Annotated in this window: 91 protein-coding genes and 1 tRNA gene (2 of these 92 cut by a window edge); 57 read left to right on the forward strand and 35 right to left on the reverse strand. The window is 43.1% G+C overall.

What is annotated here, in order from left to right; all coding sequences use genetic code 11:
* The 4 genes from J0L60_12760 to J0L60_12775 all read left to right on the forward strand — a co-directional run.
* Nucleotides 1-745 carry the 3' portion of an NAD(P)-dependent alcohol dehydrogenase gene (locus J0L60_12760; protein ID MBN8546994.1) on the forward strand. 311 nt of this gene lie to the left of the window's left edge, so only the last 745 of its 1,056 coding nucleotides appear in the window; its start codon lies beyond the left edge, outside the window; it ends in the stop codon at nt 743-745.
* 184 nt (nt 746-929) lie between these two features.
* Nucleotides 930-1,658, forward strand: coding sequence for a hypothetical protein (locus J0L60_12765; GenBank protein MBN8546995.1), 729 nt, complete (start codon nt 930-932; stop codon nt 1,656-1,658).
* Nucleotides 1,659-1,772: 114 nt separating this feature from the next.
* Nucleotides 1,773-2,507 (forward strand): hypothetical protein, encoded by a 735-nt coding sequence (locus J0L60_12770; protein ID MBN8546996.1) that lies wholly within the window; start codon nt 1,773-1,775, stop codon nt 2,505-2,507.
* Nucleotides 2,508-2,576: 69 nt separating this feature from the next.
* Entirely contained in the window at nt 2,577-4,127 is a 1,551-nt protein-coding gene (locus J0L60_12775) for an AAA family ATPase (GenBank protein MBN8546997.1), read from the forward strand.
* Nucleotides 4,128-4,235: 108 nt separating this feature from the next.
* Here J0L60_12775 and gyrA read toward each other — a convergent pair whose 3' ends face one another.
* The 6 genes from gyrA to J0L60_12805 all read right to left on the reverse strand — a co-directional run bounded on the left by gyrA (nt 4,236) and on the right by J0L60_12805 (nt 12,820).
* On the reverse strand, nt 4,236-6,707 hold the full coding sequence (gyrA, locus tag J0L60_12780) for a DNA gyrase subunit A (GenBank protein MBN8546998.1): 2,472 nt from the start codon (nt 6,705-6,707) through the stop codon (nt 4,236-4,238).
* Between the two features lie 18 nt (nt 6,708-6,725).
* On the reverse strand, nt 6,726-8,726 hold the full coding sequence (gene gyrB / locus J0L60_12785; GenBank protein ID MBN8546999.1) for a DNA topoisomerase (ATP-hydrolyzing) subunit B: 2,001 nt from the start codon (nt 8,724-8,726) through the stop codon (nt 6,726-6,728).
* Nucleotides 8,727-8,746: 20 nt separating this feature from the next.
* A complete protein-coding gene (locus J0L60_12790; GenBank protein ID MBN8547000.1) occupies nt 8,747-9,037 on the reverse strand; it encodes a DUF721 domain-containing protein in 291 nt (96 codons plus the stop codon).
* A 51-nt stretch (nt 9,038-9,088) separates the two neighbouring features.
* A complete protein-coding gene (gene recF, locus J0L60_12795) occupies nt 9,089-10,180 on the reverse strand; it encodes a DNA replication and repair protein RecF (protein ID MBN8547001.1) in 1,092 nt (363 codons plus the stop codon).
* A complete protein-coding gene (gene dnaN, locus J0L60_12800; protein ID MBN8547002.1) occupies nt 10,177-11,286 on the reverse strand; it encodes a DNA polymerase III subunit beta in 1,110 nt (369 codons plus the stop codon). Before dnaN ends, recF begins: the two co-directional genes overlap by 4 nt.
* Nucleotides 11,287-11,689: 403 nt before the next feature.
* Entirely contained in the window at nt 11,690-12,820 is a 1,131-nt protein-coding gene (locus tag J0L60_12805) for a Fic family protein (GenBank protein ID MBN8547003.1), read from the reverse strand.
* A 253-nt stretch (nt 12,821-13,073) separates the two neighbouring features.
* On the opposite strand from J0L60_12805, the gene bamD reads away from it, so the two are divergent.
* From bamD to gmd, 6 genes are read left to right on the forward strand one after another with little or no spacing between them, the layout of a single operon-like run.
* Complete coding sequence (gene bamD / locus J0L60_12810) at nt 13,074-13,838, forward strand: outer membrane protein assembly factor BamD (GenBank protein MBN8547004.1); 765 nt, start codon at nt 13,074-13,076, stop codon at nt 13,836-13,838.
* Between the two features lies 1 nt (nt 13,839).
* Nucleotides 13,840-14,304, forward strand: coding sequence for an acyl-CoA thioesterase (locus J0L60_12815; GenBank protein ID MBN8547005.1), 465 nt, complete (start codon nt 13,840-13,842; stop codon nt 14,302-14,304).
* 34 nt (nt 14,305-14,338) lie between these two features.
* Entirely contained in the window at nt 14,339-15,970 is a 1,632-nt protein-coding gene (locus J0L60_12820) for a hypothetical protein (protein ID MBN8547006.1), read from the forward strand.
* A gap of 34 nt (nt 15,971-16,004) precedes the next feature.
* A complete protein-coding gene (locus J0L60_12825; GenBank protein ID MBN8547007.1) occupies nt 16,005-16,643 on the forward strand; it encodes an ABC transporter ATP-binding protein in 639 nt (212 codons plus the stop codon).
* 2 nt (nt 16,644-16,645) lie between these two features.
* Complete coding sequence (locus J0L60_12830) at nt 16,646-17,311, forward strand: heme exporter protein CcmB (GenBank protein ID MBN8547008.1); 666 nt, start codon at nt 16,646-16,648, stop codon at nt 17,309-17,311.
* A gap of 28 nt (nt 17,312-17,339) precedes the next feature.
* Nucleotides 17,340-18,464, forward strand: coding sequence for a GDP-mannose 4,6-dehydratase (gene gmd / locus J0L60_12835; GenBank protein ID MBN8547009.1), 1,125 nt, complete (start codon nt 17,340-17,342; stop codon nt 18,462-18,464).
* A gap of 516 nt (nt 18,465-18,980) precedes the next feature.
* On the opposite strand, the gene J0L60_12840 is transcribed toward gmd, so the two are convergent.
* Genes J0L60_12840 through J0L60_12850 form a run of 3 tightly spaced genes read right to left on the reverse strand, consistent with a single transcriptional unit; the run spans nt 18,981 to nt 24,365 of the window.
* Nucleotides 18,981-20,921 (reverse strand): hypothetical protein, encoded by a 1,941-nt coding sequence (locus J0L60_12840; GenBank protein MBN8547010.1) that lies wholly within the window; start codon nt 20,919-20,921, stop codon nt 18,981-18,983.
* Complete coding sequence (locus J0L60_12845; GenBank protein ID MBN8547011.1) at nt 20,914-23,475, reverse strand: hypothetical protein; 2,562 nt, start codon at nt 23,473-23,475, stop codon at nt 20,914-20,916. Before J0L60_12845 ends, J0L60_12840 begins: the two co-directional genes overlap by 8 nt.
* 56 nt (nt 23,476-23,531) lie before the next feature.
* Nucleotides 23,532-24,365 carry an SDR family oxidoreductase gene (locus J0L60_12850; protein ID MBN8547012.1) on the reverse strand — a complete coding sequence of 278 codons (834 nt, stop codon included), beginning with the start codon at nt 24,363-24,365 and terminating at the stop codon, nt 23,532-23,534.
* A gap of 178 nt (nt 24,366-24,543) precedes the next feature.
* On the opposite strand from J0L60_12850, the gene J0L60_12855 reads away from it, so the two are divergent.
* Nucleotides 24,544-25,542: a hypothetical protein gene (locus tag J0L60_12855; protein MBN8547013.1), complete on the forward strand. Its 999-nt coding sequence runs from the start codon at nt 24,544-24,546 to the stop codon at nt 25,540-25,542.
* Nucleotides 25,543-25,546: 4 nt separating this feature from the next.
* On the opposite strand, the gene J0L60_12860 is transcribed toward J0L60_12855, so the two are convergent.
* The 4 genes from J0L60_12860 to J0L60_12875 all read right to left on the reverse strand — a co-directional run bounded on the left by J0L60_12860 (nt 25,547) and on the right by J0L60_12875 (nt 30,012).
* Entirely contained in the window at nt 25,547-27,121 is a 1,575-nt protein-coding gene (locus J0L60_12860; GenBank protein MBN8547014.1) for a hypothetical protein, read from the reverse strand.
* 141 nt (nt 27,122-27,262) lie between these two features.
* Complete coding sequence (locus tag J0L60_12865) at nt 27,263-27,907, reverse strand: HAD family hydrolase (GenBank protein ID MBN8547015.1); 645 nt, start codon at nt 27,905-27,907, stop codon at nt 27,263-27,265.
* A 29-nt stretch (nt 27,908-27,936) separates the two neighbouring features.
* Nucleotides 27,937-28,329 carry a co-chaperone GroES gene (locus J0L60_12870; GenBank protein MBN8547016.1) on the reverse strand — a complete coding sequence of 131 codons (393 nt, stop codon included), beginning with the start codon at nt 28,327-28,329 and terminating at the stop codon, nt 27,937-27,939.
* A gap of 30 nt (nt 28,330-28,359) precedes the next feature.
* Nucleotides 28,360-30,012: an endonuclease gene (locus tag J0L60_12875; GenBank protein MBN8547017.1), complete on the reverse strand. Its 1,653-nt coding sequence runs from the start codon at nt 30,010-30,012 to the stop codon at nt 28,360-28,362.
* Nucleotides 30,013-30,303: 291 nt separating this feature from the next.
* Here J0L60_12875 and J0L60_12880 point away from each other — a divergent pair, with 291 nt between their 5' ends.
* From J0L60_12880 to menC, 5 genes are all read left to right on the forward strand, one after another.
* Nucleotides 30,304-31,179, forward strand: coding sequence for a DNA-protecting protein DprA (locus tag J0L60_12880; GenBank protein MBN8547018.1), 876 nt, complete (start codon nt 30,304-30,306; stop codon nt 31,177-31,179).
* A 244-nt stretch (nt 31,180-31,423) separates the two neighbouring features.
* Nucleotides 31,424-31,648 carry a helix-turn-helix transcriptional regulator gene (locus tag J0L60_12885; GenBank protein ID MBN8547019.1) on the forward strand — a complete coding sequence of 75 codons (225 nt, stop codon included), beginning with the start codon at nt 31,424-31,426 and terminating at the stop codon, nt 31,646-31,648.
* A 37-nt stretch (nt 31,649-31,685) separates the two neighbouring features.
* Nucleotides 31,686-33,062: an AAA family ATPase gene (locus J0L60_12890; protein MBN8547020.1), complete on the forward strand. Its 1,377-nt coding sequence runs from the start codon at nt 31,686-31,688 to the stop codon at nt 33,060-33,062.
* A 6-nt stretch (nt 33,063-33,068) separates the two neighbouring features.
* The gene (locus J0L60_12895) at nt 33,069-34,448 is read left to right on the forward strand and encodes a hypothetical protein (protein ID MBN8547021.1); all 1,380 of its coding nucleotides are present in this window, start codon (nt 33,069-33,071) and stop codon (nt 34,446-34,448) included.
* Nucleotides 34,449-34,495: 47 nt separating this feature from the next.
* Nucleotides 34,496-35,635: an o-succinylbenzoate synthase gene (menC, locus tag J0L60_12900; GenBank protein ID MBN8547022.1), complete on the forward strand. Its 1,140-nt coding sequence runs from the start codon at nt 34,496-34,498 to the stop codon at nt 35,633-35,635.
* Between the two features lie 154 nt (nt 35,636-35,789).
* Here the strand turns inward: menC and J0L60_12905 are convergent, their stop codons facing one another.
* The gene (locus J0L60_12905) at nt 35,790-36,140 is read right to left on the reverse strand and encodes a nucleotidyltransferase domain-containing protein (protein MBN8547023.1); all 351 of its coding nucleotides are present in this window, start codon (nt 36,138-36,140) and stop codon (nt 35,790-35,792) included.
* A 317-nt stretch (nt 36,141-36,457) separates the two neighbouring features.
* Between J0L60_12905 and J0L60_12910 the strand changes: the two genes are divergently transcribed.
* A complete protein-coding gene (locus J0L60_12910; GenBank protein MBN8547024.1) occupies nt 36,458-36,793 on the forward strand; it encodes a hypothetical protein in 336 nt (111 codons plus the stop codon).
* A 9-nt stretch (nt 36,794-36,802) separates the two neighbouring features.
* Nucleotides 36,803-37,693, forward strand: a complete 891-nt coding sequence (locus J0L60_12915) for a pirin family protein (GenBank protein ID MBN8547025.1) — start codon at nt 36,803-36,805, stop codon at nt 37,691-37,693.
* 52 nt (nt 37,694-37,745) lie between these two features.
* On the opposite strand, the gene J0L60_12920 is transcribed toward J0L60_12915, so the two are convergent.
* The 5 genes from J0L60_12920 to J0L60_12940 all read right to left on the reverse strand — a co-directional run bounded on the left by J0L60_12920 (nt 37,746) and on the right by J0L60_12940 (nt 49,174).
* The gene (locus tag J0L60_12920) at nt 37,746-38,936 is read right to left on the reverse strand and encodes an RtcB family protein (GenBank protein ID MBN8547026.1); all 1,191 of its coding nucleotides are present in this window, start codon (nt 38,934-38,936) and stop codon (nt 37,746-37,748) included.
* 6 nt (nt 38,937-38,942) lie between these two features.
* Nucleotides 38,943-40,952 carry a hypothetical protein gene (locus J0L60_12925; GenBank protein MBN8547027.1) on the reverse strand — a complete coding sequence of 670 codons (2,010 nt, stop codon included), beginning with the start codon at nt 40,950-40,952 and terminating at the stop codon, nt 38,943-38,945.
* Nucleotides 40,953-41,167: 215 nt separating this feature from the next.
* Nucleotides 41,168-45,298: a T9SS type A sorting domain-containing protein gene (locus J0L60_12930; protein MBN8547028.1), complete on the reverse strand. Its 4,131-nt coding sequence runs from the start codon at nt 45,296-45,298 to the stop codon at nt 41,168-41,170.
* A 130-nt stretch (nt 45,299-45,428) separates the two neighbouring features.
* Entirely contained in the window at nt 45,429-48,431 is a 3,003-nt protein-coding gene (locus J0L60_12935) for a histidine kinase (protein ID MBN8547029.1), read from the reverse strand.
* The gene (locus tag J0L60_12940; GenBank protein ID MBN8547030.1) at nt 48,428-49,174 is read right to left on the reverse strand and encodes a response regulator transcription factor; all 747 of its coding nucleotides are present in this window, start codon (nt 49,172-49,174) and stop codon (nt 48,428-48,430) included. The genes J0L60_12935 and J0L60_12940 overlap by 4 nt, the downstream gene beginning before the upstream one ends.
* 261 nt (nt 49,175-49,435) lie before the next feature.
* Here J0L60_12940 and J0L60_12945 point away from each other — a divergent pair, with 261 nt between their 5' ends.
* The 5 genes from J0L60_12945 (at nt 49,436) to J0L60_12965 (ending at nt 54,601) form a co-directional block, all read left to right on the forward strand.
* Complete coding sequence (locus J0L60_12945; protein MBN8547031.1) at nt 49,436-50,260, forward strand: electron transfer flavoprotein subunit beta/FixA family protein; 825 nt, start codon at nt 49,436-49,438, stop codon at nt 50,258-50,260.
* Between the two features lie 4 nt (nt 50,261-50,264).
* Nucleotides 50,265-51,281 (forward strand): electron transfer flavoprotein subunit alpha/FixB family protein, encoded by a 1,017-nt coding sequence (locus J0L60_12950; protein MBN8547032.1) that lies wholly within the window; start codon nt 50,265-50,267, stop codon nt 51,279-51,281.
* A gap of 8 nt (nt 51,282-51,289) precedes the next feature.
* Nucleotides 51,290-53,020, forward strand: coding sequence for an acyl-CoA dehydrogenase family protein (locus J0L60_12955; protein MBN8547033.1), 1,731 nt, complete (start codon nt 51,290-51,292; stop codon nt 53,018-53,020).
* A gap of 15 nt (nt 53,021-53,035) precedes the next feature.
* On the forward strand, nt 53,036-53,245 hold the full coding sequence (locus J0L60_12960) for a hypothetical protein (GenBank protein ID MBN8547034.1): 210 nt from the start codon (nt 53,036-53,038) through the stop codon (nt 53,243-53,245).
* A gap of 129 nt (nt 53,246-53,374) precedes the next feature.
* Nucleotides 53,375-54,601, forward strand: coding sequence for an aminotransferase class I/II-fold pyridoxal phosphate-dependent enzyme (locus J0L60_12965; GenBank protein ID MBN8547035.1), 1,227 nt, complete (start codon nt 53,375-53,377; stop codon nt 54,599-54,601).
* A 379-nt stretch (nt 54,602-54,980) separates the two neighbouring features.
* Here J0L60_12965 and upp read toward each other — a convergent pair whose 3' ends face one another.
* The 5 genes from upp to J0L60_12990 form a co-directional block, all read right to left on the reverse strand.
* Nucleotides 54,981-55,607, reverse strand: coding sequence for a uracil phosphoribosyltransferase (upp, locus tag J0L60_12970; GenBank protein MBN8547036.1), 627 nt, complete (start codon nt 55,605-55,607; stop codon nt 54,981-54,983).
* Between the two features lie 11 nt (nt 55,608-55,618).
* A complete protein-coding gene (locus J0L60_12975; GenBank protein ID MBN8547037.1) occupies nt 55,619-56,017 on the reverse strand; it encodes a hypothetical protein in 399 nt (132 codons plus the stop codon).
* Nucleotides 56,018-56,122: 105 nt separating this feature from the next.
* Nucleotides 56,123-56,587: an EVE domain-containing protein gene (locus J0L60_12980; GenBank protein MBN8547038.1), complete on the reverse strand. Its 465-nt coding sequence runs from the start codon at nt 56,585-56,587 to the stop codon at nt 56,123-56,125.
* Nucleotides 56,584-57,150, reverse strand: a complete 567-nt coding sequence (locus J0L60_12985) for a DUF1579 family protein (GenBank protein ID MBN8547039.1) — start codon at nt 57,148-57,150, stop codon at nt 56,584-56,586. The genes J0L60_12980 and J0L60_12985 overlap by 4 nt, the downstream gene beginning before the upstream one ends.
* A 126-nt stretch (nt 57,151-57,276) precedes the next feature.
* Nucleotides 57,277-58,785 (reverse strand): T9SS type A sorting domain-containing protein, encoded by a 1,509-nt coding sequence (locus tag J0L60_12990; GenBank protein MBN8547040.1) that lies wholly within the window; start codon nt 58,783-58,785, stop codon nt 57,277-57,279.
* 294 nt (nt 58,786-59,079) lie between these two features.
* Between J0L60_12990 and J0L60_12995 the strand changes: the two genes are divergently transcribed.
* The 3 genes from J0L60_12995 to J0L60_13005 all read left to right on the forward strand — a co-directional run bounded on the left by J0L60_12995 (nt 59,080) and on the right by J0L60_13005 (nt 62,541).
* A complete protein-coding gene (locus J0L60_12995; protein MBN8547041.1) occupies nt 59,080-60,846 on the forward strand; it encodes a glycoside hydrolase family 13 protein in 1,767 nt (588 codons plus the stop codon).
* Between the two features lie 171 nt (nt 60,847-61,017).
* Nucleotides 61,018-62,121: a serine/threonine-protein phosphatase gene (locus J0L60_13000; GenBank protein ID MBN8547042.1), complete on the forward strand. Its 1,104-nt coding sequence runs from the start codon at nt 61,018-61,020 to the stop codon at nt 62,119-62,121.
* A gap of 210 nt (nt 62,122-62,331) precedes the next feature.
* On the forward strand, nt 62,332-62,541 hold the full coding sequence (locus J0L60_13005; protein MBN8547043.1) for a 2-oxoisovalerate dehydrogenase: 210 nt from the start codon (nt 62,332-62,334) through the stop codon (nt 62,539-62,541).
* Between the two features lie 226 nt (nt 62,542-62,767).
* Here J0L60_13005 and J0L60_13010 read toward each other — a convergent pair whose 3' ends face one another.
* Nucleotides 62,768-64,255, reverse strand: a complete 1,488-nt coding sequence (locus J0L60_13010; protein ID MBN8547044.1) for a T9SS type A sorting domain-containing protein — start codon at nt 64,253-64,255, stop codon at nt 62,768-62,770.
* Nucleotides 64,256-64,573: 318 nt separating this feature from the next.
* Between J0L60_13010 and J0L60_13015 the strand changes: the two genes are divergently transcribed.
* From J0L60_13015 to J0L60_13030, 4 genes are all read left to right on the forward strand, one after another.
* The gene (locus tag J0L60_13015; protein ID MBN8547045.1) at nt 64,574-67,837 is read left to right on the forward strand and encodes a glycosyl hydrolase; all 3,264 of its coding nucleotides are present in this window, start codon (nt 64,574-64,576) and stop codon (nt 67,835-67,837) included.
* 183 nt (nt 67,838-68,020) lie between these two features.
* Nucleotides 68,021-68,617 carry a class I SAM-dependent methyltransferase gene (locus tag J0L60_13020; protein ID MBN8547046.1) on the forward strand — a complete coding sequence of 199 codons (597 nt, stop codon included), beginning with the start codon at nt 68,021-68,023 and terminating at the stop codon, nt 68,615-68,617.
* Entirely contained in the window at nt 68,614-69,870 is a 1,257-nt protein-coding gene (locus J0L60_13025; GenBank protein MBN8547047.1) for a glycosyltransferase, read from the forward strand. The genes J0L60_13020 and J0L60_13025 overlap by 4 nt, the downstream gene beginning before the upstream one ends.
* A gap of 113 nt (nt 69,871-69,983) precedes the next feature.
* A complete protein-coding gene (locus tag J0L60_13030) occupies nt 69,984-70,391 on the forward strand; it encodes a hypothetical protein (protein ID MBN8547048.1) in 408 nt (135 codons plus the stop codon).
* Nucleotides 70,392-70,465: 74 nt separating this feature from the next.
* Here J0L60_13030 and J0L60_13035 read toward each other — a convergent pair whose 3' ends face one another.
* From J0L60_13035 to J0L60_13045, 3 genes are all read right to left on the reverse strand, one after another.
* Nucleotides 70,466-71,635 carry a hypothetical protein gene (locus tag J0L60_13035; protein MBN8547049.1) on the reverse strand — a complete coding sequence of 390 codons (1,170 nt, stop codon included), beginning with the start codon at nt 71,633-71,635 and terminating at the stop codon, nt 70,466-70,468.
* A 279-nt stretch (nt 71,636-71,914) separates the two neighbouring features.
* Nucleotides 71,915-72,400, reverse strand: a complete 486-nt coding sequence (locus tag J0L60_13040) for a hypothetical protein (protein ID MBN8547050.1) — start codon at nt 72,398-72,400, stop codon at nt 71,915-71,917.
* A gap of 15 nt (nt 72,401-72,415) precedes the next feature.
* On the reverse strand, nt 72,416-73,387 hold the full coding sequence (locus J0L60_13045) for an aldo/keto reductase (protein ID MBN8547051.1): 972 nt from the start codon (nt 73,385-73,387) through the stop codon (nt 72,416-72,418).
* 189 nt (nt 73,388-73,576) lie between these two features.
* On the opposite strand from J0L60_13045, the gene J0L60_13050 reads away from it, so the two are divergent.
* From J0L60_13050 to J0L60_13080, 7 genes are all read left to right on the forward strand, one after another.
* Entirely contained in the window at nt 73,577-74,440 is an 864-nt protein-coding gene (locus J0L60_13050) for a hypothetical protein (GenBank protein MBN8547052.1), read from the forward strand.
* A gap of 72 nt (nt 74,441-74,512) precedes the next feature.
* The gene (locus tag J0L60_13055; protein ID MBN8547053.1) at nt 74,513-75,802 is read left to right on the forward strand and encodes a T9SS type A sorting domain-containing protein; all 1,290 of its coding nucleotides are present in this window, start codon (nt 74,513-74,515) and stop codon (nt 75,800-75,802) included.
* On the forward strand, nt 75,799-77,109 hold the full coding sequence (locus J0L60_13060; GenBank protein MBN8547054.1) for a cytochrome P450: 1,311 nt from the start codon (nt 75,799-75,801) through the stop codon (nt 77,107-77,109). The genes J0L60_13055 and J0L60_13060 overlap by 4 nt, the downstream gene beginning before the upstream one ends.
* Nucleotides 77,109-78,365: a class I SAM-dependent methyltransferase gene (locus J0L60_13065; protein ID MBN8547055.1), complete on the forward strand. Its 1,257-nt coding sequence runs from the start codon at nt 77,109-77,111 to the stop codon at nt 78,363-78,365. Before J0L60_13060 ends, J0L60_13065 begins: the two co-directional genes overlap by 1 nt.
* A 16-nt stretch (nt 78,366-78,381) precedes the next feature.
* On the forward strand, nt 78,382-78,870 hold the full coding sequence (locus J0L60_13070; GenBank protein ID MBN8547056.1) for a histidine phosphatase family protein: 489 nt from the start codon (nt 78,382-78,384) through the stop codon (nt 78,868-78,870).
* A 414-nt stretch (nt 78,871-79,284) separates the two neighbouring features.
* Nucleotides 79,285-80,874, forward strand: a complete 1,590-nt coding sequence (locus J0L60_13075; protein MBN8547057.1) for a VCBS repeat-containing protein — start codon at nt 79,285-79,287, stop codon at nt 80,872-80,874.
* Between the two features lie 38 nt (nt 80,875-80,912).
* Nucleotides 80,913-84,893 carry a T9SS type A sorting domain-containing protein gene (locus tag J0L60_13080; protein ID MBN8547058.1) on the forward strand — a complete coding sequence of 1,327 codons (3,981 nt, stop codon included), beginning with the start codon at nt 80,913-80,915 and terminating at the stop codon, nt 84,891-84,893.
* Between the two features lie 320 nt (nt 84,894-85,213).
* Here J0L60_13080 and J0L60_13085 read toward each other — a convergent pair whose 3' ends face one another.
* A complete protein-coding gene (locus J0L60_13085) occupies nt 85,214-85,351 on the reverse strand; it encodes a hypothetical protein (GenBank protein MBN8547059.1) in 138 nt (45 codons plus the stop codon).
* Between the two features lie 169 nt (nt 85,352-85,520).
* Between J0L60_13085 and J0L60_13090 the strand changes: the two genes are divergently transcribed.
* Nucleotides 85,521-86,702 carry a hypothetical protein gene (locus J0L60_13090; protein ID MBN8547060.1) on the forward strand — a complete coding sequence of 394 codons (1,182 nt, stop codon included), beginning with the start codon at nt 85,521-85,523 and terminating at the stop codon, nt 86,700-86,702.
* A 701-nt stretch (nt 86,703-87,403) separates the two neighbouring features.
* On the opposite strand, the gene J0L60_13095 is transcribed toward J0L60_13090, so the two are convergent.
* Nucleotides 87,404-88,105 carry a nucleotidyl transferase AbiEii/AbiGii toxin family protein gene (locus J0L60_13095; protein MBN8547061.1) on the reverse strand — a complete coding sequence of 234 codons (702 nt, stop codon included), beginning with the start codon at nt 88,103-88,105 and terminating at the stop codon, nt 87,404-87,406.
* Nucleotides 88,106-88,548: 443 nt separating this feature from the next.
* On the opposite strand from J0L60_13095, the gene J0L60_13100 reads away from it, so the two are divergent.
* Nucleotides 88,549-90,945, forward strand: a complete 2,397-nt coding sequence (locus tag J0L60_13100; protein ID MBN8547062.1) for a hypothetical protein — start codon at nt 88,549-88,551, stop codon at nt 90,943-90,945.
* Between the two features lies 1 nt (nt 90,946).
* Nucleotides 90,947-93,016, forward strand: a complete 2,070-nt coding sequence (gene glgX, locus J0L60_13105; protein ID MBN8547063.1) for a glycogen debranching protein GlgX — start codon at nt 90,947-90,949, stop codon at nt 93,014-93,016.
* 108 nt (nt 93,017-93,124) lie between these two features.
* Here the strand turns inward: glgX and J0L60_13110 are convergent, their stop codons facing one another.
* The gene (locus J0L60_13110; protein ID MBN8547064.1) at nt 93,125-93,826 is read right to left on the reverse strand and encodes an outer membrane beta-barrel protein; all 702 of its coding nucleotides are present in this window, start codon (nt 93,824-93,826) and stop codon (nt 93,125-93,127) included.
* Nucleotides 93,827-93,933: 107 nt separating this feature from the next.
* On the opposite strand from J0L60_13110, the gene J0L60_13115 reads away from it, so the two are divergent.
* The 4 genes from J0L60_13115 to J0L60_13130 all read left to right on the forward strand — a co-directional run bounded on the left by J0L60_13115 (nt 93,934) and on the right by J0L60_13130 (nt 96,553).
* Entirely contained in the window at nt 93,934-94,242 is a 309-nt protein-coding gene (locus tag J0L60_13115) for a hypothetical protein (protein MBN8547065.1), read from the forward strand.
* A 143-nt stretch (nt 94,243-94,385) separates the two neighbouring features.
* Nucleotides 94,386-94,673, forward strand: coding sequence for a nucleotidyltransferase domain-containing protein (locus tag J0L60_13120; GenBank protein ID MBN8547066.1), 288 nt, complete (start codon nt 94,386-94,388; stop codon nt 94,671-94,673).
* The gene (locus J0L60_13125; GenBank protein MBN8547067.1) at nt 94,670-95,008 is read left to right on the forward strand and encodes a DUF86 domain-containing protein; all 339 of its coding nucleotides are present in this window, start codon (nt 94,670-94,672) and stop codon (nt 95,006-95,008) included. Before J0L60_13120 ends, J0L60_13125 begins: the two co-directional genes overlap by 4 nt.
* Before the next feature lie 69 nt (nt 95,009-95,077).
* On the forward strand, nt 95,078-96,553 hold the full coding sequence (locus J0L60_13130; GenBank protein ID MBN8547068.1) for a PQQ-dependent sugar dehydrogenase: 1,476 nt from the start codon (nt 95,078-95,080) through the stop codon (nt 96,551-96,553).
* 731 nt (nt 96,554-97,284) lie between these two features.
* Here the strand turns inward: J0L60_13130 and J0L60_13135 are convergent.
* On the reverse strand, nt 97,285-98,193 hold the full coding sequence (locus tag J0L60_13135) for a TIGR01777 family oxidoreductase (GenBank protein MBN8547069.1): 909 nt from the start codon (nt 98,191-98,193) through the stop codon (nt 97,285-97,287).
* Nucleotides 98,194-98,296: 103 nt separating this feature from the next.
* Here J0L60_13135 and J0L60_13140 point away from each other — a divergent pair, with 103 nt between their 5' ends.
* The 8 genes from J0L60_13140 (at nt 98,297) to J0L60_13175 (ending at nt 106,781) form a co-directional block, all read left to right on the forward strand.
* On the forward strand, nt 98,297-100,099 hold the full coding sequence (locus J0L60_13140) for an AGE family epimerase/isomerase (protein ID MBN8547070.1): 1,803 nt from the start codon (nt 98,297-98,299) through the stop codon (nt 100,097-100,099).
* A gap of 11 nt (nt 100,100-100,110) precedes the next feature.
* Entirely contained in the window at nt 100,111-100,764 is a 654-nt protein-coding gene (locus J0L60_13145; GenBank protein MBN8547071.1) for an HAD family hydrolase, read from the forward strand.
* Between the two features lie 53 nt (nt 100,765-100,817).
* Entirely contained in the window at nt 100,818-101,420 is a 603-nt protein-coding gene (locus J0L60_13150; GenBank protein ID MBN8547072.1) for an NAD(P)H-dependent oxidoreductase, read from the forward strand.
* A gap of 1 nt (nt 101,421) precedes the next feature.
* Nucleotides 101,422-103,299, forward strand: coding sequence for a cation:proton antiporter (locus J0L60_13155; GenBank protein ID MBN8547073.1), 1,878 nt, complete (start codon nt 101,422-101,424; stop codon nt 103,297-103,299).
* A 67-nt stretch (nt 103,300-103,366) separates the two neighbouring features.
* Entirely contained in the window at nt 103,367-103,699 is a 333-nt protein-coding gene (locus J0L60_13160; protein MBN8547074.1) for a hypothetical protein, read from the forward strand.
* 417 nt (nt 103,700-104,116) lie between these two features.
* Nucleotides 104,117-104,470, forward strand: coding sequence for a hypothetical protein (locus J0L60_13165; GenBank protein ID MBN8547075.1), 354 nt, complete (start codon nt 104,117-104,119; stop codon nt 104,468-104,470).
* Between the two features lie 73 nt (nt 104,471-104,543).
* Nucleotides 104,544-105,809: a T9SS type A sorting domain-containing protein gene (locus J0L60_13170; protein MBN8547076.1), complete on the forward strand. Its 1,266-nt coding sequence runs from the start codon at nt 104,544-104,546 to the stop codon at nt 105,807-105,809.
* A gap of 57 nt (nt 105,810-105,866) precedes the next feature.
* On the forward strand, nt 105,867-106,781 hold the full coding sequence (locus J0L60_13175) for a restriction endonuclease (GenBank protein ID MBN8547077.1): 915 nt from the start codon (nt 105,867-105,869) through the stop codon (nt 106,779-106,781).
* 983 nt (nt 106,782-107,764) lie between these two features.
* On the opposite strand, the gene J0L60_13180 is transcribed toward J0L60_13175, so the two are convergent.
* From J0L60_13180 to J0L60_13190, 3 genes are all read right to left on the reverse strand, one after another.
* Nucleotides 107,765-108,811, reverse strand: a complete 1,047-nt coding sequence (locus J0L60_13180; protein ID MBN8547078.1) for an EFR1 family ferrodoxin — start codon at nt 108,809-108,811, stop codon at nt 107,765-107,767.
* Between the two features lie 243 nt (nt 108,812-109,054).
* Nucleotides 109,055-109,126: transfer RNA gene (locus tag J0L60_13185), tRNA-Asn, on the reverse strand.
* Nucleotides 109,127-109,251: 125 nt separating this feature from the next.
* The gene (locus J0L60_13190) at nt 109,252-110,910 is read right to left on the reverse strand and encodes a T9SS type A sorting domain-containing protein (GenBank protein MBN8547079.1); all 1,659 of its coding nucleotides are present in this window, start codon (nt 110,908-110,910) and stop codon (nt 109,252-109,254) included.
* 309 nt (nt 110,911-111,219) lie between these two features.
* Here J0L60_13190 and J0L60_13195 point away from each other — a divergent pair, with 309 nt between their 5' ends.
* The 5 genes from J0L60_13195 to J0L60_13215 all read left to right on the forward strand — a co-directional run.
* Nucleotides 111,220-111,912, forward strand: coding sequence for a response regulator transcription factor (locus J0L60_13195; GenBank protein MBN8547080.1), 693 nt, complete (start codon nt 111,220-111,222; stop codon nt 111,910-111,912).
* A gap of 109 nt (nt 111,913-112,021) precedes the next feature.
* Nucleotides 112,022-112,711 (forward strand): response regulator transcription factor, encoded by a 690-nt coding sequence (locus J0L60_13200; GenBank protein MBN8547081.1) that lies wholly within the window; start codon nt 112,022-112,024, stop codon nt 112,709-112,711.
* A 21-nt stretch (nt 112,712-112,732) separates the two neighbouring features.
* Nucleotides 112,733-113,434, forward strand: coding sequence for a PRC-barrel domain-containing protein (locus J0L60_13205; protein MBN8547082.1), 702 nt, complete (start codon nt 112,733-112,735; stop codon nt 113,432-113,434).
* Between the two features lie 384 nt (nt 113,435-113,818).
* The gene (locus tag J0L60_13210) at nt 113,819-114,574 is read left to right on the forward strand and encodes an ABC transporter permease (GenBank protein MBN8547083.1); all 756 of its coding nucleotides are present in this window, start codon (nt 113,819-113,821) and stop codon (nt 114,572-114,574) included.
* 44 nt (nt 114,575-114,618) lie between these two features.
* A protein-coding gene (locus J0L60_13215; protein MBN8547084.1) for an ATP-binding cassette domain-containing protein crosses the window boundary here: on the forward strand, nt 114,619-115,343 show its 5' portion. It continues 28 nt past the right edge of the window; the window shows 725 of its 753 coding nt (coding positions 1-725); its start codon is at nt 114,619-114,621; its stop codon lies off the right edge, out of view.

Raw genomic sequence — 115,343 nt, forward strand, 5'->3', positions numbered from 1 at the left:
AGACCTGGAACAGTTTTGTGCTGAAGGAGTAATTTTTTCCTATAACAGTCCTGACAAGCACACAGGCTTAATGACATACGGCGGATTCTCCGAGAGTTATGTCTGTGATGAAAATTATGTACTTCGTGTACCTGAAAATCTCGACCCGGCATCAGCGGCACCACTTCTTTGCGCAGGAATTACAGTTTATTCACCGCTGAAACACTGGCACACAGGACCGGGAAAGAAGGTCGGTATTCTTGGAATGGGCGGTTTGGGACATCTTGCCATTAAGATTGCTAAGGCTATGGGTGCCGAGGTAACTGTATTTACGACTTCAGCATCGAAGATCGAGGATGCAAAAAGACTTGGTGCTGACAACGCTGTTTTATCCACCGATGCGGCAGAGATGAAGAAATATGCCAGGAAACTTAATCTCATTCTCGATACCGTGTCGGCAAAACATGATGTGAATACCTATCTCAATCTTCTAAAACTGGACGGAAGTGTCGTCATGGTCGGTCTTCCCGCAGAACCCCTCGAGATACATGCTTTCAGTGTGGTAATGGGAAGACGCAGCTTTTCGGGATCGAGCATAGGAGGAATTGCTGAAACCCAGGAGGTACTCGATTTCTGTGCAAAACACAACATTACAGCGGATATCGAAATGATTCAAATTCAGGATGTTGCCGGGGCATTTGAACGGCTCGAACGGGGTGATGTTAAGTACCGGTTTGTCATCGATATGGCTTCGCTGAAAAAATAAGCCGGGCTTAAGAAATCTGCGGTCATAATTGTTGATTTTGAGAGAATAAAAAGTGATTAAATGTAAACAGAACGCTGTTCGCTGTTAAATTTTCCTTTTTATTCTCTCTTTTTTGTATATATTCGCCTCCATATCTCAATTAATTGTCCCGCAGTTTTCATCATACAGTCGGAGGCATATTGTTATGAAAAAAATTGTACCTTTTTTAATCTTTCTTTTCTTCCCTCTTGTTTCGAACGCCCAGTACGGGGATCATCTCTCGGTTTATTTCGGCGGCGGATATGGCTTTCTTCTCAGTTCCTCAACGGGTGTTACCAAATTTGTTGACCGTTACAATTTCACGCGAAAAGCTGTTATTTCAAAACAGATGGAGACCCCCGGCATGATGTCAGGATTCTCTTTCCAGACGGGGATGAAGGGTATGGGATTGATGTTTGAACTGGGAATAACTTCAGGCAGCGGCAAAATGACATCTGAAGCCGACCCTTCCAAAGTAGCTCCGGGTAGTGCCACGAGCAGGGAAATCGACCTCAAATTCAAAGGCTACAACCTTACATTTGGTTTTCAATTTGGAGATCACGGGGTTGCCCTGGGTCCCGTAATGGATGTTTCGATCATAAATCTCTCCTTCGAAACAAAGACTAACACAAGCGGTGCCGTGGGGGATGATATCGGTACAAATGTTGGAATTGGTGCCGGACTTCAGATCGTCCTCGGTGATATGGAGGAACGGTCTTTCGAAATTGTGATTAAACCGTCATACATCTTCAGCCTTTTTGGTCCCGATTTTGAAAATCTCTATAAACGAACCGGAACAACTCCCGAAGAAAAAGATTATTTGCCTGACACAAAAGGCGGGTTTGGTGGTTTTCAACTGAATATTGGCATAAATGTCGGATTTAACTGCATTTAGATGATGCCGGATTGTTCAGCAACAGTCAGGGCGTGTACAGATAAAAAGGAAACTTTTTTTTAATCACAGAGTATATTGATTTAAACCATTAAATCCATTTAATGAGATAACGATATGCTCAAAATTTTCAAACTTTTTTGTTCCCTTTTGATTGTTTTTCCTGCCTGGTCACAGTATTACGGTAGCATAGATGCTCCATTTTCCGCCTGGGTGACGGGAGGAGCGGACTTCTATTCCATTAACTCCACCGGTCTCGAAAATTTCGCTTATCGTTTCAATTCTGACAGAACTTCAATTCATTCCACTGTGATGAAACCTCCCCAAATGCTTTCGGGCTATTTTGTCGGAGGGGGTTTCGGCGTAGACGGGGTCGTGGTAGAGTTTTTTTATGCACACCATAAGGGTTCGATGAACTCAGAGATCGATCCGCTTTTCGCGACTGACGGAAGTTTCGGCAGATCAATAGACTTAACAGGCAACACTTTTAATATCTCGAGTGGCTATCTCTTTTCGATATTTGAAGGAAGTTTTGCAGTAATCGTACCGACCTTCGAAGCCAATATTACTTCGCTCTCATTTACAACAAAGACCACCAATTCACCCAACGAGATAAAGGGGGATATCGGCACATCAACCAATATATCGATTGGAATGAGTTTCCTTCTCAATCTGACAGGGTCTTTTTACCTCTATGTAAAACCATCATATAATATTGACGCTTTTGGTCTCGACTTCCGGCCCCTCTACGAAGGCACCTCCACATATTACCGCCATTTGAGGGAAACTACAGGTTCCTTCGGTGGCTTTGAAATAAAAGCCGGTATTGCGATTGTTACGGGGTGTTTTTAGCCATTCTGAAAAAGGGGTAAAATTCAATATTTTTCAATATATTTGACGACCACAAATCTGAAAAGAAGAATGAAAAACCGCCTCCCTCTGGGACTGCAGAATTTTGATGATCTGAGACGGAAGAAGAAAGTCTATGTCGATAAGACAGCTTTTATTGCTGAATTGATATCAGATTATAAAATTGTATTCCTTTCCAGACCCCGCAGATTTGGAAAATCCCTTCTTCTTTCGACCATTAAAGAACTTTTCAGCGGAAACAGGGACTCGTTTGAGGGTCTTTATATTCATGACCGGGTTAATGTTGAAAAACTTCCTGTCATTTTGCTGGACTTTTCCTTAATAGCCAACAGTGATGCAGACACTTTCAAAAAATCGATAATCATTTACCTGCAGGAGATTGCAAGGGAATATTCTGTCGAGATTGATACAGATGTGCCACAAATGGCAATATTTCTCCTCGTAAACCGTATCCACACAGTTACGGGTAAAAAGACAGTTATCCTGATCGATGAATATGACAAGCCGATTGTTGATCACATAACCAACCCTGCCAAAGCATCGGAAAACAGAGAGATACTACAGGGTTTCTTTGGTGCCATCAAAGGTCTGGATCAGTTTATCGAGTTTCTCTTTATCACAGGGGTGAGCAAGTTTTCGAAGGTATCTCTTTTCTCGGGATTCAATCAACTCACCGACATTTCATATGATCCCAGGTTCAATGATATATGCGGCTACACCCAGGAAGAACTGCAATCTTCTTTTACCCCTGAACTCGACAAATTGAATTCCGTATTTGATGCTCCCCGTGAGAAGTTAATGGAGCAAATTAAATACTGGTATAATGGTTACAGCTGGGACGGAAAGAATACAGTTTATAACCCCGTATCGATATTGAATCTTTTCAGAATTAATGAATTTCAGAATTACTGGTTTGCAACCGGTACCCCAACATTTCTTTTAAAAAAAATAAAAGAAGATTCGGTTTTTATCCCAGAACTTGAGGCACTTACGATAGACTCAACCGGGTTGGAGTCGTTTGACATCGAAAACATCAGTCTGCGGAATCTTCTTTTACAGACAGGATATCTTACCGTTAAGGGAAAGACCTCCGGATTCTCAGGCGTTACCTACACTCTCGGCTACCCAAACTATGAAGTAAAAGATGCGTTTTATTCCTTTATATATGGATATCTGACTGAACGGAAAGTGGATGAAGTCAATTCAATCGCTGCAAGAATGAAAAAATCTCTCATTCAACAAAATCCTGACCTCTTCCTGTCTGATCTGAAATACCTTTTCGCACAGATTCCTTCCATGCTCTATATTTCAGAAGAAAAGTACTTCCATTCACTTTTTATAACCATCGCTTTTCTGATTGGTCTGAAGGTGGAATCCGAGGTGAGTACAAATATTGGACGAATTGATACTGTTCTCGAACTGGAGGATAAATATTATCTTCTCGAATTCAAATACTGTAAATCTGCTCAATCCGGAATTGATCAAATCAAAGACAAGAGGTATGCAGAGAAATATCTGCGTTCAGGGAAACAGATAATTTTCGTTTCCCTTGCCTTTACCAGACATGAAATTACCATGCAAACGGAAAACTTCCGGGAGTAATTCCCCCCCCATTACTGCATTATTGGATTATCTGCATTACTGCATAAAAAAAAAGCCCCTCCATTTCTGAAGAGGCTTAAAACATTACTGCATTATTGCATTACTGCATTAAAGAAGGGTTTCTTCCGTCTCTGCAGTATCTGTTGCATTATCATCGTCATCCGGAACTACCTTAGCGATGTCGGTAATCGAATCGTTATCCTTCAGGTTGATGATTCTTACACCCTGGGTGTTTCTTCCCATTGTGCGGATATCCTTGGCAGCCATTTTAATGACCATGCCACCTGAAGTGATGCAGATAAGTTCATCGTTGTCGTTGAGTTCCATGATCGACATCAGTTTACCCGTCTTTTCAGTGGTTTTCACGGTAATGATACCCTTTCCGCCACGGTTGGTAACACGATAATCGTTCACATCCGACCGTTTTCCATAACCTTTGTCGGTAACCACCATTACGGTGCTTGTGCGTTTGATAACGAGTGAACCGATTACGAAGTCACCTTTCTCGAGTCTGATACCGATAACGCCGGTTGCGGCTCTTCCCATGTCACGAACAGCACTCTCGTCGAAACGGATGGCTATACCGTCGTGGGTACCGATGATGATATTGTCACCGGCTTCGCAAAGCTTGGCGCTGATGAGTGAATCACCTTCATTCAGATTCAGGGCGATAATTCCGCCGCGTCTTACATTACCGTAAGCCGAGAGGACAGTTTTCTTGATAACGCCATTTTTGGTAGCCATTATCAGGTACTGATCATCCTTAAACTCTTTAACGGTTACGAAAGCAGTGATCTGCTCGTCAGGTGTTTTCTCAATCAGATTGAGGATCGACCTTCCGAGTGCGGATCTTCCGACATCGGGCACTTCGTGTACCTTGAGCCAGTAGCAGCGACCCTTGTCGGTGAAGAACATGATGTAGTGGTGTGTCGAGGCAACAAACATTGTCTCCACGAAATCACCTTCTTTTGTTCCGGCACCGGTTACACCTCTTCCGCCGCGTTTCTGTTTTCTGTATCCGCTCGCAGGGAATCTCTTGATGAAACCTCTGTGGGAAATGGTAACCACCACATCCTCTTCAGCGATCATGTCCTCGAGTGAGAAGTTTTCATAGTCATAAATGATTTCGGTTCTTCTTTCGTCGCCAAATTTGTCGCGAAGAGCTATGAGTTCCTCTTTAATGATGAGATTTCTCTTCTCTTCACTTTCGAGGATGCCTCTCAGTTTCTCAATCAGTTTGATAAGCTCTTTATATTCCTGCTCAATTTTCTTTCTTTCGAGACCGGTCAGCCTTTGCAATCTCATATCGAGTATCGCTTTTGCCTGAATCTCTGAAAGTTTGAAGCGTTCCATCAGGTTTTTCTTTGCAGTTTCGGTATCTCTCGAAGCCTTAATGACAGCAATTACCTCATCGATATTATCGAGAGCGATGATGTAACCTTCGAGAATGTGGGCTCTACGCTCTGCCGCATCGAGTTCGAAACGGGTTCTGCGAATGAGTACATCCATTCTGTGGAGCAGGAAGTGGTGCATCATTTCTTTAAGGTTGAGTACCTTTGGAGCTCCGTTCACCAGTGCGAGCATGATTACACCAAAAGTTACCTGCATCTGGGTGTGTTTGTAGAGCTGGTTGAGGACTACAGCAGGCTGAGCATCTTTTTTCAGTTCGATAACCACACGCATACCGTCCCTGTCAGATTCATCTCTTAGATTTGAGATGTGCTGAAGTTTCCCTTCCTTAACCTGTTGAGCTATTCTTTCGATAAGAGCAGCTTTATTAACCTGGTAGGGAAGTTCGGTCACGATAATGTGAATTCTGCCGTTTTTCTGTGTTTCAGTGTTTACCTTCGCACGAACGATAAGTTTTCCTCTGCCCGTGTGGTAGGCACTTTTCACTTCGGAATAGCCGTAGATAATTCCGCCTGTCGGGAAATCGGGAGCAGATACATGCTGCATCAGTCCGTCGATGTCAATTGCGGGATTGTCGATCATGGCTACAAGTCCATTAATCGTTTCTGTCAGGTTGTGAGGCGGAATGTTTGTTGCCATACCGACCGCAATACCGCTCGACCCGTTGATCAACAGGTTGGGCAGGTAAGAGGGGAGAACTGATGGCTCCTGAAGTGAATCATCAAAGTTGGGGACGAAGTTTACCGTGTTTTTGTCAAGATCGCGAAGCATTTCATCTGAGATTTTCGCGAGTCTTGCTTCGGTGTACCTCATTGCCGCTGCGGAGTCACCATCCACTGATCCAAAGTTACCCTGACCCATCACAAGCGGATAGCGGAGAGAGAATTCCTGGACCATGCGCACCATCGCATCGTAAACGGAGGAATCACCGTGCGGGTGATACTTTCCAAGCACTTCACCCACGATTCTGGCAGATTTTTTGAAGGGTCTGTTGTAGTAGTAGCCCAAATCGTGCATACCAAACAACACTCTTCTGTGAACAGGTTTCAGACCATCGCGGACATCGGGTAATGCTCTTGAAACAATTACCGACATCGAATAATCGATGTAAGAAGATTTTAACTCTTCTTCAAGTGAAACGGGAATGATTTTATCAAACATATTTGACATATTGATTTAAACTCTTCTTTATATATCTAAATTTCTTACATATTTGGCATTTTTTTCGATGAACAGTCTTCGTGGTTCAACACTGTCGCCCATGAGAACTTCGAACAATCTGTTTGCATCTGCAGCAGATTCGAGGTTAACCTGAAGAATGGTTCTCGTTTCAGGGTTCATGGTGGTTTCCCACAACTGAATCGGGTTCATTTCGCCAAGACCTTTATAACGGGAGATAACCACGCCCTTGATGTTGCCTTCGTCATCATACTCTTCGGTACCATCGGTTTCGGCAGTGGTGGTCTTTCGTTGTGTGGCTCTTATTCTCTTCAGAATTTCATCTCTCTCTTTATCATCGAAAGCGTAAAATTCCTCTTTCCCTTTCTTGACTTTGTAGAGCGGGGGTTGAGCGATGTAAACCTTACCCGTGATGATCAGATCCTTCATGTATCTGTAAAGGAAGGTAAGGAGAAGTGTACGGATATGACTTCCGTCCACATCCGCATCGGTCATGAGTATAAGTTTGCCGTAGCGAAGTTTGGCGATATCGAATTCGGTATCGATTCCGCAACCCATGGCAGCAATAATTGCCTGAATTTCGTTGTTTTCGAGGATTTTGTGAAGTTTTGCCTTTTCCACATTAAGGATTTTACCTTTTAGGGGAAGTATGGCCTGAAATCTTCTGTCGCGTCCCTGTTTGGCAGATCCACCCGCCGAGTCACCCTCGACGATGTAGATTTCGCAGTGTTCGGGGTCAGTTATCGAGCAATCGGCGAGTTTGCCGGGAAGATCGAAACTGTCGAGAGCATTTTTTCTTCTGGCAAGATCGCGCGCTTTGCGGGCAGCTTCTCTTGCTTCGGCAGCTCTAAGACTTTTTTCAATAATCTTTTTGCCCACACCCGGATTTTCTTCCAGGAATTCGGCAAGTTTCTCATTCACGAGGGTTTCAACGGCAGATTTTGTCTCGCTGTTGCCGAGTTTTGTCTTGGTCTGTCCTTCAAACTGTGGTTCCATCACTTTTACAGAGATGATGGCAGTAAGTCCTTCACGGAAGTCATCTCCCGAAAGATTGATTTTGGAATTTTTTAGCAGGTTGTTTTTTGCTGCATAGGCATTCAATGTTCTTGTAAGAGCAGCTTTGAAACCAACAAGGTGAGTACCACCTTCGTGTGTGTTGATGTTGTTTACATAGGAGAAAATGTTTTCTGAAAATTCCTCATTGTAGTGGAACGCCACTTCAACCGGTGTGTTTTCTCTTTCACCTTCTATATAGACAGTTTTGTGAAGGGGTTTTCTTCCTTCATCCATGTAGGCAACGAATTCAACCAATCCGCCTTTGAAGTGGAATATATCCTCTTCCTCAAGACCTTCACGGGTATCTCTGATTGCGATGCTTACATTTTTGTTAAGGTATGCCAGCTCACGCATACGCGAAGCCACCGTATCATATTTGAAAGTGGTTGTTTTGAAAATCTCGTCATCAGCCATGAAAGTGACTTTGGTGCCTGTTTCATCATTCTTCAGTTTCCCTATCACTTTCAAGGGAGTGGTCATTTCACCCCTTTTGAATTCCATGAAGTAGATTTTTTTGTCTCTCTTTACTTCAACTCTCAACCATCTTGAAAGTGCGTTTACTACTGAAACACCCACACCGTGGAGACCACCGGAAACCTTGTATGAATTTTTGTCAAATTTTCCGCCTGCATGAAGTACAGTCATCACGACTTCGAGAGCCGATTTCTGCTCTTCTTCATGAATGTCAACAGGTATACCGCGACCGTTGTCTTCCACGGTCACACTGCTGTCCTGATTAATGGTTACGCTGATCTGGTCGCAATATCCGGCAAGAGCCTCATCAATACTGTTATCCACTACCTCGTTAATGAGGTGGTGAAGACCTCTTACACCGACATCACCGATATACATTGCGGGCCGTTTTCTCACAGCCTCGAGTCCTTTTAGGACATTGATACTCGATGCACTGTAATCACTTCCGTTTCCGTTAGGAATACCGTTTTTTTCGCTCATCTGATTGTTCTAATCCGTTTTTATCTTGAAAACTTTATTTGTTTAATCTTTTCACTTTTAAAGTAAGTGTTCATTTTATTAATAAGCAGTTCCTCGTTGAACTTCAGTTCGTTCTTCAACGAAGGATTGTCAACCTTGATTCTTAATATTCCGTTGTCATATTTGTCAGGGAGAACATGACCCGCAAGCTCGGGAAAGATGAGAAAGAAATGTTCGTAAACTTCCTCTTTCTCGAGAATCTCTCTCACTTTTTGAAAAGCGGGATCGTTTGCCATAACCTCACCCACCGAGGTGACAATTTTTTTTGCCATTCCTTAGCCTGAAACTTCACAAGGGTAAAAGCTATTCATCCGGTGCGCCTGTCAAGGATTAACGAAAATTGTTGAATCGTTCTCGTCCTTCTTTAAAAACCCGTAGTTTGAGAAGTCGGTCAATGTTATAAATGCCTGCCCCACTTCTTTCAGATACTCGCTGATTGCAATCGATCTTGCCTTGTCAAGCTCACCAAAAACATCATCCAACAGGAAAAAAGGTGTGTTCTTTAAAATCTTCTTCAGAAAAAAGAACTGTGCGAACTTCAATGCCACTTGAAATGTCTTGTGCTGCCCCTGTGAACCGAAAGTTCTTACGGAATTTCCGTTTATGCTGAAAATAAAATCATCCTTATGCGGACCGGTCAGGTTTGTCCCCCGTCTTATCTCATTCTCCCTGTTTGCAAGTATCGCCTTGTGAAACACACTCTGAATGCCGGCATCATCCACAGCAAAAGAATCGTATTCGATTGCCGGAATCTCTTGGTTGTTCATAATGTGAGAGTATGATTCGGAGAGGTAGTCCTTGAATTCGCTGATGAACTTTCGTCTCATCACGATGAGTTGGACGCCTGAATTCACCAGTTTTTCATCCCAGGCTTCCAGTTGATCAAAGAGGGTTTTCGACCTGAACTCTTTCAATTTATTTAAGAGAGATGACCTTTGCTTTAATGTTCTGTTGTAGTCGAGAAGTGTATCAAGATACACTTCACTCGACTGCGAAATAACCGAATCGACAAATTTTCTTCTGTCAGCGGGATACCCGTGGGTAAGGTCGAGATCTGCCGGAGTCAGGACCACGACCGGAAACTTGCCAATCACATCTGCGGCACGGTTTAATTGCTTCCCGTCCTTAAAATATACTCTTTTATTCTCCTCTCTTCCATACCTTATCCTCACTTTATGAGAAGTGAAGCTCTCGATGGAGGAGACAATTTCGTAAACATCCGAGTCAAAATTTACCATCTCAGTGTCAGGACTCGATCTGAAACTTTTTGTAGTACAAATGAGATAGACAGCTTCGAGTATGGTGGTTTTGCCTTTGCCGTTACCACCAACCAGAAAGTTTAGCCCCGGAGAAAAATCAAAATGCGAATCCTTATGCAACCGGAAATTCTTAAGTTCCAGCGACTTTAATATCATATTGTGTTCAGACGCGTCGGCATGAGGAGCATAAGCAGATCCTCATTTTCATCCTGTTTAAGCGGCTTGAATATTGCTGCTTTTGACGGGGACACCAACTCGACCACTAGATCATCACAGTTTAGATTGTTCAAAATTTCAAGCAGGGATTCGGTTTTGAAGCCGATGGTAAAATTTTCACCAATATAATTTGCCGGAATCGACTCGTCAGCCCTTGAACCGCTCTCCTGATCCTCAGTATTCATTTGTATGCTCTCTTTGTCGAGAGTAACTTTTACAAGCTGGAAGTTTTTGTTGCTGAGAAGTACCATTCTTCTTGTGGCGGAAATAAAAGGCGCCTTACTGATTGAAAGCTTATTCGGACTGTCGGCAGGAATTACGGCACTGTATTCCGGAAATTTATGCTCTATCAGTCTTGAAACGAGTCTGGTGGTTCCTGATTCAAAATACATGCCGCCTGTTGTATATTTCAGGGAAACAACCCCGTCTTCAAGAAGTTTTACAAGGATATTAACAGTTTTACCCGGTACAACAATAGCCACGGGATCGTCATGCTTCAAATTGAGAGCTGAAAATCTGACAAGTTTGTGGGCATCGGTGGCAACAAAATGTGTACCATCCTCTTTCATATCGATAAGCACACCTGTCATGGAAACCCTTGCTGAATCCTTGGATACGGCGAAGGAGGCAGCCTGAAGCGCTTTTTTGAGAAGCTTTGCATCTATTTCGAGGCTGTTTTCAGTTTCAATATCTTTAAATCCGGGGAAATTGTCGGGGGAGGAGTAATTGAAATTGTAATGGCCCAGATCGGTTTGCATCACAATTTTTTGTTCCTCAATCACCACTCTGATCAGCGTGTCGCCGAGTGATTTCACAAAATCGCTCAGGAGTTTCCCTTTCACGATGAATCTTGCCGAACCGTCGCATGTAACCAGATCTTTTACACTGATCGCAACTTCATGATCATTGGCAGTAAGGGTAAGTTCGCCATCCCCAAATTCAACAAGGATGTTCTCGAGAATTGGCATCGGGGTACGCAGTGGCACAGCCGGGAGGACTTTTGTTATCAGCTTGTCAAAAGCTATACTGTTAATGGTAAATTGCATTATGATTTCCTGTTTTTCCGAATGTCAAAAATACAAAATTTCCCGCAATTTGTGGCAGTTTATATGTCGTCAAATCGTGCATTTTTTTCAACTTGCAAGAGCGATAGCAACAAAAATTCAGTTGGTTTGAGGTTTTTCCCTCTTTTACCCAAACATGTCGCTTATAATGGATATAAAGGCGTCCGGAAAACCACCCTATCTGTTCCGTTGCACCACGGCGTACAGGGCGGTTTTTCGCCTCACCCGGTGACCACGCATTCACCTTCAACTGCTCCACAAGGTCACTCACGGCGAAAAAAGAGAATATTCGCAGTTTATATTTTACTTTAAAGCCAAAATGGAAAATATAAATATTTATATTTTACTTTTCGGGCAAAATGGAAAATATGGCTACATCCGATTGCTATTTATTAAGAATATCGAGGTACTCTTTGAACAGGAAAATCCTGTTTCTTTTAAAACCGGTAATTTCCGTCAATATTCCCATTTCTTCGAAACTTCTAAGAAGCTCATTAACTGTTTTTTGAGAGATTAATAACAACCGCTCTACTTCATTGGTGTTTATGATTGGCTTTCTAAAAAGTTGATCGAGCAGGAGTTGAGCTTTTTGAGCCTTTTTACCCAATCCAATTATTTTTTTCTGAGTTAAACTGTTTTTCAATTCTACAATTCTGCTCAATGAGTACACAGCCTCTTTAGCTGTTGTTTCTACAGCATTCAAGAAAAAGATGATCCATCCTTCCATATCTCCCTTCTCCCTCACGAAGGTCAATTTATCGTAGTATAAACTTTTGTTTTTCTCAAAGAAATCGGATGTATAAAGCAGAGGCTTATCAAGTAACCCGGCAGAAATCAGATACAGAGTGATCAAAAGCCTCCCGATTCTTCCGTTTCCGTCAAGGAAGGGATGAATGGTTTCAAATTGATAGTGAGCTATCGCTATTCTTATTATTTTAGGGACGGAGAGGTCTTCGTTGTGAAGGAACTTCTCCAGATCAGACATCAACTCATCAACAAGGTCAGCAGCCGGGGGCACAAAAACAGCATCTTTGATAGAGGCACCACCTATCCAGTTTTGCGATGCCCTGAACTCGCCGGGATTTTTTGTCTTTCCTCTTACATGTGAGAGGAGAACTGCGTGGGTAGCTTTTAAAAGACGGCTGGAGAGTGGAAGACGATTTAATTCATCAAGTGAAAAGTTCATCGCCTCCAGATATTTTTTTGTTTCTATCCAGTCATTTCTGTGCTCCGGGTTGACATCAAGCTCGTCGTAAAATGCCTCTTCGATGTTGGTCCTAGTCCCCTCGATTCGACTCGAAGTAACAGCCTCCTTGGTCACATATGATTGGATAAAAAGATCAATATCAGGAATAAATTTCGCATAGGAGTTTAATTCTCCCAGTCTTAAGGAAACCTGTTCTAGCAGCTCGAGGATTCTGTTGTTGCTAAAGTTCCAGGAACGGTTTATCTGTGATGGAACAAAGTATTTGTATTGGTAGCCTTGTTTGTAGCTTCCGGGATTAAAATTGTCCATATTGCAAATTTTTGTGTTTGATGGTCATTTATATTTTACTTTAAAGCCAAAATGGAAAATATAAAATACTATATTTTACTTTAAAGCCAAAATGGAAAATATAAATATTTATATTTTACTTTTCGGGCAAAATGGAAAATATGGAATTGGGGATATACCTTTTGCGAGAGGGAGAATTGATAGCTAAATTAATCCCTTTCCCACCTTGGCTTTATTTGTTAAATTTGTAAATTGCTCAAAAAAATAATTAGAGATGAAAAAAGTATTATTTCCGGCACTTTTGGCTGTGATCTTCCTGGCAGGCTGCTCACTTGATGTCGACCGTTCTGCCATGTCACCTGAAGAGAGATTCAAGTATGCACTGTCTTTGTACGAAGATGAGTCATATCTTGAGGCAATAACCGAATTTGAAGGTATACTGATACAATATCCCGGCAGTACAGTTGCAGCAGATGCCCAATATTTTCTAGCGATGTCCCGCTTTAAAAGAAGTGAATATCTGATGGGTGCCTACGAGTTCAGTAAGCTGATCAACACTATGCGCGCAAGCAAGTATATTAAAGACGCACAATTTATGCTCGCCGACTGCTATTATGAATTGTCGCCGAATTATGCTCTCGACCAAAAGTACTCGGAGAAGGCAATCGAGGAATTTCAGGCTTTTATCAATTTCTTCCCAACCGACCCAAAGGTAGAGGAAGCTGAAAGAAAAATTGCCGAAATGAACGACAAACTCGCTCAAAAAGTCTTTTCAAATGCAGTAACTTATGAAAAAATGGGTATGTATGGAGCAGCGATAGAATACTACGGCTACCTTACCGAGAAGTATCACGATTCAAAATATTGCGGTGAAGCCTCCTACAACAAAATTACACTTCTTGTCGACAGAAAAAGATATAAGGAAGCTCTCAAGGAAACAGAACTCTTCCTCGCCAGATACAAAGGTGATCCGAACACCCGGAATGTTGAATCGATCAGAGCAGATCTCTTGAAAATGCCACAACTCTCGGCTCAATAGAATGGATAAGCCGGTAAAAATCTCTCAGGTCGTTATGACCGAGCTGGTGCTTCCAAACCACACCAACCCCCACTCACATCTTTTGGGCGGGCAGTTGATGCTTTGGATCGATATTTGTGCCGCTCTCTGCGCCGCAAAACACGCCCAGGCCGTCTGCGTAACTGCCTCTGTTGATAAAATTGATTTTCACCACCCCATTAAACTCGGGGAAGTGGTTACACTTCAGGCATCGGTAAACAGAGTATTTAATACCTCGCTTGAAGTGGGGGTAAAAATCCACTCCGAATCATTTTATTCGGGGAACAGAGCGCATACAAACAGTGCGTATCTTACATTTGTAAGTATCGACAAAGATGGCAACCCCGTACCCGCACCAAAAGTAATCCCCGAAACTGAAGAGGAGATTCGCCGGTTTGAGCAGGCAGGAACCAGACGGGAACAGCGCCTCCGTAACCGGATAAAATGACCGGGACCACACAGGCAGGATCATAACAACATTCATGCGGAATACTTTTTTAATAGTTTTTTTATCTCCTTTCCTGATTTTTTCTCAGGATAAACCCGATCTCGATTCCGTTTTTAATGTTTTCACAGCTCTTCGAACCACTCAACAGGTATCATTGCCCCAGACAGCGAAATACCACAAGTGCGGTCTCCCTTCACTATCTCCGTTAGTTTACTTCCAAGATGAATTAAAACCGGAACAAAAACTTTTATTTAAAGAGATTACTGCTCGACCTGTTTTGGATACAAGCATCGTGTCTCCCCAAAAACGGTTTCGGATCCACTACGATAAATCAGGGTTTCAAAAGCCTGCTTATTCAGTCGACAGTCTGGCCCTTGCTCTCGATTCTTCATATCAGTTCGAAATTACATATTTAAAGTATCCCGCACCCCCTTCTGACGATACAGCCGGTGGTGACAGCCTTTATGATGTTTACATCGTAGCTTTTCAATACTATTACGGCGAGACGATCCCTGAAACGAAGGTTTCACCCTTTCTCGAGCAATATTCGTCATACATAAAAATTGACAATGATTTTGCAGGTTTCTATACAAGCGGACTCCCTGCCGCAATGGTAACAGCGGCACACGAATTTCATCACGCAATTCAGATGGGGAATTACATTCTTCGCTATTCCGATACCTTCTTTCACGAACTCGTATCCACATCCATGGAAGAATTTGTATTTCCGGAAGTAAATGACTATCTCGCATATTTGCCTGATTATTTCGAAAACCCGGGACTCTCCATTTCAAAGTATTCGGGTTATTGTCTCGCACCGTTCTCCCTCATGTTAAAGGAAAGACTCGGTTATGATATAATTAAAAGGCAGTGGGAGTTGATGATTAGAGACAGGGCTGTAAAAGCGATCGTGAATTCTCTTACCGAGGCCGGTTCATCCGCAACTGAAGAATTTAACACTTTTGGAATGTGGAATTATTTCACAAGTTACAGAGCAATCCCCGGGAAATATTACAAAGATGCTGCCCGGTTCCCGGTTTTGGTAAATTACATGAAATCTGACATTGCCGGGAACAGAGTCGATATCTCGTTGAAGGCGCACCCTGTTACCAACAATTCCCTTATGGTGGCAAATTCCCAAAACGGCTCCCGTGACACAGTTGTTACCATAGTTACCGATTATTCAACCGACAAGTGGTTCGACTCACCCGACTCATACCTTGATTATTCCTACAGTCTATACACATATCAGGCGGATGGGTCTGCTCTTCTTTTTGGCAGTTATTATGATAAATTCGGGAAAAACCCGGCATATCAGGCAAAAACGGCGACCATTATAAATAATGTTGTGATAAGCAGGGGGGATCAACCCCAAAATGCGGAAAATGATCCGTATCCTTCACCCTTCACATACGGGAAAAACAGAGAAGATGTGATATATTTCCCTTTTAAATTTTTGCAAAATACCACAACGATTCTCAATGTATATAATGTGGCGGGAGACCTGATCTATTCAGGAGAAGAACCCTCATGGGGTGTATTAAGGAATCTGGTGAAGTGGCAGGTTCGCAACAATTTTGGGCAAAAACTCTCCTCGGGTGTCTATATTTACATACTCAAAGCAAACGATCAGAATAAATCAGGCAAATTTGTAATTCTCAACTGATGAATTGAAGCAATAAAGGAAAATTTTAATTTAGATGACTAAATTAGTCTTGAATAAACTTACAAAAACATTCGAAAGAAGAGTAATCTTTAAGGATGTGAACCTCGAGTGGTCTGCTCCCGGACTTTTTGGCGTGGCAGGTCCCAACGGCTCCGGAAAATCGACCCTTGTGAAGGTGGTCACCGGACTTATTTCTGCTACATCGGGGGAAGTCTATCTCGAATCAGACGGAAAAAAGTTTACACCGGCTAATTCGACCGGTCATTTTGGTTTCGCCTCCCCCTACCTCGTACTCTACGATGAGTTTACCGCAAAGGAAAATCTCGAATTTACAATGAATATCAGGGGTAAGCAGCTTGATGAAGCGAAAATGGACTCACTTCTCGATCATTTTTCCCTACTCAAGAGGAAAAACGACCTTGTCAGAGCCTATTCATCGGGTATGAAGCAGAGGCTTAAAATAATCTTTGCATTTATCCACAATCCGGAACTCATTATTCTGGATGAACCGACCGCCAATCTCGATGCTGAAGGCAAGGGAAAGGTTTATGAACTCGCAAAAAGCATTGCACAGGAGAAAATTGTAATTTTTGCAACAAATGAAGAAGAAGAACTTGCCATGTGCAAAGAGGTCATCAAGATTATGGATCATAAGCCGGCAGGGAGGGACTGACGATGTTTAAACAAGCCCTTTGGCTTTTCAATAAAGACCTTACATCCGAGCTTCGTACAAGATATGCAATTAATGCTCTCGGAATGTTCATTGTTGTCACGATCAGCGTTATCCTTTTTGCGATAGGGCAGGAGAAAATAAGTTCGGCTCTCGCCGGCGGTCTCCTTTGGGTGGTAATTTTCTTTACCGCCATGTCGGGGCTTTCAAGGGCATTCGTTTCGGAGGAGGAAAGAGGAACAGCACTTCTGTTGCAACTGATTGCCAGTCCGACAGTTGTTCTAACGGGAAAACTTTTTTATAATCTTATCCTCGTATTCGCCATGAATATGGTGATTCTGGTGCTCTATTCTGCTTTGTTTGATGCATTTGTGCTGAAGAATGTTTTTATCTTTTTCTTCTCCTTTGTATTGGGGAATACCGGATTGGCATTTGCATCAACCATCATTGCATCCATAATTGCAAAAGCAAACTCGAAAGGGACACTTTACCCCGTACTTTCGTTTCCGATTCTGCTGCCACTTCTACTGATGCTGGTGGAAATTACGAAACGGTGTTCGGATGGAGTAACATTTGAAGAAATTTCACCCGAGTTTTTCGCCCTGGTCAGCTACAATGTTGTAATCGCAGCAGCAAGTTATATGCTGTTCGACTTTATCTGGAAAGAATGATTTTTAAAATTTAATGAGGAAATACAAATTGAGAACAGCTCTTATTACCGGCATTACGGGACAGGACGGAAGTTATCTTGCCGAACTGCTCCTCGAAAAAGGATATACTGTACATGGAATCATCCGCCGCAGCAGTTCTTTTAATACAGGAAGAATAGATCATATTTACAACAACGATGAAGTAAGAAACAAAAGATTTTTCCTCCATCACGGTGATGTGGTCGATACCAGCAATCTTAACAGACTTCTCGAAAAAATCGCTCCCGATGAAATTTACAACCTCGCTGCCCAAAGTCATGTGAAGGTTTCATTTGATGTCCCCGACTATACAGCACAGGTGGATGCGCTCGGAACATTGAGATTTCTTGATGCAATGAGAGAAACAGGCTTAAACGCCAAAACGAAGTTTTATCAGGCTTCAACGAGTGAACTCTACGGTAAGGTTCAGGCTATTCCGCAGGATGAAAAGACACCTTTCTATCCAAGATCGCCCTATGCGGTTGCTAAGATCTATGCCTATTGGATAATTGTAAATTATCGCGAGGCTTATGACCTCTTCGCATCCAACGGTATACTTTTCAACCATGAATCACCAAGAAGAGGCGAGACATTCGTTACGAGGAAAATAACCATGGCAGCATCAGCCATTGTGACGGGAAAAGAGAAAACTCTCGTACTCGGTAACCTATCCTCCAAAAGAGACTGGGGCTTTGCACCGGAATATTGTGAAGGGATGTGGCGTATACTTCAGGCAGAGAAGGCAGACGATTTTGTGCTCGCTACAGGCGTTACCAATACTGTAAGAGATTTCTGCAAGATGGCATTCGCCGGTCTCGGAATAGAGATTGAATTTAAAGGTGAAGGTGTCGATGAAAAAGGTGTCATAAAATCAATTGATGAAGATTATCTAAAATCCCTCATCGAAAAATATACTACCAAATATACGGGTCCTGTCGATCTTTCGCAGTTAAAACCCGGCAGAGTGGTTATTGAAGTGAGCCCAAAATATTTCAGACCTACTGAAGTTGATCTGCTGATTGGTAATCCTGCCAAAGCAAAAAATGAACTTGGTTGGGAAGCAAAGACACAACTGGATGAACTGGTGAAGATAATGGTGAACGCTGATTTTAATTCAGCTCTTAATGCGAGATAACAATTCGAAATAGCCACGGGGGTGCTTACCTGTTGCACCCCCCCAAGCTATCTTTTGCAAAGACCCTCTGACGAATTAATTTCATTCACTAACATTTTTGACTATAAAATCCGGGATGTCGCCCCCGACATCCCACGAAGATGGTTCCTTTTATCTTACCCTGAAACTACTACCTGCAATTTATGATGGCTTTTTTGCACACCCCAAAAGACTTCTGATTGTTTACCCTTGTCTCGATTACCTGTAATTTGATTATGGTGGTTTTACTCACCCCAAAAGACTTCTGATTGTTTACCCTTGTTTCGATTACCTGTAATTTGCTGATGGTGGTTTTACTCACCCCAAAAGACTTCTGTTTTGAATACCCTGAACGGAATTAATCATAATTACTGGGTGAAATATATGCGGGAGGGGTTACTGAAACGATTAATGAAACGGCACTTTCCGAAAAAAGTTGAAATAATATCAAACTTTTTTCATAATAGTACTGATTATTTGGGGATTTTTGTTCGGTTTTTAGTTTTTCAGGATTGTCTGAATGGAATGCGGGTATTTTTTACCGTAAACAGTTTCATACTCTTTTTGGAAGGTCTGCCATGCCTCTTCAACCAAAGAATGCCTTCCAAGATGGAAAAGAGATCTTAATTTATACTTGAATGCCTCTTCGTTTGCAGGATCAAAAAGGTCAACGAACCCCGCAGTCTTGTTGCACGCATGGAAATCTTTTGACTCATAAAGGTATGCACATCTAAGAAGTAGAATTTCCAATATCCGGTTGGAGAGTGCAAATCTTTCCCTCTCCGCCCAATCCGATTTTATCCCTTCAAGGATGGTTCCTCCCTTGATGATGCCGGTAAACTTCTCCATGACAGCATCAATTGAAATTTTACCTTTTACTTCGAGCAGGCTGAACAGAGAGGCAAGTTCCGCCATTTCATTTGTAACAGGTGGAGCCGTTGTCAGACAGACCCTGTCATCATCTATCTCCAGTTTTACACTGTCGAGCTTGTTCAGAGTTTTTCGGAGTTTTGAGAAGGCAACATTTCTGTTGTTTTTAAGTTTCTCTTTCGGGATGTCCGACCATATTATCTTCTCGAGTTTTCTTAGTGGTACCGTCGGAGTCTTGCCAAATGTGGTGTAGTAGAGGATCGCTGAAAATATTTCCTGAAGTTTGGGGGTAAGTTCAGACTGAATTTCAGACCCGTCCCTGTCTATCAGCCTCAAACCGCCAAAGAGGGTGATAACATTTTTTACTTCGGGTTTTATATCATCCGGGAAAAATTCACTTACGGGGTTCCTGGTTGTATCGGGTTCATTCTTTTTTTGTCTTCGCCGGCGAATGATTATAAAGAGGGGAATCAGCAGGGCGACAATGCCGGCTCCTGTGTATGTTATCCATCCGGGATATTGTTTTCTTCCCGGCTCTGGAATCAGATTAAGCCTCTCCCGGTATTCTTTTTCGGTCATTGCGGGTAGATAGAGGGAGAAAGTCAACAGTTTCTTTTTCGACTTTTCCACTGAGTGAAGTACTGCATAAAGTCTTTTGTAAACCGTATCCAGCTTTACCGACACAAGGTCGAGACTGTCCATTTCGACAGGGAGCAGGTTCCCGGTTATGATTCCGTTGGGCTTTTCTTCGAGTGCAGCTTTCCTGTTATTGGTATTTAATCTGTAGAACGAAGTGACATCCTTTAGCCTCGAACTGTCGGGGAGAGGTGCCTGCTGCCAGTTGAAGTAATAACTCAACTGCCAGCCGGGGTTATCGATTTTAAGATCGAGATCACCCTCGCTGTCATAAGCGGTGATTCCCGTTACTTCGGAAAATTTCCATCTGTGCTTCAGCTCACCGTTGATAATCAACTTCAAATCTCGAAGAATGAGGTCCATGCAATCATTGTCACGATAATTTGCGCCAAAGTTGATTTCTGACGCTTTCCCCGGTTTCAGATACCTGCTCTCGGCTTTCTTCTGAATGCCGTCCAATATTGCAGTCACACTTCCCTTATTTTCATCAACGGAGAGTTTAAATGTAAACTTCCTCTTTTCGGTGAATTCAGAAAGAGGGACAGGAAAAGACAACAGAACAAACCTTCCGTTTACTCTTACCTGAAGATTAACATTCGAAGAATCAGGATGATAGAGATACCGGAGTGCAAGCTGGTATGAACTGTTCCTTATTTCAAAAATGTTTGCAAAAACTCTGTTGTACCAGACGGAAAATCCGAACTCAAGTCCGTATTTCTCACCAGAACCCGAAACATCTTCCTTCAAAATTGAAAATTTTGTTTTTTGAGAATCCAAGAGACGTATCTCTTTTCCGTCAAGGCTCTGCAGTTTGTTGTGATTGCCGTAAAAAAAGAGACCGGGTTCCCGTGTCAAAGATGTATCGGTCGCACTGACCATGAATGAACAGGCAACAAGGAAGAAAATGACGGTGCTGATTGAGCGGTTAATCATTTTTTGACTCGATAAATTCGCTAAAATTCTTGCCGAATTCTTCCTTATAGTGGCGTTTGAACCCTCTCCGGAACGAGTTAAACTCTTTTTTCGCTTCTGTTTCTCTGCCAAGAAGTATCATGGATTTGAGTTTGAACTTCAGGATCTCTTCCCCGAGGGGATCCTGACTCAGGACAATGTCAGATATCTGGACACAGGTCTCAAATTCCTGTTTATTGTAGAAGGTATTCAGAATCCCGACTGATTTCCTGATGATTGCAGATACCATTTCGGTTCTCACTCCGGTTGCCCAGTCAGAATGTATTTCGGCAAGATACTCACCTCTCGATACAATTTTAAGAAAGCGGTTCAAATCCTGATCCGACCAGAGTTTCAAATCCCTGAGGAGCAGATCGTTCATCAACTTCTGTTCGTTTATCATACCGGGAGGAAGGATAATTTTTACAGAATCAGATTCGGTAACAACTGTCATATTGCAATTCGTCGTTATTAGAGAACGCAATTTGGAGAAAGCCACATTTCTGTTGTTTTTTATGTTCTCCGGAGGGATGTCCACCCACAAAATCTGCTCAAGTCTGCTGAAAAGTACCCCGTGCTCAGGATTGGGTGTGGAATAATAGAGGATTATTGCGAACAATTCTGCCAGTTTTGGTGTGAAACCTTCGTCAACCCGCTCACCTTTATCATTTACAATGGTCAGCCCTCCAAACAGTGAAACATACTTTTCTGTCGGGTCATACCCCGTGTCAGGAATGCTTTCAGACTCCGCTTTTCTTTTCTTCCTTCTTTTCATCAGGAAAAAGAAAAACACAGCGGGAACCCCAACGAAAGCAAGGATGATTGCGGAGTATTTGAGAATCCTGTTCCGTCTCTCAATCTTGAAGGGAGTTGATGCTTCCTTCAATTCCATGAGTTCTTTATCAGTGAGTATTGGAGTCCTGATTTTATGAAATACAGGGATGGAATCGTTCTGGTCTACAGAGTAATTCCAGAGATACAGGAGCTGAGTTTCATAATCGACATAAAGTCCAAAGGAGACAGGCCCTTTTTGCTGTCCCGGCAGAGTGTCGCCCATGGCAATCATATTACTGTCAGAAAGAGACAGGTAGTAAATTCTGTTCAACCCTTTTTCATAGACTCTACAGATTGAGTAAAACGCACTTTGATTTCTGTCAGCCCAAACAGAAAGATCGGTGGTAATCAGATTTTCCGGATTGTTCCATTTCCAGATTTTTTTCCAGGTCAAAGTCGACAGATCAAGTTCAAAGAGATCCCAAATCGGATGCTGTGCATCTTCCTGCCTGCCGGATTCTACTCCGATTCCGCCGAATATATAGTAACGGTTTCGGTTAAGATTTTTCAGGATACTGAAGTAAGTCCCGGGGAGTGGTTTTTCCCCTTTCGTCAGGCATGTGTCCCATTGTTGAGTGTATTTGTTATACTTTAACAGAACATTTTTAAATTTATACCAGCCGTAGCCTCCATATAAATAAACGGAAGTGTCCGTTTGATCCACAAAGGAATGTCCCCCGTAGTGATGGCCGTCGGGTGTGATCTTGTCCATCTGCATTAAGAACCTGCCCGTTCTGAAATTCAGTACCCCGGGTTTGTCAGGATAACCTGAGTGAGCAGAGATGAGGCTGTCGTTTTCCTTGAGCGGGCTTACCATAAAGAACTTAAAGTCATTCAGAGGATAGCCTATCTTTGTGCGGGTCTTGTTTCTTAGATTATAAATCCGGATGCCATTCTTATCAATATGGATGTGCTCAGGCGAGGGTGCCGCTCTTGGATAGAGGTTGCTTTCCCGGTATTCAGCAGAAACTGCAGGTTCCCAATAGAAATGTTTGTTTATAAGCCATTCACAGTTTTCTGTTTCAGCGTCCAACCCCCCCTCTTCGTCGTATGCTATGTTTCCTGTCAATTCGGTGAACTGCCAGTGATGCAACAGATTGCCTGCAGAACTCAACTTCAAATCCTTCAAAATCATTGGCAGGCAATTCCCTGAACCGGCTTCTCTTCCAAATCTGAGGTCGATCCCCTCGCTTCTTTTAATCGATTTGAAAGATCCCTGTTTGGTAATTCCGTCCATCCTGATTAAAATACTTCCTTTTTCCTCGTTTATCTCCAGCAGAAAGGGGAACCAGTGCCCGTCATAAACCATGTCAACCGGCATCTGAAACGAAATCCCCGTCTTTTTACCGTCGAGCAACAATTCAAAAACGGCCTCACTGTTTGTTTCTGCTGTTCTGTAGTAGAATGAAATATGATACTTGCCTCCCTTGAGAGAAAAAACCTCGCCACTGGTTGTGTTTTCCCAAAGGCAGAAGACAAACCCGATGGAGTATTTCTCTCCCGGGAATATTTTTTTCGATTTGGTGATGTGAAACAGCGACCTTTTTTCCTTTGGTAAAGGTATCCGTTTCAGAGGAGAAGAGGAAGTGAAGTGGTAATTTCCTGAAAACTGCAGACCACTGTAACGGGTGGCATCCAATGTCTGCGGATGCACCTGAAACAGCAAAACGATGGCTAAAAATGCTGTTAGTATGACCGGCATTCTGATTATAAGTCCAAGCGGTGAAAGGAAATATTTAAGGTGACCCTAAATATAGATTATTTCTTCGAGTTTTTAAAACCTCTAAGAATTATACTCCTAACTATTCCGTTGAACAAAACATCTGGCAGCAGCCTTCTCAGGTAAAGAATCCCCATTGAACCGACGGGATATCGCAGTTTCCATCCTGTATCGGAGGCAGCTTTTACAATTTTTTTTGCGGCTTTTTTTGCAGAAATACCCTTATTTCCGGCTGAATTCATGTTTTTGAAGGCTGTGCTGAAATAATCTTCATAACCATCCCCGGGTTTCGGCTCGAGAATATTCATGGAACGGTCGTAGAAATCTGTTTTTACGGGACCCGGCTCAACGATCTTTATTTTGATGTTGAAGGGGACAAGTTCATGCTGAAGTGACTCGGAAAAACCCTCCACTGCCCACTTTGTTCCATGGTAAAAACTGTAAAAGGGGAATGTAACCCTTCCGCCGACAGATGCAACATTTACAATCGTTCCGCTTTTTTGTTTTTTCATATGTGGCAGCACTTCACCCGTGAGTCTTACAATTCCCATAAAGTTGGTGTCAAACTGCTTTTTAACCAGGTCCTCTTCATAGTGTTCGAACACACCTGTTAGAGCGTAACCGGCATTGTTGACCAGCACATCAATTCCTCCAAAGTTGGTAACGGTGTATTCGACTGCCTTTTTCACTGATTCGGAGTCAGTTACATCAAGATCAATAATGTTCACGCGTCTTTCATCGTGAAGAAGCGTCTTTCTCCCGGCAGCATTTCGCATTCCTGCAACAACGCTCCAGCCCGCTTCAGCAAAAAGTTTGCAGGCTTCAAGTCCGATTCCCGAAGAACTTCCCGAAACAAGAACAGTCTTGCCCATATAGCTCCTTTTTAATTTGTTCTAAAAATGTTAAATTGGGGTTTGGGAATATCGCATTGGAAAATTTACCAAAATTGCACCCAAATATGATCAGAATCACACTAATTTACATCATTGAGAACAAAAGTGGTGGTCAGTTGGTTAAACAATCAGATTTAATAACCTTAAGAAAGACACAATGAAAAAGATCGTTTACTTTTTACCTCTTCTTCTCTTTTTTGCAATATCCTTCGCTTCCGATGCACCCGGTGTTCCCGTTGCCCTTGTTACAGGTACTGAAGGGTCGCCCGTAGTGGTAAACCCCGCAACACAAACTGAAACAGCTCTCCTGCAGGGTGCAACGCTTGAAGAAGGTGACATTGTTTCTCTCAACTCCGATTCAAAAGTAACCATCTACTTCATGGACGGCGAAATTGTAAATCTGATGCCAAAACAAAAACTTTTCGTGGGGAAAGAATCCGGGACATCCAGACTTGACGATGGAAACGGACAGACCTCCGCTCTTCAATCCGGAATTAACGCTATTTCAAGAAAAAATGTAAATCTGACCGCAAAAAACGACATCGACAAGGAACTCTCATCCCCTGCAAGTTTCAGGGCTGAAGGTGTGATTCCAATAGCCCCGGCGGGACTTATCATCTCCGAGAATCCGGAATTCACCTGGTTCGACTCGGCATATACCGAAGCAACCCCTGTCGAAAAGCAGTATGTTCTCCTCGTGATGGACTCAAAAAACAAAGAGGTTTTCCGCGGGACAGTTAAAGGAATGACCAACACGCTTGTTAAATTTACAATTCCCGGAGTGAATTTCACTCAAACCGATTCAAAACAAAGATTTAAATGGGATGTGTATCCTCTTGGAAAAGAACCGAAACTCGGCGCGAGTTATGATTTGGCGGGCGTAATAATTGTAGCCGACAAGAAATTTACGGCTGATGTGAATGCCGCACTTGCAGATATCAATAAAAATGATAAACTTGATGAGCAGAGCAAGCTCTTCCTGAAGGGACTTGTCCTCAAAGATTTCAAATGCTATTCTGATGCAATTGTCACCCTTGACAAACTCGGAAGCGACAGCAAGGTATCAAAAAACATCCTTGGTCAGAAAGCCTGGTTGTATGCCAGACTCGGAGCAAACGGATCATTCATGGTTAAAAAATACGCTGCAATTCTTTGATTGACTACTTAAGAAGAGTCATCGCTTTGGTTTGACTGAAGAGAACCTTACCCCCTGTCTCCTTTGCGACGGCTCTGTAGAAATAAACTCCCGAATTTAAGGCGTTGGAAGAGAATTTAATCTTCCTGACGCCTTTTTCATTTACACCCGAGTAGATTGTTGTGACATGCTCACCGGGGACAGTAAAAAGTTCGAGTGTCAACTCACACGCAACGGGCAGCACCACTTCGAAAACAGTGTCGGAATTGAAGGGGTTGGGGTAGTTCTGACTAACCACAAAACCGTTCGGCAGCAGAATCTCCACACTGTTCACACCTGAATATTCATAGGTCCCGTCGTTATCAACCATTTTTAATCTGTATTCATATCTCGAGGGTTGAGGCTTTACATCAGTAAAAGAGTAATACTTGACCGAGTTGCTCTGCCCGGCTGCTTCAACTGAACCGATCTGCACCCACTCGTGGTCAGGTTTTCTTCGCTCAACAAAGAATGCGTAAGAGTTTACCTCGGTTGCTGTTCCCCAAAAAAGTTTTACATCACCCTTTTCCTCCCTGATCTGGAAATAATTCAGTTCGACGGGGAGAGGGTCTTCACCAAAAGTGGCGATTATTGCATTAGCCATCTTGTTCCAGCCTGTGATGTCATCCCTGAGTTTTGTCTTTTCCTGCTCAAGATGAAGGAACCGGCCTGATGAAACCGATGCGGAAGTACTGCAGGGACTGCTGCTGCTGTTCAGATACCTCCCCTGTACATTAGTTAGCCCTGCAAGTTTTGTCCAGGAGGTGTTCACATGCATCAGTTCATAAGTCAAGGATGTGTCCTGCGCTTCAAGATTGTTCATCAGTTCAGTCAACCAGTCAGTAGAAGGAGTATCTCTTGTGCCATTACTCATAATCACATAAGGGTCACCGGTCCCTTTTGTGAAACCGTGCAGTTGAATTGCTATCATGCCCGAAATCTGTTCATCAAAAACCTCGGTTGACCGCTGGAGAGCGGAAACCAGATTGTGAGGCTGATCCGATTTGCGGAATGCTTCATCAACCCCCGAACAAACCGTTGTTGTTCCGGCACACTCCGATGCTGTTAAAGAATTGCACCTGTGCGTCCCCGAAATGTAGAAACCCCTTGCCCCTGCCTGCTTAAAGACATGAATTCCCTGCTTCCCTGTGTTAAAATCATATTTGGGATGTGGTGACTGGATAAACAACTTCTGCCTTAGGGGATTCGGATTTAAGACCACCGTACCCCAATAGTTTGAACCTGTGTCCTTCTTCTCGAGGAAATAATATTGCTTGTCGGGGTTGGGTTCCGTGTCCATGAAAGAAACGACTTCATAACCTATCGAATCGGCAATTCCATGTGCTGTCGAGTAATTCCCTGCAAACATTGCATTCAGAGCCCGCTCCCAGATATTCATCTGTTCGGATGTCGGTTCAACATAAAGTCCGCGAGGTGCTGTATCGGGAATTGCCGAGATTAGCGTGTTAAAATAGGTTATCAAATTGTCACTTCGGTTCACTTGTGCAGAGACATTAAGGCACAGCAATACTGCGACAACAAGGGTTGTGTATATTCTCATGGGGTTACAATTATTTGGTTAAATGCGATTAATTAAGAAATTCATCCTTCAGCCTTCAAACTTCAGCCTTCAGAAATTCATCCCTCAGCCTTCAAGCTTCAGCCTTCAGAAATTCATCCCTCAGCCTTCAAGCTCCTGCCTTCAATTCAGATGTTCCACAAAGTCATTGATGCTGTCAAAGACGGGGACACCGGCGGCAAGAAGTCGCTCTTTTGTCTGGTGCCCTGAAGCAGTAAGGATGCAATCGATGCCCATTTCCTTTGCCACTTCATAATCATGCAGTGTGTCGCCCACCAGCACTGCCGATTTTTTGGCATCTCCAAGTCTGTTTATTAAATCGAGTCCAAGTTCCAGTTTGCTGTGGGCATACACATCTCCAAGACCGTGAATTTCTTCGAAATAGCCCGTCAGACCGTGTTTTTCCACCACATCAAGAAGTTCCTTTTTAACATAAGCCGAAAGAATGTACTGTTTGATGCCGTGTCCCGCCACTTTTGAAAGCACCGTTTCCACCTGCTCGAAAAGATCCATTTCGTGGCGTCGAACCTCGTAGGTATCAGCCCATTCCTTCCCGATAATTTCGAAGGGGTGCTTCTCAAAATCAACACCCGCAGCCCTGTAATATTCCTTCACGGGGAAGGTAAATATCTCCCTGTACCTGTCAAATGTGAGGCGGTCGTAGCCGTTTTCCTCTAAAATGTTGTTTATTATATCAAGACAGACATGAACATCATTGAAAAGTGTCCCGTTCCAGTCCCATATAACATGTGTGTAGTGTTTGAACATTAATTCTTCATAACTTGATTTTTATCGAATTACACCATGAAGTCATCACGGATCAGCAGAAGAATTGCTGTCTGTGGTACGATTACGAGCCTTTCACGATCATACTCAATCTCGATGGCATCTTTTTTCAGGTAGATTGCCATGTCACCTTCGCGTGCCTGAAGACCGATGTACCTCGTCGAATCCTTTTCTTTCCACGGCTCATCGTCGCCCGGCATCGCAATCGGGTAACCGGGACCCGTCTTCAGAACATATCCGCTCTGCACTTTTTCCCGTTCGGTAACACCCGGCGGGAGGTAGAGTCCGCCATGAGTTCTTCCTTCGTCTTCAACAGGTTTAACGAGAACTTTGTCGCCAACCACGATAAATTTCTGCAAGTCTCTCAAGTAGCCCGCCGTTCTTTTAGTTTCTGTTCCATACATTTTAATTTTCTTTCCGAATTATATAGCGCCCTACTTCAACAACACAAGTTTTTTGGTTGAAGTGTAGCCATCAGCCTGCATTCTGTAAAAATAAACACCTCCCGACAGATTTGACGCATCAAATGTCACAAAGTGATCGCCCGGAGCTCTCTCTTCGTTCACCAACACTGCAATTTCGTTCCCTGTCACATCATAAACCGCAAGTTTCACAAATGAAAGTCCACCCGTCACATTTGGTACAGTGAAGCCGATTTTTGTTTCGGGATTAAAGGGATTCGGATAATTCTGCAAAAGAGTGAAGCTGTGGTTTACGACAGCCGGTGATTTGTTGTCGTCAATTCCCGTTCCAATAACGCTGACTCCTTTTATCATTCCGGAAAAATTCCCTCCGTCGCTGTTGATGTCCATCAGTCCCGCAAAGTTACCTGTGGCAGTTGGCTTGAATGAAACCAGCACTTCAACTGCGGAGTTGGCAGCAATCTGAACGGGCAGATTCACAAAACTGAATGCAGGATTGCTGATCGATCCCAAAGCAATAGTAAGGTTCTTGTTACCTGAATTAACAAGCCACATCGAAACATAAGCCGAATCGTTTACATAAACCGTGTCGAAAACCACACCTTTTGGATATACATTCAGTTTTGCTGACGGTGTTGCCGAAGTGTTGGTAATAAAACTGTAAACACGGTCAATAAACTCGGGGTGATCGATCAACGGATTTTTCTTCCCCTGGTAAAAAGCAATTGCCGTGTTGCGAAGTCTCTCTTTTGTATCCACCGTATCGGTCTTATTCCAGATTCTGAAGGTCGATTCCTGTGCAGCAGTCAGATAACTCTGATAGTTCGTCGGGTATCTGAGAATAAAATAGAGCATCGAACGCGCTACATTTCCCTTGTGGACATCCCTTGGTTCGAAGACAGTGGTCGCTCCGTTCAAGCCAAGCTTACTTCCGCCACCCGTCCAGCTTACACCGCTTGTAACCACACCAAAGGGGTAATTGCTTCTTGTGTTGTTTGCGGTAGAATTAGTCGGATAGAGATGGAAAATATCTGATCTCATCGGCTCCGCCTGCGAGAATGTTCCTTGTGGCCATGTATGTTCAGTGTCAAAACCCAAACCCTGGGCAATGGTTCGCGTGGCGGCCTTAATTTTTATTCCTGTATAAACGCACTCAATAGTGTCGCCGGGTTGTTTATCGATATTTTCGAACATCCTGTCTCTGCCGGAATTGTAGCCGAGGGAGGTATGGTTGATAACCAGTGCGTTGAGTGCTGTCTTCAGGTCTGCATCGTATTTGTCGAAAGTGGTGCTCTGGTAGCTGTCGCCCGTGGATCCCGATCCCGTCAGTTTGATGGTATATGAAGCGGAACTGTCAGCAGTATAAAAAACAAGGAATGCCCTGCTTGTTACATTTTGTACGGGAGCGTAATTGACCGTAATCAGAGCACTGTCTTTGCCGTTAATGGTAACCATAGTATCACCCGTGGAAAACACACTGAGAAGTGATACCGCTCTGACAGTTTTCGCCGAAGTAAAATGATTTACCAGATAAAATGAGTTAATGGCACTGCTCTTAAGAACCGTAAGAGGAAACACCAGCTCCTTTACTGTGGAGCTTATCTGCGCCTGCGATGCATTCACAAGCAAAAACGAAAACAACGATGCGAAAAGAATTTTTTTCAACGGGTGATACTCGATAATTATTTAAAAAGGTAACCTTAAATATAAGAGTATCGTACCAATAAACGAAGGAGGAAGGAAGAAGGCGGAAGGAAGAAGGCAGAGGGCAGAAGTTTGAATGGTTCCAAGGATTCCGCGGATATCGCGGAAGAGATTATCATACATCAAAACAGAAACCACCGCCTTCAAAATTTCATCCTTCGTTATTCATCCTTCAGCCCTCAATATTCAGCCCTCAATAATTCATCCCGTTTCTTATTTTTACATCGACAATCATTTACTTTTTACGGAATCATGGCAGACTACCTATTCAGCATAGCATTGACAAGGATCACCGGAATAAGCGACAAAAAAAAGGCGAACATCGCCCGTTTCTCCGACCGTGTGGAGGACAGCAGTTCCCTCAGAAGAGCGATTAAAGAAGTCGATCCGCTGTTTCTCGTCAAAGAAGAGGAGCTGGATGCTGCATATCTGCAAGCCGTAAAAAATATTGAGTTTCATCTTGAACAGGGAGCGGGATGTGCCACATTTTGGGATGAGGGTTATCCTGAAATGCTTCGAACCATCGTCGATCCGCCGTTGATTCTATATTTTATGGGAAATCTTTCAGTACTTAACGCTTCGCCCGGTGTGGCTGTAGTCGGTACCCGGGAGCCCACTGAATTTGGAAGGGAAATGGCGTTTCTGGCAGGTCAGGTGCTTGCCTCATCAGGTTACACCGTTGTAAGCGGACTTGCCCGCGGGTGTGACACAGCAGCACATCAAGGCTGCATTTCCGACCGTGGAAAAACCGTAGCTTTCACAGGACACGGACTGCAAATCATCTATCCCCCAGAAAACGGCGAACTCGCTCTCGAAATCAGTGAGACCGGCGGATGTGTCGCCACGGAGTACCCCATCGGAACCAAACTTTCACCATCCAATTTAAAAAGCCGCAACCGCCTACAAACCGGTTCCTCAATCGCCACAGTAATCATCGAATCCGACCTCAAAAGCGGTACCATGCACACCGCAGAATTTGCCCGCATCCAGGGTAAAAAACTCTTCGTCCTCAACCATCCCGATGACAAACATTCCCCCATGTCAGAAGGCAACCGAAAACTCCTCGCCGAAGGATACGCAATTGGGATCAGTCCCGAAGAGATTGAGACTTTAGGGGAGAGGGTTTAGCTCCTATCTTCATCGTACATAATTAGCCTGATTTTTCTTTCCTTATAATTTCTTACAAACCTTAATTCCTGACCTCGATTTCTAAATATATTACTCTATAACCTCTTCTGATATCTCCTATAATGCAAGCTTAATGGGATATTAATGCAGCTTGCTCTGCATACATTGGTCTGTCGTAAGCTTTTGATTAATGGGGTAATTTTGTACACGATAGTATACAGTTTATTCATCTTGAAAGCCTGCCATGGTCTCAGAATATCAAATCCTTAACATCTTCGCCGAAAATATCCGTTATTACAGAAAACTTCAAAATATCTCACAGGAAGAGCTTGGTTTTCGGGCCGGCTTACACAGAACCTACATCGGAATGATTGAGCGCTGTGAAAGAACAGTGACAATATTAAGCCTGGAAAAAATCGCCAAAGCTTTAGGCGTTGGATATGATGATTTGTTGACCGAGAGAAAGTAAACCAATAAAAATTAACTAGAAATAGTAGGAAATATTAATGGAACCGGATATAATTAAAATTATTGAAAAACTAAAAAATCGAGCTGCTGATTTTGGTGGCAAAGAGACAGATTACATTTTTCGTAACAATACTAAACTTGATTCAATTACAGGCTCCAAAGGTAATTATTTTGGATGGATAAACCCTGAAGAACCCCCTAATGGAGCTTATGAGGATCTATCATTAGTAGTTTTTCCTGCCTACGAGAAGGGTAAACCTTGGATTGTGGCACTTGGAGTGGGTAGTGCTGGTTTTAAAAATGATATTCAATTGGCTTCAAAACCTGGAACCAGAAGACTATTCTCTAAAATTGTGGGCGAAAATGGATTTATAAAATCAGACTTTACAGATTTAAAAACAAAACTTACAAAACTCACAAAGGATGATAATCTGGCTCATTTAAAAGCTACTCTTGAAAGATACAGCAATGTATTACCGGCCGCTCGAATTGTAGAGGATCCGGACAGTGATGAAGGTTTTTCTATCCTGGAAGGATTCTTAGCAGCTTATGCTCGTATACGGCAATGGCCATCTACAAAAAATCAAATCAAGCTTGTAGATTCAATTCTAAGTCGCTTTGAGTCATCAAATGTCGAGGATGATGTACTTATTAAAAATTTGCTTCGGGAGCGAAAATATATAGTTCTACAGGGCGCGCCAGGTACAGGGAAAACCTATTCTGCAAAAACAATTGCTAATGAGGAAAATTATAAGACCTTCTTCACCCAATTTCATGCAGAAACCACATATTCGGACTTTATTTACGGGATTCGGCCATCTTTAAATTCCGATATGATAAAATACGAAGAACATATTGGGGTTTTCAACAACGCAGTGAAATGGGCAGAAGAACATCCCGAAGAATCAACCTTATTAATCATTGATGAAATCAATAGAGCAAATTTATCAAGTGTTTTGGGTCCAATATTCTACTTGTTTGAATATCAAGCAGGTGAGCGGAATCTCGAGCTTGAGCTCTATCCTGGGAAGACAATAACTGAACTGCCTCATAATTTTTATGTTATTGCGACAATGAACACTGCAGATAGAAGTTTGGCCGTCGTGGACTTTGCACTTCGTAGAAGATTTGCTTGGTATACTTTAAAACCAAAGAAATTAGATATTATTAATTTCCACAAATCTGACTTTGATAGAATTTCAAATATATTTACAGAATATGCAAACCATCACGAACTGAATTTGCAACCTGGTCAAGCATATTTTATCGCGAACGAAGAACAAATGAAAGATAGGATAAAATATGAGCTGTACCCTTTGATTAGAGAATATATTGAAGAAGGTTTGTTAATAGATGCCAGAGAAGAGTTCAATACTTATTTTCTTGAAAGAATAAATACACCTCTATTCGAGTAGTAAAGCATGGATATTTTTATTAAGATGCCCTGTTTAACAGGAAGATCAGCATCCTTGTCAGGTCTTGAGATGAGGAAAAAATGGTTTAAAGGCAGCGATCAGAGAGAGATTGGTAGCCACATTCCAAAATTTCTTAACATCAATAAAAAGAGTTTTGAATTCCTAGGAATCTCAGGGGAAATCGAAGAAAGTGGTGCCAGAATCGCCATTTCATTTAAGACTTCAAAGTACATTGGAACTATACCTCTGCTGGAACCGGCACAATGCACACAGATTGGTGATTTTGTGGTTGAACCAAGATTCGTTAATGGAAATGATTTCTCAGTAATTGCAGACATTATACAAACTATAAAGGTTGATCTTAATGTTGAGTATTATTTTGGTTTACAATTAGCCTCTGGAAGGGTCCTAGAACCACCTCTTTTTCTAAAAGCTATGAAATTTATTGAGATATTTAGCAAAGTTGTGCGGTCTAATTGGATTAAGTTTGGTAAAGAAACCAAGTATCATGATACCCCAAGAGGAAATGTTAACTGGAATAATTATTTCATAAATGAATTTAGAGTTGAGAACAAGTTTCGATTTCTTTGTACGAAAAGCATTCATACTATTAATCACCTCGAATTTGGGCAGATGAAATATGTCTTTAATCTATGTAAGGCGGAGCTTTCTAGCATATCAACGCCCACAAATATTAAATTAGCATTGAAAGATGAGGTTGCGTACATCGAAAAACACTTAGAATTTATCGACAATTTGAATGTTAATTCCTTTGTAATAAGGCAGTCTGATACTAAACTAGTTAAAGAGTGCAAGAAACATGCAAATATGATAATTAATAATAAGTTTGAGGAATCATTAGGTTGGAGAGTTGATTTTTCTGAGTTATTCGAAAAGTTCGTTCAGCATATTTTTGAGAAAGTTGGTCAATATTTTGGAGGGAGAGTTCACAAAAATATTCGGTTTCCGGAACTTAAAAGGGATAATCTTTCCTGGCGACTTTCTAGTTTGTCTCCAGATCTCTTACTGGAACTAGAAAATGAGGTAGTTATCGTTGACGCTAAATACAAATCAAATCTATATAACAGGGATATCGTTGACGGCAATATTAAGGAAGAACACCGACATGATCTTCACCAGGTTTTAGCATATTCATCTTTTTCTGGCGAGAAAACAAAGGTTTCTTTTCTTTGCTATCCCTATTCAAAAATTTCCCTTAATGAACTTGTCTATTTGAATAATATAAATAGTTACAAGAATAAAGTTTATATTCTTGGCATTCCGATATCCTTGAAAAGTGCTAATGAATCAATAAATTACATTCTTGATATTCTTCGAAATAGAAGAGCTGAAGCCATGACATTATTAGAGCTTCAAAGTTTATAAATTCCTGACTATAAAATTTATTATTTAAACCTCCTGAAAGCCATATTATGTCATCTTATTCAACCCCCCAACTCCAAACAAAAGTAATTCCTCCCATAACATCAATCGAAGCAATTACGGTGAGTCTTCCGTTTGTGACGCCGTTTTCGATCAGTTCGTACACATGGACATGCAAGGAGGCACTTCTTATAAAGATTTCGAGCGGGGAAGTGTCGGGATGGGGAGAATGTGTTGCTGATCCCGATCCGTTTTACAGTCCCGAGACCACTGTTTCATGCATGCACATAATTAAAGAGTTTATCCTGCCCGTTTTGAGGCCGGGGATGAGCTTTGCTGAGTTTGAAACTGAGATGCGACACATCCGCGGAAATATGATGGCAAAGGCTGCCGTCGAGAATGCACTCCTCGATCTGATTGCAAAAATTGAGGGGGTGCCTCTCTATAAAATGTTTGGATTTGAACCGAAGAGGATAATGTCGGGAATAAGCATTGGGATAAAGGATTCCATTCCCGATTTGCTCGCGGCTGTTCAGGAAGCGGTCGATCTCAGGTATCACCGGGTGAAAATGAAAATCAAAAAGGGGAAGGATATCGGTTGGGTGGCTGCAGTTCGGGAGAGTTTTCCTTCGTTGCAGTTGATGGTAGATGCAAACGGTGATTACTCACTCGATGATACCGCCCACCTCAGCAAGCTTGACAGGTTTGGTCTTACGATGATTGAACAACCCCTTTCTTACAGTGATATTTATTTTCATTCAAAGCTTCAGCGGGAACTGGAAACTCCCCTCTGTCTCGATGAGTCGATTCATTCACTTGAAGATGCAATAACGGCGGTGGAACTTGGTTCGTGCCGGATCATCAACATCAAAGAGGGGCGTGTCGGCGGCATGGCAGAGGCGGTAAGAATTGCGAATTATTGTCAGGAAAACGGAATTCCTGTCTGGTCGGGAGGCATGGACGAAACGGGCATCGGACGGGCTTTCAATATCCACCTGCAGACAGCACCCGCATTTACTCTTCCCGGCGACACTTCCGAAACCAAAAGATATTTTAAGGAAGATATCGTCTCACCCGTTGTAACGCTTGATGATGAGGGTTATATTGCTATCCCCGAGGGTCCCGGAATTGGCGTGACGGTTGAAGAAGAGATGGTGAGGAAGTATGAGATAGGAAGGCTGAAAATTTGAGGGCTGAAACTATGAGGGCTGAAGATTTGAAGGCTGAGGGCTGAATGTTTGATGGATGAAAAACCAATAGCCTTCGATTTCAATCGGATGAAAATGGTTCCACGGATTTCACGGATTGAGCACGGAATCTACGGAGGAAAATGGAAATTTCTTGTTAGGCGACCTTTATTGATCCTTCAATCATCGCGGATGATATTTTAATTCCTTTGGCTCTAATTTCGTCGTTGGCAAACGGGGAGTTTTCAAAATCTTCAGAAGTGAAAGGGTGAGTCTCAATTCTTCTGTCAACTTTTAATACTATAGGCAGCAGCTTCAAATTGTCATCAAATCTTATCCCGGAGAAATCATCGGATACTATTGCAATATCAATATCGGACCATTCAAAATCGGTTCGAGAATTATCAGCAAATGACCCAAAAAGATAAAGAGATAGGACCGAAATATTGTTCTCTCTTAAGGCAAGGGCAAGCTCACAGGCTTTGTCTATTGCGTATTCTCGATCTATCTTTTATCCATGTTCTTACCTTCTCTATGCGTGCCAATTCACTTGAAACAAATTCTGCAGTGCATTTTTTGTAAAAAGATTGTTTATAATCAGGGTATCGGGCTTCCAGATTAAATTAAAACTAAATCTATTGATTTTCTTAATAATAAACAAAACAAATAATCCTTAGCATCGGTGAAAAATAGCGCGAAAAATTTCCGGCAATTTTATTAAGTTGCTCATTGATCAATAAAAAATCGGATTGAATTTTGTGATGGTTAGTTGAGTCAATCCCATTCAATGACTATTGTAATAATTCATCCACTCCGGAGGAAAAGATGAAGCACTTATTAATCATTACCATTACCCTGCTGTTTGCGGGGAAAATTGAAGCACAAAAAATCTATTCGGTTGACTACCAGAGTCAGGCGGATGTGAAGGTGTTCGTAGTTGATTACGAGAGTCAGGCTGACCTGAAGGTTTACAAGGTGAAGTATGAGAGTCAGGCGGGTAAAAACGACGGGAAGTGGTACTTTGTAAAATATGAAAACCAGGCGGATGTGAAGATATATTTCGTTGATTATGAGAGCCAGGCAGACCTCAAGATATACTTCGTTGATTACGAAAGCCAGGCCGGCTGGAGAAACAAAGAAAAAAAACACCTTATGTACTGAGAGGAAGAAATGGCCAAAATTGATTTTATTATCCCTGAGCGAAAAGCCGATATTGGTAATTTTGCTGTCGGAAGATTGCTTCCGTTTAGAGAGAAGCGTCTTGTCGGTCCCTTCATCTATATGGATCACATGGGTCCCGCTCTCCTTTCACCCGGTGAAAATCTCGATGTGGGTCCACATCCCCATATCGGACTTTCCACCCTGACTTACCTTCTTGAGGGTACAATTATGCACCGGGATTCACTCGGTACCGAAGCAGAGATTAAGCCGGGAGAAGTGAATTGGATGACGGCGGGGGAGGGGATTGTCCACTCTGAAAGAACACCGGAGTATCTTAGAGGTGGTGAGAAATCAATTCACGGACTGCAAATTTGGATAGCCTTGCCGAAAGACCTGGAGTCGACCACACCTGACTTTTTTCATGCCGGAAAGGAAGAAATTCCTGTCTGGGAAGAGGATGGTATCGAATTTACACTCATTGCAGGTGAAGGATTCGGCAGGAAATCGGCCGTACCCGTCTACAGCAAATTGTTTCTGATTAAGGTCAAAAACAAGGAAAAGGCAAGACTCGAACTGAAGGATAAACTCTTCGGCGAGGTCGGACTGTACATCCTTGATGGTGGAATTACATACGATGGAGTTCAATATGATTCCCGTCAGATGCTTGTTTTTGAAAATAGCGACATTGATGAGATGGAATTGTTGCCTGACAGCATGGTATTCATTCTGGGAGGCGAACCATTCCCTGAAGGAAGAAAAATCTACTGGAATTTTGTTGCCACAAAAGAAAAACTGATCGAGGAAGCTGCTGAGAGATGGAGAAACATGAAATTCCCGTCTGTTCCAAATGATGACGGGTATATTCCTCTTCCCGATTCAAAGTTCAGGATAAGGAAGTAAAGGATTAAGGCTCCCCCATCATTAATGATACCTGCATTGGAGGAAGAGGCCCTCACCCTTTAATCACAGCAAGGGGTTTTAGCTGAATGACGGGTTCCACGAGGTCCTGCTGGTTTGCCATCACTTCGTCGATATCTTTGTAGGCACCGGGGGCTTCATCGAGGTCGCGGCGGGAGCGGATTGCGTGGATGATCCCTTTTTTCTCGAGATTGCGGGTTTCCTTGTCGATATCGAGTTCACGCTGGGCTTTTTTACGGCTCATTTTCCTTCCGGCACCATGTGAGCAGGAGTTGAAGCTTTTAGGATTTCCTTTCCCTTTCACGATATAACTGGTGGTTCCCTGACTTCCGGGGATAATTCCCGTGGTATCGTTGTCCGCAAATGTGGCACCCTTTCGATGTACCATCACTTTTTCACCGTAATGCTCCTCAGCAATGGCATAGTTGTGTGCGATATTGATCATTTCGTCGAACGAACTGCCGGTAACATGAGTGAAAACATCCTTGATTCGCTCCATCATAAGTTTGCGGTTTGCGAGGGCGAATTCTACACAATAATTCATTTCGCGGAGATACAGCTGTCCCTCATTGCTGTTCAGCCAGAGAAAAGCAAGATCATGTTTTAGCGGAACGGGACTTTTCCATTTCTCGTTCAGTTCTTTGGCGAGTTTATTGTAGTGCTCTGCAACCTTCAGACCTATATTTCGTGAGCCTGAATGAATCATAATCCAGATATGTCCATCCGAACCCTGCTGAATCTCAATAAAATGGTTGCCGCCACCGAGAGTACCGACCTGGGTGAGAGCTGCCTCATACTCCCGCATAACAACGGGATACTGTTTCAGGGTGAAGTGCGGCGGTTCGGTGGGCATGTGCTTCTCATCCTGTCTGCGGCTGTGGTGTGAGAACCCCGTCGGTATCAAAGAACGAATTCCGCCATGATAATCTCCACTTCCCCCCAAAATCTTTTTGATTGTTTCTGTGGAGATGGAGGTCAGTGAGGTTTTTACGGCGCACATTCCACAGCCGATATCGACACCGACAGCATTGGGCAGCACCACATCCTTTGCTGCAAACACACCTCCGATAGGGACTCCAAATCCTTCATGGCTGTCGGGCATAATAGCGATATGCTCGAAGGCATAAGGATGGTTCGCCAGGTTTTTTGCCTGTTGAAGCGCACCATCCTCAATGTCATTGAGCCAAAGAAAGATCGGAAGTTTCTCGGTTGTTATGGTTCTCACGGTTGTTTAATTATCCAGTGTAATCTTTATCAGACTCATCCATCCGCCTCCGAAAATGGTTTTTTTGTCGGGGAATACAAATTTGTTCAGGTAGTTCATGGTGTATGTCAGGTCCCATGTTTTTCCGCCGTCTTTGGTTCTGTAAACGAATCCGGGGGAAAGTGGCGCTCCGTAAACCCGGACCATCCAGCCGTTTAGCGGGTCTGAAAATCCGAGGAACTCGACCAACTCAAATGGCGGCAGGAAGGGGAGCTTTTCCCATGTTTTTCCGCCGTCACTGGTTCTTGACATAATTCTGGAAGTGTCGTTGGTATTGGATACATACCAGCCGTGGAGCGGATCGACAAAGGTCAGGTTTGACGGCATTGTTTGTCCGTATAGGATATTCTCCTCCCATGAATCACCACCATCTGTTGTTCTTTTAATGAACACTGTCGGGTAGGCTTCGGGTGGAGCGCCGGGGAGAACCATTGTGCCAAGCACCCAGCCGTTTTTGTTGTCGGTGAACTGCAGATCATAAAGATCAAACTCCTTTACTGTGTAAGTAACCAGTTCTTTCCATGTTTTACCGCCATCAACAGATTTGATGACATATTTATTATCGAGTTCGATAATAGTGGCAAACATTGTGTTCGGATCGGTGCTGATGATTTTCTGGGCATATCCTTTGAATTTAAGAGGTGCGGAAGTCCATGTATCTCCACCATTTGCGGTACGATAAATGGCACCACTTCCATCCTCACTTCTAAGAATGGCGAGTCCTTCATTTTTGTCAAAAAATTTAATTTGTTCGATGTAGCTGAATTTTGCTTCCAATGACTGCTTCCAGGTATATCCACCGTCACTTGTTTTTATTATGCCGTTGGTGTTGGAAGCGAAACCTGTTTTTGCGTCAGGGAAAGATATGGTGGTAAAATTCAAATCGAGTCCCTCTGCAATCTGGGCAAAGGAGTTTCCACCGTCGGTGGTTCTGTAAATTTTAGGAGTCAGGTACCACAGTCCCGGGAGTACAACCCCTGTGTTTTTATCGAAGAAACCGATTCTGCTGATACCGGTCTCGTCGGCTGACCAGGTTTTTTTCCAGGTCTTTCCGCCATCATCAGTTCTGAGGAGGTCGCCTCTCGAAGTTTCGGAGTAAGGATTTGATTTGATAACCCAGCCTGTTTTATCATCCATAAACCAGATGAAATGCGGTTCCTTGCCTTCATTTGAGGTGGCAGAAATTGGCATATCGATGGATGTCCAGGTTGCACCCGCATCAACGGTTTTTAGTATAACCATTTTCGAAGTGGTTTTGTCATCTTTTTTTACGGGTACATCGGCAACCGCGAATCCGGCTTTGGCATCAGTAACGGAGAAAACTGAAATACTAAGATCTTGAGGAGTTTTCACCAGGTTCCATGTTGCTCCGCCGTCAGTTGTTCTGTAAATATTGTCGTTGTTGCTTCCGTCATTCACCTTTACAGTGGCAATTCCAATTTTAGGAGTGAAGAAGCGGAAGTCTGCGGGGTCAATTTTGAGTGCTGCATTTCTTTCTTTCCAGGTAGCACCTCCGTCGGTAGTAGCCCAAAGCTGGATAACAGGTTCAAGCTCGTTTTCTGAGATTTCCCTGCTGCCGATAATGAATCCGTTTTTTGCATCAGTGAACTGGACTTTTTTCAGATAGATAAGCTTGCCGATTTGTTGCGATTTCCATGTTTTTCCACCGTCTGTTGTCGATTGCAGATTCTGGTTCCAGGAAGTGAGGAAGATTTTTTCCGCATCGATTGCATGGAGGGAAGTGTACCAGACATCCTCACCTGTCTTTAATGTCAGCCAGGTTTTCCCGGCATCGGTTGTTTTTAGAACGGTTCCCAGGGTTCCCGAAGCCCAAGCTGTGTTTTTATCCACCACTGCGATATCGGTCATTACGCTTGCGGTCGGGGTCGGGCTAAGGTATTCAACTCCCTTTTGTCCGAAAAGCGGAGAGAGAGAAAGAGAGAGAAAGAGAAACAAGGAGAAAAAATTTCTTGACATAAAGTTACCTTTTGGATTTGGTGACTGATGAATTTAAGTTCATTAAAATCGATTATAAAGCCCGGAAAAAGTTGAATTTCCAAGTCGTAAATTATACTATTTAAAACAAAAAAGGTTGCTCAAATTGTGAGATTGAGACAACCTTTTTTTGTTCAGAATTTAAGCCCGAGTCAAGTCAATTCATAACTAATAACTCAAAACTCATAAGTAATCTTCTACTTCAGCAGAATAAGTTTTCTGGTTTGGTTATACTCACCTGAAATTATTCTGTAGAAATAGATTCCCGAGTTAAGAGCTGAAGCATCGAAATTGACACGGTAGGTTCCTGCTGATCTAAAGTCATCAACGAGTACCGCCACTTCTCTTCCCAAAGGATCGTAGACAGTCAACTTCACATTTCCGGCTTTTGGCAGGTTAAATGCAATCGTTGTCGAGGGGTTAAACGGATTCGGGAAATTCTGAAGCAGTTCAAACTGTGTCGGAATCCTGGAATCTTTTATATCTGTAGCACCGCAATCGGGAGTGGTAATGCAGAGTGTATCACTGTGACAGCAATAGTTATAAACAGTGTCACCCGGCACAATGGTAGTGAAAATCGCAGTCTGGAAACAGAGGCTTGTATTCGGAGCGATGCCCGTAACAATAAGACTGTCAAGAGGCGAGACCTGTCCCGGCAGAATGGAGACATTATTCACAATCGTTTTCGAGAACGAAACACCCGGAGTTGTCGGATTAATCCCGTAACCTGTCGAGGTTATGTTCGAATTGTTCTGAATGCGGAATTTGAACATAAATGAGCCATCCGGTCTGCAAGTCAATGTTTGTTCAATCAGTTGTGAACAATCATTTGCAGGAGGCACTGTTGGAATACAGGTAAACTGAAGTGTATCCGTACACATTACAACACCGTTTTTAATCCATTTTACTATAATGGTTTGGATCGGATTTGTGTATTGTGAAATACTCATATTGAGAATGTTATTGTATGTCCCGTTTCCGATTCCCGTGGAGATTGGCATTCTCACCAAATTAATCGTGTTGTTCGGCCACAAGTTTGTGAATCCCCATCCTGTGTTCGAGGCAGTAAAGTTAGTAAAAACCCCGCCTGAGACCAGTTGAAATTCGACATTCGAAAAGACCATTGTGCTGTTGTTAACCAGGGAAATGTTATAGGAACAGTTTTGTGGACTGCCAGTTGCACTCACGCCGAGAGAATCGCAGAATGTACGACAATCAGGAATGATTACCACAATTGTACCATAACACCAGCAGCATCCGTCAGAGCTTGTGAATTTCACTGAAAGTCTTACTGTGTCACCAACTGAAGCACCCGATATCAGCAGGCTCTGAAGTCCGGAGATTGAACCCGGATTAACAGGAGTGGTCAGTGTTACATTCGAAGGATTAACAGTAACACCTGATGGAGAGACTACTGTATATTGAATGTTCTTCATGTTGAAACCGGCATCATTTCTGAATCTGTACTTTAGAATCGGATTTCCGTCGTTGCAGGTTACAGTATCTTCCAGAATTGTCGTACAAGAAATCTGGCAATTGAGTTCAACTGTATCTGAACAGGCGATATTTCCAAGAGTGTCGATCCAGTTTACCACAACAAATTGGGGAGAGGTGACAAAGAGGAGTGACATGTTGAAAAAGTTGTTCAGGTTGCCACCCGGTACAAGGCCCGAAGGGGGAGTAAAGATGTTGTTTCCTGAAGTGAACCAGTTTTGGTAGTTGGTTCCCAGACCTGTTCCCGTGGTAAACTGATTTGGAGCAAGACACACCACCTGAACCGATGCGATACCCGGAAGGTTCGTCGGTTGATGAAGACTGAGTACCCAGTTGCAATCATCGGGATGGGTTCTCACGGCAGTAGCCGAGAGGGAGTCACAATTAAGTGTTGCTCGCATGTTCCCAAAATTCACATTCTCGAGATGCTGTCCTGCCGCAAGTGTTATGGAATGAGTACCCGGTGATGCAGGGAATGTCTGAACCCACCCGGGTTGCTGCACTTCGGATACAGTATAGTTTCCGGCGGGGAGATTGGTAAAGCAGTAGTCGCCGTTGGCATCTGTCACGGCATAGGGAACTGTGGCGATGCCAAGTCCGATCTGCCATCCGGGGAGACCCGGCTCACCAGGGTCCATAACGCCATTACCGTTCAAATCATTAAACTTCGTTCCGCAGATGGAAGCCGTGTCCGGCGGTGCAGTGCTTGTTTCGCCACAAATGGTAACATTCCTGTGAGTAGCGAAAGAGGGTGTCATGGGATTGCTCCCAACAGATGACCATGGGTAGATCCTCATCTTGAAGGTTCCTCCGTTTGGCACAAGAACACCACCGGGGATTGTCTGGTTAAATGTCTGAGTAACTGTATTCAGATAGGTAAAAGTACTTCCCAGTTGGAAAGTATTTGACCAGTTGTTTATAGTATAGTACACTTCTCCCTGAAGAATATTAAAATTATTTAAACCCGGGTTATCTCCATAAAAAAACGAGACAGTGTTAACTGTAAGATTGTTCCCCGGAGTCGGAGAGACAGTAAACTCGATATACCTGTTATGGTCACGGTTACTTGCGGGCCAGCCTGCATTTCCGAGCCATAATCTCTGTCCATTGACTGTATAAGGCAAAAATACCGACATAAAAGGAGCAGATGTGCCGAGACCCAAAACCTCAGGAGTGGCAGTTATGTTACCCGATATTGAAGAGACAGCTTCCGAACTGATTAAATTCCAGGTGACACATGTGGTCGTCGGTGGAACATAAGGAGTGGATTCCCCGCATATTTGCACACTGTTGTGAATTGCAAACGAGGGACTCATCGGGTTGCTTCCGTTAGGTGCGTAAGGGAATATTCTTACAGAAAACTGCTGCCCGATGGGGACAACAAGACCTCCGGGTATGGTGACATTAAATGTCTGCATTGCAGTGTTAAGATAATTGAGCGTTCCACCCATCTGAGTGCTTGTCGACCAGCCATCAGTCGAGAAATACACCTGCGACTGAATAATATTCAGATCGGTTGTAAGTGTATTATCACCGTAATTGAATTTTACCTGACTGACAGTGAGCTGATTTCCGGGAGTTGCCTGTACATTAAACTCGATATACCTGTTGGGATCACGGCTTCCTGCAACCCAGCCTGTATTACCGACCCAGAGACGCTGTCCCGTTGAGACATAAGGTGCAAAAACTGACATAAAGGGAGCCGAAGTACCGGGACCAATAGCCTCTGCTGTTGCTGTCTGATTGGGAGCTGTTGTTGTAACCGCACCTGAATTGAACAGATCCCAGGTTGTGCAATTACTGACGGGACATGAAAGAGTTTTTTTGTAAACCCCTCCGAAAGTGCCCGCGAAAACATGCGTGGGAGTTGATGCGAATGCCGTTACAGAAGTGTTGGTAAGTCCTGAATTGTCACCAGTCCAGGTGAGTCCATTATCAGTGGATTTGCTTATTCCCCCGTTGTTGGTCGCACCTGCGTAGATGTCCGTTCCACAAGTCAGCGCGAATGCATCAACAGACCCTCCTGCAACGAAAGTCCAGGATGCACCTGCATCAGTAGATCTGTAAATCCCTCCTCCGATGCTTCCCGCAAAAAGGGTTGAGCCGACAGAAATGAATCCGCGAATATCGAGGGATAAAATTCCCGAGTTGGCGGCAGCCCATGTGACACCATTATCGGTCGACTTAAAAACTCCCCCGGTTGTGCCCGCATAAATCGCCGATCCGGTCCCGTAAAGTGCCCAAACATTCAGATTTCCCAGTCCGGTGTTCGATTGTGCCCAGGTGTTTCCATTGTTGTTGGAGATGTAGATACCACCACCGATAGACCCGGCAAGAATTGTTGAACCGGCTGTGAGGAGACAATGGAAGCTTCCCGACTGAAGAAGGCTCCAGTTCCATGAGGGTCCGTTTGCCGATCTGTAAATACCACCCGACAAAGTTACAACAAATATATCAGTGCCACTCGTGGTGAAATTCCTGGCAGTGAGGGTGGTCAAGCCTGTATTTTCACCGTTCCAGTTTACTCCGTCATCGGTACTTCTTAGTACTCCTGCATTTGTAGCTGCGAACAGGTTTGTTCCGTCATAGAACAACCCGTTGATGGCTCCGGAGAGATTGGTTTGCTGCCATTGAGCAACCCCCGGCGAGATGAGGAGGATGAAGAGAAGAGGTATAAAAATCAACTTCGGCGTAAGGTCCGCTCTTTTCTCTTCGGGTGAAGACCCTCTGTCTTTTCCCCGTCTGATTATCATAACAGGTGAAGAAGACCGTTTTGCATCTTTTTCTCCATTGGATCGAGAGAAAAAGTTAATAACATTCTTTAAAAAACTCATAAAACACTCCTTGTTTTGTCGCAAGTTGCACAGAGAGACATACAATTAAAACAGAGAGACAGCAAAAGGCGGGTTTCATTTTGTAAAAGGGGTATGAGACCAAATTAACGGCAGGCAGTTTTTCGGGTGTTTATCCTCCTGTTATTTTGTAGAGCGAGGAAGGGAGAGAAATAACAACTTCCGTTCCTTGAGATTCAGGTTGTTTACCTCCAAGGTCTTCAAACAGGATCGGTTGTGGAATCTCCATTTTGGAACTAAGCAGGCGTAACCGTTCTTCGACGATCTCGATGCCTTTGGAGATATGATCCGCTTTTTTGTTCATTTTCGCCTGCTGAATGCCAACGCCGTTATCAGTTATTTTGATAATCAGTGCCCTGTCCGTTTCCTCGTGAATTTTTATATTCTCAAAATTGAAGGAGACGGTCAGCTCTCCCTTCCTGCCTGAATCGATTATGCCGTGCCAGAGAGAGTTTTCAACAAATGGCTGGATGATCATATTGGGAATCATCAGAGTTGCCGGATTGATGTCATCACCCGTGAGTATCTCCCAGACAAATTTGTCACCAAGTCTCAATTTTTCGAGATCGAGGTACAAGCCCAGCCTGTAAATCTCTTCAGAGAGGAGAATAAAACCACTTCCGGCAGTCTCGAGATTTTTTCTCATCAGATTTGCCATGGTTGCTATGTAGTTGTTGGCTTCCTCGTTTCTGTTGCTGTTGATCAGGTACTGAACGGAATTAAGGGAATTGTAAACAAAGTGAGGATTCATCATGGCAGAGAGAGCCTGATGCTTCAACTGGTTAATTCTTTCGGTCAGCTCCAGTTGTTCTTTACTCCTCTTTCTTTGAACATTGAGTTGCCAGCGAAGAATCAGGGGACCGGATGTCAAAAGGAAGACGGCGATGAGTACTTTCAACCAAATCGACTCCAGAAACCCGGGGCGAATAGCAAAATTGAGTGTCGCCGGCTTCCCCCAATCTCCGTTGATGTCCTTTGCTGAAACCTCCAGTTGATACTCTCCGTGTGACAATGAGACTGCATTAATAAAATCGTTGTCAGTCTCGATCCATTCACCCTCCAAACGGTATCTGTATTTAACAGAACCGGACGAGGAGTAATTTAATGCAGAAAAAGAGATGAAGAGATCGTGATAATCCCGGTCAAGTTCGAATTGATTTTCCCCGTCAAAGGTTTTCCCCCCCGATCTTATTTCAGTAAAAACAACATCACATTTTGGTGTGGAGTATCCATCAAGATAATCAAGATCGATTACAGATACGCCACCGCTGGTTCCTGCATCCAGCCTGTTTTTCTCTTCGTCGTACAAAAGACAAAACACCTCGTTTGACCCCAGACCCTTGAACCTGTTATACACCTTCACTTTTGAATTTTGGTATGAAAACAAGCCCTTGAGACTGCCAATCCAGATTCTTCCTTTTTTATCTGTGACCACGGAGGTGGAGGCGGAGAGGTCGAATCCGCCCAGACTGCTGAAACTTGTCATTTTCCCGCTTGACAACTCATAATAAGCTATCCCTTTGTCAGATGCGAACCAGATTTTATCCCGCCCGTCATTCCATATCCAGTTGATTCTGCTGTTTAGAATTGAATCTCCTTCGAAGAATATTTTGCTCGCGACCGGTTTTCCGCCCGTAAACTTAATTTCTCTTACCATGCACAAACCCGCACCCGTGGCTATCCAAATATTTCCAAGGCGGTCTTCCACAATATCATTGATCCGGTTCACGCTTTCATTCTCTCCAAAGACAGAAAAAAAGATGGTGTCATTGTCTTGTTGAGCGAGTTCGCGTTTCACATAAATGAGATTAGCCCCGTAACCGAAAAGAAAAAGCCCCGAAGAAGTTTTGCAAAATGAAGTGTAATTGATCAGGTTGATTACATTTCCGGCAAACATTGAATTCCTGATTCCCCTCGAACCGAACACACCACAAACAAAAATCCGGTCATCATAAAACTTTATATTGTAGATATATTCATTTGTGGTGGCATTTGCGCGGGTCTCAACTCTCTTGAATCTGTCGCCATCCTCCACATTCAAACCGTCAAATGATCCCACAATCAGACCGATGTTTTTGTCCCGTGCAATAAAATTTATATTGTCGTTGCTCAAGCCATCGGACTCATTATATCGGGAAACATACAGATTATTCAGGCAGAAAACCCCTTTGCCATGGGTACTTACCCACATGTTGCCCTGAGAGTCTTCAAGGTACCCATTGACATGAGTATTTTGAAGACCGATCTTTTTCCCCATATCGATAATCTTTTTCTCTCCGTTTTTAATCATGTAAAAACCATCATTTAAAACGGAGAACCAGAGATTGTTTCTGCTGTCTGAATAAAGCTCAACAACTTCATCAGAAACCACACCCGAGCTGATATTGTAAGAATTTATCACCGAGTTGTTGGATATCTCGTAAATCCTTCCTTTCCCGCCGACAAAGAAACTGCCGTCTTTTTTCACAAAGATTGATAAAAGGGGTCCATCCGGTAAGCCTGCAACATTCTTTTTTACCAAAACTCCATCTTTTAGTGTGAACAAACCCTGTTTTGCTGCCACAACGAGTCTACCATCTTCAAAAAATGCTATTCGTTGAACTCCCGGTGGATTGGTTTTTATTGTAGATGCACTTGTTTTCCCTTTTGAATCACCAACCACAACATTTATCCACCCCGCGTTTTTGTAGGCATAGAGTTTCTGCGGGTCCTCTGAATCGGGTCCAGCTTGTAAATAAGAAATGGCAAACTGCTTCCCTGAAGGGTATCGCAAGAAATTATCAATCCTTCCGTTTTTGATAACATTAATGCCGTTCTCATAAGTGGCAGCATAGATTTCCCCCCCCTGCCCGAGTGCGAGAGAAACAATGGAATTTGCGTTCAAACCGTTCTTGCTGTCGAAAGAGACAAAATGCTTTCCATCGAATCTGCTCAACCCCTGAAGGGTACCGAACCACATAAAACCTTCCTGATCTTGCATCATGCTGAAGACCGTTGAGGAGGCAAGTCCTTCGTTTGAAGTGTAATGATAGAAAGGGGGAGTCTGTGCTTTCAGAATCAGCGACAAACAGAAAAGGATTAAACTTACGACGGAAAACCGAAAAAACCGCATCAAACCGATCTCAATCCCGATTTGATCTTCTTTACAAATTCAGCGGCTTTCCTGCGGGAAACTTCAACCTTGCTGCCGTCGGACATCCTTACCCATCCGCCATCGGTAACGGAATACTCTTTCACGCATTTCAAGTTGATGATGTGCGACTTGTGAACCCTGAAAAAGAGTGATTCAGGGAGAGATTCTTCAAAATCCTTCATTGTTTTTGAAACCATCCTGCATTTTCCCTCCTTCAAGTAAATATTTGTGTAGCTCCCCTCAGCCTCCAGCCTTATAATCTCATTTATATCGATTATGTTAAAACCGTGTGTATCAGGGATTACGAGTTTTTCTTCCTCAAAATAGGGGGCATTTTCTGTTTCTTTTTTCTTCAGTCCGATGAGTTTTTTTACAGTCAGTTTCAACTCTTTGATGTTAACCGGCTTGAGCAGATAATCAACCGCTCCCGCTTTCACCGCTTTTATTCCGTAATCGGCATAGGCGCTCACGAAAACAACCATAAAGTCACGATCATCGAATTCACCGAGAAAGTCGAAACCGTCGAGAACGGGCATGTTGATATCGAGAAATACCACATCAGGCTTGACTTCCTGAACGAGCAACTTTGCAGCAACAGTCGAATCGGCAGTACCCCCCACTCTGATTTCAGGGCACCAGTTCTCGATTATCATCCTCAGATTTTCTCTGCCGTGAAATTCATCGTCGACGATAATGGCGGTTAGCACAGGATTTGGCTGCTCCAATAAAACCTCGCTTCGAATTCGGGAAAAAGTTGATTTTGAAAATTGAATTTATTCAAAAGAAAGAACTTTTATAAGGTATTAGGTATTAGGGATTAGGTATTATTTAAATATTGAGTGGATCGGGTTCAAAAAACTTGTTGCTTGAAAATACAAAAACCCTTATTTTAATAATGAAAGTTTTTATAATTTGGAGAGACTGTGTTTAAATCCATTGTTTTAGTGAAGCAGGTTCCCGACACCGCAAATATCTCGGGAAGTGTAATGAAGGAGGACGGAACCGTCAACCGTTCGAAACTCCCTGCAATATTTAACAACGAGGACAGGGTAGCCATCGAGTTTGCCCTTCGCATTAAGGAAAAATTCGGCGGTACCGTTACTGCTATCACCATGGGACCACAAAGAGCTTCTGATATTCTCAGAGAGTGTCTTTATATGGGTGCCGATTCTGTTTATCTGATAAGTGACAGAAAATTCGCCGGTGCAGATACCCTTGCCACATCTTATGTGCTTAGCGAGGCAATAAAAAAGATCGGCAGTTTCGATTTTATTTTCGCCGGAAGACAGGCAATCGACGGTGATACGGCTCAGGTTGGTCCCCAGACTGCCGAAAAGCTCAATCTCCCTCAGGTTACTTATGTGGAAGAGATTCTTGAGGTATCAAAAACCCACGCAAAGATTAAAAGAAAAATCGACGGCGGTTATGAAATCGTCAGGGCTAAACTTCCCGTCCTTTTCACAGTCCTCAAAGATGCCGCCGAACCGCGACCCTTCAGTGCAAAAAGAGTGATGGCATACAAGGGAGCAAAATCCCTGATGGACCTCGAAAAAATGACCGAAGGAAACAGTCTCCTCTACACAGATAAACTCCAGCATGAATATGAAGAGAAGAATCTCTTCATCCCTACTCTTACAATGGATGAACTGGGGCTCGACCCCGAACGCTGCGGCATCAAAGGCTCGCCGACAAAAGTTCATAAAGTGGATTCTGTGGTTCTTGGCGGTGGAAACCACATCAGAGTGGAGCCGACAAAAGAAGGGCTCGAGAAGCTCGTAGATCAACTTTTAGCCGATCACATTTTTGGATAAGATAATGAAAAAAAAGAACGAAATTTGGGTTTTTGTTGAAGTCAGGAACGGTAAACCCGCCGATGTGAGCCTTGAACTTCTCTCCAAAGGGAATAAACTTGCCGCTATCACAGATTCCGTGTTAAAGTCAGTTGTGATCGGGGACAATGTAAGAGATATTGCAGAAGTTACATTTTTATACGGAGCCTCCGAATCGATACTTGTGGATGACCCCGCACTCAAATATTTCAGGACACTTCCATACGCAAGAATTCTGAACACTCTAATAATGGAAAGAAGACCTCGGATAGTCCTTTTTGGTGCCACCGTCATCGGAAGGGATATCGCTCCCAGAGTTGCTTCCTACACAAAAAGCGGACTCACGGCTGACTGCACAGATCTTCAGATCTCCGATGTGAAATACCTGAATCAGGAATACAAGGAACTGTTGCTCCAGATCAGACCTGCATTTGGCGGAAACATCATCGCAACAATTATTACACCCGATACCGAAACCCAGATGGCAACGGTAAGAGAGGGTGTGATGGAGATGCACAAGGTTGAGGCACCACATCCCGTTAAAATTGAGGAAGTAAAGTTTGTTCCGACAGAGGAAGATGACCTCGTTGAAGTGTTGGAGCAGCACATTGAAGAGAGCAAAGTAAACCTGAAGGCAGCCCCCATAATCGTTTCGGGCGGATACGGTCTCGGTACTAAAGAAAATTTCAGACTCGTTGAAGAACTTGCCCATACACTTGGCGGTGAAGTGGCGGGAAGTCGTGCTGCTGTTGATGCAGGTTTTATAACTTCCGAAAGACAGGTAGGTCAGACTGGTGTTACGGTAAGGCCCAAACTTTATATCGCAGTCGGTATCTCGGGTGCAATTCAGCACCGTGCCGGTATGCAGGAGGCAAAAAAGATTATCGCAATCAACAGCGATCCTGACGCCCCAATATTTGATGTAAGTCATTATGCAATCGTCGGGGATGCTACACAGGTAATCCCGAAATTTATTGAAGTTTACAAGAGCAAGTTGAAATAGGAACAAACATGGCAAATTATTTTACCGACAATGTCGATATTCAGTTTCACTTCAACCATTTTGGTACGGATGATGTGAAAGAAATTGTTCAGATAAGTGAAGAAGATTATAAAGAATCACTCCATTACAACTATGCTCCTGTTTCATTTGAAGATGCGATGGAGAATTACAGGGCGGTACTTGAAGTGGTGGGCGATCTCGCTGCAAACTTTATAGAACCCCGCTCTGCAGGTGTGGATGATCAGGGCGCAATTTTTAAAGATGGCAAGGTAACATACGCTGACGGTACAAGAAAAAATCTTGAACAGCTTGCTCAGGCTGACCTGATGGGTATGATTCTCCCACGAAAGTATGGCGGATTGAATTTCCCCTTCTTTATTTATCTTGTCTCTGTGGAGATGATTTCAAGAGCTGATGCTTCCCTCATGAATCTTTTTGGTTTGCAGGATATAGCAGACACAATCAGGAAGTTTGGAGACGAGGAACTTGCCCAGGAGTTTCTTCCAAAGTTCTCGACTGGCGAATATACAGGTGCAATGGCACTCACAGAACCCGATGCTGGCAGTGATCTTCAAGCAGTAAAACTCTCCGCATATCAAAATGAAAAAGGGGAGTGGTTCCTCCGCGGTGTAAAAAGATTTATCACAAACGGAAACGGTGAAGTGCTGCTCGTGCTTGCCCGAAGCGAAAGCGGTTCCAGGGACGGTCGCGGTCTCAGCCTTTTTGCCTGCTATGGTGATGAGACCGTAAAGGTCAGAAGAATTGAGCACAAACTCGGTATCCACGGCTCACCAACTTGTGAACTTCAGTTCAACGATACCCCGGCAAAACTGGTTGGTACCCGAAGAATGGGACTAATTAAATATGTTTTAGACCTTATGTTTCGTGCCAGAGCAGGAGTTTCTGCGCAGGCACTCGGAATCTCCCAGGCAGCATACGAAGAAGCCCTTAAATACGCTAAAGAACGGGAACAGTTCGGTAAACCGATCATTAATCTCCCTGTGGTTACAAACATCCTGATGGATATGAGGACCACTCTCGAGAGCAACAGGTCCCTTCTCTATTCAACTGCGATTACTGTTGATCTGAAAGAAAAACTTGAAGAAGTGATCGATAAACTCAAAAAAGAGGGAAAACCTTTCGCTGAAGTGAATGCGAGACTGAAATATGTCACCAGAGTTGCAAATCTTCTCACTCCGATGGCAAAGTATATCGTTACAGAATCTGCAAATAAAATCACTTATGATGCACTTCAGATTCATGGCGGAACAGGCTATATGAGGGAGTTCAAGATCGAAAGACTCGCCCGCGATGCAAGAATTACAAACATCTATGAAGGAACTTCCCAACTTCAGGTTGTTGCCGCCTCTACGGGTGTTTATGCAGATGTACTTGCAGAGTACTTCGATAAAAAGGATGCAAAGGTTTATGATGCGGGTCTGACAAGACTGCAGAATTTCCTTAAGGAGATAAGGGTTATCTTTAATGAATGTGTTAAGTATGTTCAGGATAAAAAAGATCCAGTATTTCAGGAAGTTGCTGCAAAAGATCTTGTGGAACTTTACAGCTACATTTACACAGGCTATCTGCTGCTCGACGAGGCTGAAAAAGAGTCCCGTAAACGGTTTATTGCCAACAGATTTATTATTAACGCACTTTCTCACGCCAAGAGAAACGCTGAATCGATTAAGGATGAACTCTTCTCAGACCTTCTTCATTCAGACGAAATCTTAATCTAACCAAGGAGACAGACCATGGATAAACAAAGAAATTACTTCAAGATCTATGATGATGAAGGCATCAAAAGCTACTTCAAAACCAACCTCACTTACGAGGAGATCGAAAAGTTGAAAATCGACTTTGAACAAAATCACCAGGAATTCTACAATAACGACTTTATCAAATTCCTGAAAGACAAAGATGCCTCGACAGAGGAGATTGAAGTTCAGGCGATATATTATTAAGAACCTCAGAGTTTCAGTACTTCGGTACCTCAGAGTGTCGACAACTCTTGGTGCTCAAATCACTGGAGTTGCGAGGTTCAGAAGTACTATATTAGTAGCTTGAGTTTTTGAAAAATTTGAAAGATACATATGAAAGACCACGAAAACATCAATTTTGAATCGAAATGTGTTCATGCAGGCATTGATGAATATGAGTTTGGAGCGGTAGTTCCGCCGATATATCAGACATCAACATTTAAGTTTAAATCCGCACAGCATGGCGCTTCGCTCTTTATGGGCGAGGGCAAGGGACACATCTACACCAGAATGAGCAACCCGACAGTTGAAGCGATGGAAGATTCTGTTGCAGCTCTCGAAGGTGGTGCGAAAGCCCTCGGATGTGCAAGCGGTATGGCTGCAATCAATACCGTTTTTGCTACATATCTCTCAGCGGGCACCCATATAGTGTGCTCACAGGCTGTTTATGGACCGACAAATACACTCCTCAAGACCGTTTTCTCAAGATTTGGCGTCGAAACCACATTTGTTGATACGACTGATGTTGCAGCAGTAAAAGCTGCAATGAAAGAAAATACAGTTTTGGTTTATGTGGAGACACCGGGAAACCCAACACTTGCCGTCAGCGATTTAGCTGAAATCGTAAAAATTGCTCATGAATACGGTGCAAAAGTTTGTGTTGACAACACTTTCATGTCACCTGCACTTCAAAGACCTTTCGAATTTGGAGTTGATGTTATCATTCATTCCATGACAAAATTCCTTAACGGACATGCAGATGTTGTTGCCGGAATTGTGGTCGTAAAAGATGCTGCTGATTACACTCCGTTGAAAAAGGTTTTGAATCAGACAGGCGGCGTTATCGATCCTTTCAATTCATTTTTGGTGCACCGCGGAATAAAGACCCTCGCCATCAGAATGGAAAGACATTGCGAAAACGCTCAAAAAGTGGCTGAATTCCTTGAAAAACACGATATGGTTGAGTCGGTTACATTCCCCGGTTTGCGTTCACATCCTCAATACTTTACCGGATTGAAACAGCACAAAGGGCATGGCGGTATGATCACATTCGAATTGAAGGGTGGATATGATGCCGGCGAAATCATGATGAACTCAGTAAAACTTTGCCAGCTTGCCGTAAGTCTTGGTGGTGTTGAGTCTCTTATTCAGCATCCTGCAAGCATGACCCACTTCTCGATGGGACCTGATGCCCGAAAGGAAGCCGGAATTACAGAAGGAATGGTAAGATTGTCGGTTGGTATCGAAAACCACAAGGATATCATCAAAGACCTCGAGCGCGCCCTCTACGAAGTAGGCGAAGCATTGAATGTAAAACAGGAAAAGAATCTCTTTAGATAAGCCTTTTTCTGAAATAGAATCTTAATTACAGATACACATCCTGATTTTTCGGGATGTGTATTTGTGTTTTAAAGTGGGTAGGGGACGCAGATACACGCGGATTAGGCAGATTTACGCGGATGGAGTTTGAGCCCTTGCGGCGACATATGGGTAGAATCGATCAACCCCCGAGTTTACCGGTAGGACAATCGGGACGATTGTCGCTCCTTTTCCGGAAGGGAGAGTCCCGTTTTACTCCTTTTGAAACCGAGGGCGATGGGTTTTTCAAACCTCAAAAATTCAGCCTTCAGCCTTCAGCCTTCAAAAATTCAGCCCTCAGCCCTCAAAAATTCAGCCTTCTGACTTCAGCCCTCAAAAATTCAGCCCTCAGCCCTTAATTCTACAGCGTTCCAAACACCCTGTCGCCGGCATCACCAAGACCGGGGACGATATATCCTTTTTCGTTCAGACCTTTGTCGAGTGAGGCGGTATAGATTGCTACATCGGGGTGATCGTTCAGGAGTCTTTTTACACCCTCGGGAGCTGCTATGATGGAAGCGAGGATAATATTATTTGCTCCGCCGTCCTTCAGAATGTTGATCGCAGCGGATACACTTCCGCCTGTGGCGAGCATCGGATCAAGGATGATTACAAGTGAGTGTTCAAGATTCTTGGGGGTTTTGTAGTAATATTCGATAGGTTCGAGGGTTTCCTCGTTTCTTTTTAAGCCGATGTGTCCCATCTTTGCCTGCGGCAGGAGCTGCAGGAAGGCATTCGCCATACTGAGTCCGGCTCTTAAAATGGGTACCAGTACAATCTGTGTGGCTATTTTCTTCCCTTTGGTGGTTTCAAGTGGAGTTTCGACTTCCACTTCTCTCATCTTAATTTTTGGACTGATAGCGATGCAAAGCGAGTAGGCTATGCGGTCGAGGGCATTTCGAAAATCGCGCTGGGGTGTATCTTTGTCACGAAGATAGGTGAGATCTCTCACCACCAGATTATTGCTGACAACAGTAAAATTATCCATTTTTCTTCCGTTCATTTGATCTTTAAGGCTGTTTGATCATCAATTAATACTTTAATAAATTTAATTCCTACAAAAATAACCACGGCGAATATCAGAAAATTGAAAAGCCAGGCAAAGAGAAGAGCTCCCCAGAAGTAGCATAGAAGGGAAAGTGCATAAAGCACTATCACGGAAATGTAGAGGGGGATGAACCTTTTGCGTACCGGGAGGCTTGAGTCTGGGTTAAAAAAAGAGCCGTAGAAATAAAGTTTTTGTTTGTCGATGGGGAGTTGGAAATCTCTTTCGGGCAGGTTGTCGGCAATTCCCTTGTTCTTCCGATATGTGCGAAATGCAAGATAGATTGCGGAGAGCATCAACAAGCTCAGAAAGGCTGTGGTCGAAAAAATTATTACATCGGTATCGAGAATCATAGAAGTATTCGGGCTAATTTCTTTTTGTAAATATCATCAAAATGCACCTGCAAAGATAAGTAAAATGAGTTTCTTTCAATTGAACAGGCAAAATGTGACCCGGACTTAATTCTTGCTCATTTTCATTATTTCATTAAACTCTTCCTCTTTTACGGGGAAGACTGACAACCTGTTCCCTCGCTTGATCAACAGAATGTCTTTCAAAGAGGGATTTTCCTTTATCTCCTGAAGTGTAACAAGTCGTGGAAATTTCTCCACCAGTTTAATGTCCACCATTATCCAGACCGGTTTTTCAGGCGTTGAATCGGGGTCAAAGTAATTTGAGTTTGGGTCGAAAGCTGAAGTGTCGGGATATCCTTCCCGAACCACTTCACACCATCCGGCCACTCCCATCGGGTCTGTGCTGCTGTGGTAGAAAAGGACCTTGTCACCATTTTTCATCGAGTCACGGAGAAAGTTTCTTGCCTGATAGTTTCGAACCCCGTCCCAGCAGGTTGTTTGGAGAGGTGAATTTGCAAGATCATCGATGGAGAAAACATCAGGTTCCGATTTCACGAGCCAGTAGTTCATTGTTTTCTCCTGAATTCGGCATTAATATAAGATTTATACGAGCCATTGGGGAGTAAAAAATCAACTTCATACTTGATAAGCGAATCACCTTCAAAGTCGTAGATTATTCGGAACATCTGATCTTCACGGGTTACATAATCCATGCTGCTCCCCTCAAAGATAAATTTTTGCTCATCTTTTTTGAAATCACCATACGCGTTGATAGCGAAATTTCCGAGTTCGTCCATCGAGTAGAGGGTGTATTTCTGTAGCCGTACATCGTACCCAAGATAGGCGATAGAAGTTATTGACATTCCAAAAGCGATGTTTTGCGAACGGGATTCGAGGAATCTGCCACCGAGGACAATCTGATTTCTACATTCGCCTGTCCCTTTAAGTGATTTCTCTCCCTCTGTGTCGAAGAAAAATTCAATCTGGACATCCCACTCACCTTCAAAAAGAGAGAGTTTTTCATGTTCCTTCAGGACAAGAGTCAGTTCTTCAAGAGTTGTCCATTTGTTGGATTGTGAAAATGCCGTCGAAGCAAGCAACATTGAGAGGAAAAGTAATTTCAGGTATTTCATTTTGCAAATATTTTGTTTTTCATTGTGCAAATATACCAATAATAAAAAAAGAGGCTGTCCATTTTCATGAACAGCCTCTTTTTGAATTATGATTTATGAGTTATTAATTATGAGTTTAACTCACAATTATTTCATTAAGATCATTTTTTTGGATGTGGTGAAGTTTCCTGCTTTAATGGTGTAGATGTATGATCCACTGGAAAGTTTGGCAGCATCGAAAGCTATCGAATGATTGCCGGCTTCCTGTTTTCCATTTACAAGGGTGGCAACTTCGGTACCCATAACATCGTAAACCTTTATAACAACATTGGAAGCTTCAGGAATTCTGTAAGAAATCGAAGTTGTCGGATTGAACGGGTTTGGGTAGTTCTGATCGAGAGCAAATGAATTCACCTGTGCGACATCAACTTCCACTTCTTTTGAGTAGGAAGATGTTCCATCGAGATCGATTTGTTTCAGGCGATAGGTATATTTTCCTGCCTGAAGATTTGCATCCGTGAAATTGTAGTTGTGGACATTGGTTGAAGTACCGTTTCCTGCTACAAAAGCAACTGATGAATATTCAGTACCGGCAGCTTTTCTTTCGATTTCAAAACCTTTGTTGTTTGTTTCGGTAGCAGTGCTCCAGTCGAGGACGACTGAACCATTGCTTGAGGAAGCAGTAAATGAAGAGAGTTCGACAGGAACAGCGGCTCCGTAACCTTTTGTAATTCCACCGTTGCTTCTAACACCCCAAACTGCTGTACCTGTGCGGGCTTTGCTGATGTGGTAGTAGCTTCCGGCAGTTGCTGTGTAAGCCGTGGTCCATGCTGCACCATTGTTGGTGGATGCATAGATGGAAGTTGCCTGTCTTGTAACCCACCAGTTGCTTCCTTCTCCAGTTATTCCGCTGATATTACCTGTTCCGGGAACAGTAAGAGCGGACCATGTAGTGCCACTGTTGGTGGTTGCCATGAAGTTGGTACCGCCTGTAAGACCGACAGTTGGTGAATTGAACCATACTGTATAAGAGTTAACCTGACCTGTGGTAGGCTGAGCTGTCCAGTTGCCTCCAAAATTGGTAGAGTACCATATTTTGGTTCCGTTTGTACCGAACCATACATTGGTACCTGACATAAAAAGACCGTTGTTCCATCCGGCAAAACCTTCTGAAGGAACATACATACCGGTTGAATCCCATACTGTTCCGCCGTTGGTGGTACGGAAAATCGTCCATCTGCCACCGACAGGGTCGCCATAGAAAATTCCTGTATTAGCGTCAGAGAACCATATACCATCACCAAAACCACCGGTTTGGGTCAACTGGGTAACCCATGTTGTTCCGCCGTTGGTTGTTTTGTAGATATAGGTGCCTGTAGAAGGTGAAGTGGTGATGTAGCAAATACTTGCATCTATGGCAAAAACTGCATAAACATCCTGATTTGCTATACCGGCTCCGCCGACATTAGCCCAGGTGGTTCCACCGTCAACAGTACGGAGTACTGTTCCGGCAGCTCCACCAATCCAGCAAACCTGATCTGTTGGTGCTGAGACGGAATAAAGTGCGCCTGTAACGCCTGAGGTTTGTTCAACCCATTGAGCATTTGCCACGGAAAAAAGAAAAACGAAGAGGAAAAGAAGTCGATAGGATCTCATATGAGGTCTCCTTATTAAATTTACAGCCCGGATATGCCTTGATTATATGGCAGTTTTCGAACTGTTAAATAAATGTAGCTAAAGTTATCCAAAAATAAAGTAATAACAAAGAAGAAAATTCAGTTTTGTTTTAAAAATACGCCTGTGGACGGATTAATGTAAAATTAACCACGATTGCTATATTTGAGGTAACGAATCATGGAAATTAAAATGAACGGAATTGCAAAATCAGTAACGGTACTGGCACTCGTTTTTATAACGATGTCTGCTTTTGCCGGTAATGGAGACTCTTTAATGACAAAGAAAGCAGAATTTGTGCCTGACTGGGCAAAAGATGCCGTCTGGTATCAGATTTTCCCCGAAAGATTTAGAAACGGTGACAAGAAAAACGACCCGACACTTCAGGATATAGACGGGGCCTATCCGCATGATGTAACTTCACCCTGGAAAATAAGTCCATGGGGATCCGACTGGTATGAATTGCAACCCTGGGAAAAGGAAAACGGGAAGGATATCTGGTTCAATCTGCAAAGAAGAAGATACGGTGGTGACTTGCAGGGAGTTCTCGAAAAACTCGGTTATCTGAAAGACCTGGGAATAAATGCCATCTATTTTAATCCTTTATTTATGGCTCCTTCACTTCATAAATATGACGGGGCAACATTTCATCATATAGACCCGACATTCGGACCTGACCCCGAAGGAGACAAAAAACTGATCGCCTCGGAAGTCTTCAATGACCCCTCAACATGGAAATGGACATCGGCGGACAGACTCGCATTGCTCGTAATTCAAAAGGCTCACGAACTCGGAATAAAGGTGATTTTCGATGGAGTTTTCAATCATATGGGGTTGAAATCCCCGGCTTTCATGGATATTGTCAAAAATCAAAAAGACTCTCCATACAAAAACTGGTTTGCAATAAAATCTTTCGCTGATCCTGAAAAAGGGACAAAATTCGAATATGACGGCTGGTTCAATGTAAAGGAACTCCCCGAAATAAATGAGGATGAGAACGGAATTGTAGCCGAACCGAAAAAATATATCTTTGATATCACAAAAAGATGGATGGACCCCAACGGTGACGGCAATGTCTCCGACGGTATTGACGGATGGCGGCTCGATGTGGCTTTTTGCGTTAAACATCCTTTCTGGAAAGACTGGAGAAAACTGGTCAAATCGATAAACAGTGAAGCCTACCTGACAGCGGAAGTGATCGACTCAATCAAGGTGATCAAACCTTATCTCGAAGGGGATGAATTTGATGCTGTGATGAACTATAACTTCGGTTTCACTTGTGCTGACTGGATTATGGCAGAAAAGACCAGAATATCAACCTCCGAATTTGACAAAAAACTTGAAAAATTGAGGAAAGCATTCCCCGGCGGAGTTGAGTATGTGCAGCAAAATCTGTTCGGCAGTCACGACGCCAACCGGATTGCTTCGCATGCAATGAATGCCGATCTCGGACGATACAGCGACTGGGGTAAATGGTACGGTATTTCGTTCGGCGGTAATTCAAAATATTTTACCGGAAAACCTTCCCCTGAAGCCTTTAAAAAACAGATGCTTTTTGCCATTTTGCAGATGACTTATGTGGGTGCACCGATGGTTTACTATGGTGATGAGGTCGGGATGTGGGGCGCCAATGATCCTGATTGCAGGAAGCCGATGCTTTGGGACGATATCGAATATCAGCCCGAAGTTTACAATCCTGACGGAACCAAAAGAGCAACACCGGATGAAGTCAGTATAAACCATGATCTTTTGAAGCACTATAAAAAACTTATTGCGATAAGAAATGCCCACGCATCCCTCAGAAGAGGCAGCTACAAAACCATAAAAGCTGATGACGAGACGGGTGTTTTTGGGTTCGAGAGGAAATTTGAAAACGAGGAAGTGATGGTCTTCCTGAACAATTCGACAGAAAAAAGATCATTCCCCGTATTAAAAGGCGGGAAATACCTCGATATTCTCAACGGTAAGGAGGTTTCGTTTTCGGCTTCCTATAATCTGCTCGAGATTCCACCGATGTGGGGTGTCATTCTGGTTAAAAAATAAAAAGATTTCCCCGGAGCATCAGAGCCTCAGGTGAACAGGGTAGCTCTGATGCTGCCGATTCTCTTTTATCGTTGATTTCTGCCGTTTGTAACATGTTACCGGCGGCAGGTCATTATTTAATCATGACCGCGGGATTTTTCCGTAATTTTGTTCCTTAATCAGGAAAGCTAATTGGCAAAAATATTCTCAAATCTCTACAAACTTTACACAAGCGACCTTAAAGACGGTGATGTCCAGCGACTGATACGGTCGGAGGCGCCCGAAGTATACCAGTTCTATCTGGAGAGTGCAAAAAAGCGAAACTACGCCAAGATGAATAAGGAGCAGAAGACTTTTGCTCTCATTAAGGATATAGTTTACGCTTTTCTGAGCAAACTCTCACCTGTGAGAAGAATTGCATTCTCTCTCGCTTTTGTCATTTTCTTCTATGCATACCTTGCAAATCTGTGGTTTTGGGCAGTTCTCTCATTTTTTACAATCGTTGCACTCCTTGCCTTCGAGGTGGCTGAAAAACTTACGGCCGCCAACGAACTCGACATAGCGAAAGGTATTCAGGAAGAGCTGATAATGAAAGAACCGCCCCAGTATGAAAAGCTTCAGGTGGCGTCTTATTCAAAACCTGCAAAGACTGTCGGAGGAGACTTTCTTAACTGGTTCCACCTTAACCATGAGAAAAAAAGGCACCTTTATCTTCTCGGCGACATTTCGGGCAAAGGGATGCTGGCGGCGCTCTACATGGTTCGGGTTCACTCACTATTGATGTATCTGACAAAGGAAGAGGAGAACTCACGCAACATCCTTGTGGAATTGAACAAGGTTTTGAATGCCATTTTTAAGCCGGGGCTCTTTTTTACTGCCGCCGGAGTTGAAGTGGAAAATGAAAATGAGTTGAAGCTGTTTAGAGCAGGGCATATGCCGTTTGTTCATTACGATGCCGAAAAAAAGGAAGTTTTGCATATTAAACCCGACGGCATTGGGATTGGAATGAGGGACAAAGGAATCTTTGAAAAATCACTTAAAGAGCATTCGCTCACTCTGAAACAGGGTGATATCCTCCTGGTTTATTCCGATGGACTCAACGAAGCCGTCAATGAGCACGGACACGAATACGGCACACAAAGAATCGAAAAAAACATCATCAAATACGCAGATAAATCTGCTGAAGAATTCCTCCAAATGTTCGTCCGCTCGGTCAACAATTTCACCTACAATGTGCCGATGAGAGACGACATCACGATTTTGGTTATGAAGGCTGAAAAGATGAAGGCTGAATGAGAGAAGGCTGAGGGCTGAAAAGATGAAGGCTGAATAAGAGAAGGCTGAGGGCTGAAAAGATGAAGGCTGAATGAGAGAAGGCTGAGGGCTGAAAAGATGAAGGCTGAATAAGAGAAGGCTGAGGGCTGAAATTGGGATTATTTGTTTTTCCTTTCATTATTGTTAAATTTTGACATTGAAATCATTTTTAGTTTTACGGAGGTTATGGTAATGGAGTACGAGATTACTTTCATTGTTAAAGAGTCGCCGGATGGCGGGTATGAAGCAAAGTGCGTCGGGCACTCGATATTTACTGAAGGAGAGTCCATGGAAGAGATCAAAAGTTCAATAAAAGAGGCAGTCCATTGTCACTTTGAAGATGAACAGATGCCGAAAATGATTAGAGTTCTGTTCCAAAAAGAAGAGGTTATAGCAGCTTGAAAATCCCAAAGGAAGATCTGATTACTTATTTGAAATAATTACAATAAGAAATCAGACCTTCCAAAAATCTATCCCATACCTCAGCCTTCGCAATTCAGCCTTCAGCCTTCGCAATTCAGCCCTCAGCCTTCGCAATTCAGCCCTCAGCCTTCGCAATTCAGCCCTCATCCCTCACAATTCAGCCTTCAGCCCTCACAATTCAGCCTTCAGCCTTCACAATTCATCCTTACTTAATCACCGTCATCTTTTTTGTGATTGAGTTTCCATTTGATGAAAGGGTATAGAAATATACTCCGCTTGTCAGTCCGGTGGCATCAAAATTCACTGAGTGGTTTCCTGATTCAAACATGCCTTCCGCAATAACCGCAATTTCTTTTCCTGTTACATCATAAAGAGTGAGTTTTGCATTTCCCTGATTCGGGAGAGAAAACTTTATAACAGTTGAAGGATTGAACGGATTGGGATAATTCTGCTCAAGTGTGAAACCTTCGATTGCCCCTGAACCGTCATCAACTCCTGCATGTGTCCACAACTGGGCAATAAATGCGTTCGGTACAGCATCAAAGTTGCTCGTCAGGTTTCCACCCATAAAAATAATTCCGGAATATTGCTGCTGTTCGGTGATGTACAAAGACCTGGAGGAGTAATAAGGCCAGTGATCGAGTATTACATCTGAAACAGGGAACACAATGGTTGATGTAAACGGATGGAAGAAAAATGGTATACTTAAATGATTCTTCCCTTGGGTATCAGTCCATAATTGCGGTATCATCACCAGATCATTTACCCGGGTATCAATAATTGGAGAAAGATACAGATATGTAAAGCCCGTGCCTGTCTCGCTTATTGGAAGTGATTGGACGATTACTTCGAATTGTTTTGTAACCGGATCAACAGTAAAAATTCTCCAGCCTTCACCATTCTGAAATTTTCTGGCAAGAAATACATATTTACCGTTCGAGAGTTTTTTGTGTTGCATGTCTTCGCCAAAATCGGTCACAACCCTGTAATCGGGGTCATCTGCGAAGAGGTTATCTCTGATTTTTGTAAAAGTGTTGGTTACAGGGTTGTATTCCTCTACTGCCCCGGAAAACAAACCGCCATAGACGCCCCATCCGCCAAACATGATCGCACCACCATCTGAAGTTGGTACAAAAGTAGGGTAAGCCCGTGGTTGATTTAGATTACCTGTAAAAGTAACCTGATTTGTTTGCAGATCTATAACCTCACCAACTGCTGCCGCAACATCGCTGTACCAGCAACCGGCAAGAAGCACTCTTCCGTCAGCGAGTTGAACTCCGTTGGCCATTGTGCGGGCATGACGAAGTGTCGGTCCGGCTACACTTCGCAACTGATTTGGGTAAACCCTTTCGGTTGTGTTAAGCTGACCCACCCCAAGGTCGGATGACATGCCACCGATCAGGAGGCAGGTGGAGTCGCTGAGATGAACTATTCCGGTCGCATCCCTGTAATCTGTGAGAGTGAAGTTAGCCCATGCAGAGTCGTTGTGTGCAACCGAAGTTACTGTGTTCATCCTTGTAAAACCCGAGGAGTGACCACCGATAGTGAGATAAAGTCCGTTTGATGTAGCTACGGTCTGGCCGTTCATACGGGGGAATGGCATGTCGGGGAGAGAATGTTTTGTAACCCCTTGTGCAGCGGTTGATATAGCCATAAGTGAGATGGCAACAAAAAATGAGAAAAGATTCTTCATGATTATATTCCTTCCTTCAAAATTTTCAAATTCCTTGTGCGAATGATGATGAAAGCCGCTTCAGGCAATTTGAACCAACTGCTCGTGATTCAAAAAGTGTGCCGAAAGAAAAACCCTGCTCTTGCTGATTAGTTAATAAAATTCAGGCATATCTCTCATTTAATAGAAAAAAATTTTTCATTTTTAAGAAATTTGTGTTTGCATGAGTAACCGAAATAAAATAGAACCGCCTGTACATTTTAAAGCAGGGGAATTGATTTCTTTCTTATTTTCGAGAGTTAAAAAATTTTCAATTTAAACCACCAAGAGAAAAGCTTTATGCGTTTAAAACTCATCCAATTATTCTTGATCCCGCTTCTCCTGACCGGCGTCCTTTTTGCACAGGACGAAGAAAAAGAGAAAAAAGACCCACTTCAAAAAGAAAACTTCAGCGGTTTGAAATGGCGTAACATCGGACCGGCACTTACAAGCGGCAGGATCGCCGATTTTGCCATAAACCCGAAAAACAACAGCGAATATTTTGTGGCAGTAGCCAGCGGGCATGTCTGGAAGACCACGAATGCAGGCATCACTTTCGATCCGGTTTTTGAAAATCAGGGAGCCTACTCAATCGGATGTGTAACCCTGGACCCCAACAACCACCATGTGGTGTGGGTGGGAACAGGTGAAAACAACCACCAGCGGGCTCTTGGCTACGGAAATGGTGTTTACAAATCGATTGACGGTGGTAAATCGTGGAAAAACATGGGATTGAAAGATTCCCGTCAGATCGGCGATATTATAATCGATCCCCGAAATTCGAATATCGTTTTTGTTGCCGCTGAAGGTTCCGTTTGGGGACCCGGCGGTGAAAGAGGCCTTTATAAAACTGTTGACGGTGGAAAAACCTGGAAAAAAGTGCTTGAGATCAGTACAAACACGGGTGTAAATAATGTAACTTTTGATCCCCGGAATCCCGATATCATGTATGCCACTTCGGAGCAGAGAAGAAGACATGTTTACGGAAAGATTGGCGGTGGTCCCGAATCAGCAGTATATAAATCGGAAGATGGCGGAGAGACCTGGGAAAAGATTATGAAGGGGCTTCCCTCTGTGCACCTTGGTGGTATGGGAATCGACATTTCTCCCGTAAATCCTGATGTCCTCTACCTCATCGTGGAAGCAGCAGAAAATCAGAGCGGATTTTACAGAAGCACCAACCGGGGAGCAACCTGGGAGAAAATGAGCGATTATGCATCCTCCGGACAGTATTTTAATGAAATCTTTTGTGATCCAAAGGATGTTGACAAAGTTTACTCGATGGAGGTGGTGTCGCGTGTTACAACCGATGCCGGCAAGACATGGGTGCCTTTGGGTCTTGACGACCGTCATGTGGATGATCATGCTCTTTGGATAAACCCTGCAAACACCAATCATCTTTTGATAGGTGGAGACGGCGGTATTTACGAATCTTTTGACGGCGGAAAACTTTGGGATTTCAAAGAAAACCTTCCCGTCACACAGTTTTATCGTGTTTTTGCCGACAATTCCTCCCCCTTTTACAATGTTTACGGTGGTACACAGGATAACAGCAGCATGGGAGGACCCTCACGCACTCTCAGCTCTGACGGAATCGTAAATTCCGACTGGTTCATCACCAACGGAGGCGATGGTTTCTGGTCGGCTGTCGATCCTGAAAATCCCGACATTGTTTATGCAGAGTCACAGTACGCAGGTATGGTCAGATACGACAAAAAAAGCGGTGAAGCAATCGATATCAGACCTGAGCCCGGAAAAGGTGAAAAAACCTACAAATGGAACTGGGATACACCTCTCTTTATTAGTCCTCATAAAAACACCCGGCTCTACACAGCAGCGAATATGGTGTTCAGAACCGATGACAGAGGTAACAATTGGGAAGTTATCAGTCCCGACCTGACAACGGGTATCGACAGAAATTCTTTCCCCGTGATGGATAAATACTGGGGAGTGGATGCTCTTGCGAAAGATCGCTCGACTTCGCTGTTTGGTACGATTGTATCCCTCGCAGAATCCCCCGTAAAAGAGAATCTGCTCTATGCCGGAACGGATGACGGACTTATTCAGATCACCGAAGATGCAAAGACATGGAGCAAGGCGGGTTCATTCCCCGGAGTTCCTGAATACACTTATGTAAGTGATGTTCTACCCTCAAGGTTCAACGAAAATGTGGTTTATGCTTCGTTCAACAATCACAAAAGAGATGATTTTAAGCCGTACATCCTCAAGAGTGAAGACAAAGGGAAATCGTGGAAACCGATTTCAGCTACACTTCCCGAGAATGGTTCCGTCTGGAGTATCGCAGAGGATTTTGAAAATCCAAATCTCCTTTTTGCAGGTACCGAGTTCGGATTTTTCTTCACCGTTGACGGTGGAAACAAGTGGATAAAACTCCAGAACGGCCTGCCTGATATCCCCGTTAGAGATATTTTCATTCACAAACGGGAAGGTGATATTGTAATTGCAACTTTCGGCAGGGGATTTTATATCCTCGACAATTACACTCCGCTTCGCAAAGTAACAAATGAAATGTTGTCGCAGGATGCATTCCTTTTTGATGCCAAGGATGGATTGATGTATATCGAAATGGCAGGCAGATACGGAACCGGCAGCACCTACTACAAAGCTCCAAATCCAGATTTTGGTGTCTCTTTCACATATTTTATCAAGGAGATTCCGAAAACATTGAAGGATATCAGAAAGGAAAAAGAGGCTGCCCTCTTCAAGGAAGGAAAGCCAATACCCATTCCATCTGATGCCGAATTGAATGTTGAGAACAGGGAAGTGGCTCCGTATCTTGTTTTTTCGATTACAGATGAATCAGGAAACGAAGTCAAAAAACTTACAAAACCTGCCGGCAAGGGTCTCCAGAGAATCAACTGGGATCTTCGATACAGCAGCATCGCCACACTGAAAGCCGACAAGTTCAACGCAGCGATGAAACAGCAGAGCAGCACCCTTGTAATGCCCGGCAAGTATAAGGTTTCGATGTCGATGGTAACACGGGATGGAGTGAAACCCCTTGCGAAACCTGTTGAGTTTAACGCCGTGGCTCTTAGAAACACAACACTTCCCGCCGAAGACAGAGCCGAACTCGTGGCTTTCCAGCGCAAAGCAGCAGAATTGACCAGAACTGTCAGAGGGACTTATCAGTATCTGAACGATTTGATCAAACAGGTTACTGCTCTGAAGCAGTCAGCTCTCATTACCCCCGGAGCAGGATTTGAATTGTTGTCGAAAGCCGATAAAATTCTGGATGCTCTCGATATCATTTCTCTGAAATTTGAAAGAAGATCAAACTTCCCGAGCGCAGAGGAAAATCCTCCGTCTCCTGTAACAATAAACGAGAGGCTTTCAACTCTGCTCTACACACACTGGAGATCGACATCCAAACTGACAAAAAATGAGCTTACAGCTTATGCGGTTCTTGTTGATGAGTTCCCTCCCGTGTATAACGAGATAAAGAACCTCGCGGATGTGGATGTAAAATTGCTTGAATCAGAACTCGAGAAACTCGGCGGACATGTAACCCCCGGAAGACTCCCCGAGCTCAAGCTGAAGTAATTCAATTCGGATAATTTTAAGGCTGCACCTTTTGATACAGGAAAAGGGTGCAGCCTTTTTTTATAAAGATTAATTTTTACTAAAAATTTTGCGATAAATGATGTATTTCATTGTTTAACGCAAAAAAAATATTTAATGATCGATATTCCGTAATTTTGTGTAATTGAAAAGGAGAATTTTGTATTGAAAAACGACTGGAACGCCCGGTTTGGAGTTGAAGAATTTGTGTACGGGAAAGAGCCCAATGCCTTTTTTAAGGAGGAGATTGACCGTCTGAAGCCGGGGAGGATACTTCTTCCTGCCGAGGGAGAGGGGCGAAATGCTGTCTATGCCGCAAAAAAAGGGTGGGAAGTTGTCTGTTTCGACTGGAGTGATGAGGGGAAAAAGAAAGCTGACAAACTCGCTGAAATGGAGGGAGTGAAGATAAATTACAAGGTAAGTGAAATTTCTGCTTTCGATTATCCCGTCGGAGAATTCGATGCAGTGGGACTTGTTTTTGTACATCTGCCGGAGGACGAAAGGGAAGAACTCCATAAAAATGTAATCAAAACACTAAAACCCGGTGGAAAACTGATATTTACCGCCTATGACAAAACCCAGCTTGGGAAGTCGTCGGGAGGACCAAAACAGATCGAACTGCTTTATTCCCTCGCACAGATCGTCGAGGATTTTATCGATCTGGATTTTGATATCTTCGCAAAAGAAACTGTTGAATTGAATGAAGGGGTGCTTCATATCGGCAGTGCCGATGTGATCAAGTTTTCCGGTATCAAAAAATGAAAAAAGTCCTCTTTCTCACATATTACTGGCCCCCTTCGGGAAAGGCATCCCTGCATTGGCCCCTGAAAATGATAAAGTACCTGCCTCAATTCGGATGGCAGCCTGCCGTTTTGACTGTGGAAGATGAATCATTTATGCAGAAGGATGAATCGATGGAGAAAGAGATTGATTATTCACTTGTTGTGCTAAAAACTCCGTCAATCGAACCGTTTGAGTTTTACAAAATTTTCACCGGAAAAGGGAAGGACGCACAACTCGTTGCATCGGAAACCATTTCGAAAGAAAACAAAAGTTTAGCCCACAGGATCTCTTTGTGGATCCGGATGAACCTGTTTATCCCCGATGCAAGGATTGGCTGGTATCCCTTCGCAGTAAAAGCCGGGAACAGACTGCTTCGGTCTGAAATTTATGATGCCGTAGTGTCAATTGGACCCCCGCACTCGGTACACCTCGCTGCTGCCAAAATTGCCCGGAATGCAAATATCCCGTTTTATCCCGTGTTTATCGATCCCTGGCTTAACATTGCCTACTACAAAGGGCAATCGAGGAGCAAACTTACGGTAATGATTGACGGGTGGCTCGAAAGAAGGACACTGGAAAAAAGCCGCAGGGCGATTTTTGTTACTGAAACCTCCCTTGCTGATTATGTCGCAAGCTATCCTTTCCTAAAAGAGAAGGGAAGGGTTCTTCACTGGGGATTTGATGAGGAGAAATTTGCCGGGTTCAAACGAATCAAAAAACAGGGAGATGAAAAAGTCATCCTTCATTCCGGCAACATTTTCGATTTTCAAAATCCCGAAAAGCTGTGGGGATATCTAAAGCAGAGAATTGATTCGGGAGAAAATTTCAGGGTTTGGTTCACAGGTACTGTAAGTCCCGGTGTCAAACGATCAATTTCGGAAGCAGGGCTCGATGGCTGCACTTCGTATCTTGGGTTCCTTTCCTACGACGAGATGCTCGAAGTGCTGGCACAAGCCGATTATCTTTTAGTGTGTGCGATGGAAAAGCGACACTTCCCCGGAAAGCTGTTTGAGTATCTGAGGACGGGAATCCCCATTCTCGCTTACGGCGATGACAATATTGAGGTGGAAGGGGTGATTAGTTCAGCTAATGCAGGAATGATGCTTCCTTTTTCAGCGGATGGCTCAGAATTTTTCGAAAGAGTTGATTCATTCAAGACGAACCTTGACTTGATCAAAAACTTTGACAGAAAGGTAATTGCTGGGAAATTGAGTTTAATACTTGGGGAGTAACCCTCTCAATTTAGCGTCATTCATTCTCCCTTTCATATCTTGTTTATAATCCTTATTTTTCATTATTGTTAAAATGAATAACTTACAAATCAAATAAATACCGGAGATAACCCATGAAAAAGCTGATATTTTTAGCTTTACCCCTTTTCATCCTTTTTGCCGCGACCAACCTCAACGCTCAGGACGCTTCAAAGAAGAAGCACCATACTGAAAATGACACTACTAAAAAAGAAGCCTGCTGCTCAACCGACTCAACTAAATCAGGTGACTGCTGCTCTGAGTCAAAAGACGCACACAACCATGACATGGGAAACAAAGAAGACAAATCTGTAAAAAAAATATGGAACAGTGTCTGTCCTGTTACAGGAGAAGCAATTGAACCCGGTGCACCAACAGTTGAACACGATGGAAAACTTGTAGCTCTCTGCTGCAAGGGATGCGTCTCAAAATTCCAGAAAGATCCTGCCAAGTTTCTTAAGACCCTCGATAAAGACGGTAAAGCGCTGAAAAACAAATCGTAAAATTTCGATTTTCACAAAAAAAAGAGGCTGTCTCATTCGGGGCAGCCTCTTTTGTTTTAAAGAATGGTAATTATTTAGAATACATTATACTGAAGTGTAACCGCTGTCCGGAAGTCGGTCACTTTCAAAAGACCGCTTCTGTTAAGTGAAGAAGTGATGCCAAGGTTGATGTTGTTTTCGAGGTAGAATATAAATCCTGCCGAAATTGCATGATCGACATAACTGTCTTCGTTCAGAGGGAATATCACAGTATTTCTCTTTATATAATTCAACTGATATCCGGCAACAAAGTTAATTTTGTTTCCGAGTTCATAGAAGTAATCGACACCTGCGGTAACAATTACCGTTTTGAAGAATGTTGAATCGAACGGGGTATTCATGTTCGCATATGCGTTGATCTGTGAATTCCAGCCGATCGGATTTGAGAATCTTCCACCTAACGACAAAGCAGGTGAATTGGTCGGTGATTTGTCTCTGGTTGAAAGATTGAAAAGAACACCGGCGGTTACATCCCAACCGAAGAATCTTTCATTTACTCTTTCGTTGATGCCTTTAAGAACCTGTTGTGTTCTGAGGATACCAATTGCTCCGAGTGCACCACCCTGAAGCAGACCAGTTGCTCTCATCTCTTTTTCGATATCTTCATACCAGTTTTTCTCGTAGGTGTCACCAAAAACGCCGCGATATTCCTGTTCTCTTTCGATGATGTTGGCGATTTTGATCATTGTCTCTTTTGGGAGTCTGGTCGAAATTACGCCTTCTTTCAAGAGGTGATCTTCAATTCTGACCGCTTTTGCGAGGGCTGTTGCATTTATATAACGACCGTAACCACCGCCTACTGTCAGGTTCGATTCAATCTGTTTGAAAGTGTTTGCATGGCGAAGATCCATTGCGCCAAATCCGAACCAGTCTTTATCATCTGCGATGTACTTCCTGATACTTGGTCTGATGCTGATATCGTGGCTGTATTCTTCGAAAGTTTTTCCCGCAGTTGCATCAATATCGATGAAGTAAGCGAAAGGAAGAGAAGAATAAAAATATCTGAAAAGACCGCTTGCCTGTGCTGTGTTTGAATTTACATGAGTCGTCACAGAGTCAGTTGTCTGTGCGAAATTGTAACTTCCGTTAAGGCGGAGAATCTTTGCCCGGCTGATTGGGACCTTATAGTCCTGAACAGATACATTCTGGGCAAATGTGGTGCCTGCAATTACAACGATAGCAAAAAATGTAACAATTAGTCGCATTTTGGCTCCTTTTATATGTTAATGAAGATTAATAGATTAACTTACAAATATTTCGGACAAAATGCAAATAAGAACCTCAGAGATACGGAACCTCAGAGATTCAGCACCTCATTTTAGCCGGGTCACTGAAGTTCCGAAGTTCTGAGGTTCTGAAGCTCTCCTTTGTACTGAAGTTCCGAAGCTCTCCTTTGTACTGAAGTTCCGAAGCTCTCCTTTGTACTGAAGTTCCGAAGCTCTCCTTTGTACTGAGGTTCTGAGGTTCTGATACTCTGAAGTTCTTTATATCTTTATTGAGTCTTCCTGAGCGGGCGTCAGATTGTGGATGGAGCTGAGGCTCAGTTTTATTTTCTGCTTCCAGTCGGCACCGTATTTATCGAGGATCGATTTGAAGGCGATAAAATCGGGTTTCCTTATTTTAAAATCGTAGTCACCCGTTTTTTCATTCATAATCGGCAGAATATGAAGCAGTTCATGGTGCATAAGGATGTATCGTTCCGCCTCATCAAGTGCTGTCCAAAGATCGAGAGAGACCTCTACTATGTAATCAAAACCGGAGAAGAATCTCAACTCAGGGCTTGTTTTGAAGGTTTTGCTCGGCACGGTTTTCGATATGTTGGGGCTCACAAGAAGGTAAGCCACCTGTGCGGGCATAATGTCGAGTTTCTGTTCGGTAATCACTTTATTTGCAAGAAATTTTAATTCTTCCGATTCTTCATATTCCCTTTTTTTAGGTTCCTTTGAAGGCTGGTCTTTAAAATCGAACATTTGTATAATTCTCCTTTACTCTGAAAAAACTGATTTTACAAAATTGAATTCATCCTCGGTGAGGGGTTTGTCTGCAGCCGAGAGGTTGACCTTTACCTGGGCAAGGTTTCTGAAACCGGGAATAACTGCAGCAACTGAATTGTATTTCAAAAGATATTGAAGTGCAACCCGTGCGAGGTCTTCCGAAGTGTTGCCAAACTCTTTTTTGAGGGCTTCTATTTTTGGCTCAAGTTTTGCAAGGTTTTCAGCGGAAAATCTTGGGGCATTTGCACGGTGGTCACCCGGTTCGAATTTTGGCGGGTTATCTTTTGAATATTTTCCGAGAAGAAGTCCCTGGGCTACAGGTCCGAAAGCAACAAATGAAATTTTATGTGCTTCCATTGTCTTGGCAGTCGGGGTTCCTTCCACGAGATATTTATCATCAATCGCACTCGCGGAGCTCTGGAATGCTTCGGGTTTGATTTTCGGACCAAGGGTTGCAAACCGCTCGTGTGAATATGAGGACAAACCGATTACTCTGATTTTGCCTTCTTCTTTCAGTTTATACATCATTTCAACAGCGTCATCGAGGTAAACATCGTCTTTCCCGAAATCACCGTGGTGGAAATAGTAGAGGTCGATAAAATCCCTCTTGAGATTGATGAGTGATTGTTCACACTGGTGGCGGATATGGGCAGGTTCGTAGGCATGGGCTGCGGTTCCTTTGAACCATCCGATTTTTGTGGCGATGGTGATGTCATTTACTCGCTTGCCGAGAATTTTGGAGAGCATTCTTTCAGCTCTGCCATTTCCGTAAACATCCGCATTATCGAAATGGGTGACACCATTGTCAATGGCATAGTTTATAGCGTCCGCCACTTCATTTTCATCTACATTCGCCCAACCGTTTGGGGTACCGTCAACCCAGTTCAATCCGCCGAGTGTCCAGCAACCGAGACTGATTTCAGAGATTTTCAGGTCGGACTTGCCAACTTGTCTTGATTTCATTTTGAATCCTTAAATTTTAATAACCAATAAGCAAAGATAAGAAATAAGGGACTCTGAAAGAGAACGATTTGGGGGTGTTGGATGTAAGGATTCAGGAATTTATCTAATTAATTTTTTATAAAAGCTAAAAAGTTTTTATTTTGCGTACCATATTATTTTTAATAATCATCATTACAAAAGTCTGGCAAAATGATCAAATTAGGATTGGTAACATGCCGGGAATACCCGGAACTTACAGAGGATGATCAGCTTCTGATCCCTGCATTTAAAGAAAAAAAGATAATAGCGAAACCGGTTATATGGAACGATGGCCCCCTCCCTCCAAACGAGTATGATCTTCTGATTATCAGATCCCCGTGGGATTACTATCTTTCCACTGCTGAATATATTTCCTGGATGAATAAAGCCAACGCTGCCGGTTATAAAATTCTGAATAAACCGGAAATCGTCAAGAAAAACCTTCATAAGAGCTATATCAAGGAATTACAGCGTAGAGGTGTGCTTACTGCCGATACGATGTTTATTCCAAAAGCGAGTATCCTGAAGCTGGAAGAGGTTTTTGAGAGAAAACGGTTCAAGACGGTAGTGATAAAACCTGCAATTTCTGCGGGTGCGTTCGAGACCTATCTTGTCCACAGAGATGAAGCAATTGAATATAACCCGATTGCTGCCAAAATCCTCGAGTTCTCCGATCTGATGATTCAGGACTACATTGAGGAAATTGAAACCAACGGAGAGTATTCCCTGGTATTCTTCAACGGTGAATACAGTCATGCCGTTCTGAAAACGACCGCCCCCGGTGAGTTCAGAACACAACTTGAGTATGGCGGTATTGTGGAATCGATCAAACCCTCGGCTGACATGATTGACATGGCATACGAGATAAACGACGCTCTCGGTTTCGATACTTTATATTCAAGAGTGGACGGGATAATGACCAAAGACGAGTTTAAAGTGCTTGAACTCGAGATGTTTGAGCCTTGTCTTTACTTCTCTTACAATGAAAAATCGGTTAAAAGGTTTGTGGAAGCCGTTATCGAACGGATAGGCTGATTTTAGTCACTCTTTTTTTACGGCGGTTTAAGTAAATTTCAGACTCGATTTCCCAATTATCGGAACAGAAGTTTGAAATTACTTATACCGCTTTTTTTATTCGCCTTTACTCTCTTTCCCCAAAATTTTAAGTGGACGAAACTCCCTGTCCCCACTCATAAAACCATAAATTCAATCTCGTTTATCGACAGTCTCTACGGATTTGCTGCCGGCGACACAGGTCTTGTGATGAAAACGACAGATGGAGGTATCTCGTGGCAGGTGCAGACACTTCCCCGAAACAAGGATATAAGCGATATCACATTTGTGAGCAAAACAACGGGGTATGCAGTCGCTCTCGATTTTGAATCATCCCCTTTTGGTACACTTTTTTATAGAACGACCGACGGCGGTGATTCCTGGGTGGAAAGCAGATACAGAGGCGACGAGGTCTATTTTGTTTCACTTCATTTTCTCGACTCGCTTCGGGGGTGGACGAGCGGACTCGAAGGTAAAATTGCCTTCACCACAAATGGCGGCGATGAGTGGATTCCTGCACTGAACGACACGAGTGAGTTCACCAACTTCCCTGTTCTCGGTTTTTCATTTTATACCGATACACTCGCCTTCGCTTTTGGAGGGCATATAGATATTGCCGGAGTTGTCTGGAAAACCACGAATGCAGGTGGTTACTGGAAATCGCATGGAGTGGGACCTGAGCCGATACGGGGGTTGATTGTATTCGACAGTCTCAATCTCATCGGAATTGGTGGTGATTTTGAGTACGGCACCGCAGTTGTAAAATCAACAGACGGAGGGGAAACCTGGGATTACAGAAGCCTTGATGTTTTCGGAGTGCCCTACGGACTTTCATTTCGAACGGAAAATGAAGCATGGGTTCCTCTCGGTTTCGCTCAAAAACTGCTCTATACCCCGGATAAAGGGACAGTTTGGCTGGAATACTCCGCCCCTGACAGCGGTATTCTTTATGACATTCAGTTTACCGATTCCCTGACAGGCTACACCGCCGGCAGAAATGGTTATTTTGCAAAGTACAGCAGAAGTATCGTCGGAATTAAGGAAGATTTCTCCCTTTCATCCTCTGAAACATTCAAACTTGGTGAAAACTACCCGAATCCTTTCAATCCCGTTACCATAATTCCCGTGACCCTTGCAGAACCCGCACAAATTATTCTCACAGTTTATGATATCAGAGGAAGGGAAACAGGCTTTGCAGTCGAAGGAAATTACGCTGCAGGTTATTATGAATTTAAGTTTGATGCCGGAAGAGCATCTTCGGGTGTCTATTTTTACAAATTAAATGTGGTCACTTCTTCGGGCAAAAAGTACTCACAAGTGAAGAAAATGGTGGTTAACAAATGAATATTCACGATTTACCCGGCTACAAGGGGGCTGCATTTCTAAAGATTCTGCCAAAACTCTACCGGGATCCTCTTGGGACGCTGAGCGATATCGTCGCGGGGGGTGACAGAGTAATTCCCTTCCAACTCGGGAAGTATATCCTTTTTCTTGTGAACGACCCCTCAATCCTTCGTCATATCCTAAAAACAAATTACCGGAACTACCCGAGAGGGAAATCGCTGAAAGGCATCTTCCCGCTCCTTGGGAAGGGCTTGTTCACAAGCGATCACGACCTCTGGGTCAGGCAGCAAAAAAATCTGACACCTGCATTTCACACCAAAAATTATGCGGAGTTCGAACAGATAATCAGAGAGGAGACAGGGAGATTCTGCTCTGAACTCGAAGCCCTTTCGAATCAACCCGGCAATGTCGATATGCAAAAAGAGTTTAAAACTTTGATGCTCAGGATTCTGGCGAAGGAGATGTTCTCTCCTGATTTGAAGTTCGAGCCCGAAACCATCATCACAAAACTTGATGCCGTGCTCGACTATACGAGCATAAAAGGGGAATTGATAAGAAATGTCGTTTCGGGTGTAAAGGGGCTGTTTGGTCTTCGCTACACTCCCCCACTCTACTACACTGAATCGTTGAAATATCTTGAAGATTTTGTCGCGGAATTTTTCGGCAGAATTATGAAAAATGAACTGCGACCGGGAGCCCTCACTTCCATTCTGAAAGAATTAAAAGAGCAGGGCGAGATCGACGATACCCAGGTGCGTGATGAAATTATGACATTTCTTTTCGCAGGTTTTGATACCGTGGCAGAGGGGCTTTCCTGGAGTCAGTATCTTATCTCCACCAGTCCCGGCACAGACGAAAAGATTATTTCGGGAAGCGAATCACGCTGGCTTGGTGCCGTGATAAATGAGGCACTGCGGCTTTATCCCCCTGCATGGGCGTTTTACAGAATTGTTACCGAAGATGACGATATTGACGGGCTCCACTTCCCTGCAAAATCTTATCTGATGATCTCACCATATCTGTTACACAGAACACCAAAATACTGGGAGAATCCGCATTTATTTAACCCCGAAAGATTTGTAGAAGAGGATCAGCCCGAGGTGAACCACTTCCACTACATACCCTTCGGTCAGGGTCCCCACATCTGCACAGGAAGAAGAATAGCAATGTTCGAAATGCATCTGATCCTCTCAATCATCACACCCAAATTCCGATTCATTTACACGGGGAAAAATCCACCCGAGGCAGATCCCGGAATAATCATGAAAGCAAAGGATGCTCTCCTCTTCAAAGTTGAGATGAGATAATGAGCGATAATGAGAAAATAAAGCGGGTAATCTCCCTGACAACAGGTAACAGTCTGAAAAACGGATTCATGATTCAGTTTCCCGATGGTGAAATGTGGAACCCCGTCCCCGATTCGGTCCCCGGATTTACACTTAAACTGAAATCGGCGGGTTCATTGAAGAATACGATCTTTCCGCCGACAGAATTGAATGTAACCGAAGCGTATCTTTTTGACGAGTTTGACATCGAAGGTGATCTTTTTTCTGTTTTTGAAACTGCTTACGAATTGTCAGGGATAAAGAGGGGGCATTCCGAAAATCTCAGTCTCCTCCTCAAGATTCTCTCCCTGCCTTCAAGTCCCCGAAAGAAAGAGAAAAACTTCGCCAGGAGGATGTCGGGTCAAGCCCACTCTCTCGAGAGGGACAAAGAAGCCGTCTCCTATCATTACGATATGTCCAACGATCTCTACAAACTTTGGCTCGATCCTCAGATGGTTTATTCCTGTGCATATTTCAAAACTCAGGATACTCCTCTCGAGGAAGCTCAAACGGATAAACTCGACTATATTTGCCGGAAACTTGCCCTTAAAGAGGGAGAGAAGTTGCTCGATGTCGGGTGCGGATGGGGTGCCCTGGTTATTCATGCTGCACAAAATTATGGTGTTACTGCTCTGGGTGTCACGCTGAGTAAAAACCAGGCGGAACTGGCGAATTCCCGGATTCAGCAACTCGGGCTTGCGGAGAGGTGCAGAGTAGAGGTTAGGGATATCAGAGAGATGGAAAATGAACAGTTTGACAAGATTTCATCGGTTGAGATGTTGCACCACATCGGCTACAATTCACTCCCTCAATATTTTGAAAAAATCAGGCAGCTCCTTAAACCGGGCGGACTGTCGTTTCAGCTCGCTGTTACGAGCAATGCAGCAAAGGGAAAATATCGCGGTCCTCTTTTCGCACCAAAATATTTCATGCCCGACTATGAACTTTCACCCGTCGGGGAGTACTTAAAAATCGCCGAAAGAGGGGGATTTGAAGTGTATGACCTCGAGAATCTTCGTCAACACTACATGCTGACAGCAAGGCACTGGTTAAAAAATATCGAAAGCGGGCATGATGAAATTGCAGGGGTTACAGGTGAAGTAATGTACAGGGTTTACAGATTGAGCATGGCGCTTATGGCATACGGATTCTATTCGAACATGATAAACCTCTACCATTTTGTATTGCGAAAAACAGAAGGGAAAGGGAATTATCCCCCTTTAACCCGCTGGTATTGAGATGAAAGGAGAAAAGATGAAGGAACTTTATTTATTACGACATGCAAAATCTGACTGGGATGACGATTCCATTTCAGATCACGAAAGACCCTTAAACAAACGGGGATTCCGTGACGCCCCCGCCATGGGAAATTTAATGAAAAGGGAAGGAATGGTGCCTGATCTTGTTGTCTCCAGCACAGCGCTCAGGGCGAAAACCACCGCAGAACTGGTGACGAAGGAAATCAACAGGAAACCGGCGGATATTATTCTTATGGGGTCACTCTATCTTGCATCGGCGGCAGAAATCCTTGCGCAAATCAGGCAGACGGATGAATCGACGGAAAGACTTCTATTGGTAGCTCACAATCCCGGCATCACAAATCTTGTAAACCGCCTCGCCGGTAATCCCGTTAATTCAATAGAAATGCCCACATGTGGTCTTGCACAGTTTATCTTCCCCGGGAAATGGTGCGATGCAAATTATGCCAGCTTCAGACTGATTCATTTCTATACACCAAAATGATGAAAACCTCGCTGAAAATTATCTCCCACCCCTTCAGGTCGATAGCCTGCTTAACATACCCCCTTCCAGGTTAAAAATATTTTGTAAACCTCTTGACATTAATCAAAAAAAAATGTAATTTAATTCCCGGATATAATTAAACACGGGAGAGCAATGTAAACGCAGGAAATAAAATAATCGTGACAAAATTTGTCCGGTTATTGCAAGTTATCCGGCAGGATGTTCAAGGATTTTTTCCGGGCCCTTTTGGAGCAAATATTCTATCGTAATGTACCTTCCACACCCTGTAGAGAACCATATGGCGGTTCTTCTCCGGGGAACCTTACAAAAACAATTCTATTGCACTGTGACATTTTAAGCAATTAAGATGCCTTCGAATCGTTATTTAGATACTTAATCTTTTTGGAAGACTGTATGAGTAAATACACAAGACCGTTGACAATACTCCCCTGTTTAGTTTTATTGCTGAGTTCTGCTGTGGAGGCACAGTATTTTGATTCATTGATATTTAAGACCTACGGTTACTATTGGGAAGAATCGATCATTTATATGGGAGATCAAAACGATGATGGTTTTGATGATTTCCTTGTCTGTGCGATGGATTCAATAACAGGACCATATGGCAAAGCTCGCTTTTTTTACGGTGGAAACCCCATGGACACAATACCTGAATTTACTATTCCTTTCTACACACCTAAATCTATAACTGCTTGTGACATAAATCGAGATGGATACAGAGATATAGTTAGCATGCGCTTTAACCCCATTTTTCCGGTATATCTTGATGTGTATTTTGGAGGAAATGATATTGACACAATTAAAGACCACTCTTTTCCAATACCCGACACTTCCCGGGAAAAGCGTGTAGTCTTCAAAGGACATGATGGCCCAATGGACTTGGATGGCGATGGATATGAAGAATTAGTCTATACCTGCCCCACGCTATATGTTACGACGAGGAACAAATATATTTCAGGCATCTACATAATGAAGACAAATACCAACCTCTCTCCGATGAGTTACAAATTAGTTACCGATTACCCCGATACACTCTATTACAACAATGATAATTGGATGTATTTTGGTGATATAGACGGAGACGGAAAAGATGACATGACCTTTTACCAACACGGGGTTTACACGGAATTGGGATTAAAGGATAGACGCCGGTTTTATTATGGAAATGATTCTCTGGATTTTAGCAATTATTACCAATTCAGTGATGACACCTTGGAAGGGACGCGTGCAATGTTCATTACTGAAGATATGAACAAAGACGGCAAAAGTGAAATAGGGGTGGTCAATTGGACGGGTAGCTATGCTACTGCCATATCATACGGAACCCCGAGACCACCTGACATAACCCCTGATGTTGTATTTAGAGCGGGAATCCAATATGCACCGGGTTTTTCGCCCGGAGATGTCAATGGAGACGGGTATAATGATTTGGTGAAATATTTGCCTTATTATAACCAAGCTCTTTTCCTTGGTGGAGCCAATGTATCGGGATTGGTTGAAAAATACTACTACGCGAGGAGTAGTTTTTTTGGATTAAATTTTGGAGGAAGAGTTGGAGATGTGAATGGAGATGGGATTGATGATATCTGTATAGGGGAGAATGGATTTTATGAACATTCACCATCCGGGCCTGCGGGGTTTGTATATATTTATAAGGGAAGCAAAACACCCGTATCTGTTAAAGCTGAATATGAAGAAAATCAAGAAATTGACGAACTTGATTTGACTGTCTCACCAAACCCCACCAATGGACCGATTACAGTACGATTCACTATGCCTGACTCGGGTGTTATTCAGTTAAAAATTCACGATATGCTTGGACAGGAGATATTTAACAAAACACTTTACAAGGAGAAAGGAGGTCAAACAGAAACAATCAATTTTAAGGATATAACTGCATCAACAGGGATATATATACTTTCACTTGATCTTGAGAAAGGGGGTAAACATCAAAACAAAAATGCGAAAATTCAATATTTGAAATAATTAAATTCACTTTAAATTAATTTTGGAGAGTAATCGCGATGAAAAAGTTCTACATTATTTTTATAATTCTTACGGGCTTGTGTAATGCTCAGAGCAATCCCCGGCCTGGAGTTGATTATTTACCGCATATCGGATTCTTCGATTTTGTGGTGAATGCCATTTCAACACCACAAAACGGAGATAGTAGTGTAACCCTCATTAATCTAATGAGAACAAAAAACTGGTACTTCAATGAACTTCAGGCTCTTGGTCTTACCAATTTGGTTACTGACGGACAATTCCATATCAATGAAGCTCATGCATTGGATAATTTTTATCTGAACGACTTTGGGTTTGCATGGAAACACAGAGACTGGGGCTTAAATCAACACTTCTTTTTCCCTTCAAAATATATGAATTCATTTGGACATGACAAGGACTACTACACAGTTGAAGTAGGAGGAAGCGCAGTAACGAATATAAGCCCAACACTAAACAATTTTGGTTTTACAGATAACAATGTTAATAGCAGTAGTTACTGGGTCAACAGAGATAATGAGGGAGAACCAACAAATCTTGAACTGACAGGAGAGGACGACGATGATTTTATTGACAACCATAATTATGTTCGTAAGGCACTTGTTGGCGTACACCGTTCCCCCGGAGCTCTTTTATGGTTCAGACTGCCGGCGGCCCAATTCCCCTTGGCAGGAACAACGTATAAAATGAGAATTCTTCTTAGAAAAAATCCTGCCGAAAAAGACCCGCTGGCATTCACGCTCAAAATCAAACAATACAACAATTCACCCAAGTATATAATGACAGAAGACCGCCGGGAGTTTTTTAAGACAACACAACCTGTTAATTACCCTCCTGCGGATTTTACTCAAGAAGTTTATGAGCAAGAAATAACCAATACTACAGATTACGGTTGGTTTGAATCTGATGAATTTACATTAGCTGCCGGAATCAACCTTGAATTTTATATGATCTGGCATGGTAATGTCGATATTTTTATCGATAAAATAATTATTTTCGAACAGAATTTTGCCGATCTGTATGTTCACCCAACCGTAACGATGACCCAAATCTACAATGAATTGGAAGCAGCTTATATTGAGGATGATTTTGAAAAGATTCAAAATTTTTACTTCGATGAGCCGTTTCAGTTAACAGCAAAAGCGAGGGGTGACATACAATCTCAGGTAAGAAGTCTTTTTGGTGGACAAAATTCTCGTGTTGAAATAAATGGAGCAACAGGCGGATATCCAAAGTATTATCATGATTTTGATAGTGCATATTCGCGTACAACCTCCAATGAGTTCAGACAATATATATTGTACAATGATTATCCAATTGATAAAAATACTCTTACCACAACGACATCACTTCAAGCCCGTTTTGATCTGTTTTGTGATTATAAACATTTTGAAGACGATGGTAATGATGAGCTTTATGAACATTCAGGATTAAAAAGCGCATCAGTGGCAGCAAGAAACAATCAAATTCCGTTAATTATGACTTTGGGAGTTCACTCAGAACAATACATAAAAAGAGTAGGTGGAACCATAAGTATTGTACAGGGCGATCATACCCGCAGAGCCCCAACGCGAGATGAGATATTTGCTATGGGGAATATGGCATTGGCTTATGGTGCAAAAGGATTTATGTACTACATGATCCCAACCCGCTCGGCCGATCCTGCAGAGGGTCAAACAAGGTGGAACACTTACGGATTGTTTGACGATTCACTCAGCGTATTTAATCTTGAGCAAGGTACCGGACTAATCCAAAATCCGGCGAATGACCAAATTCCAAATGACAGGTATTTTGCTGTTCAAGACTTTATAAGTTCCACAAACATAATCGATTCAACTCTGTTGGGTTTAAACTGGTTAGAGACAAGAAGTTGGAATAAAACGGCATCGACAACTGTGAACTGGATAACTAATCTCAGTACTAAATATCCATACTTTGAAGACCCGGATTATCCGGAGAGCAAAACATTTGTGGAAACAGGTTATTTTGTTGAAAAATCTCCTCCATCCGGAAAGGTTGAGGATGCAAAATTCATTTATCTCGTAAACAGAAGATGTAATATCATCCCTCCATGGACGCCAGACAATCTTGAAGATTATCCAGATACATCATTTAGAAATATAAGATTTTATCTGAATTTCCCCAGTTCACCATGGGATAATTACACAGTAACAGACTTAAAAACTGACTCTGTCTATTTTACAACCAAAACAGGACTGGTAACGATTTTCCTTGGTGCAGGAGAAGGAACCCTGTTAAAGATTGAACCTCAGATAACCAGCATAACACAAAATGATACTCTGGGTTACAACACGACATTTTACAGTGACCTGACAGTTTCTAATAATGCGACTCTTACAATATTGGAAGGTACAACCCTCACTTTCGAAAATAATTCACGGCTTATGCTCTCTAATGGGAACCTGAATGTTATCGGTACAGCTCAGGAACCGGTAGTGTTTGACTTTGTTACTCCATATTGGCAATCCACTACTAATGGGATTGTTAATAACTATGGTAATGTTGTATTAAACCATGCAAAGATCAAAAATGCAGCTGTTGGCTACTACTCATACTCAACTGACAATGATGACATTCAAAATAGTGAAATATTCAACAACCAGTGGGGAATTGTGATGCATTGGACTCACAGTTATGGTACAGAAAAGGCAAAGATCATTAACTGTAACATCCATAACAATTCAACATGGGACAATCAGGGAAGAGGTATTACACTATCCAATTCATCACCTAAAATATATGCAACCACTATCAGAAAAAATGATTACGGTTTGTATTGCACTACAAATTCAAATCCGTACGACACAACTGATGAGATAAATGGATATAACATTATCGACAGCAACGATGTTGGCATAATAAGCTATAATTCAACTCCTATGCTTGGGTATGTGGATGATGATCAAGGAGGTATTTTCTATTTAGGTGGTGGTAATACGATCAAAAACAATTCCATATTCAATGTAAAGGCATACAGCAGCAATGTCTATGTAGAACGGAATTACTGGGGAACAAAAGACCCGGGATTGTTTAACCTGTATTCAGACAGCACCGGTATGATTTATACTGACTATTATCTGGATGATCCGCCAACAGGATCGATTCAATCCGGATTGGCGCGTAAAGCAACCATGAAGATCGATGCCGAATGGATGCCTCCAAGTCAGAGTAAGTTCACATCGGGAGGAGGACATAATTTGCTAAGAGCGGCAAGAAAACAGATCAGAAAAGGAAACATGACAGCTGCAAGGGCAATATTACTTCCATTGATCAACAACCCTGAAAACATGCAATCATCATGTGAAGCTCTGGAGATATACGGAAAAACTTATAACCCCGAAGAGATTGAAAGTTTCTTCTCGGTTCTTCAGACAGTGGGTAACCGCCCGGATAAAAATGATCTTACAGCAAAGGCTTTGTTTTTGCTTTCAGAATATCAAACCGACAGAAAAGAGACTCACCTTACAAACCTGATAACAGTTTATCAGGGAACCGACCATGCGGCGAGGGCATCTTACCTAAAAATAGTTCACCTGATTGGAGAAGGAAACCGAATCGAAGAGATTAATGCTCTGAAAACTGATATGAACAGATTATATCCTTTGAGTTCATATACGAAGGAAGTAAACTACCTTATAGTTTCAGGCACCAATATGATGAAACCTTCAACGGTGGCATCAACAACTGAGACTCTACCGTTGGAGTACAACCTTCTAAACAACTACCCAAACCCTTTCAACCCTGAAACAGTGATAAAATTCTCACTTAAGGAGAAGAGCAGTGTAACGCTGACGGTTTACAGCATCACGGGCCAGAAAGTTGCAGAACTTGTATCAGGCGAGATGGAAAAGGGTCTTTATGAGAAGAGGTTCAGCGGACTCTCTCACTCATCGGGTGTTTACATATTCAGGCTTGAAGCCCAATCGCTTGAGAGTAAGACAACATACTCGAAAACGATGAAAGCTTTGCTCCTTAAATAGGGCTGAAGGCTGATCCGCCACGGCGGACTGACGGCTGAATTGCCAACACCAGGATTATGAATTACTAAGGCTGTTCTCATTGGGGGCAGCCTCTTAAAAACATCTGCGTTGAAATAAATTTCAATTATTGGTGTAATAACACATGGTAAAAATATTTTGTAAAACTCTTGACATTAATTACAATAATTCGTAACTTATTATCAGGATATAATTAAACACGGGAGAATGATGTAAAATCAGGAAATAAAATAACCGGGACAAAAATTGTCCGGTTATTACAAGTTATCCGGCAGGATGTTCAAGGATTTTTACCGTCCCTTTTAGAGCATATAGTCTATCGTAATGTACCTTCCACACCCTGTAGAGAACCACACGGCGGTTCTTGTCCGGGAAACCTGCTGTTTATAAACATCCCCCTGATTTAACTCATAATAACTCATGAACAATCTATTATTCATATAAATTGTCCTAGAGTAACCGGATTGTATTCCGATTGTACATCTTAATCAATGGTTTAGCATGAAAATGTTTTATATTTTGTTTCTTTTGGGTTTAGGATTATTTACGAGCTGTTCAGAATCGCCGACCGATAATGAGGTAGAAAAACCTGTTCTTACAGTTGACGATATGTCATGCACGGAAGGTTGGCTTAATCTGTCCACTCCTCCGGAGATGTTACCTGCACAGGTATTGCTACTGCAGGATAACCAGACAGTTATGTCCATTACGGTGGTAACTACTGATACGCTTTTGTACATACCCACTCTTACCCATTCCAAAGTTTATGTTTTCCAGGCATCAATAACTCCTCCCAACAATTCTCCAATTTTTTCCAATGTTACAAATCTTACCACACTTTCACCCACCGGCAATTCCTTTAGCCGTACCAAGCATTACCTCGGGAGTACTAATATAAACTATAGCTATGTTAATGATATTGCAATAATTAGTGAGAATGATATCTGGGCTGTTGGTCTGTTTGTTCTTCCTGATACCAATCTTGCAGGTTATTCAAACTATAATGCAGCACATTGGGATGGAACGGGATGGGAGTATAAAAAACTTTGGTTCGAGGCTCCCGGGAATTATCAGTCTGTACCAGCCATCACGGGGATACTTGCATTTTCCCATGACAATTTGTTTATGATGTGTGAATGGGGTACAACATTTTATGATGGTCAGAATCAATCAAAAACAGAGAACGGACCATATTGGACCACAACAATATGGGGAAGCGATAGTAATAATATTTATGCCGGAGGTTATAGTGGAAAAATATATTACTACAATGGAACAGTTTGGACCCCGATCGAAACCGGAACTGACCTGTATGTGAACAACATTTATGGAGATTATAACAAAAGGACAAAATCTTATGAAATACTGGCCGTTTGTGCCGAATATTCTCTTGGCTTTACTTCAAAGATATTTAAGATAGAGGGCCAAAAGGCAACGGAAATAAGCAAACAAGGAATTTCAGATTTCGTTTTGAGAGGCTGGCTTTATCCAGGTAAAAAATATTTTGCAGTTGGTGATGGAATCTATTTTAAGGATATGAATGATTCAGAATGGAGCAAAGAAGAAGATCCAAATTTGATAACAATTTACTGCATAAAAGGAACCCGTCTAAATGATATATTTGCAGGTAGCACATACGATAGATTGTTTCATTTTAATGGAATTGAATGGAAAAAGTTGTTTCCTGAAAATCCCAATTCATCCTACGGTAAAATTAAAATAAAGAACAATATCGTTGTGGCAGCTGGATCAGATGGAAATCAGGGATTGGTAACAATTCTTAAAAGATAAAATTTAATTAAAGGAGGTCTTATGTTTCATCCGCCTTAGAAGTTTTGCATCGGAAATATTTTACTTTAAATTTAATTAATGAATTCATTAAAATATCATTCTCGATTAATGGAAACGATGAAAGCTTTGCTGCTTAAATAGGGCTGAGGGATGAAGGTTGATGGCTGAAAAACCCGCACCAGAATGTTAAATTATTAAGGCTGTCTCGAGAGGGGCAGCCTGCCATTTCAAAAAGACCTGTGTGTTATGCATCAAGTTTATATTTTTGCATTGTTTTTGCTTTAAGTAATTGTTAGTTTTGCAGTCCATTTATGAATGTTTATATTTTTTATTGAAAAGAGTGAACGATCCGGTGGCAACACCGCAAGTGTGAGGGATAAGACATGAAACCGGCAATTTCCTTTATTTTGAGATTGCCTGAAGATTAATCGCGAAATGTGTAAAAGCACGAATACTAAAGTTGCTTTAATCCCTTCCAAACTTAAGAGAAAAAATAAAAATTCTCAAAAGATTTGCCCTTGCCTTTGCGGATGACGCATATAACTGCTCCATCGAAATGAAATATAACAGCCACGGTTTTGAACGAGTTTCCCCCTCACCTAACTAAACCTTGCCCGTTTATCCTTCGGGGTGACGGGCTTTTTTATGTCTTCGGATTAATTTGTGGAACAGGTCGTGAGACAAATCGAATGAAACAGAAATTACTCCCTGCATAACGAATTATCTTTCCCATAAAGCAGATCTTCTGCAATTACATTAAGATCGAACTCAACTCCACCATAATCAGGTTCCTGCACCCACCTGATCAATGAAAGATTCTTTGTTGGGAATGTTTTAAGAATGTTATAAACTTCGATAGGATTGATCGTTGCTTCTTTTTGAAGGGCATATTCCATCATAACTCCCCAATTAAATTTAAAATTCTTGGAGATAACCCAAATATCCACGATATCCTTCGTTTCAAATCGGAAGATAGCCGATAACTTGTTTGTCAGAATATTTGCCCAGTTATCAATAAAGCCAAATTCGGAATCAACCAATACATCGCCGAAGTGCGTGGAAATATCGTTCACAAAATCCACTTTCAATTTTATTTTGTCCTTTTGAAGAATCAGTTGCACAAACCTTGCAGAAGTGACTGTTTTTGCAATATCGATAGTGATTAGCGAATTCTGTGATTGTTCCCGGACCGCCTCCATGAATCTTTTAACAAAACTTAAGAATTCCGGATTATCATTTACAAAAAAATCCAGGTCATCAGAATACCGGTGGTTAAAAAGAAATCTGCTAAGAGCGGTTCCACCGGTCAGATAAAAGGGAATTTTTAAGTCTCGAACGATTTTCAGTACTCCATCCTGTAGGGGGTAGAGGTTCTCCGTGTAAAACTTTTCTGACGAGTTCATATCTGTTCCTTATCTCCCGGTCTCGAATCTTTTCAATCAATTCATGGGTAAGGTTATGTATAAGGTAATCTTTGCCGTATAATTTAAGAATGCTATACCAGGGAACTCTCTCAAGAATTCTTTTAAGGATATACTCCTTGGTTAAGAAAGCGTAGCCGGGTTCCTGCTCCAGAGTGATGAGATATAATTGAATTACATCAACATCATAATCCCAGAATATTGGGTTGAGCGTTTCTTTTATAAAGGATTTATCAGGCATACACAAATATAAAGATAAATAAAGAAATATTTTGCTCACCGAGCAAGTAATTCAAATGACAGTCTGTGTTTTCAAGCTGAATAAAACTATCCTTTTCCCTTGCCTTAAATTGACAAATCTCTCTTATTTTGGAGTTACAAATTAAATTTTTTCCCCGATTATTTCAAACATTTACGGAGGAATCGTGAAGTTGAAGACGAATGTGATTACGGCAGTTCTTTTTACTATATTATTTGTTGGTAGTGGTTACGCTCAGAAAATTACGGACATTATCCAGCCCCTAAGAGTTGTATCGGGCAAGCCGGGTGAATTCAGGATTTCTGACATCTGGTATGCCGGTGACTACAAGGTGAAATTCAAGGAGAATAAAGCCCTCAAAGTATCCTATAGCGAAAAGGACAGCATCCTCAGAGTGGAGACTGACAAGGATTTCGAGGGAATAACCCTCCTTCCATTTGAATATAAAAAAACGGTTTATCAGATACCTGTTGTTGCTGCAAAACAGAGATTTCACACTTTTTCACTCAAACCCTCAAAAAAATATAAACACCTTACGGTGATAGGTCAGTTTAATGCCTGGAACCGCCAGTATGACCCCATGACCGATGCAAACGGCGACGGTGTTTATGAGATATCCGTCCCGATAGAACCGGGTAGATACGAGTACAAGTTTTTTGGTGATGGTGAAGAGATAGTTGATCCCGCAAACAAAGATTCTGTTCCAAACGGAATGGGAGCCTTTAATTCCGTTATTATCATAGAAAAACCGTTCAAAAGCAGAGCATTTCTCCATAACCTGGGAGTGAAAGAGTCAAAATCGTTCAGATTTTTCCATTTTATCTGTGAAAAAGACGGTAAACCGGAACCTGTTGCAAAAGAGAATATCACAGCTTTGCTCGACAATGAATCGCTTACCGACTCTGAAGTGAAGATTGAAAATGGAATTGTTATAGTTACACTCCCCAGAATGAATATGAAAGGGAACCGGCTTTTAAGGGTTGCAATTACCAAAGACGGGCAAAAAACCAACTGGCAATATATCCAGTTGCAGGATGGTGCCCCCGCAGGAAAAGGGAAATTCAACTGGTATGATGCGATAATTTATTCCATCATGGTCGACAGATTCAAAGATGGCGACAAATCGATAAACAAGCCTGTCGTAAGAGACTCCGTTTTCCCGCCTGCAAATTATCAGGGTGGCGATTTCCAGGGAATAATCGACAAAATAAAAGACGGTTATTTTGAGAAACTTGGGATAAACACCATCTGGATTTCACCCGTGAATGACAATCCGATGACTGCGTGGAGGGAGTACCCTGCACCGAACAGATGGTACACAGGTTATCATGGTTACTGGCCTGTAAGTGACACAAAAGTTGAAGAGCAGTTTGGCACCATGGCAAAACTGAAGGAACTCGTTAAAGCCGCACACAAAAAAGGAATAAAAATTCTCCTCGATTTTGTTTCCCACCATGTGCATCAGGAACATCCCTGGTTCAAACAGCATCCCGACTGGTTCGGAAGCCTCGATCTTCCTGACGGAAGGAAAAATCTCCGCCTCTGGGATGAATATCGTTTAACTACCTGGTTCGAACCTTACATTCCATCATTCGACTTCACAAAATCGAAAAAAGCGCTCAACGCTGTAAGTGACAACGCAATCTGGTGGCTTGAGCAGACGGGTGCCGACGGATTCCGCCACGATGCAGTTAAGCATGTTCCGAACGAATTCTGGCGTGTGCTTACGGCAAAAATAAAGAAGCATTTCAAAGGAAAGAGGGATATAGAGGTTTATCAGATCGGTGAGACATTTGGTGACTACGCAATGATAAGCTCCTATGTGAACAACGGTCAGCTCAGTTCACAATTCAATTTCAACCTCTTTGATGTGGCTATTGTAGCATTTCTGAATAAAAATGCTTCACTGGAGCTGATATCCACCGAAATGGAGAAGACTTTCGATGTATATGGTCCGATTCATGTTATGGGTAACATAATGGACAGTCATGACAAAATCAGATATATGGCCTATGCAGATGGAGACCTTGAGATAAACGACGGAAGGGCTGCCGAGATCGGCTGGAACGCACCGCCCAAGGTTGACAATCCTTCGAGTTATGACAAACTGAAACTTTATTACGCTTACATGATGACGATCCCCGGCCTTCCTGTTGTTTATTACGGATCTGAATTTGGAATGACGGGTGCATCAGATCCCGACAACAGAAGAATGATGTATTTTGGCGACAAATTAAACGGATATGAAAAGAAAACCCTCGATGATATAACCAAACTGATTGGGCTTCGCAACAAATATTCCGCCCTCAGGTATGGCGATTTCTATACTGTTGTCAGCTCGCACAATGTTCTTGGTTACATCAGATCTGATGCCAATGGCAGAGTGCTCGTACTCCTCAACAAATCCGAGAAAGAGGAAGTTGTAACTGTAAATCTTCCTGCATTTTATGATGTCGGGTACGCTGAAAATCCTCTTACGAAAGAAAGAATTGTTACCGAGAGTAATCAGATAAAGGTAAAATTAAGTCCTTCGGGATACGAAATATTTCTGTTGGAAAAATAAAATGCAAAGACGCGTTTTCTCAGGAAAGAGTTATCCTTTAGGTGCAACTGTAACCCCCGACCGCTCGGGGGTTAACTTTTGCGTCTATTCACGGAATGCCACTGCAGTCGAGATACTCCTCTTCGATTCACCTGAAGCTAGGCAACCCTCGGATGTTATCAGGTTGAGTATCCTTAACCACAGGACATATTTTTACTGGCATGCCTTTGTGGAGGGGATAAAACCCGGACAGATATATGCCTACCGTGTTTATGGTCCGTTCAATCCTGAGAAAGGTCTGAAATTTGATCCCGAGAAAGTCTTGATCGATCCCTACTCCCTCCTCGTTGTGGACAATCTCTATAACAGGGAGGCAGCAAGAAAACCGGGGAGCAATGTTCAGTGCTCTATGAGAAGCGTGGTGGTTGATCCCTCCGACTATAACTGGGAGGGGGATATGCCGCTGAATCTCGAGAGGACGAGGACAATCGTCTATGAATTGCATGTGAAGGGATTTACTGCCAACCCGAATTCGGGAGTTGATGAAAGGCACAGGGGCACCTTCAAAGGACTTGTTGAAAAAATCCCGTATCTAAAGGAACTTGGCATCACTTCCGTTGAACTGCTGCCGATACAGCAGTTTGATCCTCATGATGTAAAACCGCCTCTCGTGAATTACTGGGGATATAATCCGATTGCTTTTTTTGCTCCGCACAGGGCATACAGCTCCGACCAGTCTATTTTTGGGCCGGTCAACGAGTTTCGTGACATGGTAAAGGCACTGCATAAAGAAGGAATTGAAGTGATTCTCGATGTGGTGTTCAACCATACTGCCGAGGGTGATGAGACGGGACCCGTCCTTTCCTACAGAGGATTTGAAAACAAGGAATATTACATCCTGAATGAGAATAACCCTTACGGCTATGCAAACTATACAGGCTGCGGAAACACCCTGAATGCAAACAATACTGTTGTGAAAAGGATGATAATCGATTCATTGAAATACTGGGTTTCTGTAATGCATGTTGACGGATTCCGTTTCGATCTCGCATCGGTTCTTGCACGGGATCATGACGGGAAACCACTTCAAAATCCGCCAATTCTTTGGCAGATCGAGTCCGAACCCATTCTCGCAGGAACAAAATTGATTGCAGAAGCATGGGATGCGGGGGGATTGTATCAGGTCGGTTCTTTTGTCGGTTACAAATGGGCTGAGTGGAACGGGAAGTTCAGGGATGATGTGAGGAGATTTGTCAGGGGCGACCACAATATGACAAAAATTATCGCACAAAGAATATCTGCGAGTCCCGACATTTATCCCGATCCCCTAAGGAATCCTGCACGCGGAATCAATTTCGTCACCTGTCACGACGGTTTTACTCTGAATGACCTCGTTTCATACACTATAAAACATAACAAGGAAAACAGGGAGGAAAACAGGGACGGAACAAATGAGAACTTCTCATGGAACTGCGGGACGGAGGGACCAACAAACGACCGGGCTGTTGAACAACTGAGAAAAAGGCTTATCAAAAATTATATAGCGTTACTCTTCACTTCACAGGGAACCCCTCTTCTGCTAATGGGGGATGAAGTAAGGCGGACACAAAACGGTAATAACAATGCCTATTGTCATGATAATGTTATGAACTGGTTCGACTGGTCTTTGGTACACAAGAACAGGGATATTCTGCAGTTCACTAAAAAGATGATCCATTTTACCAGAACTCACCACATCTTCACATGGTGTTCCCCCTGGTTAAGCGGCGGGAATTTTGGTGCTTCGATTATCGACTGGCATGGTGTCGAACCCTTCAAACCCGATTTTAGCGACAATTCGCTTACGATTTCATATACCTTGAAAGATTTTTGGAACAACTCCTATTACCACTTCATCCTGAACAGTTTTTGGGACGGTCTTGATTTCAAGTTGCCACACTACAACAATGCTAACCAATGGGAAGTTATTATGGATACAGCCCAGGAGAGCCCCAAAGATTTTCATCCGCCCGGCTCAGGCGTCTTTGTGGAGGGAGATAAATACCTCGCCACCGGAAGAAGTTTTGTGATATTGTATGCGGGAATGAAATGAAGGCTGAGGGCTGAATTTTTGAAGGCTAAAAGTTTGAGCTATGAAGTATGAAGTTTGAGCTGTCAATTAGCTCATAGTTCATAGATCATAGCTCATCGCCAACAAAGTTTAGAGGAACATCGAGCTAAAAGAAAGGTTTACACCAATCTGAGCGAGCAGGATATCAGTTTTCGATTTTCTTGTGTTGTATGAAACGGTTGCATTTTGGGTGTTTATGATAACATCGCCCTCGGTGAGGTATTCAGCTTTTGTACCCATCAGGTATCTTGCCTTTATGTCAACCATTACTCTTGTGCCCATCTGATCGTACACGGTGAACATCAATCCGGCACCACCTCCGTAGCTGAAAGCCCAGTCGCTGAAATTCTGATCTGAAATGGTTTCTTTTCCCGAAAATCTTTCAAGAAGTGAAGTCTGGGTGTACATATATGAACCACCTGCGATCAACTCAACATAAGGTTTGAAGAGGGTGCTGGGTGGAGCAATACGAATCAGGGCATGTCCCAAAACAATGTTGTTTGATCTGGTAACATCAACAGTCAGGTCGGGGATAGTGTTGCTAAGAGGTGCTCTTCTTGTTTCATTACCATAATTAACAAATGCAAGATCGAAACCCCATTCGACAGGTACGCCGGGTGCTGTGGGGAAAAGAATTTCGCCACCGATACCGATACCGGTTCTTGAAAGGTTGTCTTTGAATTCACCCTGTGGGAATCCGAGAGTAAAATTTATGCCAAAACTTTGAGCAATAGCCTGCGATGAAAAAATCATTAAGGCAGCGGCAACAATAAATATATTCTTCTTTTTCATGTTCTTCCTGATTAAGTTTATTAAAAACTAAAGTGCCAATATAACAAAATGTGGAGACTAATATTGTTAAATTACCCTGTAAGTTTTTCAGAAATTGTTGGAATAACATGGGAAAAATAGTAACAGAGACCCTTTTGCGCCTCATAGTTGTATTAACGGCCGTATATTTTATAAGAACGGCATTTCCCGATGACAAATTTTGGCTTATCCTCGCCATAACTGCTGTTATTGGAGGTGTTGTACTGCCTGCTTACAATTCTTACACAAGTTTTTACAAAAACAACAGGGAGATAATAGAAAACTCCATCTGTTCGAAGTGCCGCCACTTCGATGAGTCCGCAGTCCTCTGTAAAAAGTATGAAAGCCACCCGAGACCCGATTTCATTCCGTGTGACGGAAAGGAATTTGAGGGGTGAGCAAGGAAATTGTCCTGACCGAGACAGATCATGCCGGAGTCGTTTTTCCGGATGCATTCAGGCTTCCCAGGGAATGTGCATTTTTATTTAATGAGATTTATTGTTAATTTTCCTAACTTCAAATTTATGATCCGGTTAATTACATGACATTAGAACAATTAAGAAAGAAGAAACGAAAAATCCTGAGACTTGCTGAAAGTTTCGGGGTTGAAAGCGTTATGGTGTTCGGTTCCACGGCACGAAGCGAATCTGATGAGAACAGCGATGTCGATTTTCTTGTAGAGATGAAAGAAGGAAGTACCATCCTTCAACGAATAGGTTTTAAACTTGCTCTTGAAAAATACCTGAAAAAGGATGTTGATGTAATCACAGTAAAAGCCCTCAAAGGTCAACTTTCTGATACTGTCAGGAGGGATGCAGTTGCTTTATGAGAAGTGATTGGTTGTGGCTCCATGATATCTTAATGGCAATAAATAAGATAAAGCAATACACCGATCAGGCAGAGGAAGAGTTTTACAAGTCGGAACTGGTACAGGTTTGGGTAATATATCATCTACAAATCATTGGTGAGGCAGCTAACAAACTGTCGAAGAACCTAAAGAAAAAACACCCGAACATTCCATGGGCAGAAATAACCGGTTTGAGAAATATCATAGTGCACGAATACTTCGGTGTTGATCTGGACGAAATTTGGAGTACTGTAGAGTATGACCTTCCTACATTGGAATTCGGAATATCGAAAATTCTTAGCTCGGAAACTGAATAATTTCTAAATTGGTTTTAATTATATTGTATTATTATTTTAATCAATTATTATTTAGATATGAGCCCATTCATGAAGAGATCAATTGCAGCAGTGGCATTTGTCGTGCTGGTGTTCACCGTGGTGCTGATGGTGACCCCTGTTCAGTCCCAAACACTTAAAAATGCCTTCCCAAACATCACGATACCCAATCCCGTTGACCTACAGTCCCCGATGGACGAGACCAACAGAATATTTGTTGTCTCTCAGCAGGGGAGGATATTCGTATTCCCGAACAGAAGTGATGCCTCGAACCCGAAGGTTTTTCTCGATCTGACCGACCGTGTACTCTACGGTGGTGAACAAGGGTTGCTCGGACTTGCATTTCACCCCAACTTCATAAAAAACGGCTACTTTTATGTCAATTACACCGCAAACAACCCCCGAAGAACGATAATTTCCCGTTTTCAGGTTTCAAATGTGAATGGCGACTCTGCTGTAAAAGCATCCGAATATATTTTAATGACCTACAACCAGCCCTTCTCAAACCACAATGGCGGACAGGTAAGTTTCGGTCCTGATGGCTATCTCTATATAGCTGCAGGTGACGGCGGCTCCTCGGGTGATCCTCAGGGAAACGGACAAAACAAGGCTGCACTTCTGGGAAAGATTTTAAGAATTGATGTGAACGGCACTTCTCCCGGAAAAAATTACGCAATTCCTCCCGATAATCCATTTGCAGGAAACACACAGGGATGGGCAGAGGAGGTTTACGCTTACGGGATGAGGAACCCATGGCGGTTCAGTTTCGATCTTGCCACCAACAAACTCTGGGTTGCAGATGTGGGGCAAAACATGTGGGAAGAGATTAATATCGTAGAAAAAGGGGGTAATTACGGCTGGAAAATCATGGAGTCGTTCCATTGCTACAGTCCGTCTACGGGTTGTGACACTACCGGTCTAAAACTTCCGATCTGGGAATATGCCCACAATTCCACAGGAGGATATTCGATCACGGGGGGCTTCGTTTACAGAGGGAACAAAAACCCGAAACTTACAGGGAAGTATATCTATGCTGATTATGTTTCCAAGAGAATTTGGGCTCTGAAGTATACTCCCGGACAACCCGTTCAAAATGAAGTGCTGCTTAATAATTCAGGACTTTCAATAGTCTCTTTTGGTGAAGACAATTTCAAAAACCTCTATATCCTCGATTATTCCGGTAAGATTTATATGTTCGAACCGCAGGTGGATGCTGTTGATGCAATTCCGCAGTTTACAGGCGGAAATTTTGCAGCACTGAAACAGAATTACCCGAATCCGTTCAATCCCTCCACTTCAATATCATTTGCACTCGCAAAAGAAAGCAATGTAAAACTGGAAGTGTATGACATCTTCGGATCATTGATCGAGGAGATCAAAAAAGGAGTTTACAACGCAGGGGAGTTTGTCTTCGGCTGGGAACCAAAAGGTCTCGCATCAGGCACCTACCTCATCAGAATGACCGCCTCCGCCGCCGATGGTAATGGACTGCAAACCCAAACCATAAAGGCGCTGTTTATGAAGTAAGGCAGAAATGCGAATGCTGAGGGCGGAATTGCGAGGGCTGAAGGCTGAAATTTTAAAGTTTGAGGTTTGAAGTCTGAAGTTTGAAAAACCCGCAAGGGTGACATATGGGTAGAACTCCGGCGACCACCTTCAAGAGAGCCCTTGTGGCGGCATATGGGTAGAAACCAACCCGGGAAATCTGAAGAGGAGCGACAATCGTCTCGATTGTCCAACCGACAAATATTAAGCCCTTGTGGCGACATATGGGTAGAAAATCAGGCACCCAACATCAAGAGAGCCCTTTGGGCGACATATGGGTAGAAACAGCGGCAAATTCCGATCAATCTTTCCCCCACCTTTCGAAGGAGGTGCCGAAGGCATCCCTTTGGGAGGGGTAGGGGGGCGGTACAGAAGAGGGGCAGGGGTGAGGTGGGGAACAAAATTCTATTACCCTTCCGGCATAAAATTTGTCGGTCGGACAATCGGGACGATTGTCGCTCCTTTTCAGATTTCCCGGGATGGTCGCTCATTCTATCCATATGTCGCCACAAGGGCTCTCTTGGAATGGGTCGCCGGGGTTCTACCCACATGTCGCCCGGAGGGCTTAAAAAATCCTCTGCGAAAATCTCCCGAAGGGATGCCTTCGGCACGTTTAATCTGCGTGTATCTGCGTCCTCTACCCATATATCGCCACGAGGGCTTAAAAAACCATCCGTGCAAAATCCGTGATATCCGTGTAACTATTCAACCCCTTATTTCAACAAATCTGCCAAAGCATCGTCTATTTCGGGGAAGGCATATTTAAACCCTGTTTTTTCGGTGTAAGCAGGGATAACCTTTTGGCTATCGAGGATGGTAGCAGACATTTCACCAAACATCAGTTTCACTGCAAATGAAGGCACTTTCATAAGCGACGGTTTTTTGAGTGCCTTGCCCAATTGAAATGCAAATACATCCATCGTTATGGGAGTGGGGGAAACACCATTGAAAACGCCATCCTGGGGATTGTCGATAAGATAGAGGTAAAAATTGACTATGTCGTCGATGTGGATCCATGACATCCACTGGGTACCGCTTCCGATGGGACCGCCAACCATAAACTTGAATGCAGGAATCATCTTTTTTAGTGCACCGCCTTCGGGCGAAAGTACCACCCCTGTTCTCACAATAGAAACCTTCACTCCGTAGGGTTCAGCGAGAAGAGCCTGTTTTTCCCATGCATCACATACATCAGAGAGGAATCCTTCCCCCTTACGGGAGGTTTCATCCACTTCTTCGTCACCTGTATTTCCATAGAATCCTGTTGCAGATGAGGAAATCAGCACTTCGGGTTTTTTCTCCAAAAGCGAAATGGCGTGAATGAGTGCATCAGTGGTTTGAACGCGACTGTTGAGGATCACCATCTTATAAGGTTCGCTCCATCTTTCGGCAACGGAAGCTCCTGCGAGATTCACAAACGCTGCGGCTCCCTCAAGTTTTTGGAGGACGGGTTTGGGATCGCGGTAGTCCCACTTCACAAATTCATTTATGTAAGCCATTCCACGGGCTTGAACGGGATCACGCGTAATAACAACAGGGACATCGCCCCTCTCATATATTTTTTTGCAAAGGTGCTTGCCAATCAAGCCTGTGGCACCTGTTATTACAATTCGTTTTGACATTAGGATAATCCTGATTTTTCGGTTTTCAATAGTAACAAAAATCGAAGTCATTTAATTTCAGTATTTTTGTAAAAAACAATCATTCTTTTTCGAAAAGGATCCAATGACGAATTTTGGACGACAGTTTGCCTCTTTTTTCCCGGCATTTATACTTTTTACAACAGCCTCATTTTCTCAATATTCACCAACATCACCTTACCTGACTGATCCTGACAGACTCGTTGGATATGTTGACAGTTGTGCGAAATTCTGGTTTAACTCATACGATGCGACCTACGGCGGATTTTACACAAATGTGGACAGGATGGGGAATGTTATCACCTCCTGGGGGACAAATAAAAAGCCCCTCACCCAAACCCGTCACGCCTATGCTTTTTCAAAGGCTTTCATGCTTACGGGAAATGAAGTGTATCTGCAAAAGGCTCAGGATGCTCTGACATTTTTATACGGTAAAGCGTGGGATAACACAAACGGCGGCTGGTACGGGGATCTGAACAGACAAGGCTCCCCTGTTTCATCATCCGCAGCCAAAACGGCATTTGATGCACATTACGCTTTATTGGGAATTGCTTCCATGTATGAGGCAACCCGTGATCCGCTTGCTGAATCGTGGTTTAACAAGGGATATGATCTCCTTGAAAACAGGTACTGGGACAGGGGTTCTGCTTTTGGATACTTCGATCAGGCAGCAGCGAATTTTTCCACCCGCACAGGGAAAAGTTTTAACGCAACTGTGGATGCCCTGACAACACATCTGCTTCTGATGAGCAGACTGACGAGCGAAACAAAGTATCGAACCAAAGTTGACTCGATTGTTTTAAACATCCTCAACATGCTTGTGCCGACGATGGACAGCCAGCAAATCGGATTTGCAGAGATATATAATTCTGACTGGAGCATAAACCAGTCTGAAACCATGACGATAATGGGACATGTTCTCAAAACTGCATGGGTGCTCGGAAGGGCATACAGACTCGATCCCAAGCCGGAATATATCACAGCCGCAAGGAAGCTTTTTAATAATGTGCTGCAAAAAGGATACGACCATGTTTACGGTGCACCCTACAAGGATTACAACAGAACGACGGGACAGATGCTTCTTTGGGGGATTCAGGATTCTGCCAAAGCATGGTGGCAGGTCGAGCAGGCAATTACGGGCGGACTGGAGCTTTGGGACATTACAAAAGATGACGAATATCTCAGGGCAGCCGATGAGAGTATCAGTTTCTTTATGAATTACTTTGTCGATCGAACCTATGGTGAAGTCTATGAGAATACGATGCGAAGGGGTGGCAGAGTGTGGGGCGAGCACAAAGGAAACGGTTTCAAGGCGGCGTATCATTCGGTTGAACTCGGCTACCTCACATATCTGTATTCAAAAATTTATCTCGCAAAACAGCCCTTTTCCCTTTATTACAAATTTGTTCCGTCTGTTCTTCCGAGGACAATAAAAGTTTCGCCGCTTCTTACCTCTGCAGGGAAATTGATCATTTCGGGCGTTACGCTGGATGGTGCTCCTTTTGCTTCATTTAATCCGAATACCCTTGAACTGAATCTCGCATCAAACACGGGGGGAAAATTTAAAGTAACCTTCCAGCCACAGGAGATTTCCTCCATCGCAGATCAGGAACCGGGTATCCCGTCTGAAATGGTGCTGAATCAGAACTACCCAAATCCGTTTAATCCCGTTACGAACATAACATTTGAAATAAAGAACGGCACTGAAGTGTTGCTAAGGGTGTATGATGTGATGGGAAATGAAGTCGCAACTCCCTTTGCAGGCTACAAATCTGCAGGGCGACACACAATAAAGTTTGATGCCTCGGGACTGAATTCGGGAATCTATTTCTACACACTTAAAACAGGCGCAGGAACTCAAAGCCGGAAAATGACTCTCTTAAAATGACACGGAACAAAATGAAAAAATATGACTTGGCGGTCTTTGACATGGACGGAACCCTTTTTGACTCCGCCGACACTATCTACCATGCTGCGATAAAAACATTTGATGCACTCGGCATGAAAAATGTCAATTTCCCGCGGGACAGGTTCGAAACACAGATCGGTGCCCATTTTGCAGATATTTTCCACGATTTTGGGATAGTTGTCCCTGATATCGAGCATTATATCGATATCTATAAAGGGATTTATTTCGATTTTATCGACGACACAAAATTTTATCCCGGGATTCCCGAACTCCTCGACTCCCTGAAGGATTCAGGTGTAAAACTTGGACTCCTGACCACTAAAAATCAGCACCAGACTGAAAGAATTGCAGACCATTTCAATCTTCATCAATGGTTCGAAGTGTTGATGGGACGAAAACCGGGAATAAAAATTAAACCCGATCCCGAACCGCTCGAGATAATCATCTCACATTTTGGTGCGGATAAAACGGGTACCGTAATGATCGGTGACACGGAATTCGATATCGGATGTGGACAAAACGCCGGTGTGGATACCATTGCCCTTGGATACGGATACAGGGATAAACAATCTCTGCTCGATCTGAAGCCGACATACTATGCAAATACAGTGGAAGAGTTGGCAAAGATAGTGTTGCCTCACTAACTTTTTTTGATTTCTTTAATCTGATTTTAATAAATGACATCCATTAATTGCCCATGAAAAAAATTCAAATCCTTTTTGCACACCCCGCCCTTGAGAAATCACGGGTAAATAAAAAACTCGTCTCCGTTGCGAAGAAAATGGAAGGAATCACTTTTCATGATCTTTATGAAATTTATCCCCGTTTCGATATTGATGTAAAAAGGGAGCAACAACTGTTGCTCGAACACGACATTATAGTTTTTCACCATCCGTTCTACTGGTACAGTTGCCCACCTCTCCTGAAGCAGTGGATCGACCTTGTTCTTGAACACGGCTGGGCATACGGCTCAAAAGGTAATGCTCTTACCGGGAAATCGGGACTAAGCATAATCACAGCCGGTGGCAGGGAGTTCGCCTACACAAAAGAGGGGATAAACAAGCATACTGTGTGGGAGTTTCTTGCCCCGTTCAGACAGTCGTTTGCACTTTGCAAGATGGTGCCTCTTCCCGCGTTTGTTGTTTACGGTACCCATCGCCTCGATGATGCTGCGATTGAAAAGTGTGCTTCTGACTATGGCAAGATCCTTGAAATTTTACGGGATGAAAAATTTGATGAGGCAAAGCTGCAAAACACTCAATATTTCAATGATCTTTTAACATCTGAAGGGGAGGCATAAGATGCACGAAGGAGGATTTTTCTATCAGGCGTTTCTTTATCTTGTAACTGCAGTTGTCACAGTTCCGATTGCCAAGAAGCTGGGGCTCGGGTCGGTTCTCGGTTATCTCATCGGAGGAATTATTATCGGTCCCGCACTCCTCGGACTTGTAGGAAATGAGGGACAGGATATCATGCATTTCGCCGAATTTGGCGTTGTTATGATGCTTTTTGTGATCGGTTTGGAACTGGAACCATCCCTTCTCTGGCGGCTTCGTGCCTCCATTCTGGGGATGGGCGGGCTTCAAATCGGTCTGACTGCACTTGTGGCAGGTGGAGCCGCGTTTGCATTTGGACTGTCGTGGCAAGCCTCACTTGCAATCGGATTCACCCTGTCTCTCTCCTCCACAGCAATCGTAATGCAGACACTTCAGGAAAAAGGACTGATTAAATCGGGGGCGGGTCAAAGTTCTTTTTCGGTGCTCCTATTTCAGGACATCGCAGTCATCCCGATTCTTGCGATTTTTCCTCTTCTTGCCACCACAAACACAACGGCACCAGTAAATGCACATCCCTCATTTATGGAGACACTTCCCGCATGGTTGCAGACGCTTTTTGTTATAGGCGCGGTAGGGGTAATAGTTCTCGCTGGGAAATACCTCTTGAATCATGTTTTCAGAATTGTCGCAAAAACCGCAATGCGTGAAATTTTTACGGCGATGGTTCTTCTTTTGGTCATCGGTATTGCGCTGTTGATGAATTTTGTCGGACTCAGTCCTGCTCTCGGTGCATTTGTTGCGGGTGTCGTGCTTGCAAACAGTGAGTACAGGCACGAACTCGAAAGTGACATCGATCCTTTTAAGGGGTTGTTGCTTGGGCTCTTTTTTATATCGGTGGGTGCGAGCATCAACTTCGATTTAGTCACGGATCAGCCCGTTACAATTCTGCTCCTGACCCTCGGATTAATGTTTATTAAAGCGGCGGTGGTTTTTGTTATCGGGAAAATTTTCCGTCTGGGGAATGGCGAAAGCTCCATTTTTGCGGTTGCCCTTGCACAGGTCGGAGAGTTCGCGTTTGTACTTTTCTCATTCTCATCTTCACTCGGGATTCTTGATTCCAATACTACAGGGATTTTGACGGCTGTCGTTGCAATCAGTATGGCACTTACACCTTTCATCTTTACTTTTAATGAAAAGGTGATTCTGCCTCTCCTTGCCAGATCCAACCCTGCACCAGAACGGGAAGAGGACAAAATCGAGGAAAAAGGGAAAGTAATCATAGCAGGATTTGGCAGATTCGGGAATACGGCAGGCAGGTTCCTTCGGGCTAACGGCGTTTTCCCGACGGTCATCGACAACGATTCCGATCGTGTGGAGACACTTCGAAAACTTGGAATAAAGGTCTATTACGGAGAACCAACCCGCCATGATCTTCTCCATGCAGCAGGGGCTGAAGAGGCAAAAATTATCATTATTGCGCTCGATATTCCTGAAAAAGTTCTTGAAATGGTACACACAGTTAAAAAGCATTTCCCTCACGCAAAAATTCTTGCAAGGGCATACGACAGAGCCGATGCCTACGATCTTATGGATGCAGGGGTTGATAAAGTTTACCGCGAAACACTTGACACCTCATTAAGAATGGGTGCAGATACACTAAAACACCTCGGTTACCGGGCATATCAGACCGAAAGGATGAGCCACATTTTCTTCAACCATGATGAAGAAAACCTGAAGGAGCTGGCTGCCCACAGAAAAGACAAGTCGGAATATCTCTCGGCTGCCAGACAGGCAATAGAGGAACTGGAAGAAATTATCAGGGAGGATTTCAAGGACACGGATGTAAGCAGGGATGCCGGTTGGGATTCAGAATCACTCAGGGAGGAATTCGGAAAGTTCTGAGATTTGAATTCTCTTGCATATCTGCTCTAAAAACAGTAATTTGCAACAGGAGAACAACCAATTTCAGATGAAGAGATTTAATAATTCGTTGCTGATTGTAATATATCTTGTTTCCGGACTCTTGACGGGTTCCGCAAGCGGTATATTATTGTCCTCCTCGCAGATTACCATATCCGCAAAGAAGAGCAGTCCCCGGACTCAGTACTTCACTACTGCGAAAATCCCGAATCATATAGCGCCGGCTTCTTTCACGGAAATCGATGTTCATGATTTTTGCACGGGAATTGAAACACCCGATACAGACCCCGTAGTCTTCAAGCAGGTAGAGTCCGAACTCCACTCCCAGGCTCCAATTCTTGCACTTCCATTAAATAAAGCCCCGCCCTCCATTCTCTCTTAGAACTTATCGTTAATTAATTTTTATCGGTCGACCCGTTTTGAGGCGTAATATGCCGCATTCCGTTCGTTCCGTTATTTAAACTTAAGAGAGATTAAAATGAAAACTGAAGAAAAAGATGAATCAGGCATCTACGGCATGGTATTGTTTGTAGTGCTCGGTCTGGGCTGTGTGCTTCTTTTATTAAAAGCTGTTATAGGTTTCTGATATGGAGACATCATCACTCATCCTTATGCTCACTGTTTGGACTATAGTAATATCATTTCTAACATATTTCCTTAGAAAAGCAGTGAAAACCCGGAAGAAAGAGTGACAACCTGTCCCGTTTTCAAAAAGTGATGTATTAGATCAGGGTTTTTTCCTGAATAAAAAGAGGATTATGTTTCAAAACACAATTCAACATTTTAGGAGCAAGGTTTTATGGACCCGTTGGAAAATCTGATTAACTACATCACCCGGGATACAGTTTTATTTGCGGCGGTGCAGGCGGTGGTGATCATCCCTGCACTCGTCTCGATAATTTATGAATTCAACTCGAGGCGAAAGAGGAGAACCACACCCGAGGGAACCCCTTCCTTAACGGAAAGTGCAACCCCTGATCCGTACAACGGACTTCAGCGTATTTTGTACCCCACCACTCTAATATTTTTCGCAGCCGTCTGCTTCGCAAATGATGAAATAGCCGGTCACCGTATATTCTGGCTGGTGCTCGATTTTGGTCTGGTGACATACTTGCTTGTGTTTAGCAGGTGGGTGAGGGAGAGATGCAACTAAATGGAGAGTGAATTATGATTGTTTGAAGAAAATTTATTAATTTTCGACAGATTTAAAATAATAGCAGGTTAATATGTTTACGCGGATTTTATTTTTTGCATCCATTCTTTTATCAGTGGTAATAAAAGCTCAATGGTACCCGCAGGAAGTACCTGACACAAGCTATAAACTCAGATCAGTTTACTTCATTGACGATCAGACAGGCTGGGCTGCGGGTAACAATGGCATCATCATAAAAACCACAGACGGCGGGAGAAGGTGGACAAAACAAACCGACAGCTCCCGGATTTCTTTGAGGAGTCTCTTTTTTGTCGACAAACAAAATGGTTGGGCTGTGGGATCGGAATATGGTACTGGTTATTCAGTTGCACTTAAGACGGTAAATGGCGGGACAAACTGGAAGAGATTGCCAATTTTTTCGGGACCTTTTCAATCGGTCTTTTTTATCGACTCTCTAACGGGGTGGATAACCGGTGGTCCTGTGGATCGCGGTGCGAAAGGGATTATTACAAAAACCACTGATGGTGGTGCAACCTGGAAAAGCCAGTCAGCAAATGCCGGGCATGCAAATTTTTCAGTCTTTTTTATCGATCATCAAACGGGGTGGCTGGTTGGGGATGAAGGGATTATCTTCAAAACCACCAACGGAGGTGATATCTGGGTTCCACAGACAAGTGGAGTCTCTGATTATCTTAGAACAGTCAGGTTCATTAACAGGCAGACGGGCTGGATAGCAGGACACAACGGCATCATCCTAAAAACCACAAATGGTGGTGAGACCTGGATCAACCAGTCAGTTGACAATAAAATCTGGTTAGATTCTTTCAATCCGGTTGACAGTAAAACTGCCTGGGCTGCAGGAATTGATTACGGAACCGGGTCGGGTACAATTCTTAAAACCGTTGACGGTGGACTCTCCTGGTATCCACAAATACACCCCTCCAATCTTCAGACTGAAAGGCTTTCAGTCTTTTTCCTCGATGGAAACAAAGGGTGGGCAGTCGGCGACGGTACAATCCTGAAAACCACAAACGGCGGTGACATCTTCACCTCCTCCAATCGCAATTACACCCTGCTTCAAAACTACCCCAATCCGTTTAATCCCGTTACAACCATCAAATATGCCATCCCTCCGGGTCTCCAAAATGAGAAAGTGGCAGTGAGGCTCGTTATCTACAACATGCTTGGTGAAGAAGTCGCCCTCCTCGTAAACGAAGAAAAACCCTTCGGCACATGGGAAGCAAAATGGGATGCTTCGGGTGTATCATCGGGGGTCTATTTTTACAGGTTGACTGCGGGGGGTTATGTTGATACCAGAAAGATGGTGCTGGTGAGGTAGGGGGGAGATTACAGATGTATATTAGAATAGATGTTTAATATTTTTTCGGAGATTAAATTGGTACCTGACTTTCAAAAAATTATGCTTCCCCTGTTAAAGTTATTAGGGGATAAAGAGATACACAAGACATCGGAATTGAAATTAAAAATTGCTGATCACTTTAAACTTTCTGAAGTTGACAGGAATGAAATGCTTCCCAGCGGGACTCAGTTGAAGTTGGATAATCGGGTACATTGGGCAATTTCTCACCTCAAGCATGCGGGATTGCTTGTGTACCCCTCAAGAGGCAAATGCATGATTACTGAAGAAGGGATGAAAGTGATTTCCAACCCTCCTGAATTAATAAACATTAAATATCTTCGCAATTTCACCGTATTTCAACAATGGCAGGATGAGACGAAGTCAAACCGTAGAAAAGTTGATAACACGACAGAAGGAGAGTCTACCCAATCAGTCATTACGCCGGATGAATCGATTGAGAATTCTTATTCCGAGCTTAACAGAGTATTAAGAGCAGAAATCATTGAGAAAATTAAAAGTTGTTCACCTCGTTTTTTCGAGCAATTAGTGATCGATCTCTTATTGAAGATGGGCTACGGTGGATCGAAAATTGAAGCCGGTGAAGTACTTGGAAAGAGTAATGATGGCGGAATCGATGGTCTGATAAAAGAAGACCGATTAGGACTTGATACAATTTATGTTCAGGCAAAAAAGTGGGAGAATGTTGTACCTGTTTCTCAAGTTCGTGATTTTGCGGGGGCACTTCTTTCAAAGAAAGCTAAAAAAGGGATATTTATTGCCACTTCATCTTTCCCCAATTCTGCAAAGCAATATGTTGCAGCCATAGAACCACGAATAGTGCTGATTGATGGTGAGCAGTTAGCGGAATTGATGATAGAGCATGATCTTGGGGTGTCCATACAGAGAACCATTGCAATCAAAAAGCTTGATCTTGATTATTACGAGGAATAGAGGATGGCATTCTGTGAAAAGAATCAAAAGAAATGTCCCATGTTCTGTTGACGGTCTCTTGAATAAAATCCAGAGCCCTGTGAGGTCAGGATGTTGTGGTTAATTCCCCATATGTTCCCCATATTCTTGTCCAAAAGGCTGGTTCAAAGATCGTAACATTAAATAAATAAATGAGTTAACCGTTATCTGTAATTCCCCATATTTTCTACCCAAACAGGTAAACATTTCATTACCCTTCCCGGTTGAAGTGCAGAAGCGGGGAATATTTTTCTACCCATATGTCGCCGCAAGGGCTTTCTTGGGATATGGTTGCCGGTTTATCTACGAACATCAAACCCCGCTCCGGGGGTATTGGTCAGTTGGGAATTATCGTGTTCTACCCACATGTCGCCACAAGGGCTTTCTTGGGATTTGGGTGTCGTGTTCTACCCATATGTCGCCGCAAGGGCTTTCTTGGGATTTGAGTGTCGTTTTATCTACGAACATCAAACCCCGCTCCGGGGGTGTTGGTCAGTTGGGAATTATCGTGTTCTACCCATATGTCGCCCGGAGGGCTTTCTTGGGATTTGGGTGTCGTGTTCTACCCATATGTCGCCGCAAGGGCTCTTTCGTGGCAGGGTTCCTGATTTGCTACCCACATGTCGCCCGAAGGGCTTTCTTGGGATTTGGGTGTCGTTTTTGCTACGAACATCAAACCTGCCCGGGCAGGTTTCCCCACAATTTGAATTTTGCGGTAGGACAATCGGGGACGATTGTCGCTCCTTTTCCGAGGGTTTTGGTTTTCGATATTTATTGAATGTGCGTGAATTCTTTTCATCCTTTCGCATCCTGAATATCGTGTTCTACCCATATGTCGCCCATAGGGCTAACTCGGGTCAGCTAATAGTTCATAGATAATAGCTAATACCTGTTCCATCCAAATGTCGCCCGCACGGTTTCAGCCTTCAGCCTTCAGCTTTCAGCCTTCAAACTTCCTTCCTTCTTCATCCTCGAAAGTTTTTGATGGCTCTGTATCGCCTGCCCCAAAATTTGAATTTGGTCAGGGATGTATATACAACGAGTCTCTCGAATATCCTGAATCTAAGGAGATAATGCAGTATCCGGTAACCGACTCCAAAGAAGCCGATCATCAATATGCTTTCAAGTGTAAAGCTGATAACACCGTTTTGAAGGAATGGCGGAAGGGGGTCGATAAACTTATAAACCAGGTTCTCCAGTAAAATCGAGAAGATTAGATATGTTACGATAATGAAGCCGTGTCCCGTCTCGATTGCTTTCTTTGGGCAACTGCTCATACACTTCATACAACTTTCGCAACGATAAGTCCAGAAAGGATGGGCATCAATTTTCTCGATTGCCTTTACGGGACATCCTTTAATGCACGCACCACAGTCGTCACAATCCTTTGATGCATAAAATGTTTTCGCGAGGAAGAACCTCCCCACCAAGTAGTAACCAAGTGAAGCGGGTGCAATAAGGAGGTCCTGTACAATATCCCGCAAACCCTTGAAATTACTTCCACCAGAAAGAACCTTTTTTGCAAAGACGGTCACCCTCTCCTCATTCCTGACATGAAGAAATTTTACGGTTCTTTCGTTTAAGCCGGGATGGAGCGAGATCCAGTTTGACGGCATGTCAACAGGGAACATTCCCTTTAGCGAGTACCCTTTAAGTTTCAGAAGCTGAGCAGCCAGATAGAAGGCGACTCCCGTCAGTCCGGGAGTAATCCATTTCCCGATAAGCATGCCTGCGCGGGTGTTCATTAGCAGCACATTATTTTCCCCTTTTGGGAATCTTGTCAGGAAGTGCAGCATAACGGGAGGATAGTTGAATCCATGGATGGGGGAGATAAACGCTATCAGTGCTGAAGGGTCGGGCGGGGTGATATTCAGTCTGTCGATGGATGCAATATTGACTATTTCGCATTCAATGTTATTTTCCTCCGCAACACGGGAGAGCCACACGGCAACATTTTTTGAATTTCCGGTACCGGAAAAATAATAGATGATGAGCTTTTTGTAAGGTGACAAGAATTCTCCATTTTCTTGTTGTAGAGCTAATTCCACAGGAAGAAACAACAAATAGTCATTTTTCGCTATTTTAAATCTTGAGAGGCAGATCTACTGCTACCTCGTTTTCGGCTCCGTCCCGATCCATCGGGAAACCTGCAACCCTTCGGTTAACGATAGTCCCGATCCATTGGGATAGCAATGGCGAAAGAGATTATTTAAAACGAAAAAACCTGTCTTAAAAGACAGGTTTTTCGCTTTCGGCTCCGCGAGCAGGACTCGAACCTGCAACCCTTCGGTTAACAGCCGAATGCTCCACCATTGAGCTATCGCGGAATTTTATTGATTCATCAAGGAATGTTTTTTACAAAACAATTTCAAAATGAGCTACAAATATAAGGAATCTCTATATTCCAGTCAAGAGGTTGTTAAAATTTATTAACAACCTCTTGAGAATTTTTTTATTTGAGGAGTACCAGTTTCTTCAATTCGGTAAAACCTTTGGAACCATCCACGGGTACTGCGGTCAATTTATAGAAATAGATTCCGGAAACGAGGTTTGAAGCATCGAATCTCAAAGAGTGTCTTCCGGTTGAGTAACTGCCTTCGAGAAGGTTTACGAGTTCCTCACCGAGGGAGTTGAATATCTGCAGTTTCACATTGCTCTCACGGGGAAGAACGAATGAGATTGTGGTGGAAGGATTAAACGGATTGGGGTAATTCTGCTCAAGCCGGTAATCGGTGATTGCTGTTTCAGATTCTTTTACACCCGTTGTAATCACGATGTCGTCCACTCCTCTTGGCATAAGCTGGTAACCGCTGTTGAACGGAGCGGTTGTTTTATACTGACTTAGTACGGATGTCAGGGTGAAAATTGCATTAACAGGAGCAGGTTGTCCTACGAGACTCGTTCCGGTTGTTATTCTGACCTGCATCGAATCCACACCATCAGTCAGGATATAGTTTGTGTTGCCTGCCCATGTTGTAACCTGCGATACGAGAGAGAGTCCTGTAATTTTAATCAGTTTACCTTCATAGGTTTCATCACCACCCCAGTTCTGATTCAGAATGTCAGAAATGGTGATTTCAGCCGGTTCGACTGTAAGACCTGAATCGAGTTTTTGGAATTCACTGACAGGGTTGATTTCTGTGAGTCCGTTGTAACTAACCACCTTGCCCGTAACTTTTACATAATCACCTTTGACTATGGATGACGAAAAACCTCCAACACCTCTGCCAAAAACAGCGAGTCCTCCTGTCGAATCCTGTAGAAATGAAGGGCTGTTGAATTCATTCCCCACAGTTACAATTCCCTTGATTGTTACTACTTTTCCCGTATCAAGCGAAACTCCGTTCGCATCATTTTGGTGTAAATGAGCGATATTATACTCAGGAATGGGTATTGCAATCGAGAAAATCCCCGACAAGCTGTTCAGGGAAGGGTTTGTGGCATCACTTACTCTAACCACACAGTTTGTGGAAGGTGTGGCAGGTACGGTCCAGGAATATGACCCTGAAGCTGCAGGGGTCGAAGAAATTATATTCAGCCAGCTTGTACCCGAATTTGTTGAATATTCCAGTTTTACATTTGCAACATTCGCAGAAGACCAGGTGATATCAGTTGTTGAACCGCTCACGAGGTTTGTCCCCAGCAGTGGTGAAAGAATGCTGATACTTCCGGGTTGAGGATCCGTAACAGTCACCGTGAAGTTGGGAGCATGATTCCACCTGCTTTTTACAGCACATCCCGTGGCATATAAGGTTTGAGTGCCGGCTGTGGATGGAGCGGTATATTTGAATGACCAGACGAGCTGTGTTGTGCCGGTCTGTTTAGAAGGCTGGGTCAGTTCCCCGTTCAGGACTTTCAGACGGGAATCAACTTTTGCGAGGGTACCGTTTGAGGCGGCGATGTCCATCCCTCCACCTGTAATGTTCGAAGTGTAGGTCATCAAGACAGAGTAGCTTCCTGTTTCACCCTTGTTCAGAGTGGCAGGTCCTGATATGGTCAGCGTAACGCTGCTGCTCGGGGAGCTTGTATGACATGTACACCCGGGTGTTGATCCCTTTTTTGTGTAGCCGCTTTCGCCTCCTGGGTAAGCGAGAAGAGAACAGTTGGCCAACAGTAATAAAACAGATGTTAAAAGAGAAAATCGTAGAAAATCAGCTTTCATCTAAATTATCTTTCAGTAAAAATAGTTTTTTGGTTATTAAAATTGTGAATATAAATATCTGTATCTGCAAAAATAATTAAATTATTAATTAATCATATCATCCATTATTTTTTACAAACCGGTTGGAATGAACTAATAAAAGTTTATATTGCCCATTGGTTTTTCCGCCAATGCGATTTCTAACCCGGATGGATACCGTGGAATTGAATTTCGTAGCTTGGACGGGAAGCATTTTAATAGCAAAGCCGGTGAATTGTCATGGAAAAAATATCTATATTGGTGATAGAAGATAACAGACTGCTTCGCGAGGGAATAGAGACCCTCTTGAAAACCAGAGAAGATATGTCGGTGGCCTCTACAATTGGTAATGGTGAGAATATTCTGGAGAGGGTGCTCGAGTACAACCCCGATATCGTATTACTTGATCTCGGTTTAAGGAGTCAAAGCAGTTTAAATATTGTTAAAACTGTTCTGAAAAGCCGGCCCGGTGTAAAGATCATAATTATGGATCTGGTTGCCGCAGAGAACGATGTTTACAATTTTATAAAAGTCGGCGTTTCCGGTTTTCTGCTAAAGGATGCAGGGATCAATGAATTTTATGAAACAATCCGCAGGGTCCATCGCGGTGAGCAGGTTCTTCCCCCCAATCTCACAAGTTCGCTTTTTGCTTCTATCATAGAGAGTGCAATTCATTCTGCGAAACCATCGCTTATTGTTGAGTCAGTAAGAATGACCAGAAGAGAAAGAGAAGTAATTAAACTGATTGCTGAGGGCTATTCGAACAAGGAAATAGCTCAACTGATAAATCTTTCTGCGTTTACGGTAAAAAGTCATGTACACAACATACTTGAGAAATTGTCGTTGCAGACAAGAGTCCAGGTCGCCAACTATGCGAACATTCAAGAATCTTACCTCAAGGCAAAAGAGGATACCCATCTCCTGGAAGATTAAACTCCCGAATATCATACCTGAATAGACCGTTTTTCATCCCTCTGATCTATTGAATCAGAGTTTTGAGTGTTGTATCTTGTCTTCCAAATAAAAAGAGACTTACAGCACCATGAAAAAAATAAAACTCTTGCTCATCGAAGACAATCGACTGCTCCGCGAAGGAATACTAAACCTTCTGGCGGGGCACGATGAATTTGAGGTGATTGCTTCATCGGGAGACAATAAAAGCAGCTACACGAAAATCAGACAACTGACCCCTGATGTTGTGCTGCTTGATCTCGGACTCCGCAATCAAAACAGTCTTCGAATAGTAGAAATTCTGAAAGAAGAATTTCCAACGGCAAAAATCATCATAATGGACCTTGCACCGGTACAGGCAGACATAAAACTCTACCTGAAAGCAGGTGCGAACGGTTTTATTCTGAAAGATGCCACCCTCAATGATTTCCTCGTAACAATCAGAACTGTTGCCGAAGGCGAAAATGTACTCCCCCCACATGTTGTCGATTCCCTTTTCTCAAAAATAATTGACCTCGCTATCCGTGACGGGAAGCTTAAGCTAAATGAAGCCGTAATCATGACCAAACGGGAAAAAGAAGTGATGGCATTGTTGAGCGAAGGGATGAGCAACAAGGAAATTGCCCACAAAATACATATCTCCGCACATACTGTGAAGAGTCATGTTCATAATATTATGGAGAAGCTCGCACTTCATACACGGCTTGAAGTAGCCAACTATTCATATACTGAAGAAGCACTGCTTTCAATTACAAACAGTATTTCTGTAATTCCAAACTAAAAATTTAAAATGGAGATTAATATGCAACGAGGATTAAATGGCTTGACCGGATATACGATAAAAGCCAGAAACGGTGAACTTGGGAAGGTTGCCGAATTCTACTTTGATGATGAAACCTGGATTATCCGTTACATGGTTGTTGAGACAGGCAACTGGTTGTTCAACCGAAAAGTGCTCATTCCACACAAAGCCTTGGGTTCTGTGGATTGGGATGAAGGCATTTTCCATGTGAATCTTACGATGAAGCAAGTATCCGACAGTCCTGATATCGATTCGAAAATGACGATTTCGCGGGCGCAGGAAATAGAGCTCTATTCCCATTATTCTTATTCGAACTACTGGGGTGAGCCTTTTTATACTGAATCGGCTTCAGCGATGGTGGCAAACAGTATACCGAGCGCCGAGGCGGTTCAGATGCCAAAAAAACAGAAGAAGGATTCACATCTCTGCAGTTCCGAGAAAATCAAAGGTTTTCAGATTCAGACTCATGAAGGCATGGCAGGACTTGTAGCCGACTTCATTGTCGATGATGTAACCTGGATGTTGAACTTCATGGTTATCTCGCGGCACAACCGTTCTCAGGATGAAAACATGCTCATTTCGCCAAAATGGATCGAGGAAATTGACTGGATTGAATCGAAAGTCTCTGTAAATATTTCGAAAGAGACGATTGAACAGGGACCCGGATTTGACCCCCTTATCCCGGTAGCGAGAGATTTCTAACCTTCAATCAGGATTAGTCCATTTTTCATCCTAATGGCTCATTTTTTGATTGGAGGAATATGAATATCTTGTTATGCGAAAGAAATTCAAAAAGGAGAATAAAATGAGCAAGAGCCAGGACAACAAAAAAGGCACGAAGAAGGTGGCACTTCTCTCCAAAAAAGAGAAAAAGGCTGCAAAGCAGGATAAAAAGAACGGGTTAAGTAATCACGAGTTGATTCCTAAATAGAAATTTAATAGAGCGGTAGCCGGATAATCATCACTCGTCATGTGGTTGTCCGACTTTCCGCATTTTACAAATATGGAGAAAAATTGGAACCAAAGACAGAAGAAGAAATCCACGCCGGAGAGAGTGTGCAGCCCGAGGAAGATACGGCATTAAAGATGCCGCTAAGCAATTTCTTTGTGGAGATTACTTCTCTTACCATGTTTACTCTTAGATTCTTCAAAGAGCTCTTTCTTCCCCCGTATGAGATTAACGAGTTTATAAAACAATCGGTGAACATCGGATACCGTTCTGTTGCTCTGGTCGGGATAACGGGGTTCATTATAGGGCTCGTTCTCACGATCCAGTCCCGCCCGACACTGGCAAAGTTTGGAGCTGAATCACTCCTGGCAGCCATGGTTGCTGTTTCGATCGTGAGGGAGATAGGTCCCGTCATCACTGCTCTAATAGTAGCAGGAAAAGTGGGATCAGGAATTGGTGCGGAACTTTCATCGATGAAAGTGACAGAGCAGATCGATGCCATGCAGGTATCATGGACAAATCCGTTCAAGTATCTGGTTGTGACGCGTGTGTTGGCAGCAACTCTCATGTTGCCGCTTCTTGTGATTTTTTCAGATGCCATCGGCATCTTTGGTGCATTTGTGGGAGTAAATCTGAAAGGTGATGTGAGTGCAAACCTCTTCATAACCCAGGTGTTCCAAAGTCTGGAATTTAAGGACCTGATGCCCGCAATCGTCAAAACATTTTTCTTTGGATTTGCGATAGGATTGATTGGATGTTACAAGGGATACAATGCCGAGAATGGAACCGAAGGGGTTGGTAAAGCAGCCAATTCGGCGGTGGTTTTTGCATCCCTTGTCGTTTTTATTATAGATATGGTGGCAGTGCAGATTACAAGCCTGCTGCAGTACTAAGGATGAAGGTGGTTGACATGAAAATGAAAATCATGGGTGAGGGGATGAAAAAAGATGCTTCCGGCAGGGAAGTGGTTGTCGAGATGCAAAAGCTTAAAAAATCGTTCGGAAACAAGCATGTACTTGAAGAGATTAATTTTTCGATGTACAAGGGGGAAAACCTTGCAATTCTGGGGAAATCAGGTACGGGGAAGTCCGTATTGATAAAATGTATTGCCGGACTTCTCAAACAGGATGAGGGGAATCTTCACCTCTTCGGGAAAGATATTGCAACTCTGAGTAATCAGAAACTGGAGGCAGCGAGAAAAAGGATCGGTTTTCTGTTCCAGAGCGGTGCACTTTACGATTCGATGACCGTAAGAGAGAATCTGGAATTTCCGCTGAAAAGACAGAAAAATAAACCCGGCGTTGATGAAATGAATGAACTGGTTATCGAGGCACTTCGAAATGTAGGACTCGAAGACACAATTGACAAGCAGACGACGGGACTTTCAGGTGGAATGAGGAAGAGACTTGGACTGGCGAGAACTCTCATTTTAAAACCTGAAATTATGCTGTACGATGAACCGACAACCGGTCTTGATCCTATTACATCCAGAGAGATCAGTAATCTGATAATCGAAATACAGCGGAAATATAATACATCATCAATAATCATTACGCACGATATTGCATGTGTAAAGATCACCGCTGACAGGGTAATAGTATTAAAGGACGGGAGATGCTTCGCCGAAGGGACATTCGACGAGCTCCAAAATTCTGCTGACGA

This window comes from Ignavibacteria bacterium, assembly GCA_017302895.1.
Taxonomy (GTDB): Bacteria; Bacteroidota; Ignavibacteria; order Ignavibacteriales; family Ignavibacteriaceae; genus UTCHB3.

What these genes read in the sequence shown, in the direction of transcription:
- J0L60_12765 (MBN8546995.1), top strand. Translation starts at nt 930, where the DNA reads ATGAAAAAAATTGTACCTTTTTTAATCTTTCTTTTCTTCCCTCTTGTT.
- J0L60_12770 (MBN8546996.1), top strand. Translation starts at nt 1,773, where the DNA reads ATGCTCAAAATTTTCAAACTTTTTTGTTCCCTTTTGATTGTTTTTCCT.
- J0L60_12775 (MBN8546997.1), top strand. Translation starts at nt 2,577, where the DNA reads ATGAAAAACCGCCTCCCTCTGGGACTGCAGAATTTTGATGATCTGAGA.
- gyrA (MBN8546998.1), bottom strand. Translation starts at nt 6,707, where the DNA reads ATGTCAAATATGTTTGATAAAATCATTCCCGTTTCACTTGAAGAAGAG.
- gyrB (MBN8546999.1), bottom strand. Translation starts at nt 8,726, where the DNA reads ATGAGCGAAAAAAACGGTATTCCTAACGGAAACGGAAGTGATTACAGT.
- J0L60_12790 (MBN8547000.1), bottom strand. Translation starts at nt 9,037, where the DNA reads ATGGCAAAAAAAATTGTCACCTCGGTGGGTGAGGTTATGGCAAACGAT.
- recF (MBN8547001.1), bottom strand. Translation starts at nt 10,180, where the DNA reads ATGATATTAAAGTCGCTGGAACTTAAGAATTTCCGGTTGCATAAGGAT.
- dnaN (MBN8547002.1), bottom strand. Translation starts at nt 11,286, where the DNA reads ATGCAATTTACCATTAACAGTATAGCTTTTGACAAGCTGATAACAAAA.
- J0L60_12805 (MBN8547003.1), bottom strand. Translation starts at nt 12,820, where the DNA reads ATGGACAATTTTAATCCCGGAAGCTACAAACAAGGCTACCAATACAAA.
- bamD (MBN8547004.1), top strand. Translation starts at nt 13,074, where the DNA reads ATGAAAAAAGTATTATTTCCGGCACTTTTGGCTGTGATCTTCCTGGCA.
- J0L60_12815 (MBN8547005.1), top strand. Translation starts at nt 13,840, where the DNA reads ATGGATAAGCCGGTAAAAATCTCTCAGGTCGTTATGACCGAGCTGGTG.
- J0L60_12820 (MBN8547006.1), top strand. Translation starts at nt 14,339, where the DNA reads ATGCGGAATACTTTTTTAATAGTTTTTTTATCTCCTTTCCTGATTTTT.
- J0L60_12825 (MBN8547007.1), top strand. Translation starts at nt 16,005, where the DNA reads ATGACTAAATTAGTCTTGAATAAACTTACAAAAACATTCGAAAGAAGA.
- J0L60_12830 (MBN8547008.1), top strand. Translation starts at nt 16,646, where the DNA reads ATGTTTAAACAAGCCCTTTGGCTTTTCAATAAAGACCTTACATCCGAG.
- J0L60_12840 (MBN8547010.1), bottom strand. Translation starts at nt 20,921, where the DNA reads ATGATTAACCGCTCAATCAGCACCGTCATTTTCTTCCTTGTTGCCTGT.
- J0L60_12845 (MBN8547011.1), bottom strand. Translation starts at nt 23,475, where the DNA reads ATGCCGGTCATACTAACAGCATTTTTAGCCATCGTTTTGCTGTTTCAG.
- J0L60_12850 (MBN8547012.1), bottom strand. Translation starts at nt 24,365, where the DNA reads ATGGGCAAGACTGTTCTTGTTTCGGGAAGTTCTTCGGGAATCGGACTT.
- J0L60_12855 (MBN8547013.1), top strand. Translation starts at nt 24,544, where the DNA reads ATGAAAAAGATCGTTTACTTTTTACCTCTTCTTCTCTTTTTTGCAATA.
- J0L60_12860 (MBN8547014.1), bottom strand. Translation starts at nt 27,121, where the DNA reads ATGAGAATATACACAACCCTTGTTGTCGCAGTATTGCTGTGCCTTAAT.
- J0L60_12865 (MBN8547015.1), bottom strand. Translation starts at nt 27,907, where the DNA reads ATGTTCAAACACTACACACATGTTATATGGGACTGGAACGGGACACTT.
- J0L60_12870 (MBN8547016.1), bottom strand. Translation starts at nt 28,329, where the DNA reads ATGTATGGAACAGAAACTAAAAGAACGGCGGGCTACTTGAGAGACTTG.
- J0L60_12880 (MBN8547018.1), top strand. Translation starts at nt 30,304, where the DNA reads ATGGCAGACTACCTATTCAGCATAGCATTGACAAGGATCACCGGAATA.
- J0L60_12885 (MBN8547019.1), top strand. Translation starts at nt 31,424, where the DNA reads ATGGTCTCAGAATATCAAATCCTTAACATCTTCGCCGAAAATATCCGT.
- J0L60_12890 (MBN8547020.1), top strand. Translation starts at nt 31,686, where the DNA reads ATGGAACCGGATATAATTAAAATTATTGAAAAACTAAAAAATCGAGCT.
- J0L60_12895 (MBN8547021.1), top strand. Translation starts at nt 33,069, where the DNA reads ATGGATATTTTTATTAAGATGCCCTGTTTAACAGGAAGATCAGCATCC.
- menC (MBN8547022.1), top strand. Translation starts at nt 34,496, where the DNA reads ATGTCATCTTATTCAACCCCCCAACTCCAAACAAAAGTAATTCCTCCC.
- J0L60_12910 (MBN8547024.1), top strand. Translation starts at nt 36,458, where the DNA reads ATGAAGCACTTATTAATCATTACCATTACCCTGCTGTTTGCGGGGAAA.
- J0L60_12915 (MBN8547025.1), top strand. Translation starts at nt 36,803, where the DNA reads ATGGCCAAAATTGATTTTATTATCCCTGAGCGAAAAGCCGATATTGGT.
- J0L60_12925 (MBN8547027.1), bottom strand. Translation starts at nt 40,952, where the DNA reads ATGTCAAGAAATTTTTTCTCCTTGTTTCTCTTTCTCTCTCTTTCTCTC.
- J0L60_12930 (MBN8547028.1), bottom strand. Translation starts at nt 45,298, where the DNA reads ATGAGTTTTTTAAAGAATGTTATTAACTTTTTCTCTCGATCCAATGGA.
- J0L60_12945 (MBN8547031.1), top strand. Translation starts at nt 49,436, where the DNA reads ATGAAGGAGGACGGAACCGTCAACCGTTCGAAACTCCCTGCAATATTT.
- J0L60_12950 (MBN8547032.1), top strand. Translation starts at nt 50,265, where the DNA reads ATGAAAAAAAAGAACGAAATTTGGGTTTTTGTTGAAGTCAGGAACGGT.
- J0L60_12955 (MBN8547033.1), top strand. Translation starts at nt 51,290, where the DNA reads ATGGCAAATTATTTTACCGACAATGTCGATATTCAGTTTCACTTCAAC.
- J0L60_12960 (MBN8547034.1), top strand. Translation starts at nt 53,036, where the DNA reads ATGGATAAACAAAGAAATTACTTCAAGATCTATGATGATGAAGGCATC.
- J0L60_12965 (MBN8547035.1), top strand. Translation starts at nt 53,375, where the DNA reads ATGAAAGACCACGAAAACATCAATTTTGAATCGAAATGTGTTCATGCA.
- upp (MBN8547036.1), bottom strand. Translation starts at nt 55,607, where the DNA reads ATGGATAATTTTACTGTTGTCAGCAATAATCTGGTGGTGAGAGATCTC.
- J0L60_12975 (MBN8547037.1), bottom strand. Translation starts at nt 56,017, where the DNA reads ATGATTCTCGATACCGATGTAATAATTTTTTCGACCACAGCCTTTCTG.
- J0L60_12980 (MBN8547038.1), bottom strand. Translation starts at nt 56,587, where the DNA reads ATGAACTACTGGCTCGTGAAATCGGAACCTGATGTTTTCTCCATCGAT.
- J0L60_12985 (MBN8547039.1), bottom strand. Translation starts at nt 57,150, where the DNA reads ATGAAATACCTGAAATTACTTTTCCTCTCAATGTTGCTTGCTTCGACG.
- J0L60_12990 (MBN8547040.1), bottom strand. Translation starts at nt 58,785, where the DNA reads ATGAGATCCTATCGACTTCTTTTCCTCTTCGTTTTTCTTTTTTCCGTG.
- J0L60_12995 (MBN8547041.1), top strand. Translation starts at nt 59,080, where the DNA reads ATGACAAAGAAAGCAGAATTTGTGCCTGACTGGGCAAAAGATGCCGTC.
- J0L60_13005 (MBN8547043.1), top strand. Translation starts at nt 62,332, where the DNA reads ATGGAGTACGAGATTACTTTCATTGTTAAAGAGTCGCCGGATGGCGGG.
- J0L60_13010 (MBN8547044.1), bottom strand. Translation starts at nt 64,255, where the DNA reads ATGAAGAATCTTTTCTCATTTTTTGTTGCCATCTCACTTATGGCTATA.
- J0L60_13015 (MBN8547045.1), top strand. Translation starts at nt 64,574, where the DNA reads ATGCGTTTAAAACTCATCCAATTATTCTTGATCCCGCTTCTCCTGACC.
- J0L60_13025 (MBN8547047.1), top strand. Translation starts at nt 68,614, where the DNA reads ATGAAAAAAGTCCTCTTTCTCACATATTACTGGCCCCCTTCGGGAAAG.
- J0L60_13030 (MBN8547048.1), top strand. Translation starts at nt 69,984, where the DNA reads ATGAAAAAGCTGATATTTTTAGCTTTACCCCTTTTCATCCTTTTTGCC.
- J0L60_13035 (MBN8547049.1), bottom strand. Translation starts at nt 71,635, where the DNA reads ATGCGACTAATTGTTACATTTTTTGCTATCGTTGTAATTGCAGGCACC.
- J0L60_13040 (MBN8547050.1), bottom strand. Translation starts at nt 72,400, where the DNA reads ATGTTCGATTTTAAAGACCAGCCTTCAAAGGAACCTAAAAAAAGGGAA.
- J0L60_13045 (MBN8547051.1), bottom strand. Translation starts at nt 73,387, where the DNA reads ATGAAATCAAGACAAGTTGGCAAGTCCGACCTGAAAATCTCTGAAATC.
- J0L60_13050 (MBN8547052.1), top strand. Translation starts at nt 73,577, where the DNA reads ATGATCAAATTAGGATTGGTAACATGCCGGGAATACCCGGAACTTACA.
- J0L60_13060 (MBN8547054.1), top strand. Translation starts at nt 75,799, where the DNA reads ATGAATATTCACGATTTACCCGGCTACAAGGGGGCTGCATTTCTAAAG.
- J0L60_13065 (MBN8547055.1), top strand. Translation starts at nt 77,109, where the DNA reads ATGAGCGATAATGAGAAAATAAAGCGGGTAATCTCCCTGACAACAGGT.
- J0L60_13070 (MBN8547056.1), top strand. Translation starts at nt 78,382, where the DNA reads ATGAAGGAACTTTATTTATTACGACATGCAAAATCTGACTGGGATGAC.
- J0L60_13075 (MBN8547057.1), top strand. Translation starts at nt 79,285, where the DNA reads ATGAGTAAATACACAAGACCGTTGACAATACTCCCCTGTTTAGTTTTA.
- J0L60_13080 (MBN8547058.1), top strand. Translation starts at nt 80,913, where the DNA reads ATGAAAAAGTTCTACATTATTTTTATAATTCTTACGGGCTTGTGTAAT.
- J0L60_13085 (MBN8547059.1), bottom strand. Translation starts at nt 85,351, where the DNA reads ATGAATAATAGATTGTTCATGAGTTATTATGAGTTAAATCAGGGGGAT.
- J0L60_13090 (MBN8547060.1), top strand. Translation starts at nt 85,521, where the DNA reads ATGTCATGCACGGAAGGTTGGCTTAATCTGTCCACTCCTCCGGAGATG.
- J0L60_13095 (MBN8547061.1), bottom strand. Translation starts at nt 88,105, where the DNA reads ATGAACTCGTCAGAAAAGTTTTACACGGAGAACCTCTACCCCCTACAG.
- glgX (MBN8547063.1), top strand. Translation starts at nt 90,947, where the DNA reads ATGCAAAGACGCGTTTTCTCAGGAAAGAGTTATCCTTTAGGTGCAACT.
- J0L60_13110 (MBN8547064.1), bottom strand. Translation starts at nt 93,826, where the DNA reads ATGAAAAAGAAGAATATATTTATTGTTGCCGCTGCCTTAATGATTTTT.
- J0L60_13115 (MBN8547065.1), top strand. Translation starts at nt 93,934, where the DNA reads ATGGGAAAAATAGTAACAGAGACCCTTTTGCGCCTCATAGTTGTATTA.
- J0L60_13120 (MBN8547066.1), top strand. Translation starts at nt 94,386, where the DNA reads ATGACATTAGAACAATTAAGAAAGAAGAAACGAAAAATCCTGAGACTT.
- J0L60_13125 (MBN8547067.1), top strand. Translation starts at nt 94,670, where the DNA reads ATGAGAAGTGATTGGTTGTGGCTCCATGATATCTTAATGGCAATAAAT.
- J0L60_13130 (MBN8547068.1), top strand. Translation starts at nt 95,078, where the DNA reads ATGAAGAGATCAATTGCAGCAGTGGCATTTGTCGTGCTGGTGTTCACC.
- J0L60_13135 (MBN8547069.1), bottom strand. Translation starts at nt 98,193, where the DNA reads ATGTCAAAACGAATTGTAATAACAGGTGCCACAGGCTTGATTGGCAAG.
- J0L60_13140 (MBN8547070.1), top strand. Translation starts at nt 98,297, where the DNA reads ATGACGAATTTTGGACGACAGTTTGCCTCTTTTTTCCCGGCATTTATA.
- J0L60_13145 (MBN8547071.1), top strand. Translation starts at nt 100,111, where the DNA reads ATGAAAAAATATGACTTGGCGGTCTTTGACATGGACGGAACCCTTTTT.
- J0L60_13150 (MBN8547072.1), top strand. Translation starts at nt 100,818, where the DNA reads ATGAAAAAAATTCAAATCCTTTTTGCACACCCCGCCCTTGAGAAATCA.
- J0L60_13155 (MBN8547073.1), top strand. Translation starts at nt 101,422, where the DNA reads ATGCACGAAGGAGGATTTTTCTATCAGGCGTTTCTTTATCTTGTAACT.
- J0L60_13160 (MBN8547074.1), top strand. Translation starts at nt 103,367, where the DNA reads ATGAAGAGATTTAATAATTCGTTGCTGATTGTAATATATCTTGTTTCC.
- J0L60_13165 (MBN8547075.1), top strand. Translation starts at nt 104,117, where the DNA reads ATGGACCCGTTGGAAAATCTGATTAACTACATCACCCGGGATACAGTT.
- J0L60_13170 (MBN8547076.1), top strand. Translation starts at nt 104,544, where the DNA reads ATGTTTACGCGGATTTTATTTTTTGCATCCATTCTTTTATCAGTGGTA.
- J0L60_13195 (MBN8547080.1), top strand. Translation starts at nt 111,220, where the DNA reads ATGGAAAAAATATCTATATTGGTGATAGAAGATAACAGACTGCTTCGC.
- J0L60_13200 (MBN8547081.1), top strand. Translation starts at nt 112,022, where the DNA reads ATGAAAAAAATAAAACTCTTGCTCATCGAAGACAATCGACTGCTCCGC.
- J0L60_13205 (MBN8547082.1), top strand. Translation starts at nt 112,733, where the DNA reads ATGCAACGAGGATTAAATGGCTTGACCGGATATACGATAAAAGCCAGA.
- J0L60_13210 (MBN8547083.1), top strand. Translation starts at nt 113,819, where the DNA reads ATGCCGCTAAGCAATTTCTTTGTGGAGATTACTTCTCTTACCATGTTT.